General features: G+C 73.3%; 85 protein-coding genes, 3 pseudogenes and 1 riboswitch (2 of these 89 cut by a window edge). Of the genes and pseudogenes, 45 read left to right on the top strand and 43 right to left on the bottom strand.

The genetic code is table 11. The features are described 5' to 3' along the window. Both OG702_RS30830 and OG702_RS30825 read left to right on the top strand, forming a co-directional pair. Positions 1 to 165: the final stretch of a YchJ family protein gene (locus OG702_RS30830; protein ID WP_327292215.1), read on the top strand. Its footprint begins 252 nt before the window's first position; the window shows 165 of its 417 coding nt (coding positions 253-417); the start codon falls outside the window, past its left edge; the stop codon is at positions 163 to 165. After that, a complete protein-coding gene (locus OG702_RS30825) occupies positions 162 to 920 on the top strand; it encodes a hypothetical protein (RefSeq protein WP_327292214.1) in 759 nt (252 codons plus the stop codon). The genes OG702_RS30830 and OG702_RS30825 overlap by 4 nt, the downstream gene beginning before the upstream one ends. On the opposite strand, the gene OG702_RS30820 is transcribed toward OG702_RS30825, so the two are convergent. Further along, the gene (locus OG702_RS30820) at positions 807 to 2,069 is read right to left on the bottom strand and encodes an MFS transporter (protein WP_327293437.1); all 1,263 of its coding nucleotides are present in this window, start codon (positions 2,067 to 2,069) and stop codon (positions 807 to 809) included. The two genes, OG702_RS30825 and OG702_RS30820, sit on opposite strands and share 114 nt — an antisense overlap. Positions 2,070 to 2,453: 384 nt before the next feature. Here OG702_RS30820 and OG702_RS30815 point away from each other — a divergent pair, with 384 nt between their 5' ends. The 4 genes from OG702_RS30815 (at position 2,454) to OG702_RS30800 (ending at position 5,172) form a co-directional block, all read left to right on the top strand. After that, positions 2,454 to 2,627: a hypothetical protein gene (locus OG702_RS30815; RefSeq protein WP_327292213.1), complete on the top strand. Its 174-nt coding sequence runs from the start codon at positions 2,454 to 2,456 to the stop codon at positions 2,625 to 2,627. Positions 2,628 to 2,865: 238 nt separating this feature from the next. Further along, on the top strand, positions 2,866 to 3,078 hold the full coding sequence (locus OG702_RS30810) for a DUF5133 domain-containing protein (protein WP_327292212.1): 213 nt from the start codon (positions 2,866 to 2,868) through the stop codon (positions 3,076 to 3,078). A 176-nt stretch (positions 3,079 to 3,254) separates the two neighbouring features. After that, the gene (locus tag OG702_RS30805; RefSeq protein WP_327292211.1) at positions 3,255 to 3,998 is read left to right on the top strand and encodes a chaplin; all 744 of its coding nucleotides are present in this window, start codon (positions 3,255 to 3,257) and stop codon (positions 3,996 to 3,998) included. 88 nt (positions 3,999 to 4,086) lie between these two features. After that, the gene (locus tag OG702_RS30800; RefSeq protein WP_327292210.1) at positions 4,087 to 5,172 is read left to right on the top strand and encodes an S-(hydroxymethyl)mycothiol dehydrogenase; all 1,086 of its coding nucleotides are present in this window, start codon (positions 4,087 to 4,089) and stop codon (positions 5,170 to 5,172) included. A 95-nt stretch (positions 5,173 to 5,267) separates the two neighbouring features. On the opposite strand, the gene OG702_RS35575 is transcribed toward OG702_RS30800, so the two are convergent. Next, positions 5,268 to 5,534, bottom strand: coding sequence for a hypothetical protein (locus OG702_RS35575; RefSeq protein WP_442814599.1), 267 nt, complete (start codon positions 5,532 to 5,534; stop codon positions 5,268 to 5,270). A 98-nt stretch (positions 5,535 to 5,632) separates the two neighbouring features. On the opposite strand from OG702_RS35575, the pseudogene OG702_RS30790 reads away from it, so the two are divergent. Continuing rightward, a pseudogene (locus OG702_RS30790) lies at positions 5,633 to 5,782 on the top strand (ABC transporter ATP-binding protein); the annotation flags it as partial. 49 nt (positions 5,783 to 5,831) lie between these two features. Here the strand turns inward: OG702_RS30790 and pgm are convergent. After that, complete coding sequence (gene pgm / locus OG702_RS30785; protein WP_327292208.1) at positions 5,832 to 7,472, bottom strand: phosphoglucomutase (alpha-D-glucose-1,6-bisphosphate-dependent); 1,641 nt, start codon at positions 7,470 to 7,472, stop codon at positions 5,832 to 5,834. 157 nt (positions 7,473 to 7,629) lie between these two features. Here pgm and OG702_RS30780 point away from each other — a divergent pair, with 157 nt between their 5' ends. Continuing rightward, positions 7,630 to 9,138 (top strand): MFS transporter, encoded by a 1,509-nt coding sequence (locus OG702_RS30780; protein ID WP_327292207.1) that lies wholly within the window; start codon positions 7,630 to 7,632, stop codon positions 9,136 to 9,138. 3 nt (positions 9,139 to 9,141) lie between these two features. Here the strand turns inward: OG702_RS30780 and OG702_RS30775 are convergent, their stop codons facing one another. The 6 genes from OG702_RS30775 to OG702_RS30750 form a co-directional block, all read right to left on the bottom strand. After that, positions 9,142 to 9,618, bottom strand: coding sequence for a MarR family winged helix-turn-helix transcriptional regulator (locus tag OG702_RS30775; protein WP_327292206.1), 477 nt, complete (start codon positions 9,616 to 9,618; stop codon positions 9,142 to 9,144). 41 nt (positions 9,619 to 9,659) lie between these two features. Next, positions 9,660 to 11,372, bottom strand: a complete 1,713-nt coding sequence (locus tag OG702_RS30770; RefSeq protein WP_327292205.1) for an MFS transporter — start codon at positions 11,370 to 11,372, stop codon at positions 9,660 to 9,662. 85 nt (positions 11,373 to 11,457) lie between these two features. Then, the gene (locus tag OG702_RS30765; RefSeq protein ID WP_327292204.1) at positions 11,458 to 11,973 is read right to left on the bottom strand and encodes a mycothiol transferase; all 516 of its coding nucleotides are present in this window, start codon (positions 11,971 to 11,973) and stop codon (positions 11,458 to 11,460) included. A gap of 234 nt (positions 11,974 to 12,207) precedes the next feature. Next, positions 12,208 to 13,647: an RICIN domain-containing protein gene (locus tag OG702_RS30760; protein ID WP_327292203.1), complete on the bottom strand. Its 1,440-nt coding sequence runs from the start codon at positions 13,645 to 13,647 to the stop codon at positions 12,208 to 12,210. A 231-nt stretch (positions 13,648 to 13,878) separates the two neighbouring features. Beyond that, positions 13,879 to 18,159: a discoidin domain-containing protein gene (locus OG702_RS30755; RefSeq protein WP_327292202.1), complete on the bottom strand. Its 4,281-nt coding sequence runs from the start codon at positions 18,157 to 18,159 to the stop codon at positions 13,879 to 13,881. Between the two features lie 291 nt (positions 18,160 to 18,450). Then, entirely contained in the window at positions 18,451 to 19,692 is a 1,242-nt protein-coding gene (locus tag OG702_RS30750) for an FUSC family protein (protein ID WP_327292201.1), read from the bottom strand. 408 nt (positions 19,693 to 20,100) lie between these two features. Here OG702_RS30750 and OG702_RS30745 point away from each other — a divergent pair, with 408 nt between their 5' ends. Beyond that, entirely contained in the window at positions 20,101 to 22,212 is a 2,112-nt protein-coding gene (locus tag OG702_RS30745) for a discoidin domain-containing protein (RefSeq protein WP_442814750.1), read from the top strand. Between the two features lie 116 nt (positions 22,213 to 22,328). After that, on the top strand, positions 22,329 to 25,607 hold the full coding sequence (locus OG702_RS30740; protein ID WP_327292200.1) for a discoidin domain-containing protein: 3,279 nt from the start codon (positions 22,329 to 22,331) through the stop codon (positions 25,605 to 25,607). Positions 25,608 to 25,721: 114 nt separating this feature from the next. On the opposite strand, the gene OG702_RS30735 is transcribed toward OG702_RS30740, so the two are convergent. Then, positions 25,722 to 27,119, bottom strand: a complete 1,398-nt coding sequence (locus OG702_RS30735) for an NADP-dependent succinic semialdehyde dehydrogenase (RefSeq protein ID WP_327292199.1) — start codon at positions 27,117 to 27,119, stop codon at positions 25,722 to 25,724. A 353-nt stretch (positions 27,120 to 27,472) separates the two neighbouring features. Between OG702_RS30735 and OG702_RS30730 the strand changes: the two genes are divergently transcribed. Next, entirely contained in the window at positions 27,473 to 28,975 is a 1,503-nt protein-coding gene (locus OG702_RS30730) for a hydrolase (RefSeq protein WP_327292198.1), read from the top strand. Between the two features lie 52 nt (positions 28,976 to 29,027). Here OG702_RS30730 and OG702_RS30725 read toward each other — a convergent pair whose 3' ends face one another. The 3 genes from OG702_RS30725 to OG702_RS30715 form a co-directional block, all read right to left on the bottom strand. Further along, positions 29,028 to 31,154 carry a SpoIIE family protein phosphatase gene (locus OG702_RS30725; RefSeq protein ID WP_327292197.1) on the bottom strand — a complete coding sequence of 709 codons (2,127 nt, stop codon included), beginning with the start codon at positions 31,152 to 31,154 and terminating at the stop codon, positions 29,028 to 29,030. Positions 31,155 to 31,460: 306 nt separating this feature from the next. Then, positions 31,461 to 31,991: a hypothetical protein gene (locus OG702_RS30720; RefSeq protein ID WP_327292196.1), complete on the bottom strand. Its 531-nt coding sequence runs from the start codon at positions 31,989 to 31,991 to the stop codon at positions 31,461 to 31,463. Positions 31,992 to 32,208: 217 nt separating this feature from the next. Then, positions 32,209 to 32,412 (bottom strand): hypothetical protein, encoded by a 204-nt coding sequence (locus OG702_RS30715; protein ID WP_327292195.1) that lies wholly within the window; start codon positions 32,410 to 32,412, stop codon positions 32,209 to 32,211. Positions 32,413 to 33,237: 825 nt separating this feature from the next. On the opposite strand from OG702_RS30715, the gene OG702_RS30710 reads away from it, so the two are divergent. From OG702_RS30710 to OG702_RS30675, 8 genes are all read left to right on the top strand, one after another. After that, positions 33,238 to 35,415: a hypothetical protein gene (locus OG702_RS30710; RefSeq protein WP_327292194.1), complete on the top strand. Its 2,178-nt coding sequence runs from the start codon at positions 33,238 to 33,240 to the stop codon at positions 35,413 to 35,415. A gap of 172 nt (positions 35,416 to 35,587) precedes the next feature. Further along, a complete protein-coding gene (gene pelF, locus OG702_RS30705; RefSeq protein WP_327292193.1) occupies positions 35,588 to 37,144 on the top strand; it encodes a GT4 family glycosyltransferase PelF in 1,557 nt (518 codons plus the stop codon). An 85-nt stretch (positions 37,145 to 37,229) separates the two neighbouring features. After that, positions 37,230 to 38,846 carry a hypothetical protein gene (locus OG702_RS30700; protein ID WP_327292192.1) on the top strand — a complete coding sequence of 539 codons (1,617 nt, stop codon included), beginning with the start codon at positions 37,230 to 37,232 and terminating at the stop codon, positions 38,844 to 38,846. A 56-nt stretch (positions 38,847 to 38,902) separates the two neighbouring features. Next, positions 38,903 to 39,904, top strand: coding sequence for an SDR family NAD(P)-dependent oxidoreductase (locus OG702_RS30695; RefSeq protein ID WP_327292191.1), 1,002 nt, complete (start codon positions 38,903 to 38,905; stop codon positions 39,902 to 39,904). 55 nt (positions 39,905 to 39,959) lie between these two features. Continuing rightward, a complete protein-coding gene (locus tag OG702_RS30690) occupies positions 39,960 to 40,673 on the top strand; it encodes a sugar phosphate nucleotidyltransferase (RefSeq protein WP_327292190.1) in 714 nt (237 codons plus the stop codon). 7 nt (positions 40,674 to 40,680) lie between these two features. Next, the gene (locus OG702_RS30685; RefSeq protein WP_327292189.1) at positions 40,681 to 41,613 is read left to right on the top strand and encodes an NAD-dependent epimerase/dehydratase family protein; all 933 of its coding nucleotides are present in this window, start codon (positions 40,681 to 40,683) and stop codon (positions 41,611 to 41,613) included. Then, positions 41,610 to 42,422 carry a spherulation-specific family 4 protein gene (locus OG702_RS30680; RefSeq protein ID WP_327292188.1) on the top strand — a complete coding sequence of 271 codons (813 nt, stop codon included), beginning with the start codon at positions 41,610 to 41,612 and terminating at the stop codon, positions 42,420 to 42,422. The genes OG702_RS30685 and OG702_RS30680 overlap by 4 nt, the downstream gene beginning before the upstream one ends. Beyond that, positions 42,419 to 43,354, top strand: a complete 936-nt coding sequence (locus OG702_RS30675; protein WP_327292187.1) for an endo alpha-1,4 polygalactosaminidase — start codon at positions 42,419 to 42,421, stop codon at positions 43,352 to 43,354. The genes OG702_RS30680 and OG702_RS30675 overlap by 4 nt, the downstream gene beginning before the upstream one ends. 30 nt (positions 43,355 to 43,384) lie before the next feature. Here the strand turns inward: OG702_RS30675 and OG702_RS30670 are convergent. After that, positions 43,385 to 43,645 (bottom strand): annotated as a pseudogene (locus OG702_RS30670) (RICIN domain-containing protein); the annotation flags it as partial. On the opposite strand from OG702_RS30670, the pseudogene OG702_RS30665 reads away from it, so the two are divergent. The 5 genes and pseudogenes from OG702_RS30665 to OG702_RS30645 all read left to right on the top strand — a co-directional run. Then, positions 43,643 to 44,132 (top strand): annotated as a pseudogene (locus OG702_RS30665) (ABC transporter permease); the annotation flags it as partial. The pseudogenes OG702_RS30670 and OG702_RS30665 overlap by 3 nt on opposite strands. 92 nt (positions 44,133 to 44,224) lie before the next feature. Next, complete coding sequence (locus OG702_RS30660; RefSeq protein WP_327293435.1) at positions 44,225 to 45,241, top strand: LacI family DNA-binding transcriptional regulator; 1,017 nt, start codon at positions 44,225 to 44,227, stop codon at positions 45,239 to 45,241. 94 nt (positions 45,242 to 45,335) lie between these two features. Beyond that, positions 45,336 to 46,460, top strand: coding sequence for an aldose epimerase family protein (locus OG702_RS30655; RefSeq protein ID WP_327292186.1), 1,125 nt, complete (start codon positions 45,336 to 45,338; stop codon positions 46,458 to 46,460). After that, complete coding sequence (locus tag OG702_RS30650; RefSeq protein WP_327292185.1) at positions 46,457 to 46,861, top strand: NTP pyrophosphohydrolase; 405 nt, start codon at positions 46,457 to 46,459, stop codon at positions 46,859 to 46,861. The genes OG702_RS30655 and OG702_RS30650 overlap by 4 nt, the downstream gene beginning before the upstream one ends. Before the next feature lie 61 nt (positions 46,862 to 46,922). Then, positions 46,923 to 48,365: a DNA-3-methyladenine glycosylase 2 family protein gene (locus tag OG702_RS30645; RefSeq protein ID WP_327292184.1), complete on the top strand. Its 1,443-nt coding sequence runs from the start codon at positions 46,923 to 46,925 to the stop codon at positions 48,363 to 48,365. Between the two features lie 639 nt (positions 48,366 to 49,004). Here OG702_RS30645 and OG702_RS30640 read toward each other — a convergent pair. Next, positions 49,005 to 50,111 (bottom strand): DUF5954 family protein, encoded by a 1,107-nt coding sequence (locus OG702_RS30640; protein WP_327292183.1) that lies wholly within the window; start codon positions 50,109 to 50,111, stop codon positions 49,005 to 49,007. Positions 50,112 to 50,210: 99 nt separating this feature from the next. Beyond that, on the bottom strand, positions 50,211 to 51,392 hold the full coding sequence (locus OG702_RS30635) for an ROK family transcriptional regulator (RefSeq protein ID WP_327292182.1): 1,182 nt from the start codon (positions 51,390 to 51,392) through the stop codon (positions 50,211 to 50,213). A 134-nt stretch (positions 51,393 to 51,526) separates the two neighbouring features. Between OG702_RS30635 and OG702_RS30630 the strand changes: the two genes are divergently transcribed. The 4 genes from OG702_RS30630 to OG702_RS30615 all read left to right on the top strand — a co-directional run bounded on the left by OG702_RS30630 (position 51,527) and on the right by OG702_RS30615 (position 55,482). Further along, positions 51,527 to 52,618, top strand: a complete 1,092-nt coding sequence (locus OG702_RS30630) for a Gfo/Idh/MocA family protein (RefSeq protein WP_327292181.1) — start codon at positions 51,527 to 51,529, stop codon at positions 52,616 to 52,618. Between the two features lie 2 nt (positions 52,619 to 52,620). Next, positions 52,621 to 53,541 (top strand): sugar phosphate isomerase/epimerase family protein, encoded by a 921-nt coding sequence (locus OG702_RS30625; protein WP_327292180.1) that lies wholly within the window; start codon positions 52,621 to 52,623, stop codon positions 53,539 to 53,541. A 94-nt stretch (positions 53,542 to 53,635) separates the two neighbouring features. Continuing rightward, on the top strand, positions 53,636 to 54,382 hold the full coding sequence (locus OG702_RS30620; RefSeq protein ID WP_327292179.1) for a sugar phosphate isomerase/epimerase family protein: 747 nt from the start codon (positions 53,636 to 53,638) through the stop codon (positions 54,380 to 54,382). Continuing rightward, complete coding sequence (locus OG702_RS30615) at positions 54,379 to 55,482, top strand: Gfo/Idh/MocA family protein (RefSeq protein WP_327292178.1); 1,104 nt, start codon at positions 54,379 to 54,381, stop codon at positions 55,480 to 55,482. Before OG702_RS30620 ends, OG702_RS30615 begins: the two co-directional genes overlap by 4 nt. A 121-nt stretch (positions 55,483 to 55,603) precedes the next feature. Here the strand turns inward: OG702_RS30615 and OG702_RS30610 are convergent, their stop codons facing one another. The 7 genes from OG702_RS30610 to OG702_RS30580 form a co-directional block, all read right to left on the bottom strand. Continuing rightward, complete coding sequence (locus OG702_RS30610) at positions 55,604 to 57,844, bottom strand: RICIN domain-containing protein (RefSeq protein WP_442814591.1); 2,241 nt, start codon at positions 57,842 to 57,844, stop codon at positions 55,604 to 55,606. A 160-nt stretch (positions 57,845 to 58,004) separates the two neighbouring features. Beyond that, positions 58,005 to 58,841 (bottom strand): undecaprenyl-diphosphate phosphatase, encoded by an 837-nt coding sequence (locus OG702_RS30605; protein WP_327292177.1) that lies wholly within the window; start codon positions 58,839 to 58,841, stop codon positions 58,005 to 58,007. A 169-nt stretch (positions 58,842 to 59,010) separates the two neighbouring features. Beyond that, a complete protein-coding gene (locus OG702_RS30600; RefSeq protein WP_327292176.1) occupies positions 59,011 to 60,567 on the bottom strand; it encodes a chitinase in 1,557 nt (518 codons plus the stop codon). Between the two features lie 220 nt (positions 60,568 to 60,787). Next, complete coding sequence (locus OG702_RS30595) at positions 60,788 to 62,170, bottom strand: S53 family peptidase (RefSeq protein WP_327292175.1); 1,383 nt, start codon at positions 62,168 to 62,170, stop codon at positions 60,788 to 60,790. A 213-nt stretch (positions 62,171 to 62,383) separates the two neighbouring features. Beyond that, on the bottom strand, positions 62,384 to 63,271 hold the full coding sequence (locus tag OG702_RS30590; RefSeq protein ID WP_327292174.1) for an ABC transporter permease: 888 nt from the start codon (positions 63,269 to 63,271) through the stop codon (positions 62,384 to 62,386). Further along, positions 63,268 to 65,988, bottom strand: a complete 2,721-nt coding sequence (locus OG702_RS30585; protein WP_327292173.1) for an alpha/beta fold hydrolase — start codon at positions 65,986 to 65,988, stop codon at positions 63,268 to 63,270. Before OG702_RS30585 ends, OG702_RS30590 begins: the two co-directional genes overlap by 4 nt. A 371-nt stretch (positions 65,989 to 66,359) precedes the next feature. Beyond that, positions 66,360 to 67,010 carry an LAETG motif-containing sortase-dependent surface protein gene (locus OG702_RS30580; RefSeq protein ID WP_327292172.1) on the bottom strand — a complete coding sequence of 217 codons (651 nt, stop codon included), beginning with the start codon at positions 67,008 to 67,010 and terminating at the stop codon, positions 66,360 to 66,362. A 211-nt stretch (positions 67,011 to 67,221) separates the two neighbouring features. On the opposite strand from OG702_RS30580, the gene OG702_RS30575 reads away from it, so the two are divergent. The 4 genes from OG702_RS30575 (at position 67,222) to OG702_RS30560 (ending at position 72,405) form a co-directional block, all read left to right on the top strand. Then, complete coding sequence (locus OG702_RS30575; RefSeq protein ID WP_327292171.1) at positions 67,222 to 67,878, top strand: hypothetical protein; 657 nt, start codon at positions 67,222 to 67,224, stop codon at positions 67,876 to 67,878. A gap of 319 nt (positions 67,879 to 68,197) precedes the next feature. Then, a complete protein-coding gene (locus tag OG702_RS30570) occupies positions 68,198 to 70,573 on the top strand; it encodes a discoidin domain-containing protein (RefSeq protein WP_327292170.1) in 2,376 nt (791 codons plus the stop codon). A gap of 44 nt (positions 70,574 to 70,617) precedes the next feature. Further along, entirely contained in the window at positions 70,618 to 71,622 is a 1,005-nt protein-coding gene (locus OG702_RS30565) for an aldo/keto reductase family protein (RefSeq protein ID WP_327292169.1), read from the top strand. A 111-nt stretch (positions 71,623 to 71,733) separates the two neighbouring features. Continuing rightward, entirely contained in the window at positions 71,734 to 72,405 is a 672-nt protein-coding gene (locus tag OG702_RS30560) for a phosphatase PAP2 family protein (protein ID WP_327292168.1), read from the top strand. A gap of 45 nt (positions 72,406 to 72,450) precedes the next feature. Here OG702_RS30560 and OG702_RS30555 read toward each other — a convergent pair whose 3' ends face one another. Next, complete coding sequence (locus OG702_RS30555) at positions 72,451 to 73,725, bottom strand: transglycosylase family protein (RefSeq protein ID WP_327292167.1); 1,275 nt, start codon at positions 73,723 to 73,725, stop codon at positions 72,451 to 72,453. Positions 73,726 to 73,913: 188 nt separating this feature from the next. Here OG702_RS30555 and OG702_RS30550 point away from each other — a divergent pair, with 188 nt between their 5' ends. The 4 genes from OG702_RS30550 to OG702_RS30530 all read left to right on the top strand — a co-directional run bounded on the left by OG702_RS30550 (position 73,914) and on the right by OG702_RS30530 (position 80,977). Next, positions 73,914 to 74,921, top strand: coding sequence for an LLM class flavin-dependent oxidoreductase (locus OG702_RS30550; RefSeq protein ID WP_327292166.1), 1,008 nt, complete (start codon positions 73,914 to 73,916; stop codon positions 74,919 to 74,921). A gap of 338 nt (positions 74,922 to 75,259) precedes the next feature. Continuing rightward, positions 75,260 to 76,489: a D-alanyl-D-alanine carboxypeptidase family protein gene (locus OG702_RS30545; RefSeq protein WP_327292165.1), complete on the top strand. Its 1,230-nt coding sequence runs from the start codon at positions 75,260 to 75,262 to the stop codon at positions 76,487 to 76,489. Positions 76,490 to 76,671: 182 nt separating this feature from the next. Further along, positions 76,672 to 77,958 carry a transcription termination factor Rho gene (rho, locus tag OG702_RS30540; RefSeq protein WP_327292164.1) on the top strand — a complete coding sequence of 429 codons (1,287 nt, stop codon included), beginning with the start codon at positions 76,672 to 76,674 and terminating at the stop codon, positions 77,956 to 77,958. 250 nt (positions 77,959 to 78,208) lie between these two features. Then, positions 78,209 to 80,977, top strand: coding sequence for an AAA family ATPase (locus tag OG702_RS30530; RefSeq protein ID WP_327292163.1), 2,769 nt, complete (start codon positions 78,209 to 78,211; stop codon positions 80,975 to 80,977). 36 nt (positions 80,978 to 81,013) lie between these two features. On the opposite strand, the gene OG702_RS30525 is transcribed toward OG702_RS30530, so the two are convergent. The 3 genes from OG702_RS30525 to OG702_RS30515 form a co-directional block, all read right to left on the bottom strand. Continuing rightward, positions 81,014 to 81,838, bottom strand: a complete 825-nt coding sequence (locus OG702_RS30525; RefSeq protein ID WP_327292162.1) for a M23 family metallopeptidase — start codon at positions 81,836 to 81,838, stop codon at positions 81,014 to 81,016. Positions 81,839 to 81,843: 5 nt separating this feature from the next. Further along, positions 81,844 to 82,032, bottom strand: a riboswitch (cyclic di-AMP (ydaO/yuaA leader). A gap of 386 nt (positions 82,033 to 82,418) precedes the next feature. Further along, positions 82,419 to 83,435, bottom strand: a complete 1,017-nt coding sequence (locus OG702_RS30520; RefSeq protein ID WP_327292161.1) for a GNAT family N-acetyltransferase — start codon at positions 83,433 to 83,435, stop codon at positions 82,419 to 82,421. A gap of 73 nt (positions 83,436 to 83,508) precedes the next feature. Further along, positions 83,509 to 84,138, bottom strand: a complete 630-nt coding sequence (locus tag OG702_RS30515; protein ID WP_327292160.1) for a uridine kinase — start codon at positions 84,136 to 84,138, stop codon at positions 83,509 to 83,511. 242 nt (positions 84,139 to 84,380) lie between these two features. Here OG702_RS30515 and OG702_RS30510 point away from each other — a divergent pair, with 242 nt between their 5' ends. Both OG702_RS30510 and OG702_RS30505 read left to right on the top strand, forming a co-directional pair. Continuing rightward, positions 84,381 to 84,575 carry a hypothetical protein gene (locus tag OG702_RS30510; protein WP_033172702.1) on the top strand — a complete coding sequence of 65 codons (195 nt, stop codon included), beginning with the start codon at positions 84,381 to 84,383 and terminating at the stop codon, positions 84,573 to 84,575. A 160-nt stretch (positions 84,576 to 84,735) separates the two neighbouring features. Next, positions 84,736 to 86,358, top strand: a complete 1,623-nt coding sequence (locus OG702_RS30505) for a hypothetical protein (protein WP_327292159.1) — start codon at positions 84,736 to 84,738, stop codon at positions 86,356 to 86,358. Between the two features lie 503 nt (positions 86,359 to 86,861). On the opposite strand, the gene yczR is transcribed toward OG702_RS30505, so the two are convergent. Next, complete coding sequence (yczR, locus tag OG702_RS30500) at positions 86,862 to 88,352, bottom strand: MocR-like transcription factor YczR (protein ID WP_327292158.1); 1,491 nt, start codon at positions 88,350 to 88,352, stop codon at positions 86,862 to 86,864. Positions 88,353 to 88,416: 64 nt separating this feature from the next. On the opposite strand from yczR, the gene yczE reads away from it, so the two are divergent. Continuing rightward, complete coding sequence (gene yczE, locus OG702_RS30495; RefSeq protein ID WP_442814588.1) at positions 88,417 to 89,154, top strand: membrane protein YczE; 738 nt, start codon at positions 88,417 to 88,419, stop codon at positions 89,152 to 89,154. 256 nt (positions 89,155 to 89,410) lie between these two features. Continuing rightward, positions 89,411 to 89,785 (top strand): RNA polymerase-binding protein RbpA, encoded by a 375-nt coding sequence (locus tag OG702_RS30490; RefSeq protein WP_093713023.1) that lies wholly within the window; start codon positions 89,411 to 89,413, stop codon positions 89,783 to 89,785. A 157-nt stretch (positions 89,786 to 89,942) separates the two neighbouring features. Here the strand turns inward: OG702_RS30490 and fxsA are convergent, their stop codons facing one another. Then, on the bottom strand, positions 89,943 to 90,548 hold the full coding sequence (gene fxsA, locus OG702_RS30485) for an FxsA family membrane protein (protein WP_327292156.1): 606 nt from the start codon (positions 90,546 to 90,548) through the stop codon (positions 89,943 to 89,945). 82 nt (positions 90,549 to 90,630) lie between these two features. Between fxsA and OG702_RS30480 the strand changes: the two genes are divergently transcribed. Continuing rightward, positions 90,631 to 91,335 carry a hypothetical protein gene (locus OG702_RS30480; protein WP_442814749.1) on the top strand — a complete coding sequence of 235 codons (705 nt, stop codon included), beginning with the start codon at positions 90,631 to 90,633 and terminating at the stop codon, positions 91,333 to 91,335. Between the two features lie 19 nt (positions 91,336 to 91,354). On the opposite strand, the gene OG702_RS30475 is transcribed toward OG702_RS30480, so the two are convergent. From OG702_RS30475 to OG702_RS30455, 5 genes are all read right to left on the bottom strand, one after another. Then, positions 91,355 to 92,305 carry a polyprenol monophosphomannose synthase gene (locus OG702_RS30475; protein ID WP_327292154.1) on the bottom strand — a complete coding sequence of 317 codons (951 nt, stop codon included), beginning with the start codon at positions 92,303 to 92,305 and terminating at the stop codon, positions 91,355 to 91,357. After that, on the bottom strand, positions 92,302 to 94,014 hold the full coding sequence (gene lnt, locus OG702_RS30470) for an apolipoprotein N-acyltransferase (protein WP_327292153.1): 1,713 nt from the start codon (positions 94,012 to 94,014) through the stop codon (positions 92,302 to 92,304). Before lnt ends, OG702_RS30475 begins: the two co-directional genes overlap by 4 nt. Before the next feature lie 588 nt (positions 94,015 to 94,602). Further along, positions 94,603 to 96,261 (bottom strand): amidohydrolase, encoded by a 1,659-nt coding sequence (locus OG702_RS30465; RefSeq protein ID WP_327292152.1) that lies wholly within the window; start codon positions 96,259 to 96,261, stop codon positions 94,603 to 94,605. A 191-nt stretch (positions 96,262 to 96,452) separates the two neighbouring features. Beyond that, on the bottom strand, positions 96,453 to 96,893 hold the full coding sequence (locus OG702_RS30460; protein WP_327293433.1) for an Lrp/AsnC family transcriptional regulator: 441 nt from the start codon (positions 96,891 to 96,893) through the stop codon (positions 96,453 to 96,455). A 35-nt stretch (positions 96,894 to 96,928) separates the two neighbouring features. Continuing rightward, positions 96,929 to 98,170 carry an FAD-binding protein gene (locus tag OG702_RS30455; RefSeq protein ID WP_327292151.1) on the bottom strand — a complete coding sequence of 414 codons (1,242 nt, stop codon included), beginning with the start codon at positions 98,168 to 98,170 and terminating at the stop codon, positions 96,929 to 96,931. A 289-nt stretch (positions 98,171 to 98,459) separates the two neighbouring features. Here OG702_RS30455 and OG702_RS30450 point away from each other — a divergent pair, with 289 nt between their 5' ends. Continuing rightward, a complete protein-coding gene (locus OG702_RS30450; protein WP_327292150.1) occupies positions 98,460 to 98,948 on the top strand; it encodes a hypothetical protein in 489 nt (162 codons plus the stop codon). A gap of 70 nt (positions 98,949 to 99,018) precedes the next feature. On the opposite strand, the gene OG702_RS30445 is transcribed toward OG702_RS30450, so the two are convergent. After that, positions 99,019 to 100,194, bottom strand: coding sequence for an acyl-CoA dehydrogenase family protein (locus OG702_RS30445; protein ID WP_327292149.1), 1,176 nt, complete (start codon positions 100,192 to 100,194; stop codon positions 99,019 to 99,021). A 268-nt stretch (positions 100,195 to 100,462) separates the two neighbouring features. Here OG702_RS30445 and OG702_RS30440 point away from each other — a divergent pair, with 268 nt between their 5' ends. Continuing rightward, positions 100,463 to 102,103: a serine/threonine-protein kinase gene (locus OG702_RS30440; RefSeq protein ID WP_327292148.1), complete on the top strand. Its 1,641-nt coding sequence runs from the start codon at positions 100,463 to 100,465 to the stop codon at positions 102,101 to 102,103. 14 nt (positions 102,104 to 102,117) lie between these two features. Here OG702_RS30440 and OG702_RS30435 read toward each other — a convergent pair whose 3' ends face one another. From OG702_RS30435 to OG702_RS30410, 6 genes are all read right to left on the bottom strand, one after another. Beyond that, on the bottom strand, positions 102,118 to 103,416 hold the full coding sequence (locus OG702_RS30435; protein WP_327292147.1) for an ArsB/NhaD family transporter: 1,299 nt from the start codon (positions 103,414 to 103,416) through the stop codon (positions 102,118 to 102,120). Positions 103,417 to 103,517: 101 nt separating this feature from the next. Next, positions 103,518 to 105,677, bottom strand: coding sequence for a putative bifunctional diguanylate cyclase/phosphodiesterase (locus tag OG702_RS30430; protein WP_327293432.1), 2,160 nt, complete (start codon positions 105,675 to 105,677; stop codon positions 103,518 to 103,520). A 47-nt stretch (positions 105,678 to 105,724) separates the two neighbouring features. Beyond that, entirely contained in the window at positions 105,725 to 106,540 is an 816-nt protein-coding gene (locus OG702_RS30425) for an SAM-dependent methyltransferase (RefSeq protein ID WP_327292146.1), read from the bottom strand. 283 nt (positions 106,541 to 106,823) lie between these two features. Further along, positions 106,824 to 108,059, bottom strand: coding sequence for a carbohydrate-binding protein (locus tag OG702_RS30420; protein ID WP_327292145.1), 1,236 nt, complete (start codon positions 108,057 to 108,059; stop codon positions 106,824 to 106,826). Positions 108,060 to 108,222: 163 nt separating this feature from the next. Continuing rightward, on the bottom strand, positions 108,223 to 109,629 hold the full coding sequence (locus OG702_RS30415) for a C39 family peptidase (RefSeq protein ID WP_327292144.1): 1,407 nt from the start codon (positions 109,627 to 109,629) through the stop codon (positions 108,223 to 108,225). Between the two features lie 150 nt (positions 109,630 to 109,779). After that, a complete protein-coding gene (locus OG702_RS30410; protein ID WP_327292143.1) occupies positions 109,780 to 110,922 on the bottom strand; it encodes a M24 family metallopeptidase in 1,143 nt (380 codons plus the stop codon). Positions 110,923 to 111,009: 87 nt separating this feature from the next. Here OG702_RS30410 and OG702_RS30405 point away from each other — a divergent pair, with 87 nt between their 5' ends. Next, positions 111,010 to 111,624, top strand: a complete 615-nt coding sequence (locus OG702_RS30405; RefSeq protein ID WP_327292142.1) for a uridine kinase family protein — start codon at positions 111,010 to 111,012, stop codon at positions 111,622 to 111,624. A gap of 586 nt (positions 111,625 to 112,210) precedes the next feature. Next, a complete protein-coding gene (locus OG702_RS30400) occupies positions 112,211 to 114,112 on the top strand; it encodes an AAA family ATPase (protein ID WP_327292141.1) in 1,902 nt (633 codons plus the stop codon). A 22-nt stretch (positions 114,113 to 114,134) separates the two neighbouring features. Here OG702_RS30400 and OG702_RS30395 read toward each other — a convergent pair whose 3' ends face one another. Together OG702_RS30395 and OG702_RS30390 are read right to left on the bottom strand one after the other, a co-directional pair. Next, positions 114,135 to 115,187 (bottom strand): hemolysin family protein, encoded by a 1,053-nt coding sequence (locus OG702_RS30395; RefSeq protein ID WP_327292140.1) that lies wholly within the window; start codon positions 115,185 to 115,187, stop codon positions 114,135 to 114,137. Next, a protein-coding gene (locus OG702_RS30390; RefSeq protein ID WP_327292139.1) for a hemolysin family protein crosses the window boundary here: on the bottom strand, positions 115,184 to 115,343 show its 3' end. It continues 1,172 nt past the right edge of the window; 160 of the gene's 1,332 nt are visible here — the last part of the coding sequence; its start codon lies beyond the right edge, outside the window; the stop codon is at positions 115,184 to 115,186. Before OG702_RS30390 ends, OG702_RS30395 begins: the two co-directional genes overlap by 4 nt.

Genomic DNA, 115,343 nt, shown 5'->3' with positions numbered 1-115,343 from the left:
CTCGGCGGCACCGGCGGCAGCGCCTTCCACTCGGAGGGCACGGTGGAGTTCCGGGCGCACTACCGCAGCGGTGGGGCCGCGGGCGAGCAGCACGAGGACAGCCGCTTCGTCCGGGAGGACGGCCGCTGGGTCTACGTCGGCGAGGCCGGGCGGCCCGGGCGGTGACCGGCGGGCAGCCGGCCGAGGTGGATCCGGCGGTACGTGCGGCGCTGGCCGCCGACCTGCTGGTCGCGCTGCGTGCCGCCTGCCCCGGCTCGACGGCGCGGCTGCGCGGCTCGCTCGCGGCGGGCACGGCGGACCGCTACAGCGACATCGACATCGCCTGGCAGGTGCCGGCCGCGGAATTCGGGCGCTGCGTGGCGGAGGTGCGGCGCACCCTGGCCCGGGTCGGGCCGCTGCGCTCGCTGCGCTCCGATCCCGAGTTCGCCGGCACTCCGGGCCACCGGCTGCTCTTCGCCGCCTTCCACGGGCTGCCGCTGTTCTGGCGGCTGGATCTCGACGTGCACGCCGACCGGCGCTTCGAGGCGACGGTGCCTGCGGACTCACCGGCCGACCCGTGGTCCCCCGCGGCCAGCGCGCTGGCCAACGCGGTGGCCGCGGTGAAGGCCGTGTGCAGGGGCCGGTCGGGCACCGCGAGCGGGCTGCTCGGACGCGGGCTGCTGCGGGTCGGCGCCGAGCCGGTGACCACCGGCGACTGGCGCGCCGACCTCGCCCGGCTCACCGCGGCGGCCACGGCGGCGGAGCCGGGGCAGCGGTCGCTGGCGGCGGCGGTGGACGAGCTGGCCGCCGCGGCGGTGCGGCCGGCTTCAGGCGACCGGCCGCCGCGAGTCGTAGGAGAGGAAGCCGCGCTGGAACAGCGCGATCAGGGCGATCGCCGCGATGCAGGCGATGCCGCCGCCGACGACCGCGGCGGTCGGTGAGAAGACGTCGGCCGCGCTGCCGGCCAGGAAGTCGCCGAGGCGGGGGCCGCCGACGACGACCACCAGGAAGACGCCCTGCAGCCGGCCGCGCATGTCGTCCGGGGCGGCGGACTGGAGCATGGTGTTGCGGAAGACCATGCTGACGGTGTCCGCACAGCCCGCCAGCGCCAGGAAGCACAGGCCCAGCCACAGGTTGCGGGTCAGGCCGAAGACGGCGACGGCGGCGCCCCAGGAGGCCACCGCGAGCAGCACCGCGAGGCCCTGGCGGCGTACCCGGCCGTACCACCCGGAGAAGACGCTGCCCAGCAGGGCGCCCACCGCGGGGGCGGCGGCCAGCAGGCCGACCGTACGGGTGTCGCCGCCGAACCACAGTCCGGCGACCGCCGGGAAGAGCACCCTGGGCTGGGCCAGCACCATGGCGGCGAGGTCGGAGACGAAGGTGGTGCGCAGGTTGGGGCGCGCTCCCAGGTAGCGCAGTCCCTCGACGACGGAGGGCCTGCGCCGGACGGCGCCGTCGCCCTCTCCCGGCAGCATCTTGGGCAGCCGCCACATCGCGTACAGCGAGGCGGTGAAGGCGGCCGCGTCGATCAGGTAGGCGGCCTGGTAGCCCCACAGGCCGACGAAGACGCCGCCGAGCATGGGTCCCGCCATCTGCCCGACGCCGCCGGCCAGCGAGGCCAGCGCGTTGGCCGCGGGCAGCTGCTCGGCGGGCAGCAGCCGCGGGATCATCGAGGAGCGGGCCGGGGAGTTCATGGCGAAGCAGACCGCCTGGAGGGCGACGATCACGTAGAGCACGCCGACCGAGCGGACGTGGACGATGGTCACCGCGGCGAGTGCCACGGACAGCACCGTGGCGCCGGCCGCGGTGACCAGGCCGAGCCTGCGGCGGTCGACGGCGTCGGCGACGGCGCCGCCGTAGAGCCCGAAGACGATCAGCGGCACCAGGGAGCACAGGCCGACCAGGCCGACGTAGAAGCTGGAGCCGGTGATGGCGTAGACCTGGAGTGCCACGGCCATCGCAGTCATCTGCTGGCCGATGTAGGACACGGTGTTGCCGAACCACAGCCGCCGGAAGTCGGCGTGCTCGCGCAAGGGGCCGATATCGGCGAGCAGCCGGTTCTTGCGCCCGGTGGGCGGCGGGTCGGGTATCGCAGACCCGGATGGCCCAGTCCGGTTTTCGCGGTCCTTCTCACTCTTGAGCACGGCAAACGGTAGCAAGGGTGCCCTGTCCCGCAGGGGCCGGGTCGCCGTCGCACGGCCGTACAGCGGGTGCCCCGCAGGTGAACCGCGGGCAAAACCGGCTGGTGGCGGTCGGTCGGCCGCAATAGGCTGTGCGGGACGAGCAGGCTCCTGGGGATGTACCGGCCCCTTGGGCCCCGTCCCGGAGCGAGTCGCCACCTCGGCCACGATTCCGGCAATCGCAACAGGCGCCACCGCGTCCGCAACGCCCGAAGTTTGGAATCCAGCCGAGCGTCCGACGCAGGCCATGGCCGCGCGGGCGCATCCGGTCGACGCGATGCTAAGGAGTGCGCGGTGTCACGAGATCAGCTCAAGCGCAAAGAGCCAGCAGCGGAGCGCAGTGGCGAGACCGCCACGCTCCTCGACGCCGAGGGGCCCCTGGACACCTGGTCCCGGTGCGCTCCGATCCGGCTTGCGGGGTACGAGGACGACCTGTCCGAGACACACATCCTGCGCAGTATCGACTGATCGACTCTTCGCCTGACCGGCGAACAGCGCCAGGCTCGCCCGGGCCGGGCAGGGGACGTGCATCCAGGTCCCCTGCCCGGCCCGTCGCCGTGCGGCGGCGGTCCAGCCCGCATCAGGCGCCGGATCGGGCGCCGCGGCGGGAATGAGACCTGCGCGACATTGCGCGTGTATCACGCATGCGCCCCCGAGGCAGCGGGCATACGGGGCTCGACTTCACCGATCTCCGAGGAGTACGACGATGCTGATGGCCCACCCGAGCGTCTTGCGGAACCTGGTGGAACGTTACGAGTCCCTGTCCGTGGTCGCCGACGGCACCGATGCCGGCGTCGACCAGCAACTGGGCGACACCGCTTACACGTTGTGCGTGTCCACCGGCACCCGGGAGATCGCTGCCGCCCTCGTCGCGGCCCGGGCGCGCATCGAGGACGTGGACGACGCGGCGGCCGCCTGACGGTCCGCCATATCATCGCCGCATTTTCCGGTGTGAATATCCTGCTGTCACAACTGGAAGGCGGCGAGCGACCCGTTGGGATGAAATTCGCCCGCCGCATGACCTGATTGGCCCTCTGCGACGTTGTCACGGTGCGGGCATACGGCCCGTGATGATGTCCGGAAGGCAGGAATCGTATGAACAGGCTCGCCCGAAAGGGACTTGTCTCCGCGATGGTCGCCGGCGGCGTGCTGGCCTCCGCGGGTTACGCGCAGGCCGATGCGGCCGCCGAAGGGGACGCCACGGGTTCGCCGGGAGTCCTGTCGGGCAATTCGGTGCAGGTTCCTGTGCATGTGCCGGTGAACGTGTGCGGAAACACCATCAGCGCGGTCGGTCTGCTGAACCCGGTCTCCGGCAACGTCTGTGCCAACGGGTCGTCGGCCACGTCGGCGGCCTCCAGCGTGTCGGCGCCCAGGACGGGCAGCGCCGCCCGCCCGGCCCGCCACACGGACTCCGCTGCGGACGGTTCCGCGGCGCCGCTCGCGGCCGGCAGCCGCTCCGGCGGTGGCGCGCACGCCGCCGGCGACTCGCGTGACGCGGCCGGCCTGCTGTCCGGCAACGGGCTGCGGCTGCCGGTCGACCTGCCGCTGAACGTGGCGGGCAACGGGGTCGGCGTGGTCGGCGTCGGCAATCCCGCCAGCGGCAACACCGCGGTCAACGACGACACACCGCCCGCCCCGGCCCACACCCCGATCCCTGCTCCGCCCAGCAGCCTGCCCGAGCAGGAGTCGCCCGTGGAGACCGCACCCGCGGCGCCGACGCTGGCCCACACCGGGGCCGACGGCGTCGGCATGGCGGCCGCGGGCAGCGCGGCACTGCTGCTCGGCGGTACGGTCCTCTACCGCCGCGCCCGGCCGCGCACCGCCACCGCCCGCCGCTGACCTTCCGCCGGACTCCGCCGCCCACTGCCGCGGGCCCGCCCCCTGCGCCTATGGTCGGCGGTGGACGACGGCGAAGGAGGGCTCAGCCATGGCACAGGAAGTCCGCGGGGTGGTCGCACCCGGCAGGGGCGAGCGGGTGCGGATCGAGACGGTGACGGTGCCGGACCCCGGTCCCGGCGAGGCGGTGGTGCGGGTCCAGGCGTGCGGGGTCTGCCACACCGATCTGCACTACCGGCAGGGCGGTATCGGCGAGGACTTCCCGTATCTGCTCGGCCACGAGGCCGCCGGTCTGGTCGAGGAGGTCGGGGAGGGTGTCACCGAGGTGGCGCCCGGCGACTTCGTGATCCTCAACTGGCGTGCGGTGTGCGGCCGCTGCCGGGCGTGCCTGCGCGGGCGGCCCTGGTACTGCTTCGACACCCACAATGCCCGGCAGAAGATGACCACCGCCTCGGGCACCGCGCTCACGCCCGCCCTGGGCATCGGCGCCTTCGCCGAGAAGACGCTGGTGGCGGCCGGCCAGTGCACCAAGGTCGACCCTTCTGTGTCGCCGTCGGTGGCCGGCCTGCTCGGCTGCGGGGTGATGGCCGGCATCGGCGCCGCGGTCAACACCGGCGCGGTGGGCCGCGGCGACTCGGTGGCGGTGATCGGCTGCGGCGGGGTCGGCAACGCGGCGGTCGCCGGGGCGCGGCTGGCCGGCGCCGCCCGGATCATCGCGGTGGACCTCGACGACCGCAAGCTGGCCACCGCCTCCGCGCTGGGCGCCACCCACACCGTCAACTCCCGGAACCAGGACCCGGTCGAGGCGATCCGCAAGCTGACCGGCGGCCACGGCGCCGACGTGGTGATCGAGGCGGTCGGCCGGCCGGAGACCTACCGGCAGGCCTTCTACGCCAGGGACCTGGCAGGCACCGTCGTCCTGGTCGGGGTGCCCACCCCGGAGATGCGGCTGGAGATCCCGCTGCTCGACGTGTTCGGACGCGGCGGCGCGCTCAAGTCGTCGTGGTACGGCGACTGCCTGCCCTCCCGTGACTTCCCCATGCTGATCGACCTGCATCTGCAGGGACGGCTGGACCTGGGGGCGTTCGTCAGCGAGACCATCGCACTGGACGAGATCGAGGACGCCTTCGACCGGATGCAGGACGGTGACGTCCTGCGGTCGGTCGTCGTGATGTGACCGTCGCGGGGTCCCGAGCAGCGGACTCCGGCAGGAAAGGCCCGGGCGCGGCAGGCCGCCCGGGCCCTAAGGTGTATGCGCGCACATGAACACAATCAGCACCTCAGCGCCGAGGTGCCGGTCGGTGCGCCCTGTTCCGCATCACCGCGAAGACGTGATTCGAGGAGCCTGCAATGGCGTTGCCGCAAGGCACGCTCAGCCACCGCTACCGTGGCGAGCACCCCGTACGAACCCTCCTCTACCTCTTCCACCCCGACCGGCGGCGGGTCGCGCTGGCCGTCGCCGCCTTCTTCGGCAAGCACACACCGGTGTGGCTGCTGCCGCTGATCACCGCCAACGTCGTCGACGTCGTCGTCCAGCACCGCCCGATCTCCGTGCTGTGGTGGAATTCCGCGGTCCTGCTGGTGATCCTGGTGCTCAACCTGCCGCTGCACCTGACGTACGTCCGGTGCATGCAGGGTTCGTGGTGGCGCACCGGCTGTCCACCATCAGGAACGCCGACCGGATCGTGGTGCTCGACGAGGGCCGGATCGCTGAGGTCGGCCCGCACGCGGAACTGCTGCGCGGCGGCGGCGCCTACGCCGGTCTGCAGGCCGCCCAGCTGGCCTGACCGTCGCCCGGGGTCCCGGCAGCGGGACCCCGGGCGACGGCGGGACGGGTCAGTCGCCGAGCGCGGCGCCGACGATCGCCTGCGCCTCCTGCTGCACGTCGGCCAGGTGGTCGGGGCCGAGGAAGGACTCGGCGTAGATCTTGTAGACGTCCTCGGTGCCCGACGGGCGCGCGGCGAACCACGCGTTGTCGGTGCAGACCTTGAGGCCGCCGAGCGGCGCGCCGTTGCCGGGCGCCTCGGTGAGCACCGCGGTGACCGGCTCGCCGGCCAGTTCCCTGGCGGGGACCTGATCGGCCGACAGCTTCGCCAGGACGGCCTTCTGCCGGCGGTCGGCCGGTGCGTCGATCCTGGCGTAGGCAGGCGAGCCGAACCGCCCGGTGAGGTCGGCGTAGTGCTCGGACGGCGTGCGGCCGGTGACCGCGGTGATCTCGGCGGCCAGCAGCGCCAGCAGGATGCCGTCCTTGTCGGTGGTCCAGACGCCGCCGTCGCGCCGCAGGAAGGACGCGCCGGCCGACTCCTCGCCGCCGAAGGCCAGGGTGCCGCCGAGCAGCCCGTCCACGAACCACTTGAAGCCGACCGGCACCTCGGTCAGCGGGCGGCCGAGGTCGGCGACCACCTTGTCGATCATCGAGGACGACACCAGCGTCTTGCCGATCGCCAGGTCGGGACCCCACTGCTCGCGGTGCCCGGACAGGTAGGAGATGGCCACCGACAGGTAGTGGTTGGGGTTCATCAGCCCGCCGTCCGGGGTGACGATGCCGTGCCGGTCGGCGTCGGCGTCGTTCCCGGTGGCGATGGCGTAGTCGTCCTTGCGGGCGATCAGCGAGGCCATCGCGTACGGCGACGAGCAGTCCATCCGGATCTTGCCGTCCCAGTCCAGCGTCATGAAGCGCCAGGTCGGGTCGGCCTGCGGGTTGACCACCGTCAGGTCCAGGCCGTGCCATTCGGCGATCCGGCCCCAGTAGTCGACCGAGGCGCCGCCCAGCGGGTCCGCGCCGATCGTCACCCCGGCCCGGCGCACCGCCACCAGGTCGAGCACCGAGGGCAGGTCGTCCACGTAGCGGCCGAGGAAGTCGTAGCGGGCGGTGGTGGCGGCGGCCAGCGCCCGGGCGTAGCCGATCCGCTGGACGCCCTTGAGGCCGTCGGTGATCAGCTGGTTGGCCCGGTCCTGGATCCAGGTGGTGGCGTCGGAGGCGGCGGGGCCGCCGCTCGGCGGGTTGTACTTGAAGCCGCCGTCGCCCGGGGGGTTGTGCGACGGGGTGACGACGACGCCGTCCGCCAGGTTGCCGGTGCGGCCCTTGTTGTACGTCAGGATGGCGTGCGAGACCGCAGGGGTCGGCGTCCAGCCGTCGTTCTCGTCCAGCAGCACCGTGACGCCGTTGGCGGCGAAGACCTCCAGGGCGGTGACCCTGGCCGGTTCGGACAGCGCATGGGTGTCGGCGCCGAGGAAGAGCGGGCCGCTGGTGCCCTGCCCGGTGCGGTAGTCGCAGATCGCCTGGCTGGTCGCCGCGATGTGGTCCTCGTTGAACGCGGTGTCGAGCGACGAGCCGCGGTGCCCCGACGTGCCGAACGCCACCTGCTGCCCGGCCTCCGCCGGGTCGGGGTGCAGCGCGTAGTACGCCGTGATCAGGCGGGGTACGTCCACCAGGTCCTCCGGCCGGGCCGGTGTCCCGGCACGCTGGTGCGGCATCCACGTCTCCTTAGCTACGGCTTGCGTCGGGCCTGCCCGACCATTGTCATCCCGCCCGGCCCGGTACGCAGTACCGCACCACGCCCGCGGGCCACGACGCACCCGCGGATGATCGCGTACCCCCACAGGCGGCCCGCGACGCAATAGGGTCGGTGTCATGACCCCGGAGCGCGTCCCAGGCGTACCGCTGGCGTCCGCGGCGGGCCGCTGGGTGCTGGCGTGCACGGTGCTCGGGTCCGGCATGGCGCTGCTTGACGGCACCATCGTCAACATCGCGCTCCCACGGATCGGCGAGGACCTGGGCGCGACGCTCGCCGACCTGCAGTGGACGGTGAACGGCTACCTGCTCACGCTGGCCGGCCTGATCCTGCTGGGCGGCGGCCTCGGCGACCGCTACGGGCGGCGCAAGGTCTTCGTCATCGGCGTGGTGTGGTTCGCGCTGGCCTCGGCGGCGTGCGGAGCCGCGCCCGGCACCGGTGTGCTGATCGCGGCCCGCGCCCTGCAGGGGGTGGGCGGCGCGCTGCTGACGCCGGGTTCGCTGGCGCTGGTGCAGTCGACCTACCGGCCGGAGGACCGGGCCAAGGCGGTCGGTGCCTGGTCCGGGCTCGGCGGGGTGGCCGGCGCGGTGGGTCCGTTCCTGGGCGGCTTCCTGGTGGACGGCCCGGGCTGGCGGTGGATCTTCCTGGTCAACCTGCCGATCGCCGCGGTGGTGGTGGCCATCGCGGTCCGCCATGTGCCGGAGAGCCGGGACCGGACGGCGTCCGGCAGTTTCGACATCCGGGGCGCCGCGCTGGCCGCGCTGTGCCTGGCCGGCATCACCTACGCGCTGATCACCGCCTCCGGCCATCCCTCGTGGACGTCGGTGGTGCTGCCCGCGGCGGCGGGGCTCGCGTGCGGGGTGGCCTTCGTACGGACCGAGCGGGCCAGCGAGCATCCGATGCTGCCGCTTTCGGTGTTCTCCTCCCGCCTGTTCACCTCGGTGAACGCGGTGACGCTGTGTCTGTACGCGGCGATCGGCGGGGTGTTCTTCCTGCTGCCGGTGGAACTGCAGATCGCCGCCGGCTACAGCGCGCTGCGGGCCGGTCTGGCCACGCTGCCGGTGACCGTGCTGCTCCTGCTGCTGTCGGCGCCGGCCGGCGCGCTCGCCCAGCGGATCGGGGCGCGCCTGCCGCTGACGGTGGGGCCGCTGGTGACCGCGGCCGGGCTGCTGCTGCTCATCCGGATCGGTCCAGGATCGGCGTCGTACTGGCTGGACGTGCTGCCCGCGGTGGTGGTGCAGGGGCTGGGGATGTGCCTGGTCGTGGCGCCGCTGACCGCGACGGTGCTGGCGTCGGTGGACGTCGACCACGCCGGGGTCGCCAGCGGGGTGAACAACGCGGCGGCCCGGGTGGCCCAACTGCTGATCGTGGCCGCGCTGCCGCTGGTGGTGGGGCTGTCCGACCAGGCGTACCGCTCGCCGCACCGGGTGGACGCGGCCTTCGGCTCGTCGATGATGATCTGCGCGGCGCTGTGCGCGCTCGGTGCGGTGCTGGCCTTCACCCTGGTGCCGTCGGGCCCGCTGCACGAGGACGACGGCACTGCCGCCGTCCAGCCGCAGTGCCGGGCGCACTGCGGCTTCCCCGCGCCGCCGCTGGAGCCTGGGACGGGCCACGCGTCCCGTCCGTGACGGTCAGCGGCGGCCGGGCGCGGGCTCGGGGTCCGGCTCGGTCAGCAGCTGTTCGAGTACCGGCAGCGCCGCCAGCAGCGTGTCGAGCTGTCCGGGGTCGAGCCGGGCCATCCGGCGGGCCAGCAGCTCGGAGCGCTTGCGGCGGATGCGGCCGAGCACCTCGGCGCCCTCCGGGGTGATGCTGACCAGCCAGGACCGGCCGTCGGAGGGGTCGGGCTGCCTGGCGACCAGCGCCGCGGCGACCAGCGGCGCCACCGTACGGGTCAGCGACGGAGCGGCGACCTGCTCCTGGGCGGCCAGCTCGCCGATCCGCAGCGGTCCGTGCTCCTGGGTCCTGGCCAGCGCGGACAGCTGGGCGTAGGTGAGGTTCAGGTCGTCGCCGGAGGCCTGCGCGAGCTGCCGGTAGAGGCGGGCGATGACCAGCCGCAGCCGCGCCACGGCGGCGGAGGAGGGCGCCCCGCGCCCGTCGGTGTCCGTCATGGCGGGGCGCCTCCTGGGTCGTACCGCGGGCCGTACCGCGGTCAGCTGTCCGTGCCGGTGCGGCGGCTGCGGATCAGCGACGCGCCTGCTGCGACCAAGGACATCACGATCGCCAGGGCGAACACCACGACCAGGCCGTCGTGGAAGGGACCCGAGATCAGGTGCGGGAAGAACTCCCGCCCGGTCAGGGTCTGCGAGTTGGCCGCGGGCAGCGTGCCGAGCAGGTCGGAGCCGAGCAGCTGCTGGATCGGGTTGTAGCCGAGGAAGGCCGCGAAGAGGGTGCCGACCGGCGGGAGGTTCGCCACCTGGTGGGCGTTGGACGCGGGCACGCCCTGGGCCATCAGGCCGGAGCTGAGGGTGTGCGGCAGCGAACGCGCCAGGCCCGCGACCATCAGCGAGAAGAAGACGCCGATGGACAGCACCATGCCGGCGTTCTGGAAGGTGGCGCGCATGCCGGAGGCGGCGCCGCGGGACTCCGCGGGCACGCTGGCCATGATGATCGAGGTGTTGGGCGCCGCGAACAGGCCGCCGCCGAGGCCGTTGAGGAAGACCACCAGCGCGAAGACCCAGTAGCTGAAGTCGGTCGGGATCAGCAGCAGGCCGGCGAAGGACCCGGCCATCACCACGAAGCCGGAGGCGGCGAACAGCCGGGCGCCGTAACGGTCGGACAGCGCGCCCGCGACGGGCCCGGCGGCCAGGAAGCCGACGGTCAGCGGCAGCAGGTAGATACCGGCCCACAGCGGTGTGTCGGCGTAGTTGTAGCCGTGCAGCGGCAGCCAGATGCCCTGCAGCCAGATGATCAGCATGAACTGCAGGCCGCCGCGGGCGATGGAGCCCAGCAGGGTGGCCGCGTTGCCGCCGGCGAAGGCCGCGTTGCGGAACAGCTTCAGCGGGAACATCGGCTCGGCGACCCGGGACTCCACCAGGCAGAAGGCCACCAGCATCGCGACGCCGCCGATCAGCCCGGCGAGCACCCAGGGGTTGGTCCACCCCATGGTGTGGCCGCCGTAGGGCTGGATGCCGTAGGTGATGCCGGCCAGCAGCGCGGTCAGGCCCACCGCGAAGGTGATGTTGCCCCACCAGTCCATCCTGGCCGGGCGGCGGACGCCGGTCTCGTGCAGCGAGCGGTACGCCCACACGGTGCCGATCAGGCCGATCGGCACGTTGACCCAGAAGATGGAGCGCCAGTTCCACTCGGCGAGCAGGCCGCCGAGGACCAGGCCGATGAAGGAGCCGGCGATACCGGCCACCATGTTCACCCCGAGGGCCATGCCGCGCTGGCGGGCCGGGAAGGCGTCGGTGATGATCGCCGCGGAGTTGGCCATCAGCATCGATCCGCCGACCGCCTGGGCGACCCGCCAGCCGATCAGCCACAGCGCCCCGCCGCCGCCGTGCAGCGGGTCGACGGACAGGATCACCGAGGTGACGGTGAAGATCAGGAAGCCGGCGTTGTAGATCTTGACCCGGCCCAGGATGTCCCCGAGCCGGCCGAGGGTGACCACCAGGACCGCGGTGACCAGCATGTAGCCCATCAGCATCCACAGCAGGTAGCTGACGTTCCCCGGCTGGAGCGGGTCGAGCCTGATGCCGTTGAAGATCGCGGGCAGCGAGATCAGCACGATCGAGGAGTTGATCGTGGCGATGAGCATGCCGAGGGTGGTGTTGGACAGTGCCACCCACTTGTAGTGCGGATGGTCGGCTGCGATACGCGGCGGCCGCCGCTGTATTCGCTTGGTCGCGTCTTCGGTCGCCATCAGGCCCTTCACACCCCGCCCGGGTCAGTTACTTAACTTAGGTTAAGTAATTCTAGCATCGGGTGATGACCGGGGCCTCCCCCTGTCAGCCGCGGCGGCGCAGCAGGATGCCGCGCAGGATGGCGGCCTGCCCGGCGTGCTGGAGGTCGTCGGAGATGACGCTGACCAGCCGGACCCCCAGGGTCACCGGCGGCGTCCACCGGCGGTCCACCACGGTGTCGAGGTCGGCGTCGGTCAGCGTGGCCAGATAGGCCAGTGTCCGCTCGTGCACCGCGTCGTAGTAGCCGGTGAGCAGGTCGGCGGTGGCCGCCGCCAGCTCGGCCACCTCGTCGGCGCTGTGGCCGTAGCCGATGTCGTCGGCGTCGAACGGCAGCCCGAAGCGCTGGTCCCAGCCGCCCTCGGTCCAGGTCTGCGGGTGGCCGGCGGCCTCGGAGACATGGTCGTCCTGGACGCGGGTGAGATGCCAGACCAGCCAGCCGACGGAGTTCGCCTCCGGGTCGAGGCGGTCGGCCAGTTCGCCGGTGGTCAGGCCCTCGACGGCGTCGTGGACGACTTCCTTGATCCGGCCGTAGGCGTCGGCCAGCAGTTCTGCGGTGTTCATCGGGGCTCCTCGCGGGGGCGGGGCGGTGTCGGCGCGGGACCTGGTGGTCCCGCGGCGGCCTGATGATCCGATCCTCGCCGATCACTGCCGCGCGAGCGCGTGAATTCGCCCGGCTCCGGGTGGGTCGGTGGACCCGCCCGGAGCCGGGCGCGAGGTGGTGCTGTCCGCTCGGGCGCCGCGGTCAGGCCCTGGGATCAGGCCCGGCGACGGGAACGGGCGGTGGGGGCGCCGCCGTCAGGACGGCAGCGTCCACTGCTGGTTCGTGCCGCCCGCGCAGGTCCAGATCTGCAGCCGGGTGCCGTTGGCCGAGCTGGGGCCGGTGGCGTCCAGGCACTTGCCGGACTGCGGGTTCACCAGCGTGCTGCCGGTGCCCTTCTGCCAGACCTGGGAGCCGGTGCCGTTGCAGTCCCAGATCTGCACCTTCGTGCCGTTGGCGGTGCCGGCCGACGCGACGTCCAGGCACTTGCCGAGCGCCTGGAGGGTGCTGCCGGAGCCGACGGACCAGGTCTGCGCGGTGGTCCCGTTGCAGTCGTAGAGCTGGACCGCGGTGCCGTTGGCGCTGCCGGCCGCAGCGATGTCGACGCACTTGCCGGCGTAGCCGGAGCGGATCGGCCCGCTGCCACCGGTCGGCGGCGGGGTGGTGCCGCCGCCGCCCGTGACGGCGTTGAAGATGCTGGAGAACTGCCAGACGGACTGCGAGGTGCCGCTGCAGCCGCTCTGGGCGGAGCCGCCGTTGGTGGCGCAGGCCTTGTCACGGCCGAGCGCCCAGAAGGACAGCTCCTGGATGCCGTTGGACTTGGCGAAGTTCTCCAGGTCCGTGGCGTCCGAGGTGGAGAAGATCTCGCTGGAGGTGTCATTGACCCCGATCATCGGGGTGTTGCCCTCCATCGCCCACAGCTGGGCGGAGGTCTTGGTGTTCCAGATCTGGCCGAGCTGGGTGTGCAGGCCCTGCGCCGCGCTGATGGCGGCGTTGCCCATGTCCATGGCCGACCCGTAGTCCATCGTCATGATGTTGACGAGGTTGACGTTCAGGCCGTGGCTCTTGGCGTTGTTCAGCAGGCTCAGGGAGTTGGACTCCAGGCCGGTGGGGTCGACCGGCAGGGTGTACTGCACGTCCAGGCGCTTGCCCTGGGCGGCGTACTGCTGCTGGAGGTCGGCGAGCGCGGTGTTGCGGCGGTCGTTGGCCGCGGTGTTGTTGAGCGCGCTGCCCTCGATGTCGAAGTCCACCCGGGTCAGGTTGAGCCCGTCGATGACCCGCTTGTACTGGGTCTCCAGCGCGGAGACCGACGTACAGGCCAGGGCCTCCTCGGTGCCCGAGGCGCCGCCGAAGGACGCGATGACGTCGCCGCCGCCGGACCGCAGGCTGTTGATGGCGGAGGTCCAGCTGGCGTCGGTGACGGACGTGTCGCCGTTGAAGGTGGCGTTGCAGCCGCCGCCGTCGATGACGAAGGCGAGGGTGAAGTACTTGATGCCGGTGGCGTTCTTGGCGTTGGTCAGCGCCGACGGCGAGTTCCACACCTCCGCGTAGGGCGCCGCGTACTGCGCGGGGAAGCCGGGCCCTGGGTTGGCGGCGGCCTGCGCGGGGGCGCCGGTGGCGAGCAGCAGGCCGGCGGCCAGAGCCGGGACCGCGGTGAGAGCGCCGAGCGTTTTGAGCCCGATGCGCGGTTTTTGCATGGGGGGAGGCCTTCCGGTAGCGGACAGCCCGGACCGTCGATTCAGGTGAATGAACGGTGGACGCCGACCTGACTGTCGACGCACCGGTGACCGTAGGACTAGACCAATGCCCCGTCAAGACCCCACGTTCATCAGCTGAAGACAAATTCGGCGGGTCAACGGTCCGTCACGGAAAGCAGGCGGTGCCCGCGTTCAGCTTTCGAACGCGGGCACCGCCTCTGGCCTGCGGCCCTAGTTGTTGACGGTGATGGTGAAGGTGGAGGTGGTGTTCTGGATGTCCACCGCGTTGTCGCTCTCGTGCAGCCCGTTGATGGTCACGGATCCGACCGCCGGGCCCTGCCCGGATTCGGGCTGCGGGTTGGCCCACAGTCCGAAGCCCGACTTGGCGTCGAAGGCGTCACCGCTCTTGTGGGCGCCGGTCACCGACAGGTTGGTGAAGACCGTGTCGCTGATCGGGTTGAGCGAGGTGCTGCCGTTCCACTTGGTCTGGAACATCACGCCCGAATACGTCGGGTCGGTGATGTCCACGTCGTTGATGCGCAGCCCCTGGAGCTTGAACTCCGCCGAGTAGATCCACAGCGCGGGGAAGGCCTGCTGTCCCCAGAAGTGACCGCCGTCCCTGACCAGCGAGATGTTGGAGAAGGTGGTCTGCGGTGAGGACTCGAAGCCGAGCGCCGGGATGCCGCCGAAGGCGAGCGACCCGATGGTGATGCCCGGGTAGGTGAGGCTGTCGGCGATGTAGAGGTTGCTGAACTTGTTGCCGCCGCCGCCGTACACGGCCAGGCCGGCGGCCCGCCAGACGGTCTTCACCGTGAGGTTCTGGAAGGTGTTGTTGAGCTCCTGCTCGTTGGTGTGGTCGATAGCCGGGAAGAGCGCGAAACTGTCGTCACCGGTGGACCTGGCCTCGATGTTGCTGACCGTGTTGCCGCTGCTGCCGTTGGTCAGGTTGACGCCGTCGGCGAAGGTGTCGCGGATCCGCAGGTTGGAGATGGTCGAGTTGTCGACGTTGGTGCCCCAGACCCCGACGATGGTGTGCTCGATCCACACGTTGTCGATGGTCATGTCGGACACGCCGGTCAGGTCCCACGGCTTGCCCGGGCCGTCGATCCGGCTGGTGTAGTTGCCGAAGAACCCGAAGCCGCTGAACTTGGTCCCGCTGGCGGAGGCCAGGAAGCCGTTGTCGGTGTTCTCCTGCCCGGTCGGGGTGACGAAGCGGGTGAACCAGGGACCGGCGCCCAGGACGTTGATGGCGCGGCCGTACACGTTGAACTTGCTGGACGTCTGGTAGTCGCCCGCGGGCAGGTAGACACCGAGCTTGGTGGTGTCCTGCCGTGCGGTGTCCAGCGCGTTCTGCACGTCCTGCTGGGTGAAGCCGGCCGGCACGACGTACTTCGTCGCGTCGGGGTTGGGGATCGCGGTGGCCTGCTCCAGGTCGATGGAGTCGATGTTGTAGTAGGCCGCGGAGTTGGCCGCGTCCTTCTGCAGCCGGATCTTGTGGCCGGCCGGGACGGTCGTCCCGAGCAGCACGTTGGCCTCGTCGTAGATGTGCCGCGGCGCGCCGGAACCGGGCGAGTTGCCGGGGCTGGCCTCGTCGCCGTACAGCCACTCGTACTTCGAGGTGAGGCTGATGGTCTTGAGGAAGGTGCCGTCGACGTAGATGTCAAGGGTCGTCGAGTCGGTGCCGTCCGGGATGTTGAAACGGGTCACCAGGGTGTTGGTGCTGTTCAGGGTGGTGAACTCCACCGAGGCGCCGTTGGCGGCCAGGTGCACCGTCTTGCGGCCCGACGCCTCACCGGCGGGGTCGCCGATGGTGCGGTTCGGCCCGAGCACCGTCGCACCGCCGGCCAGCACACCGGACTCGGCCTCGTAGGTGTCGTACGGCATGTTGGCGCCGCGGCCCACGAACAGCGACTGGGTGCTGGTGTTGTTGGCCTGCTTGATCGACAGCTCGTTGGCGTCCGGCGCGATCACGGTCTTCACCGTGTACTTGCCGTTGACCGCGGTCCAGCTGCCCAGGCTGACCGGGCTGGTGGTGGCCCCGGCCGCGATGGCGCCGCTGTAGGAGCCGGTGAGCGTCTTGACCACGCTGCCTGTGGTCGCGTCGGCGACCGTCAGGGTGATGTTGTGCGCACCCGAGGCGGCGGCGACGGTGCCCTGGTTCTTGATCGCCACCGAGAAGGTGACGTTGTTGCCCGCTGACGGGTTGCCCGGCGACCACGCCACCGGCGAGGCGACCAGGTCGGAGGTGTCGACCGGCTTGACCACCAGGGCGGTGGGGTTGGTGTAGGAGTTGTTGGTCTCGTTCTGCTCGACGACGGCGTTCGCCTCGTCGACCTTGGCGGTCAGCTGGTAGCTGCCCGCGTCCTTGGCGCCGATGGTCGCCGTCACGGTGCTGCTCGCGCCGGCCGCCAGTGCGCCGACGCTCGCGGTGCCGACCTTGACGGTGCCGAGGTAGAGGTTGACGTTGCTGGCGGGCGAGGCGTTGGTGCCGATGTTCTTCACCGTCGCGCTGAGCGTGATCGGGTCGGTCTCCACCGGCGCGGACGGCGACGCGGTCAGCCCGGTCACCGTGAGGTCCGGGTTCGGACCCGGGACGCCGATGACCTGGACTTCGGCGGCCTGGCCGCCGCCGGCGCCGGAGTTGTTGCTGAAGATCAGCCGGACGTCGGCGACCCGCGAGGTGACCGGGATGGTCACGGTGTTGCCGGAGGCGGGGTCGAAGGAGTAGCTCTTGGGCGCGGTCAGCTGGGTGAAGCCGCTCGCGCTCTGCTCGCGGCCCTGGACCTCGATGGTCTGGGTGCGCGCGCCCCAGGCGGAGCTGGGGTTGAGCTTGACCACGACCGAGCTGGTGTCGACGTTGGCGCCGAGCGAGACGGTCAGCGAGCTGGTGCCCGAGCCCTCCCAGTACGTGGTGAGGTCACCGTCGTCGGCGTTGGCCGCGACGAAGTTCTGCACGGTGGAGGTGGCCGTGATCGGCTTGCCGAGCGCCTGGTTGGTGCCGCCGGTGGGCGGGGTGGTGCCGGTACGGGTCACCGTGTTGCTGTTGCCCGACTCGTTGCCCGCCGCGTCGATCGCGCGGACGAAGTACGACACCGTGGCGGAGTCCGGCTGGCTGTCGGTGTAGGTGAGCGTGCTGCCGCCGGTGGTGGCGATCTTGCTGCCGCCCGCGAAGACCTCGTAGCCGGTGACGGCCGTGTTGTCGCTCGACGCGCTCCAGGTCAGCTTGATCTGGCCGGAGGCGGGCTGGGTGTAGGCGAGGCTGCCGGGCGCGGTGGGCGCCTGGGTGTCGCCCGAAGTGCCGGTACGGGTCACGGTGTTGCTGTTCCCCGACTGGTTGCCCGCCGCGTCCTTGGCCCGTACGTAGTACGAGACCGTCGCGGTGGTGGGCTGGCTGTCGGTGTACGTCAGCACGTTGCCGGCAACCGAGCTGCGCAGCTGGCCGTTGGCGTAGATGTCGTAGCCGGTGACGGCCGTGTTGTCGGTGGCCGCGCTCCAGGTCAGCTTGATCTGGCCGGAGGCGGGCTGGGTGTACGCCAGGTTCGCCGGCGCCGAGGGGGCGGTGACGTCGCCGGTGGCCGGGCCGTACACCTCGAACTCGGATATCTGGCCGGCCGGCCAGCCGGTGTTCCCGGTGACGTTCAGCCTGACGTAGCGGGTGGTGGCGGTGTTGAAGGTGATGGTCGCCGTGTTGCCGCTCGACGGGTTGAAGGTGTAACCCGTGGAGGCGACCAGGTTGCTGAAGTTCGTCCCGTCGGTGCTGCCCTGGACGGCGAGCGTCTCGGTGCGGGTCGCCCACGAGGTGGCGGGCGGCAGCTTCAGCACCACCTTGTTGACCGGCACCGCGGAGCCCAGGTCGACCCTGAGCCACTGCGGGAAGGCGTTGTTGCTGCTCTCCCAGTAGGTGTCGGCGTTGCCGTCGACCGCGTTGCCCGAGCCGTAGACGTCGGCGTGGCCGGACTCGGCGGTGGGCTTGCCGGCCGCGAGGTTGTCGGTGGCGGCCGCGGCGGCCTGCACGGTCAGCTCGGACAGCTGGGCCGTCTTGGCCGCGGAGTTCCCCGACACGTCGGCTCGCAGGTAGCGCGCCTTGGTGGCCGGGAAGCTGATCGTGACCGTGTTGTCCTTGGCGGGCGTGAAGGTGTACGCCTTCGAGCCGACCACCGTGGAGAACAGCGTGCCGTCGTCACTGGCCTGCAGCGACAGCGTCTCGGTGCGGGCACTCCAGGACGCCGGCACCTTGAGCTGCACCTTGTCGATCAGGGTGCTGCTGCCCAGGTTGACCTGCGCCCACTGGGGCAGGGCGCTGCCCGAGCTCTCCCAGTAGGAGTTCCGGTCGCCGTCGTCGAGCCGGTCGGCGGTGTTCTTGCCGCTGGTACTGCTGGCCGATGCCGCCTTGCCCGAGGCAAGGTCCGGCGCTCCCGCGGCCATGGCGGGCAGGGCGGAACCGCCCAGCAACAGCGTGCTGGTGGCCACCACCCCCGCCATCAGCCGTGGGATCGAGCGCTTCGTTCTCATAACGTCCCTCTGTGTCGTGTGGGGAAGATCAGGGGAAGGGCGAGAAGAGCTATTCGAAACGTGCGGGATGAGCATGTGAAGTTGCGCGCATCCCACGCAGATCCATCGTTGTTCTGCTCATAATTTGCGTACGTGTTGGCAGAGTGTTACAGACGCGCTACGGCGGCGTCTACGCCCCGGCAGGCAACGATTCGCGCGCGGGCACAGGAAGTTGGCGCACCGGCACCGGGGCGGTGGCGGTGCGCGGCCGCAGTGCGGCCGGAGAGCGGCGTCCCGGGCGGGCGGCGCCGACTACTTGAAGGCGTCCCGGAAGGCGGCGGACGAGCGCTGGTAGACCGTGCTGCTGTCCAGCCGGCGCTTGATCATCACCAGCCGGGGGTGCCGCTCGCTCATCTCGCTGCCGATCCGGTCCAGCTCCTCGACCAGCCGTTCGGAGCGTTTCTCCACCGCCAGCTCGTCCAGGATCCGGTCCACCTCGGCCAGCAGGGCGCCGTGCAACTGCCACTGCCTGGGGTGCTCCTGCACCTTGATCAGCAGCAGGTCGGCGATCCGGTCACGGCTCAGCGCGCTGTCGGTGAGCGCCTTGGCGAGCCGGTCCTCCGCGGCCTCCGCGTTGGCCGAGATCTGGCTGGTGATCAGCACCGCGAAGCTCTCGATCGCATACGCGATGTGATCGAACAGCTCCTCCAGCTCGCCGGCCACGTCCTGCGGGAACAGCTCCTCGCCGGTCCGCTGCTTGGCCAGGTCGGTGAGCGTGCGGGACATCACCCTGAGCACCACCGCGCAGATCTCCAGGGTGTCCAGACCGGTCCGCAGCACGATCCGGGAGAGCGCTCCCTCGCGCACCCGCGGATTCCACCGCAGGCTGTCCTCCGCCTGCCGCAGCGAGGCGTCCACCTCAGCGATGGCGTGGTCGACGCGGCGCGCCTCGTGCAGCCGGGAGGCGGCGCGGGAGACCGGCAGCTGTCCGGTGACCTCGCCGCCCATGCTTCTGAACAGCCGGCCCATCCGGCGGGCCAGTGACTCGATCGACCCGCCCGCGGACTGCACCCAGACCGGTGGCGCGAGCAGGTTGAACAGCAGCCCGACCGCGGCCCCGATCAGCGTCTCGAAGATCCGGTCCCAGGCGGTGCTCGCCACCTGGGCCACGCCGAGCACCAGCATCGCGCTGATCGCCACCTCCACCTCGAACTCGCCGGCCTTCACGAACCGGCCGATCAGCAGCGAGGTGAGGATGGTCAGGCCGAGACTCCACCAGGTCAGCGCGACCAGCGCGCTGAAGACGATGGCGATCAGCACCCCCGCTACCACCGCGTTGACCCGGTTGATGCCGGTGGTGAGGGTGGAGTACAGCGTCACCTGGACCACCAGCAGCGCGGTGAGCGGCGCGGTCAGCGGGGCGGGGTTCGGCAGCAGCCACACCGCGACCACGAAGGCGATGACGGCCGCCGTGGTGGAGCGCAGGATCTGCGCCGCGGCGGGTTCTGCGCTCCATCGGACGAGCTTGACCATGGGTTCTGGAACATCGGGCATCCCATGACCTTTCCCGCTCCGGGCGATCTCACTGGTCCGGACAGCCTAGGCACGGGAAAGGGGAACGGGCCGCGCGGCGCGTCGGGAGACGGCGGGTTCACACCCCCGGCGCCACCGGGCCACCGCGGGCTCACGGAGTGTCAAGATCTTGCAGCCAACGAGATGCCGCATAACTCGTCTTTGCGGGCAAGGAGTTCGCAGATCGTTCGGAGCTCGACGGCAAGCCGGGGCGACCTGAAACAGTGGTACCAATCTCGTTCACTTTCTTGACGTGTCAGCAACAGCGCCGTAATCATCACAGCAACCAGAGAGCGCTCTCACACGCACCCAGGAGACGCCGTGACCGGCAACCCCCCACCCCTGTCCAGACGCATACCCCGCTCCCTTGTCCTCGCGTTCGTCGCGGCCGTGCTCGCGGCGTTCGCGCTCGCGGTCACCCAGAGCCAGGCCAAGGCCGCGGGCACCCTGCTCTCGCAGGGCAAGACCGCGACCGCCTCGTCGACCGAGAACGCCGGGACCCCCGCCTCGGCCGCCGTCGACGGCAACACCGGCACCCGCTGGTCCAGCGCCGCCGCCGACCCGCAGTGGCTGCAGGTCGACCTCGGCGCGACCGCCGACATCACCCAGGTGACGCTGAACTGGGAGTCCGCCTACGCCAAGGCCTACCAGATCCAGACCTCGACCAACGGCACGACCTGGACCGGCGTCTACTCCACCACCACGGCGACCGGCGGCAACCAGACGCTCACCGTAAACGGTTCCGGGCGCTATGTCCGGATCTACACGACCCAGCGCGCCACCCAATGGGGCGTCTCGCTGTGGGAGTTCCAGGTCTACGGCAGCACCGGCACCGGCAACTCGGCTTGCAGCACCACCAACGCGGCGCTGAACAAGACCGCGACCGCGTCCTCCACCGAGAACGCCGGCACCCCGGCCTCCGCGGCGGTCGACGGCAACACCGGCACCCGCTGGTCCAGCGCCGCCGCCGACCCGCAGTGGCTGCAGGTCGACCTCGGCTCGTCGCAGAACATCTGCGGCGTGCAGCTCAGCTGGGAGAACGCCTACGCCAAGGCCTACCAGATCCAGGTCTCGGCCAACGGCACCGACTGGACCAACGCCTACTCCACCACCACCGGCCCCGGCGCGACCGAGCTGATCACGCTGACCGGCACCGGCCGCTACGTGCGGGTGTACGGCACCCAGCGCGCCACGCAGTACGGCTACTCGCTGTGGGAGTTCCAGGTCTTCACCGGCGGCAGCGGCGGTAACAACGGGGGCACCACCAACGGCGGTACCACCAACGGCGGTACGACCGGCGGCACCACCACTCCCCCGCCGGACGGTGCGACCCTGCTGTCGTACAACAAGCCGGCCACCGCCTCGACGTACCAGAACGCCAACAGCTGCACCGGCTGCACCCCGGCCAAGGCCTTCGACGAGGACCCGGCGACCCGCTGGGCCACCAGTGACACCAACGGCTGGGTCGACCCGGGCTGGATCTCGGTGGACCTCGGCGCGACCGCGCACATCAGCAAGGTCGTCCTGCAGTGGGACCCGGCCTACGCGACGGCGTACCAGATCCAGACCTCGGCCGACGGCACCAACTGGACGAGCATCTACTCCACCACCACGGGCAAGGGCTTCAAGGAGACCCTGAACGTGGACGGCAACGGGCGCTACGTGCGGATGTACGGCACCGCGCGCAGCAACGGCTACGGCTACTCGCTGTGGACCTTCGACGTCTACGGCACCGGCGGCAACCCCACCGCGCCGCCCTCCCTGCCGCCGAACCCGGGCAACCCCGAACACCTGGTGTGGAGCGACGAGTTCAACGGCGCGGCCGGCACCAAGCCGGACACCGGCAAGTGGACCCAGGACGTCGGCGGCGGCCAGAACGGCGAGCTGGAGTACTACACCAACGGCGACAACACCACCATGGACGGCAACGGCGACCTGGTCATCGAGGCCAGGAAGGAGAACGTCGAGGGCCACCAGTACACCTCGGGCCGGATCAACACCTCCGACCACTTCAACTTCACCTACGGACACGTCGAGGCGCGGATCAAGGTGTCCGGCACGCAGGGCCTGTGGCCCGCGTTCTGGATGCTGGGGTCCAACTTCAAGACCGGCACCCCGTGGCCGAACTCCGGCGAGATCGACATCATGGAGCACGTCGGCAAGGTCCCCGACTCGGTCTACTCCACGCTGCACGCCCCCGCCTACAACGGCGGCAACGGCTACGGCTCCCCCTACACCCTGGCGGGCTCGGACTTCGCCAACGACTTCCACACCTACGCCGTGGACTGGGACTCCAGCCACATGACCTTCTCGGTGGACGGCCACGCCTTCTTCACCGCGGACAAGGCGACGGTGGAGTCCACCCGGGGTCCGTGGGTGTACGACCACCCGTTTTACATCATCCTCAACAACGCGGTGGGCGGTGACTGGCCCGGCGCACCGGACGCCAGCACGGTCTTCCCGCAGCGCATGCTGGTCGACTACGTGCGCGTCTCGCAGTAACGCATGATCCGCCCGGATGCCCGGGTCCCGCAGCCTGGGACCCGGGCATCCGCCCTTCTCTTCCCCCCACCACGTCCGGCGGCCACCCGAGCGCCGGGTGAGAGAGGCGACCCCCCATGCTGCAAGCCTCGTTCGGCGCTCCCCCACCCCTTCGGCGGCGGCGGCTCACCGCCGCACAGTCCCGGCTCGCCGCCGTCATCGGCTTCGTCCTGGTCGTCGCGCTGGCCCTGGTGGCCACGCCCAGGATCGCCCGGGCTGCCGACCCGGTGCTGCTCTCCCAGGGCAAGACGGCGACCGCGTCCTCCAGCGAGAACGCCGGCACCCCCGCCTCCGCGGCGGTCGACGGCAACACCGGCACCCGCTGGTCCAGCGCCTTCGCCGACCCGCAGTGGCTCCAGGTCGACCTCGGCTCCTCGCAGCCGGTCAGCAAGGTCGTGCTGAACTGGGAGTCGGCCTACGCGTCCGCCTTCAAGGTCCAGGTCTCCGACAACGCCACCAGCTGGACCGACGTCTACTCCACCACGACCGGCACCGGCGGCACCCAGTCCCTGAACGTCACCGGCACCGGGCGCTACGTGCGGGTGTACGGCACCGCCCGCGCCACCGCCTACGGCTACTCGCTGTGGGAGTTCCAGGTCTGGGGCGGCTCCGGCAGCCAGCCGGCCGCCTGCGGCAACACCACGGCGGCGATCGGCAAGCAGGCGACCGCCTCGTCGACCGAGAACGCCGGCACCCCCGCCTCCGCGGCCTTCGACGGCGACCCCGGCACCCGCTGGTCGAGCGCCGCGGCCGACCCGCAGTGGGTCCAGGTCGACCTGGGCTCCTCGCAGTCGGTCTGCGGGGTGAGCCTGACCTGGGAGGCGGCCTACGCCAAGGCCTTCCAGATCCAGGTCTCCGACAACGGCAGCACCTGGACCACCGTCTACTCCACCACGGCGGGACCCGGCGGCACCGAGACGCACTCCTTCACCGCGACCGGCCGCTACGTGCGGATGTACGGCACCCAGCGCGCCACCCAGTACGGCTACTCGCTGTGGGACTTCACCGTCCTCACCCCCGGTGACGCCACGACGCCGCCCGGCGGCGGCAACGGCGACTGCCCGTGGGTCGGCTCCACCGCCCCGGTGGCCACCCGGGTCGCCCAGTTGCTCGGGCAGATGACGCAGGCGCAGAAGATCCAGATGCTGCACGGCAACGGCGCCACCCAGCCGTACATCGGCGACATGTCGGCGATCCCGTCGCTGTGCATCCCGGCGATGGGCTTCCACGACGGACCGAGCGGGGTCGGCGACGGCTTCGGCGGCGTGACCCAGCTGCCGTCCGCTGTGTCGTCCGCGGCGACCTGGGACACCGCGCTGCAGAAGAGCTACGGCACCGTCGCCGGGGCCGAGTTCGCCGGCAAGGGCGCGGACGTGGCGCTCGGCCCGACGATGAACATCGTCCGTGACCCGCGCTGGGGCAGGGCCTTCGAGACCTACAGCGAGGACCCCTACCTGAGCGCCCAGATGGCCACCGCGAGCATCCAGGGCATCCAGAGCCAGGGCGTGATGGCCGAGGCGAAGCACGTGGCGGTCTACAACCAGGAGACCAACCGCAACGGGCCGGCGGACAACGCGATCGTCGACCAGCGCACCTTGCAGGAGATCTACTTCCCGGCCTTCCAGGCCGCGGTGAGCAAGGGCGCGTCGGCATCGGTGATGTGCGCCTACTCCACCGTCAACGGGGTCTACGCCTGCCAGAACGCGAACCTGCTGAACAACGCGCTCTACCAGCAGGCCGGTTTCGGCGGCTTCGTCACCAGCGACTGGGGCGGCGCGCACTCCACGGTGGACTCGGCGAACAACGGCATGACCATCGAGATGCCCGGCGGTTACTTCTACGCCGACTTCCTCTCGCAGGCGCTCGCCAACGGCACCGTCAGCCAGGCGACGCTCAACACGATGGTCAGCCGGGTGCTCACCCAGATGTTCGCCTTCGGGATCTTCGAGAAGCACAAGACCGGCAACCGCGACTCGGTGGTCACCAGCGCTGCGCACCAGACCACCGCCCGGCAGGTCGCCGAGCAGGGCTCGGTGCTGCTGAAGAACAGCGGCGTGCTGCCGCTGTCGGGCAGCAGCGCGACCTCGATCGCGGTGATCGGCCCGGACGGCGGCGCCGGGGTGCGCAGCGTCGGCGGCGGCAGCGCCACCGCGACCAGTTCGGGCACGAAGGCGCCGATCGACGCGATCAAGGCCCGGGCCGGCGCGGGTGCCACGGTGACGTACAACGACGGCAACGACGTCAACGCGGCCGTGAGCGCGGCGCGTTCGGCGAGCGTGGCGGTGGTCTGCGTCGGCTACGGCGAGAACGAGGGCGCCGACCTGGGCAGCATCGACCTGCCCAACTCCCAGAACACGCTGGTCCAGCAGGTGGCCGCGGCCAACCCGAACACGGTCGTGGTGCTCAACACCGGCTCCGCGGTGACCATGCCGTGGCTGGCACAGGTCAAGGGCGTCATCGAGGAGTGGTACGCCGGCCAGGAGGTCGGCAACTCCCTTGCCGCGCTGCTGTTCGGCGACGTCAACCCGTCGGGCAAGCTGCCGGTGACCTTCCCCGCCTCGCTGAACGACGTGCCGGCGCACACCGCGGCACAGTGGCCGGGCAACGGCAACGTGCAGTACAGCGAGGGCCTCAAGGTCGGATACCGCTGGTACGACGCGCAGAACATCACCCCGCTGTTCCCGTTCGGGTTCGGCCTGTCGTACACCACCTTCGGCTTCTCCGGGCTGCAGGTGGGGGCGCTGGACGGCAGCGGCAACGCCACGGTGAGCGCGACCGTCACCAACACCGGCAGCAGGGCGGGGGCCGAGATCGCCCAGCTCTACGTCGGCGACCCGGCCTCCACCGGCGAGCCCGCCAGGCAGCTCAAGGGCTTCCAGCGGGTGGACCTGCAGCCGGGCGCCAGCGCGAAGGTGACCTTCACGGTGACCGCGCACGACCTGGCGTACTGGAGCACCGCCGGGAACAACTGGACGACGGCGGCGGGCGGTTACCAGATCCAGGTCGGCGACTCGTCGCGGAACCTGCCGCTGACCGGGACGCTGAACGTCGCCACCGCGATGACCGCGAAGACGGTCGGTGCGGCCGCCACCGCGGCGGCCTCGGTCAGCGTGGCCAACCCGCACGGCATGAGCGGTCCCGCGGGCACCCCGGTGCGGCTGGCGGTCACCGCGAAGGCGACCGGCGGCGCCGCCCCGGTCTTCACCGCGACCGGGCTGCCGGCCGGGCTGACCATCGGAAGGGACGGCGTGATCTCGGGCACCCCGAGGGCGAAGGGTACGAGCACGGTCGGTGTGACGGCCTCGGACGGGCAGGGCGCGGCCGACACCGCGACCTTCGTCTGGACGGTCACCTGACCGGACCGGCCCGGGCCTGACACGGACCCGGGCCCATCGATTCTGCCTCCCCATGGGTGAAGACGACTCCCCATGGGGAGGCAGATGTACATGACAATGCAGTGGCGTCCGGGGTCAGCGGCCGTACCAGACGGTGGTGATGTTGCAGAACTCGCGGATGCCGTGCGCGGACAGCTCGCGGCCGTAGCCCGAACGCTTGACGCCGCCGAATGGCAGCGCCGGGTGCGAGGCCGTCATCCCGTTGAAGAACACCCCGCCCGCCTGCAGATCCCTTACGAAGCGCCGCTGTTCGTCCTCGTCGGTGGTCCACACGTTGGAACTCAGCCCGAACGGCGAGTCGTTGGCCAGCGCCACCGCGGCGTCCAGGTCGTTCACCCGGTAGAGGGTGGCGACCGGGCCGAAGGCCTCCTCGCGGTGGATGCGCATCGCCTCGGTGACGCCGGAGAGCACGGTCGGCTCGTAGTACCAGCCGGGCGGCAGCGCCTTGGGCCTGCGGGCACCGCACAGCGCCTCGGCGCCCCGGGAGAGCGCGTCGTCGACCAGCTCCTCCAGGTCGGCCCTGCCCTGCTCGGTGGCCAGCGGGCCGACATCGGTGGACGGCGTCGTCGGGTCGCCGACCCGCAGGGCGCTCATCGCGCGGGTGAAGCGCTCGGCGAAGGCGTCGTAGATGTCGGTGTGGACGATGAAGCGCTTGGCGGCGATGCAGGACTGGCCGTTGTTCTGCACCCGCGCGGTGACCGCGACCTCGACGGCGTGGTCGAGGTCGGCGGCGGCGGACGGCATCACCACGAAGGGGTCGCTGCCGCCGAGTTCCAGCACCGTCTTCTTCACCTCGTCGCCGGCGATGGCGGCCACCGCGCGCCCGGCGCCCTCGCTGCCGGTCAGGGTGGCGGCGGCGACCCGCGGGTCGCGCAGCACCGCCTCGATCGCGCCGGAGCCGATCAGCAGGGTCTGGAAGCAGCCCTCGGGGTAGCCGGCGCGGTGGAAGAGCTCACCGAGGTAGAGCGCGGTCTGCGGGACGTTGGAGGCGTGCTTGAGCAGCCCGACGTTGCCGGCCATCAGCGCCGGGGCGGCGAATCTGATCACCTGCCAGAGCGGGAAGTTCCACGGCATCACCGCGAGCACCACCCCGACCGGCCGGTAGCGGACGTACGCCCGGACGGCGCCGCTGTCCTCGACGTCGGCCGGGGCCGGGTGCTCGTCGGCGAGGAACTCCTCGGCGCGGCCGGCGTACCAGCGCATCGACTTGGCGCACTTGGCCGCCTCGGCGCGGGCCGAGGCCAGCGTCTTGCCCATCTCGGCGGTCATGATGTGCGCGATCTCGTCCTGCTCCTTGTCGAGCAGGTCGGCGGCGGCGTTCAGCAGCCTGGCCCTGGTGCCGAAGTCGGTCTCGCGCCAGCTGCGGAACGCGCTGTGCGCGGTGGCGATCCGCTGTTCGATACCGTCCGCGTCGAGCGCGTCGAAGGTACGGACCGTCTCCCCGGTCGCGGGGTTCACGGTGGCGATCGGCATGGTGCTCCTCCTCGTGCCGCGGGCCGGCCGGGCGGGCGCGCGGGCCGGGCGCCCACGAGGCGCGGGTACCCGCGCCGGCCGTGTCCATGCGGCTGCGTCGCCATCCTGCCCCCTGCCGCGGTGCCCGGCGGTGGCGCTGCGCCCGCGCACCGGCGCACGGCACCCGCCCGGCGCAACCCCGCTCCCGGACCTGCCGCCGTCCGGGTGATCCCTCGACCGGTGGCACCGCACCGGAAAGGAGCTGACCTGCAGCGTTCATTCCCCCGTAACGTCCGCCACATCAGCCACAGGTTCTACGCGCGCAGAATCGTTCCCCGCACCCCACCCACCGCCCCCCACATGGAGGTTGACGGATGCCCGGTCCCCGTACGTCCCGCAGCAGGATCGCGCTCGGCGCGACCGCGGCCCTCGGCGTGATCGCCCTGGCCGCGGCCGGCGTCGCCACCGGCAGCGCGCAGGCCGCGCCGACCGGCTCGGCAGCACCCGCCCTGGCAGGCACCCACCGGGTGCTGTTCGACAACACCAAGGCGGAGACGGCCGGCAACGCCGACTGGATCATCAGCACCAGCCAGCCCGACCCGCTCGGCCAGGACTCCACGCCGAACTCCGAGACCGACTGGACCGGCGCGCTGTCCTCGTGGGGCGTCGCCCTGCAGAGGGCCGGCGGCTACAGCCTGAACACGCTGCCGCCCGGGCGGACGATCACCTACGGCGGCAGCTCCGCCCAGGATCTGAGCAACTTCGACACCTTCGTGCTGACCGAGCCCAACGTGAAGCTCAGCGCGGCGGAGAAGACCGCGGTGATGACCTTCGTGAAGAACGGCGGCGGGCTCTTCCTGATCTCCGACCACAACAACAGCGACCGCAACAACGACGGTTGCGACTCGCCGTGCGTGATCAACGACCTGCTGACCAGCAACGGGGTCGACAACACCGATCCGTTCGGCTTCTCCGTCGACCTGCTCGACATCAGCACCGACAACCCGCGCGCGGTCAGCAGCGGTTCCGACCCGGTCCTGCACGGCCCGTTCGGCACCGTCACCGGCAGCATCCTGCGCGACGGCACCACCTTCACCCTCAAGCCCGCCGACAACCCGAACGTCAAGGGCCTGCTGTACCACGCCGGTTCGTCCGGCAACAGCGGCGCCTTCTTCGCCACCAGCACCTTCGGCAGCGGCCGGGTGGCGATCTGGGGCGACAGCTCACCGGTGGACGACGGCACCGGTCAGTCCGGCAACACCCTCTACGACGGCTGGAACGACCCGGCAGGCACCGACGCGACACTGGCGCTCAACGCCACCGCCTGGCTCGCCGGTTCGGGCAGCAGCACACCGCCCACCACGCCGCCGACCACCTCCACCGGCGGCACCACCGGAGGCGGCGGCAACTGCACCGCCCGCCAACTGCTGGCCAACCCCGGATTCGAGTCGGGCAGCTCCTCCTGGTCGGCGACCAGCGGAGTGATCAACAACAACAGCAGCGAGCCGGCGCACAGCGGCTCGTACAAGGCCTGGCTCGACGGTTACGGCACCGCGACCACCGACACGGTCTCCCAGTCGGTGGCCGTCCCGGCCGGCTGCGCGGCCCGGTTGACCTTCTGGCTGCACATCGACACCGCCGAGACCGGCAGCACGGCGTACGACACCCTCAAGGCGCAGGTGCTGAACTCCTCGGGCACCGTGCTGAGCACCCTGGCCACGTACAGCAACGTCAACGCGGCCTCCGGCTTCACCCAGCGCTCCTTCGACCTGAGCGCCTATGCCGGGCAGACGGTCACGGTGAAGTTCACCGGGGTCGAGGGCTCCAAGCTGCAGACGTCGTTCGTCATCGACGACGCGGCGCTCAACGTCAGCTGACCCGTGCGGCTCCCGCCGGCCGGAACCCGTCCGCCGGCCGGCGGGAGGTGCGTCAGCCGAGCAGGCCGCGCTCGGCGCCGGGGCCGAACTCGCACCAGACGGCCTTGCCGTCGCCGCGCGGTTCGACCCCCCAGTGGGTGGACAGCGCGTCGATCATCAGCAGCCCGCGCCCCGATGTCGCGGCCTCGCCCGGGGAGCGGCGGCGGGGCCACACGCTGGAGCGGTCCTGCACCGTCAGCCGCACCCGGCGGACCGGTGCCGGCACCACCTCGAGCGTCATGACGGCGCCGCCCTCGGTGTGCAGCAGCACGTTCACCAGCAGCTCGCCCGCGGCGACCTCGATGTCGTCGGCCAGCCCGGGCAGTTCCCACGCCTCCAGCGCCTGGCGCAGCGTGAGGCGGGCCTCGGCCAGGCCCTCGGGGTCGGCCTGGTGGACGTAGGAGTGCATCCGGGGCGCCCGCGAGGTGCCGGGGTCGGGGTGGCGGCGCAGGATCAGCAGCGCCACGTCGTCCTGCGAGCCCCAGCGCTCCCACAGGTTGTCCGCGAGGTGGTCGGCCAGTTCCTCGACCGGGCCGGGGCCGTCGCGCACCGCCTCGGCCAGCGCCTCCATGCCGATGGTGATGTCCAGCCCGTGCTCCTCCACCAGCCCGTCGGTGCAGAACACCAGGGTCTCGCCGGGCACCAGGTCGAGCCGGGTCTCCGGGAACTCGGTCAGGTCCACGGTGGTGGCCAGGCCCAGCGGCAGGCCGCCGCGCACGTTGGGCCAGCCGGTACGGCCGTCGGTGTGCCGGATCAGCGGGCCGAGATGGCCGGCCCTGGCGGTGCGCACCGAACCGCTGGTCAGGTCGAGTTCGGCGTAGGCGCAGGTCGCGAAGCGCTCGGTGTCCAGCTCGGCGAGGAAGCGGGAGGCCCTGGCCAGGACGGTCGAGGGCGCGTGTCCCTCGGCGGCGTAGGCGCGCAGCGCGATCCGCAGCTGGCCCATGACGGCCGCGGCATGGGTGTCATGGCCCTGGACGTCGCCGACGACCAGGCCGACCCGGTTCTGCGGCAGCGCCACCACGTCGTACCAGTCGCCGCCGACCTCCCGGCCGCGGGACGCCGCGTGGTAGCGGACCGCGACGTCGGCGCCGGCGAAGCGCGGTATGTCCCTGGGCAGCATCGCGGCCTGCAGCCCGGTGGCGAACTCCCGCTCCCGGTCGAAGAGCATCGCCCGCTGCAGGGACTGCGCCACGATCGCGGCGAGCGCCGCGCACAGCTCGCGATGGGCGGGAGTGAAGACGTCGGAGGAGCGGTAGAAGAGCGCCACACCGCCGATGGAGCGGCCCTGGGCGACCAGCGGCAGGAAGGCCGCGGCGTTCAGGCCGACGCCGTCGAGGTAGGGCCGGGACTCGGGATAGCGCTCCATCAGCTCGGCGAAGGAGTTCACGAAGCTCGGCCGCTGGGTCGCCACCGCCTCACCCAGCGGCAGCGACCCGTCCAGCGGCCGCGGCGGGAGCGCGATGTCCGCCACCGGGGCGCCGCTGACCCCGACGAACCGCAGGGTGCCTGCGTCCACCAGCCCGAGCATCATGCCGTCGGCCCCGAAGCGCTCCAGGCCGCCCGCGCCGGTCAGCACCGCGGTGACGTCGTCCACGGTGACCGCGCGGGACAGCGCCTCGGCGGCCAGCCGGACGATCGGCGCGAGGCTCGGCGGCTCACCGACCGGCTGCGGGGGCCGCACCTCGGGCGCCTGCGTCAGCTCGTCGGTGGCGTCCCTGACGATGCCGACGATGCGGTACGCGTTGCCCCGGCGGTCCCGCAGGATGGTGCCCTGGGTGTGCGTCCACTGCTTGCTGCCGTCCCTGCGGGTGATCTGGAAGTAGCCGCCGTAGCTGCTCTCACCGGCCTGCAGCGCTCTTCTGAGCGCGTAGTCCACCGTGGCGGCGTCCTCCGGCGCGACCCGCAGCACCAGCGACTCGGGGCGGGAGTCGTACTCCTCCCGCCGCAGGTCGAAGACGCCGAGGGCGGCCTCGTCCAGTTCGAGCGTCCCCGCGTCGAGCGTCCAGTCGAAGCTGCCCATCCCGTTCAGGGCCAGCCGTTCCCCCGGGCCGATCTCCGCCTCGGGAGACCGCCCCGATCCGGGGAGCGGGCCGACCCTGGGGTCGGAACTGCTCCGGACGGGCCGCTTACGCACTGTCATGCACTCGCTCCCGGGGTCGGACCCGCGGTCATCGGGGCGCTTCCGCGAGGCAGGGCATCAGGACGTCCAGGCCATGATTTATCCGCATTACAGCCATTATTGCTCCGCTCGGCCGTCCGGTCCTCAGCCGGACCGGACCCGGGGGTCGCGCGGGGACCTGGCGCGGGTGTCAGCCCGGGGTCGCACGCCGGCCGTGCGGGAGCCGTAAGCCGGCGGTAGGCCCGCCCACGGCCGTACGACGGCGGGCGTCGGCGCGGGGCCGTGACCCGGCGGTACGGCCCGCCCACGGCCGTACGACGGCGGGCGTCAGCGCGGGGCCGTACGACGGCGGTGGACGATCAGCAGGCCGGTCACGCCGACCAGGGCGGAGGCGGCGGCCACGGTGACGGAGCCGGGGCCGGTCACGCCGCCGCCGAGCCCGGTGCGTATCGCGCCGGGCGCGATGACGCCGCGGTCCTCCACGGCCAGCGGGACGGTGCCCTGCCCGGCGTCGCAGCCGAAGGTGACGTCGTAGCGGGCACCGGGCTCGGCGTACCGGCCGACGGTGACGGTGGCGCTCTGCCCGGCTCCGCCGTCCGGGCCCAGGGCGACGGTGCCGAAGAGGCCGGGCGCCGAGGCGGTTGCGGGGCCCGCGCAGCCGGTCGCGCGCAGGGTGACGGTGTCGCCGGGGGCCGCGGTGGCCGGGGTGGCGGTGAAGCCGGGGCCGTCCGCGGCCACGCCGGCGGGGGTGGCCGCGGCCGCGCCGGCGGGGGTGGCCGCGGCCGCCGCTCCGGCGGCGAGGGCCGCCCCGAGGGCGGCCAGGGCGAGGGCGGCAGCGGATATGAGCCCGGCGCGCATACGGCACTCCCGTGCCGGGGGGCGGTCCCGTGACCGCTCCATCGGCGTGGCCGGCACTCTTCCGGTATCCAACGGCGCCGCCGGGCCCGCCGCCCGCCGGCGGCCGCCCGCCCCGCCGGTACACCCCGGCGGGCGCCCGCCCGACTCCCGCCGGTGCGGGCCGCGTTGAGGCGCCGCGTACGGCCGCCGGCCGGCGGGCCCGTTCGGGTGGGCGCGCTCAGCGGTCGTCCACCGGGCGGGTCGGGGTCAGCACCACGAAGGCCACCAGGCCCGGCGGCGCGGTCAGCCAGGCAGGCGGGTCGACGGCGGGAAAACGGTCGACCAGCGCGTCGAAGACACGGTAGGCGCTGGTCGCGTCACGCGCGGTGACCACCACGTGCACCAGGCCAGGTTCCTGCAGGCGTTCCCAGTCGTCCGGCACTGCCGGCTCCTTCCGCCGTGGATCAGTTGCCGGATGGGACCCGGCGTGCGGCGGCGCAGTTGCGGATCGGGGCGGGGTTCACCCCCACGGGAGCGCGCGCGGGGCGTGCGAGGGGGCGTGCGCGGTATGAGCACGCGATGGCGGGGTAGTCGAAAGGGCGAACTTGAACGCGATCTCCTACGGAGTGAGTGTGCGATGACGAGTCCGTACCCTGACCCATTCCCGCCGGTGCCGCCGGACGAGCCGGTGCCTGGACCCGACCCGGTGCCGACGCCCGAGCCGCGTCCGGTGCCCGGCCCGGCCCCCAGCCCCCTGCCGACCCCGCCGTCACCGGTGCCGCCCTCTCCCGAGCCGACGCCGGCACCGACGCCGCCGCCCATCGACTGAATCTGCCCGCCCCCGGCCGCGCGCCCCGCCCCAGCCCGGCGCGCGGCTTTCTCATGCCTTTTCGCACCCATAGGCGCACGCGTACCGCAGGGAACACTCCTTCACGTGGGGAAATCGCGTCCCGCCGGGACCGTCCCGTACCTGAGGGCGATTACTCCCCCGTATGAGGAATATTCGAAAATATGCCCGGGCGTTCATCATAAAGGTCGATTATCGGTACCCACCGCGGACATGACACCCACCAACGCCGCAGGTGAGAGCTCCGACCCTTCGAACACCCCCGGGTGTACGGCACATGCTTTTCGATCATCTCCGCAGAATGGTCACAAGTCCTCCGCGACGTGCCCCACGATGGTCCCCGGAAATACGGCCGGAAAAAGGCCGTTGTGAGTGGGAGTAGGCCGATCGGGAATCGGCGGCTCCCGGGGGAGGTAATTCATGGGCAGAGCATTGCGTGCCGCAACCGTCGCTTCCGCGGCGGCACTGGTGGCACTGGCGATCGCGCCCACCGCGGCGCGGTCCGCGGTGCCGCCGCGGGTCGACCTCAGGGTGCTGGTGGTGGACGACGGCGGACCGGCGACCGCGGCCGTCACGTCCGAGCTGGACGGCGCGGGCACTCCGTACACCACGGTGAACCTGGCCACGCCCGGCCGGCCGGTGATCACCGCGGGCTTCCTGAGCGACACCGTGTCCGGGCGGCCGCGTGCGAAGTACCAGGCGGTGGTGCTGCCGAACGACAACCCGTTCGGTGCGGGCTCCGCGGAGATGGCGGCGCTGGCGGCGTACGAGACGACGTTCGGCATCCGCCAGGTGGACGCGTACACCTACGCGCAGCCCACGGTCGGGCTGAACTACGCGCAGACCGGCGGCTACATCGGCCAGCTCGACGGCACGCAGGGGCAGGTGACCGCGCAGGGCGCGGCAGGGGACTTCGGCTACCTCAAGGGCGCGGTGCCCTTCGAGGACAACGACCAGTACCAGTCGGAGAGCTACGGCTACCTGGCGACGCCGCTGGCCACCCAGGCGGCGGGGGCGACCTTCACCCCGCTGGTGGACGCGGCCATCCCCGGCAGCACCGAGCGCGGCGTCCTGGTCGGGCAGTACGCGCACGACGGCCGCACCGAGCTGGTGATCCCGTTCGTCTACAACCAGTACCAGCAGCAGTTCCGCCTGCTGGCCCGCGGCATCGTGGAGTGGATGACGCAGGGCATCCACCTGGGGGCGGACCGCAACTACTTCGAAGTGCAGGTCGACGACGTCTTCCTGGCCGACGACCGGTGGAACTCCGGCCTCAACTGCACGCCCAGCGACGTGGACTGCCCGATCGGCACCGGTGAGGACACCGACCCGATCCGGATGACCGCGGCGGACGCGGTCTACGCCAAGCAGTGGTCGGCGGCGCACGGCTTCACCTTCGACTTCGTCTTCAACGGCGGCGGCAGCGAGGACTGGAAGTCCGACAACGGCACGACCACGGACCCGCTGGCGAACCAGCTGGTGGCCGACAAGAGCAGCTACCGCTGGGTGAACCACACCTACCTGCACCCGTTCCTGGGCTGCGTGCAGGACGTCAGCGTGGTGCCGTGGCAGTGCGAGACCACCACGACCGGCGCCACCCAGTGGGTCAGCAAGGCCGACATCACCGCCGCGGTGAAGGACAACCGCACCTGGGCCGCCGCGCACGGGCTGTCGCTGAACAACGACGAGCTGGTGACCGGCGAGCACTCCGGGCTCAAGGTGCTGCCGCAGCAGCCCACCGACAACCCCAACCTCGCGACCGCGCTGAGCAGCCTCGGCGTGGAGTACCTGGCGAGCGACAACTCCCGGGAGCCCGACCAGCGCCAGGTCGGCCCGGCGGTCACCGTGCCGCGCTTCCCGATGAACGTCTTCTACAACGCCGGTACGCCGCAGGAGGAGACCGACGAGTACAACTGGATCTACACCAACCACGCACAGGGCGGCAGCGGCGCCTGCGCGACCTCGGGCAACTCCACCTGCCTGATCGCCCCGTTGGACCCGGACACCGGCTACGCGTCGTACATCGTGCCGCTGGAGGCCCGCATCGACCTGGGCCACGCGCTGGGCAACAACCCGCGGCCGCACTTCATCCACCAGTCGAACCTGGCCGAGGGCCGGATCGCCTACCCGGTGCTGGAGCGGGTGCTCGGCGACTACGCGGCGCTCTTCTCGGCGAACACGCCCACCGTCAACCTGCGGACCTCGGACATCGCCACGGAGCTGCAGCGCAGGTCCGCGTGGAGTGCCGCCTGGAAGGGCGGCAAGGTGACCGCCTACCGCATCGGCAACAGCGTCACCATCAGCGCGCCGAGCGGCGTGCAGGTGGACGCGACGGTGCCGAACGGCACCCGGCAGGCGCAGCTGCTGGGCTCCACCGCCTTCGGCAGCGCCTACGCGGGCCGGCTGTCCGGCTGGGCCCAGCCGGGCCTGCTCCAGGGCTCGGTCACGCTGACGCTGACGTCCGCCGCGGTCCCGGCGGCTCCGGCGGCCGCCCCGCACAGCACGGCGAAGATCGCCGCCCCGGCCGGCCGGCTGCCCGTTCCCAAGGGCGTGGCCCACGCGGTGCCCATGGGCCCCGGGGACAGGACCCGCCGCTAGGCCGTGTCTGGCAGATCCCGCCTGGCCCTACCGGGCGGACGGCGCTATTCGTGAGACACGACCCAGGCACAGTGCGCACACGTGCGGGCGGGGCGACGGACGTCCCGCCCGCACGGCAGGGCGCGCGCCCGCGCCCACGCCGTATCGAACCGTCCAGGGGGGACACCACTTCATGCACGCAGTCTTCGGCGAGCCGCCGTCGCGCATCGCGCAGGTGACGCTGCTGACCGAGGGGACGTATCCGCACAGCCCCGGCGGGGTGAGCGTGTGGTGCGACCAGCTGGTCCGCGCCATGCCCGATGTCGACTTCCGGGTGACCGCCGTCACGGCGACCGGCCATGAGCAGCCGGTGTGGGAACTGCCGCCGCACGTCACGGGGTTGGAGTCGATACCGATGTGGGGCGACACCCCTGCGGGCAGGGAGCCGCGCGGCCGGGACCGGCGGGCGTTCCTCGACGCCTGGGAGCGGCTGTTGACCGCGCTGCTGGCCGAAGGGGGCACCGACGACGGGCTGTTCGGGCCCGCGCTGTACGACCTCGCCGACTGGGCCGATTCCGGGGCGCTGTCGGCCGGGCTGCGCTCGGAGGCGGCCGTACGCACCCTGGCCGGGCTGTGGCGGCGGCCCGGCACGGACGTGGCGGCCGCGCTGCCGACCCAGCACGACGCGCTGACCGGCACCGATCTGCTGGAACACGCGCTGCGGCCGCTGGCCGCGGCCGCGCCGACCGGTGTGGCGCACGCCGTCAGCGGCGGGCTCGCCACGCTGCCGGGCCTGGTCGCGCACCACCGCGACGAGGTGCCGCTGCTGCTCACCGAGCACGGCGTCTACCAGCGGGAACGCTACCTCGGCTCCCGCACCGGGCCCTACCGGTGGCCGGTCAAGTCCCTGATGATGCACTTCTTCCGGTTGCTGGCGCGCGAGGGCTACCGGCGCAGCGCGCTGATCACCCCGGGCAACCGCTACAACCGCCGCTGGGAGGAGCACGGCGGCGCCGACGCGGACCGTATCCGTACCGTCTACAACGGAGTCGATCCCGGGGCCTTTCCGCCGGCCGGACCGGAACCCGAGGGGCCGACGCTGACCTGGGCCGGGCGGATCGACCCGATCAAGGACCTGGAGACGCTGATCCGCGCGTTCGCGCTGGTCCGCGAGGAGGTGCCGGCCGCCCGGCTGCGCATCTTCGGCGGCACCCCGCGTGGCGGCGAGGAGTACCGCGCACGCTGCGAGGCGCTGGCCGCCGCGGTGGGGGCGGCCGACGCGGTCAGCTTCGAGGGCCGGGTGGACGACATCCGCACCGCCTACGCCGCCGGACAGGTGGTGATGCTCTCCAGCATCAGCGAGGGCTTTCCCTTCACCCTGATCGAGGCGATGTCCTGCGGGCGCTGCACCGTCTCGACGGACGTCGGCGGGGTCCGCGAAGCGGTCGGCGACACCGGTCTGGTCGTCCCGCCGCGCGACCCGGCGGCCATGGCGGTGGCCGCCCTGGCGCTGCTGCGCGACCCCGCGCGGCGGGCAGCGCTCGGTCAGGCGGCCCGGCTGCGGGTGATCGACCAGTTCACCCTGCGGCAGACCATCGACGCCTTCCGCGGCATCTACACCGGCCTGTCCCCGGCCGAGCCGCGCACCGCCCAGCAGTACGGCGGCGTGACGTGGATGTCCCGCGTCTGGCGTCCCGCCCCGCCGGCGGAGGCCGCGGCCGAGCAGGCGCTGGCGGAGGGCACCGCATGAGCGGGCTGCGGCACGGGCGCCGGCTGACCGCCCGGTGGGAGCACCCCGGCGGGCGGCGGCCGGCGCCCGGGGCGGGGGGCACGGCATGAGCGGGCCGTTGCCGGTCGTCGAGGCGGCCGGCGGGGACGGGGCGGCCGGGGCCGTGACGCGGCTGCCGCGGGCGCGGCGGGTGCCGTCGTGGGCACGCCCCGACCCGGTCGCGGATCTCGCCGAGCGGCTGGCAGGGCCGTGCGCGAGCGCGGCGCACCCGGAGGAGATCGCGGCGCTGCTGGAGTCCGAGGGGCTGACGGACGAGCAGATCACCGAACGCTACCGGCACCGCGACCTGTTCGCGCTCGCCGAGTCGCTCTTCGCGCTGGTGCCGCGCGCCTACCCCGAACCGGAGCCGGCCGCCGACCCGTGGCAGACGGACCCCGGTCGGTGCGTCCTGCGCGGCCTGACCTTCGCGCTGCCGGGCGTCGCCTACGTCGTCGGCGGGCGGTGGGCGGACGGGCCCGGCGGGCCGTTCGGCGTGACCACCGCGGTCGCCGGGTGGGCGGCGGCCGCACTGTGCAGCTGGGGCTGGAACCAGGGGCTCTCGCACCGGGCAGGGCTGCTGCTGCTCGCGCAGCGCCCGCGGGCCGCGGCCCGCTGCCTGCTGGCCGGCGGCGCCGCCGGCACCGCGCTGGCCACGGTGGCGGCGCTGACCGTCACGGGCGTGGCGCACCCGTCCGCACCGGCCTTCGCGTTCGGCCAGGCCCTCTACATGGCGGCGGCCACGGTCCTGCTGGTCCTCGGCCGCGAACGCTCCCTGCTGTACGTCCTGGCGCCGCTGACCGCCGCGGCGGCATGCGGTGCGGCGAGCCTGCCCTCACCCGCGGCCGCCACTCTCCTCGCCGCCACGGTGGCGGCGGCCACGGCACTGGCGGTCGCGACGGCGCTGCGCCGCCCGGCACCCGGCACGCCGAGCGGGCCCCGCCGGGGCCTCGCGGCATGGCTGCGGCGCAGCGCCGAGGCACCCCGGGCGACGGAGCCCGGCACCCGGCGCCGGCCCGCCGCGCTCCTGACCCGCCGCCGTACGGCGAAAGGCGGCACCGCGGCGCTGCCGCGGGTCCGATGGCCGCGGCGGCGCTCCGGCGCGGCGGCCCCCGAGGCCGCCGAAGGCCTCGCGCCCGTGGCGGTGCGGCGGTCGGTGCCGCTGGCCGTGGGCGGGCTCGCAGCCGGGGGGCTGGTGGTCGCCGCGGCGCTGGCCGGGGAGTTCGTCGCCGCGCTCACCGTGAGCATGGGGGTAGCCGAGTGGCTGCTCTTCCGGTTCCGCAGCCGCTGCCTGACGGCGCTGCGCGGGACCGGGGTCGCCGAACGGCTGCTCGCCAGGTCGTGGCGGGTGCTGGTGCGCTGCCTCGCCGGCTACGCCGCCGCGCTGGCCGGGCTGGCCGGGCTGGAGTCCGCGGCGCTGCCGGGGGCGGCGGCCTGGGACGCACCGCATCTGGGCGTGCTGCTCGCGCTCGGCTGCACGCTGTGGCTCGCGCTGCTGCTGCAGTCCTGCGGGCGGCCCTGGACGGCGGCCGCCGTGCTCTCGGCGGCGACGGCCACCGCCGTACCCCTGCTCGCCACGCACGTCGGGGCGCCGGGCACGGTCATCGGCCTGACCGGCGCCGCTGCCGGCGCCGTGCTGCTCGCCGCGGCGACCACCGTGACCGCCCGGGTGACCACTCACCGCTGAGCCGTCACCGCACCGCACCAACGCCGATTCACCCCTTCCTCCAAGGAGACATCTCCGTGTCCACTGCAACTGCGGTCGCCGTCACCGGCGCCGAGGGCTTCATCGGCTCGCACCTGGTCGAGGCGCTGGTCGCCTCGGGCCGCCCGGTGCGTGCGATGGTGCAGTACAACTCCTTCTCCTCGCACGGCTGGCTGGAGCTGCTGCACCCCGACGTGCTGGACCGCGTCGAGGTCGTGCTCGGCGACGTCCGCGACCCCGGCTCGGTCCGCGACCTGGTCGCCGGCTGCGACACCGTCTACCACCTGGCCGCGCTGATCGCGATCCCGTACTCCTACCGGGCTCCGCGCAGCTACGTCGACACCAACGTGTCGGGCACCCTCAACGTCCTTGAGGCGGTGCGGGAGTCCGGCATCCCCCGCCTGGTGCACACCTCCACCAGCGAGACGTACGGGACCGCGCAGACCGTGCCGATCACCGAGGACCACCCGATCGTCACCCAGTCGCCCTACGCGGCCTCCAAGGCGGGCGGGGACCGGCTCGCGGACAGCTACCACGCCAGTTTCGGCACCCCGGTGGTCACGCTGCGGCCGTTCAACACGTTCGGGCCGCGGCAGTCGATGCGCGCGGTGATCCCGACCGTGATCGGGCAGGTCGCCGCCGGGGAGACCAAGGTGACGCTGGGCGACCTGCGGCCCACCCGGGACTTCACCTACGTCAAGGACACCGCCGCCGCCTTCCTGGCGGTGGGGACCGCGCCGGCCGGGCAGGTGGTCGGGCGGACCTTCAACGCCGGTACGGGCGGCGAGATCTCGGTCGGCGAGCTGGTGCGGCTGATCGGCACCCTGATGGACACCGACCTGGCCGTGCTGGAGGACGCGCAGCGGCTGCGCCCGGCCGGCTCCGAGGTGATGCGGCTGGTGTGCGACGCGACCCGGCTGCGCGAGGCGACCGGCTGGGCGCCGTCCCACCGGCTGGAGGAGGGCCTCGCCCGCACCATCGACTTCTTCCGCGAGCCCGCGAACCTGGCCCGCTACAAGACCGCCGCCTACAACGTCTGACGATCCGTCACCAGCCCATATCACCATCTACGTACGACATCTGGGGGGACCCACCATGCACGCTGTCATCCTCGCGGGCGGCAAGGGCGTACGGCTGCGGCCGTACACCACCGCCCTGCCCAAGCCGCTGGTGCCGATCGGCGACAGCCACGCGATCCTGGAGATCGTGCTCAGACAGCTGGCCACGGCCGGCTTCCGCAGCTGCACGATCGCCATCGGGCACCTCGGCAACATCATCCGCGCCTACGTGGGCGACGGTTCGCAGTGGGGGCTCGACGTCGACTACGTGACGGAGGACAACCCGCTGGGCACCATGGGCCCGCTGCTCACCATGCGCGACGACCTGCCCGAGCACTTCCTGGTGATGAACGGCGACGTGCTCACCGACCTGGACTTCGGGGCGCTGCTGCGCGGGCACCGCGGGTCCGACGCGCCGCTGACGATCGCCACCTACCGGCGCACCGTCAGCATCGACTTCGGGGTGCTCACCACCGACGAGGGGCAGGTGGTGGGGTTCACCGAGAAGCCGAGCATGGACTACCGGGTCTCGATGGGGGTCTACGGGGTCTCCCGGAACACCCTCTCCGGCTACACCCCCGGGATGCCGCTGGGCTTCGACGAGGTGGTGCTCGACCTGCTCGCCGCCAAACGGCCGCCGCGCGCCCACGACTTCGACGGCTACTGGCTGGACATCGGCCGGCCCGACGACTACGACCGGGCGAACGCCGAGTTCAGCAGCCTGCGCGGGCTGCTGCTCAAGGGGGCGTGAGCGGCGGATGAGCAGGATTCTGGTGCTCGGCGGCGGGGGCTTCCTCGGCACCCCGGTCACCGCGCGGCTGCGCGAGGTGCCGGGGGCGACCGTGCTGCACGGCGGGCGGGTGGCGGGCGGCGCACCGGCCGGCCGCCGCCGGGCGCCGGATCTGCCGGTGGACCTGGGCACGGTGCCGGTCGACGTGCTGGCCGGCGATCTCGCGGCGCTCGGCCCCGACGTGGTGGTCAACTGCGCGGGTCTGGTGGCGGGTCCGGCCAGCGCGCTGGCCGCCGTCAACGCGCGCGGCGCGGCGGCACTGTGCGAGGCGATGGCGGCGGCGGTGCCGGCGGCCCGGCTGGTGCAGCTGGGCTCGGCGGCGGAGTACGGCCCCGGCGTGCCCGGGACAGCGCTCTCCGAGTCGGCCACGGCCCGGCCCGCCGGGCTCTACGGCGCCACGAAGCTGGCCGGGAGCTACGCGGTGACCGGCTCGGGGCTCGACGCGGTGGTGCTGCGGGTCTTCAACCCGGTCGGCGCGGGCTCCCCCCGTTCCGGGCTGCCCGGGCGGCTCGCCGCGGCGTTCCGCGGCTCGCCGCCGGGCGGGCGGGTGATGACCGGCGACCTGGGTGCGTACCGTGACTTCGTGGACGTAACGGATGTGGCGGAGGCGGTGGCGCGGGCCGCCACCGCCGTCGGGCCGCTCCCCGCGGTCGTCAACGTCGGCTCGGGCCGGGCCACTTTGGTGCGCGATCTGGCGGCGGAGCTGGCGGGGTTGTGCGGCTTCACCGGGGAGCTGGTGGAGTCGGGCTCGGGCTCGGAGCGCTCGGGCGCGGTCTCCTGGGTCCGCGCGGACATCTCGCTGGCCGCGGCGGCGCTGGGCTGGCAGCCGATCCGCACCCTGCATGACGCGCTGGCGGCGCTGTGGCACGCGTCCGCCCCGACCGCGGGCGCCCCGGCATGACGGCCACCGGCCGCCCGGCCGCGTACGGCAGCCCGGCGCCCGCACCGGCACCGGCCCCGGCACCGGCATTCGCCGCCCCGCAGCACCCGGCGGATTCCGCACCGCACGTGCCGGCGGCGGCGCCGTGTCCCGCGACGGCACCAGTGGCGGCCGCGCGCTCGCTGCTCGTGCCGCTGTACGTCCATCCGGCGGTCGACCCGGGGGCGTGGCGGGCGCTGGAGCGGGCGGCGGGGCGGCTGTACGGGGTGGTGGTCAACGTGGCGGACGGGCCGGGGTCCGACCGGCCGGACAGCGTGGTCGCGGCCGCCGCGGGCCGGCTGCGGGCGGCCGGGGTGCGGCTGTTCGGCTACGTGGACACCGACTACGCCACCCGGCCCGCCCAGGAGGTCGAGCGGGACGTGCTGCGGCACCGGGAGTGGTACGGGGTGTGCGGGGCGTTCTTCGACCGGGCCGCCGCAGGCCGCGACCGGCTGCCGTACTACCGGCGGCTGGTGTCGGCGGCCCGGCACGGCGGTGCGGGGACAGTGGTGCTCAACCCGGGGGTGCATCCCGACCCGGGGTACGCGGCGGTGGGCGACCTGCTGGTGACCTACGAGGGCAGCTGGGCGGACTATGCGGTGGCAGGCGTTCCCGGCTGGACGGCCGCCCATCCCCCGGACCGTTTCTGCCACCTGGTCTACGGCGTGCCCGGCGCCGCCGCCGCGCGGGCGGTGGCGCGTACGGCCGCGACGCGGGGCGCGGCCGTGCACTGCGCGGTGCCCGGCGGGCCGCCGAACCCCTGGCAGCACGTCCCCGCGGGGGCCGCGTGACCGGCTGCGCAGCCCGCCTCCGCCTGCTCGGGCCCGTCGTCGCGGGCGCGCTGCTGCTCGCGGCGGCGGCCTGCTCCTCCTCCGGCGGCGACGACAGCCGGCCGGGCCCGACGTCGGCGCCGCCGCCCACCTCCATGTCCACGTCCAGGCCTGCGCCGAAGCCGACATCCGCACCCGGCACCGCCACGCCGTCGTCACCGCCCAAGGGCAGGCGGGGGGTGACGTCGCCGGACGGCCGCTGGCAGCCGGAGCCCGGGGCGGCCTGGCAGTGGCAGCTCAGCGGCACGGTCGACACCTCCGTCGACGTGCCCGTCTACGACATCGACGGGTTCGAGAACGGCGCCGCCGTCGTCCGGCGGCTGCACGCCGCCGGGCGCCGGGTGATCTGCTACGTCAACGCCGGTGCGTGGGAGTCCTTCCGGCCCGACGCGAAGGACTTCCCCGCCGCGCTGCTGGGCCGGGGCGACGGCTGGGACGGCGAACGCTGGCTGGACGTGCGGGCGTTGGACAGGCTGCGGCCGCTGATGGCGGCCCGCCTCGACATGTGCCGGGCCAAGGGCTTCGACGCCGTCGAGCCGGACCTGCTCGACGGCTACACCAACTCGACCGGCTTCCCGCTGACGGCCACCGACCAGCTGGCGTACAACCGCATGATCGCCGGACTCGCACACGACCGCGGGCTGGCCGTCGGGCTCAAGAACGACGTGCAGCAAGTGCCGCAGCTGGTGCGGGACTTCGACTTCTCGGTGGACGAGCAGTGCGCGCAGTACGGCGAGTGCGAGCAGCTGTCGCCGTTCGTGGCGGCCGGCAAGCCGGTCTTCCACGTCGAGTACGAGCTGGCGCAGGCGCGGTTCTGCCCGGCAGTGCGGAAGCTCGGATTCAGTTCGATGGCCAAGCACCTGTCGCTCGACGCCTGGCGCGACCCCTGCTGACCGCCCGCGGGCGGGCGACGGGGGGGGTCAGACGAACCGCCACAGGTGGTCGGCGGTGCCGTTGTCGTCATACTGCACGACATGGGCGCTGTTCGCCGTGGACATCAGGTCCACGCCCAGCACCTTGCCCGAGTTCTTGTTCCTGATCCGGCGGTACGGGGCGGGCGCCGACCACGGGTGGCCGTTCGGCGAGGTGGTCGGGAAGGCGGAGATCCGCAGCCGGGCCGCGCCCATCGGGATCAGCGTGACGGTCTCGACGGCAGCGGTGGAACGGGCCGGTGAGTCCGGCTCGGCGGCGGGGCGGTGTGGGGGTTCGGCTACCCGGTGCTGATCGCGCTGGCGCTGCTCGGCCTCGGCGGCCTGCTGCTGCAGCGCACCTCCTTCGGCCAGGCGCTGTTCGCGGTCGGCGGCAGCGGTGACGCGGCGCTGCTGGTGGGTCTGCCGGTGGCACGGACGAAGGTGCTGGTCCACATGCTCAGCGGGCTGCTCGCCGGGTTCGCCGGGCGCTGAACGCCGCCCGGCTGTCGTCGGGGCTGACGATCATCGGCGTCGGCATGGAGCTGGACGCGATCTCGGCGGTGGTGATCGGCGGCACGCTGCTGGTCGGCGGCGCGGGATCGGTCTCGGGCACGCTGTGGGGCGTGCTGCTGCTCGGTGTCATCCAGAACCTGATCAACCAGATCGGCTCGCTAACTCCTCCTACCAGTCGGTGGTCAGCGGCGGCTTCCTGGTCGTGGTCGCCCAGCGGTACCTGTCGGCGGCCAGACGCGGCACCTGAGGACACCGGCCGCGCACCCGTGTCCCACACGGGACCGGCACACTGGGGCCGGAACCGCCGTGCCTCGCAGGACGGCCGAGGGAAAGAACTTCGTGGGCGCCAGCCTCAAGGACGTCGCGCAGATGGCAGGCGTGTCCGTCAAGACCGTGTCGAACGTGGTGAACAACTATCCCCATGTCACCCCGGGGATGCGCGAACGCGTGCAGCGGGCCATCGACCAGCTCGGCTACCGGCCGAATCTGACCGCACGCCATCTGCGCAAGGGCAGGGCCGGCATCATCGCGCTCGCGGTGCCCGAACTCGGCAACCCCTACTTCGCGGAGCTGGCGGGCGCCGTCATCGACGCCGCCGCGCGGCACGACTACACGGTGCTGCTCGACCACACCGCGGGCCTGCGCGAGAAGGAGCTGCTGGTCTCGCAGGGCTTCCGGGCCCACGTCATCGACGGCCTGATCCTCAGCCCGATCGAGCTGGAGGCCGCCGACCTGCTCGGCCGCCCCGGCGACGCGCCGCTGGTCCTGCTCGGCGAGCGCGAGTACGACGCTCCTTACGACCACATCGCCATCGACAACGTGGCCGCGGCCCGTACCGCCGTACGCCACCTGGCCGGGCTCGGCGGGCAGCGGATCGCCTTTCTCGGCGCGCGCAGGGAGATGGCCAGGCAGCCCGCCCACCTGAGGCTGCGCGGCTGGCGCGAGGAACTGACCGCCGCCGGCCTGCCGCACGACGACACGCTGGTGGCGGCGACCGACGGCTACGGCCGGTGGGACGGTGCCGCCGCGATGACCGCGCTGCTCGACCGGGGCGCGCAGCCGGACGCGGTCTTCGCGTACAACGACCTGATGGCGCTCGGCGCGATGCGGGCGCTGGTCGAGCGGGGGCTGCGGGTGCCGCAGGACGTGTCGGTGGTCGGCTTCGACGACGTCGAGGAGGGCCGCTTCTCGACCGTCTCGCTGACCACGGTCTCCCCCGACAAGCAGGCCATCGCCCGGCTGGCCGTCGAGCGGGTGGTGGCCAGGCTGGCCGGCGCCCCGCAGCTGCAGCCCGAGCGGATACGTCCCGGCCACACCCTGATGGCGCGGGAGTCCACCACACCGCGCGCCCGATGAGCGCGGCGGCGCAGTCCGTACGCCCCTCCCTCGCACCGTGCCCACACCCCTGCCCCGCCGCCCGCCCCGACCCGCCGCCCGCCGAGGACCGCCGATGCACGCGCCCGTACCGCACCGCTCCCCCTTCGGCCACGCACCCGACGGACGGCCGGTGGAGTGCTGGCGGCTGGAGTCCGCGGCCGGGGTCGCCGCCGAGATCCTCACCTACGGCGGCGTCCTGCACGCGCTGCACGTGCCCGACGCGGCCGGGCGGCGCACCTCGGTGGTGCTGTCGCTGCCCGACGCGCCGGCCTACGCCGCGAGCCCGTACTTCGGCGCGCTGGTCGGGCGCTACGCCAACCGGATCGGCGGTGCCCGCTTCCTGCTCGACGGCAGCCTGCACCGGCTGCCGGCCAACGACCGCGGGTACACCCTGCACGGCGGCCCCGGCGACTTCCACCACCGGCTGTGGCGGGCGGAACCGCTGCCGGGGGCGCTGCGGCTGACCCTGCACAGCCCGGACGGCGACATGGGCTTCCCGGGCGCGCTGGACGTCAACGCCACCTACGCGCTCGGCGGGGACGGCACGCTGGCGCTGACCTTCGAGGCGCGCACCGACCGGGCGACGGTCGTCAACCTCACCAACCACGCGTACTTCAACCTGGCGGGTCCCCCACCCGCCGGCGAGCCGCAGCAGGCCTCCGGCGGGATACTGCGTCACATGCTGCGTATCGACGCCGACGGCTTCCTGCCGGTATCCGCCGAGTCCATCCCGTGGGGTCCGGAGGAGCGGGTGGCGGGCACGCCCTTCGACTTCACCGCCGCCCGCCCGCTCGGCGATGGCCTGCGTGCGCCCGACCCGCAGGTCAAGGCCGCGGACGGCTACGACCACTGCTGGATGCTGCGCGCCCCCGCCGGCCCCGCGGCGCCGCGGACCGCCGCGGTGCTGCACGACCCCGGCAGCGGCCGGACGATGGAGGTGCGCACCACCGAGCCCGGCATCCAGGTCCACACCGCCAACCGGCTCGACGGCTCCCTCACCGGCCCCGGCGGCCGCCGCTACGGCCGGCACGACGCGGTGTGCCTGGAGACCCAGCACCTGCCCGACTCGCCGAACCGGCCCGACTACCCCTCGACGGTGCTGCGGCCCGGCGAGGTGCTGCGCAGCCGCACCGAATTCGGCTTCCCCCATCTGACCGGTGCCCCGCCGGCCGGCGACGGCGCCGGGACGCGGCTGTGAACGGGGACACGCCGCTGCTGCTGGTGGACGGCGCGAACGTGGTCGGCTCGGTGCCTGACGGGTGGTGGCGGGACCGGCGGGGCGCCGCGGCCCGGCTGCGCGACCGGCTGCTGCCGCTGGCCGCCACGGGCCTGCCGGCCGAGGGCGGCGCCCCGCCGTGGGCGGTCGGCGTGCCGCTCGACGTCGTCCTGGTGACCGAGGGCGCGGCCCGCGGGGTGCCGCCGGTGCCCGGCGTCAGGATCGAGGAGGCCGCCGGCAGCGGGGACGACCTGATCGCCGACCTCGCCGCGAGCGCGGCGGGGCGCCGGTGCCTGGTGGTGACCGCCGACCGCGGCCTGCGGGCCCGTGTCGAGGCGGCGGGCGCGCAGTGCGTCGGCCCCCGCGCGGTCCGCCCGCGCTGAGCCCCGGCGTGCCGTCCGATTTCCGCCAGCCCGGGGTCCCGAGGGCGGCCATACTGGACATATGACGACCGAGGACAGCAGGTACGAGGCGGTACGCAGCCGGGACGCGCGGTTCGACGGCGTGTTCTTCTTCGCCGTGTCCAGCACCGGGATCTACTGCCGGCCCAGCTGCCCGGCGATCACGCCCAAGCGGGCGAACGTCTCCTTCTTCCCGACCGCCGCGGCCGCGCAGGGTGCCGGCTTCCGGGCGTGCCGCCGCTGCCGGCCCGACGCGGTGCCTGGCTCCCCGGACTGGAACGCCAGGGCCGACGTGGTGGGCCGGGCGATCCGGCTCATCGGCGACGGCATCGTGGACCGGGAGGGTGTCGCGGGCCTGGCGACCCGGCTCGGCTACAGCGCCCGGCAGGTCCAGCGGCAGCTCAACGCGGAGTTGGGCGCCGGACCCATCGCGCTGGCCCGCGCCCAGCGCGGCCACACCGCCAGGGTGCTGCTGCAGACCACCTCGATGCAGGCGGCCGAGATCGCCTTCGCGGCCGGTTTCGCCAGCGTCCGGCAGTTCAACGAGACGATCAGGGAGATCTACGCAGCCACGCCGACCGAGCTGCGGGCCGCCCGCCCCGGCCGCACCTCCCGCTTCGGCCCGGTGGCCGGCCCCGCCCCTGCGGGCTCCCGCGGCCGCGGGGCGGCGACGGGAGTGCCGCTGCGGCTCGCCTACCGCGGCGCCTACGACGCGGAGCAGGTCGTCGACTTCCTCGCCGCGCGGGCGGTGGCCGGCGTGGAGGAGGTCACCGGCGAGCCCGGCTCGCGCACGTACCGCCGTACGCTGAGGCTGCCGCACGGCGCCGGCGTCGCCGAGGTCGCGGAACGCCCCGGCAGCGGCGGCTGGCTGGAATGCCGGCTGCACCTGGGCGACCTGCGCGACCTCACGACGGCGACGCAGCGGGTGCGGCGGCTCTTCGACCTCGACGCCGATCCGTACGCCGTCGCGGAGCGGCTCGGGGCCGATCCGGCGCTCGCCGGGTCCGTCGCCCGGCACCCGGGCCTGCGGGCGCCGGGCACGCCGGAGCCGGAGGAGTACGCCCTGCGTGCCGTCATCGGCGACGCGGGCCGCTCCGCGGCGGTCGCGGCGGCGTACGGCGAGCCGCTGGCGGCGCCGAGCGGCTCGCTCACCCGGCTCTTCCCCCGCCCGGCGGATCTCGCCGACGCCGCCCTGACGGAGGTGGGCGCCGACGTGCGGCCCGTCCTGCGCGCGGTCGCCACCGCGCTGGCGGACGGGCTCAGCCTGGACCCGGGGGCCGACCGGGACGAGGCGGAGCGCCTGCTGCTCGCGCTCCCGGGCGTCACCCCGGCCACGGCCGCGGCCATCCGCATGCGCGCCCTCGGCGACCCCGACGTCCTCCTCCTCCCCCCGGGCTCCGCCCCGTCCCCGCACTGGCGCCCATGGCGCACGTACGCCACCCACCACGTGTGGTCCACACTTGCGCCTGCCGGCGCGTTGGGGTGAGCCTCCCCTTGCGGTGGGCGCTCGCCTGGCGGCGCGTCGGGGGTGAGCTTCCCCTTGCGGCGAGCCGTTGCCTGGCGGCGCGTCGTGGTTGGGCGCCAGTTCCTCGCGCCCCTGAGGGGCTGCCACTTGGCGTTGGCGCTTAGCTGCGCGTGCCTTGTGGTTGCGCGCGCAGTTCCTCGCGCCCCTGAGGGGCTGCCACTTGACGTCGGCGCCGACCTGCCGGTGCATCGGGGTTGCGCGCGCCGTTCCCCGCGCCCCTGGGGGGCTGCCACTTGGCGTTGGCGCTTAGCTGCGCGTGCCTTGTGGTTGCGCGCGCAGTTCCTCGCGCCCCTGAGGGGCTGCCACTTGACGTCGGCGCCGACCTGCCGGTGCATCGGGGTTGCGCGCGCCGTTCCCCGCGCCCCTGGGGGGCTGCCACTTGGCGTTGGCGCTTAGCTGCGCGTGCCTTGTGGTTGCGCGCGCAGTTCCTCGCGCCCCTGAGGGGCTGCCACTTGACGTCGGCGCCGACCTGCCGGTGCATCGGGGTTGCGCGCGCCGTTCCCCGCGCCCCTGGGGGGCTGCCACTTGGCGTCGGCGCCGACCTGCCGGTGCATCGGGGTTGGGGGTCCGTTACCCCGCAACTGCGTGAAGTCTGGGGGGCTATCGGCGGCGGAGGGATTCGCGGCGGCGGCGTTCCTCCTCGAAGAGGCGGAGGAACTTCTGGGTGCTCTCGTCGAGTTCCTCCGCGCCGTCCTCCTCGTCCCGCGGGGCGCCCTGCGCGCGCAGTTCGCGGTCCTGGACCATGACCGGGGGGACGGGGTCGGGGTCGGAGGGGCGGGGGCCCTCGGGACCGTCGGGGCCGACGCGGATCAGGCGCTCGACCCGGACGATGCGGAAGTGCCGCCCGGCCACGTCGAGTTCGTCGCAGCGTTCGGCGTCCAGCCGGTCGGCCGCGCCGTTGTAGACGGAGCGCTGCTCGGCCGTGAGGTCGCGCTGCCAGGGCACCATGACCCGCAGCTGCATCGCCAGCGCGTCCCGTGCGGACTGCGGCGTCGTGGCGGTGCCGCTGGAGCCCGGCCGCCACTGGCCGCCCTCGCGCTCGGCGGTCATGAAGGTGGCGGGCAGCAGCACCCCGCCGGGGTACGCGGCGGCGGCGGTCCGCGAGTCGTCGCGGACGTCGCTCGGCACCGTCCCGTGCTTGCGCAGCGCCGCGAGGAGTTCGGCCTTGAGTATGCCCTCCGAGATGCCGGTCGCGTCGTAGGGGTCGATGACCAGTCCCGCGGCCGGGTCCAGGCCCTCGTGCGACTCGCCGGGCGCGCTGGGGTCCGGGTCGGTGACCCGGGGCGGCTCGGGGCCGTCGGGCCCCATCCGGATGAATCGTTCCGCCCGCACGACGCGGTAGCGGCGTCCGCACACCGTGAGGTCGTTGAGCGCCTCCCAGTCCAGCAGTTCGCCCGCGCCCTGGTATTCGGCGGCGTGCCGCAGGTCCCCGCCGTCGGCGGTCTCCTTGGCCACCCGGCGGAAGTAGGAGCCGAGGCCGTCCCTGGCGTCCTGCGGGGCGAGCCCGCTGAAGAACGGCTGGAGCACCCAGCCGCCGGGCTGTCTCTCCCTGGCGACTCCGAAGACCGGGCCGCCGGCGAAGAGCATGGAAGGGTACGTCTTGCGTGCCTTCCACGCTTCCACGTCGGCGAGCGCCGCAACCGGGGACTCCGGGGTGGTGACCCGGATGGTCTGGTAGACGGTGGCGTCGTCGCCGGAGTACTCCATGGCACCAGCATGCCCATCCGTCGCGGCGATCGGCGGTGGTTCTGTGAAAGGCGCAACCAAATAGGGGCCCCTGTCCTATGCTCCGCCCTCCCCGGGCGGCTACCCCGGGGAGGCCGCCAGCATCTGCCCGATCCCCTCGGGCGAGAGCAGGTGCTGCACGGCGAGCCGCCTGGCGCCCTCGATGCCGGCCCGCCGCCCCAGCAGCGTGGTCTCGATGGCGACGGTGCGGGTGGCCAGCGGCAGGGCCCGGCGGTAGACGGCGGCCCGGATGTCGGCGAGCAGGTCGTCGTGCAGGCTGGCGATGCTGCCGCCGAGCACGATGGTGTCGGGGTTGTAGAAGCTGACCAGCAGGGCGATGACGTCGCCGAGCCGCTGCGCGGCCAGCCTGACCTGGCGGCGGGCCAGCGGGTCGCCGGCCGCGACCAGCCGGACGACGTCGGCGACGTGCTCGACGGGCAGGCCCGCCTCGCGCAGCGTCGCGGCGATCGCGGCACCGGAGGCGACGGCCTCGACGCACCCGGTGTTGCCGCAGCGGCACAGCACCTCGTCGTGCCCGGGCACCCTGATGTGGCCGATGTCGCCCGCCGCCCCGGTCGCGCCGCGGTGCACGACACCGCCGGAGACGATGCCGCAGCCGATGCCGGTACCGACCTTGACGTACAGCAGGTGGGCGGTCGCCGGGCGGTGCCCGTACTCGCCCAGCGCCATCATGTTCACGTCGTTGTCGACCAGGACCGGGGCCCGGTAGCGGTCGGCGAAGAAGGACGGCACCCGGTAGCCGTCCCAGCCGCGCATGATCGGCGGGCGGATGACCGTGCCCGTGCTGGCCTCGACCGGTCCCGGCAGGCCGATGCTGATCGCCCGTACGTGCTCGGCGGGGTGCCCTGCGTCGGTGAGCAGCCGGCCGAGCTGCTTGTGCAGGCCGGTGAGCACCGCCTCGGGCCCGCCGTTGATGTCCAGGTCCTCGGTGGCCTCGGCGAGCACCGTGCCGCCGAGGTCGGCGACGGCGACCGTGCTGTGGGTGGCGCCGAGGTCGACGGCGCACACCACGGCCGATGCGGAGGCCAGTTGCAGGGTCAGCGGCGGCCGGCCGCGTTCGGTGGCCACCGTACCGGTCTCGACCAGCAGGCCCTTGGCGATCAGCAGGTCGACCCGCTGGGCGACCGCGGCCCGTGACAGGCCGGTGGCGGTGGCGAGTTGGCTGCGCCGGGTGACGCCCCCGGCCACCAGGCCGGCCAGTTCGCTGAGCGCGGTCAACTGCCGGTCGCTTGCTGCGGTCACCTGGGGGCTGCCTTTCGTCGGGCTGTCGTCCGGCGGATTTATGACAGAAGTTAGCGGAAATCTTGCCATTGTCAACCGAAAGAGTGATGACTAGCGTTTCAAGCAAGCGGAATGGGAGGCCATTTGTGGGCGGGATGTCAACGACCGCGTCGCATTCGTCGCTGCGTACGGCGATCGCCGGCGCGGGGATGATCGGGCGTGTGCATCTGGACGCCGTGCGCCGTACGGGCGCACCGGTGGTCGGTATCAGCGCTTCCAGTCCGGCACGGGCGAAGGAAGCCGCTGCCGCGCTCGGCGTGGAGCGGGCCTTCGACAGCTCGGAGGAACTGGTCACCAGCGACGACGTGGACGTGGTGCACATCTGCACGCCCAACGACGCGCACGCCGGCCTGGCCGAGCTGGCGCTGCGGGCCGGCAAGCACGTGGTCTGCGAGAAGCCGCTGACCACCTCGTCGGCCACCGCGGACGCGCTGGCGGCGCTCGCGGCGGAGTCCGGCCGGGTGGCCGCGGTGCCCTTCGTCTACCGCTACCACCCGATGGCGGCCGAGGCGCGGGCCCGGGTGCTCGACGGCCGGGCCGGCGACGTACGCCTGCTGCACGGGCACTACCTGCAGGACTGGCTGTCCGAGCCGGGCGACACCAACTGGCGGGTGGACGCGGTGGCCGGCGGCCCGTCCCGGGCCTTCGCCGACATCGGCTCGCACTGGTGCGACCTGGTCGAGTGGGTGACCGGCCACCGGATCAGCGAGCTGACCGCGGCGACCAGGACGCTCCCCAGGGACGGCGGGCTGCCGGCCACCGAGGACGCGGTGCTGCTGCTGTTCCGCACCGACCGCGGCGCCTCCGGGACCGTGACGGTCTCGCAGATCTCCCCCGGCCGGAAGAACCGGCTGTGGTTCGAGGTGGACGGCAGCGCCACGTCGCTGGCCTTCGACCAGGAGAATCCGGAGACACTCTTCGTGGGCAGCCGCGGCGAGAACGCGGCGGTGCAGCGCGACCCCGCCGTCCTGTCCCGCGCCGCGGCCCGGCTCTCGGTGGTGCCCGGCGGGCACCCGATGGGCTATCTCGACTGCTTCGCCGCCTTCGTCCGCGATGTGCACGCCGCCGTTCGCGAGGACGGCACCGGTGGGGCCTTCCCCACCTTCGACGACGCCGCCCGCATGGTGCGCCTCACCGAGGCCGTACTGGAGTCGGCGGCGGACCGTTCCTGGAAAGAGGTCTCCTGACTATGAAGCTGGGCTTTCTGACCGCCTGCCTGCCGCAGCTGCAGCTGGACGAGATCGCCGCGTGGGCGGCCTCGCACGACTACCAGGCGCTGGAGGTGGCCACCTGGCCGTCCACCGGGTCACGGGACTTCGAGGCCAGCCACATCGACGTCACCGACTTCGGCAAGCGGCAGGCCGACGAGGTGCGCGCGCTGTTCGAGCAGCACGGGCTGACGCTCTCGGCGCTGGCCTACTACGAGAACAACCTGCACCCCGACCCGGCCCGCAGGTCCGAGATCGCCGCCCACGTACGGGCGAACGTCGACGCGGCGGCGCTGCTCGGCGTGCCGTACGTCGGCACCTTCATCGGCCGGCACCCGGGCCTGTCGGTGAAGGAGAACATCGCGCAGGCCGAGCGCGAGCTGCCCCCGCTGGTGGAGTACGCCGGCGAGCGCGGCGTGCGGATCATCATCGAGAACTGCGTGATGGAGGGCTGGCACCCCGACGGCTACCCTGGCAACCTCGCCTACTCCCCCGAGTTGTGGGAGTGGATGTTCGACCTCGGCCTCTACCTCAACTACGACCCCTCGCACCTGCTCTGGCTGGGCATCGACCCGGTGACGGCGCTGCACCCGTACGTCGACCGCATCCCGCACGCCCAGGCCAAGGACGCGCAGCTCGACCCGCGGGCCAGGGACCGCTACGGCTTCCTCGGCCGTGCGGTGGAGCGCGCCGACGGCTGGGACAGCGGCTGGTGGCGCTACCGGGTGCCGGGGCTCGGCGATGTGGACTGGCGCCGGATCGTGGACACCCTTTACGAGGGCGGCTTCACCGGGGTCCTGTCCGTGGAGCACGAGGACCCCGTGTGGAGCGGGGACACCACCAGGATCACCCAGGGGCTGGAGATCGCCCACCGGACGCTGCGCCCGCTCATCGTGGGCTGACGTCCGCTCCCGCCCCACCGACCGCGCGGCTCCGCCGGGCCGCACCCGTACCGCCCGTACCGCACCTGCCGCATTTCCAGGAGGCATCGTTTCGATGGCAACGCCCCTGAGCATCCAGCTCTACACCCTCCGGGACCAGATCGCCGCCGACCGCGACGGCACGCTGACCCGGCTCGCCGAGATCGGCTACCGCTCGGTGGAGCCCTACGACCCGACTGCGGACCCGGCCGGCTTCCGCAGGACCGCGGACCAGCTGGGGCTGAGCGTCACCAGCACCCACGCCTACGCGCTGTTCAGCAAGGACGCCGGGGAGGTGTTCGACGCGGTCGGCACCATCGGCACCGACCTGGCGATCATCCCCGGCGGGATCGACCACGACGAGTTCACCAGCGCCGACGGGCTCCAGCGGGTCGCCGACACGCTGAACGGGTTCGCGGCCAAGGCCGCCGAGCACGGGATGCGGATCGGCTACCACAACCACTGGTGGGAGATCGAGCCGCGCTTCGAGGGCCGGACCGCGCTGGAGGTGCTGGCCGGGCTGCTCGCGCCGGAGGTCTTCCTGGAGGTCGACACCTACTGGGCGGCGGTCGGCGGCGCCGACGTACCCGAACTGCTGGGCTCGCTCGGCGACCGGGTGCTGGCGCTGCACGTCAAGGACGGTCCCGGCGTCAAGGGGGAGCCGCACACCGCGGTCGGCAAGGGCACCATCGACGTGCCGTCGATCCTCGCGGCGGCGCCGGAGGCGGTGCGCATCGTGGAGCTGGACAGCTGCGCCGGCGACGTCTTCGAGGCCGTCGCCGAGAGCCACGCCTACCTGACCGCACTTGAGGGGCGTTCATGACCAGCGGACCTGTCGGCGTCGCCCTGGTCGGCGCCGGGGTGATCAGCACGCAGTACCTGACGGCGCTGTCGACCTTCGCCGATGTGCGGGTGCTCGCGGTGGCCGACCTGGACGTCGAGCGGGCGCGGGCCGCCGCGGACGCCCACGGGGTGCCCGAGGCCGGGGACGTCACCTCGGTGCTGGCGATACCCGAGGTCGAGATCGTCGTGAACCTCACCATCCCGGCCGCGCACGCCGAGGTGGCCGGTGCCGCGCTGCGGGCGGGCAAGCACGTCTACGGCGAGAAGCCGCTGGCCCTCGCGCCGGCCGACGGGGCGAAGATCCTCGCCGAGGCGCATGCCGCCGGCCTGCGGGTGGGCAGCGCGCCCGACACCTTCCTGGGCGCCGGGCTCCAGTCCGCCGCGCGGGCGGTCAGCTCGGGCGTGATCGGCGAGCCGGTCGCGGTGACGGCGGTGACCCAGGGACCCGGCCCGGAGAAGTGGCACCCGAGCCCGGAGTTCCTGTTCCAGTACGGCGCCGGGCCGCTGTTCGACATCGGCCCGTACTACCTGACGGCGCTGGTCGCGCTGTTCGGCCCGGTGAGCCGGGTGTCGGCGACGGCCCGGCAGGCGCGTGCCGAGCGGGTGATCGGTTCAGGGCCGAAGGCGGGTGTCTCCTTCGCGGTGGAGGTGCCGACCCATGTGCAGGCGCTGCTGGACTTCGCGAGCGGCCCGAGCGCGTCGGCGACCTTCAGCTTCGACTCGGCGGTCTCCCGCCGGATGATCGAGATCACCGGCACCGAGGGGACGCTGTCGCTGCCCGACCCGAACAGGTTCGACGGACCGCTGCAGGTGCAGGCGTTCGGCGAGGAGGACTGGCGGGAGCTGCCGGTGACCGGCTCCACCGCCGGACGCGGCATGGGCGTGCTCGACATGGCCCGCGCCATCCGGGGCGGCACCGAGCACCGCGCCTCGGGTGAACTGGCCCAGCACGTGCTGGAGTTGATGTCCACCATCACCGAGTCCGCGGACCGGCACACCGTACTGCCGCTGGAGTCCGGCGCCCCGGCGGTGCCGGTACTGCCGGAGGGCTGGGACCCGGTGGCAGCGACGCTCACCTGACTCGCGTCGCTGCCACCGAGCTCGACCGGCCGGAGCGCCCTGGGGCGCACGGCCTGACAGACGCCCGGCCGGCCCACCCGTGGGGGGATGGGTCGGCCGGGTCTGTTTTCCTGCGGACCGGTTACGGGTAGCTGGTCAGGTCCGTGACCTGGTGGCCGCTGTTCACGGCGGCACCCGTGGTGTTGATGACATGGCTGATCGTGCCGGTGCCGCCCAGCGAGACGGTCACCATGTCGTGGAAGCGCACGCCGGAGGTGTTGGGCACCTGGAAGGCGTTGGCGGAGACCACCGAGGGGTTGGAGCTGAAGTAGCAGTAGCTGCCAAGTCCCCAGGCCTCATGGCTGGTCACCGAGTCGGCGACCTTGTAGGCGGGGTAGCCCTGCGACGAACCGTTCATCCAGGCGCCCTGGTTGGGCGGATCGTAGGGCATCTCGTTCTGGAAGAAGTAGGTTCTGCCGCCCTGGCCGTTCCACAGCACCTGGGTTTTCTGGAAGTGCTCGACGAACAGGCCGTACGCCGTCACGTTGTTGCCGTTGACCACCAGTCCGGTGTCCGCGGTGTTGGTGGTCCAGCCGACCGTGCCGCCGTTGCCGTGGTCGGCGCGCCAGATCCAGGTGTGGTCGATGATCGTGTTGCTGCTGTTGATCACCAGCGACTGGGTGGCCTTGCCGACGGTGGCGCCGCCGATCCGGAAGAAGACGTCGGACAGGCTGGTCGGGTCGGTCGCGTGGGTCGCGGACGAGCCGGCCGGGCCGATCTGCATCAGCTGCTGGGAGTTGGTGGTGCCGGCGTCGATCAGCAGGCCGGCCAGCTTGATGCCGTCGACGTCCGAGGTGCTGATCGCGGTGATCCCGTTGTCGGGCACCAGCGTGGCCAGGCCGAGACCCAGCACGACGGTGTCGGGACGGGTGATGTTCAGCGTCTGGTTGAGGTGGTAGACGCCGGGGGTGACCAGCAGGTTCTTGCCCGCCGCGAGGGCCGCGTTGATGTCGGACGCGGTGGCGCCGGGCTTGACGATGTAGAACTGGTCGATGGGCAGCGACTGGCCCTGCGGGGTCTTGCCGCTCCAGGTGGTGCCGGAGGCGTTGGACTGCAGCGCGGGCACGAAGACCTGGTAGTTGCCCGAGCCGTCGACGTACAGGAACGGCTTCTCGCGGATGGTGGGCGAGGAGGCGACCGTGGTGTAGGTCGGGAAGGACTGGGCGGGAGCGCCCTGGTCGCCGACGAAGACCATGTTCCAGTTGGAGCCCGACCAGCTGCCCATCGTCGAGTCCCGGGTGAGGAACTGCTGCTGGGAGCCGGAGCGGATCTGGCCGTCGACCTTGGTGTCGGAGATGAAGCCGCCGCTGGACCAGCCGCCGTCGTCCAGCGCCAGGTTACCGCGTACGTGCATCCGCCGGTAGGGCGCGGCCTGCGAGACGGCCCAGCGGTCGGTGCCGCCGGTGGGGTTGACCGACATGTTCTCGGCGTCGCGCCAGAAGTTCTGGGTCGCGTTGCCCTGGAACCAGTCGGCCTCCGCGTGCACGGCGCCGTTGATGGTGACGTCGTCGGGGTTCAGGCCGAGTCCGGCGACCTCGGTGTAGAAGCCGACGTTGACGTCGGCGCTGTAGGTGCCGGGCTTGAACAGCACGGCGTAGCGCTGGCCGCCGAACTGGTTGGTCTGCTGCTGGTTGAAGACGGTGTTCAGCCGGGACTGGATCGACGAGGCCGACATCGACGGGTCGAAGGTGACCACGTTGGGGCCGAGGTCGGGGTCGTTGCCGGTGGGCGGGGGCGTGGTGCCGCCGCCGGAGCCGCTGACGTTGAAGGACTGCGCCGCGCTGCCGTTGCAGGTGAACTGCTGGAGCTGGACGCTGTCCGCGGTGGAGGCGCTCGGCACGTCGAGGCACTTGCCGCTGTTGCGGTTGACGAAGTGGAAGGCGCCGCTGGACTCGGCGACCGGCTGCCACTGCTGGTTGGAGCCGCCGCCGTACAGCCACAGCTGGGTGGGCGCCCCGTCGGCGGTGGACACGTTGGTCTCGTCCCAGACCTGGCTGGGGGCCGAGGCGGCGCCGATCCGGTAGTAGCCGCTGTCGGTGGCGGTGAACTGCCACTGCTGTGCGGTGCTGCCGTTGCAGGTGTACTGCTGGACGGCGGTGCCGTTGCCGGTGGCGGCGGCACGGGCGTCCACGCATTTGCCGCTGCCCACACCGGTGACGGTGGCCGCGGCCGTGGGGATGGTCGCGGCCCCGGCGTCGGGGGCGGAGACCAGTGCGACGCCGGCGCCGACGGGTATCAGAAGCGCCGCCGCGAGGGCGGCCGTTCGTCTGCGGTGGCGGGGGGTGCGGGCCGGCGTGCCGGGCCCGGCGGATACCTGGGTCACACGTGTCTCCTCGTCGCGTTGTGGGGTCGCGATGCGGTGTGGACGCTAGGGGCCGCCTGTCGGGGAGTCAATACACATCAAAAAATAAGTCGTGAACTATGCGGTGGAAGCAAGGGCCGGGCCGCACGGCCCGGCCCCCTACGGCATGTTGCGCCGCTGGTCAGGCGTCCAGCACGTTGGTCGCCAGCAGCCCGATCAGGATGAGGCCGACCACGATCCGGTAGATCACGAAGGCGTTGAAGGAGTGCCGCGCGACGAAACGCAGCAGCCACGCGATGGAGGCGTAGGCGACCACGAACGACACCAGGGTGCCGACCGCGAGCGCGCCGCCGCTCACCCCGCCGCCGGTGGCGTCCTTGAGCTCGTACAGCCCGGCGCCGGTGAGCGCGGGCAGGCCGAGGAAGAACGACAGCCGGGTGGCCGCCATCCGGTCCAGGTCGCGGATCAGCGCGGTGGAGATGGTCGCCCCGGAGCGCGAGAAACCGGGGAAGAGCAGCGCCAGGATCTGCGCGGAGCCGACGTACATGGCGTCCTTGAGCGTCACGTCCTGCTCACCGCGCTTGAACCTGGCCATCTGCTCCGCGGCCCACATCACTATGCTGCCGCCGATCAGCGACAGGGCGACCACCCACAGCGAGCCGAGCGGACCGTCGATCAGCGGTTTGGCCGCCAGGCCGACGACCACGATCGGGATCGTGGAGTAGATCACCCACCAGGTGAACTTGTAGTCGTGGTTGTCGCGCTCCCTCTTGTTCGTCAGCCCGCGCAGCCACGCGCTGACGAACCGCATGATGTCCTTGAAGAAGTAGACGAACACCGCCGCGATGGCACCGACCTGGATCACCGCGGTGAAGCCGACGACCGCGTCGTCGTCCACCTTGATGTTCATCAGGCCCTCGACCAGCTTCAGATGGCCGGTGGAGGAGACCGGCAGGAACTCGGTCACTCCTTCCACGATTCCGAGGATGACGGCCTGGCCGATGCCGATGGCACTCATGGGTGGTCCTGTCCCCTGGTCTGCCGGTACTGGCCCGGCCCGCTCCGACTACAGCTGCGACTACATTCCCGTAGACGTCGGTGCGACTTTAGAGGATCGGCGGCCGGACCCCGAATCCGGGGCGGCCCGGCCGCCGGACCGCGGACCTGGCGGGTTTGTCAGACGCGGGCTAGCAGGCGCCGAGGTCCTGCCAGACTCCCCACTCGCCGGTGGTGCCGGGGGTCTCGCCGGTCGTCCACCACTTGGCCTTCCAGGTGTGGCCACCGTAGGAGACGGTGTTGCCGCCCACGTAGATCGCCGAGCTGCTCCACGGCGCCGCGGTGCAGCCGGTGGTGCCGCCGGTGACCGTCAGGGTGTAGGCCGCCGAGTGGCTGGTGCCGCCGGCCGTGCCGGTGACCGTCAGCGTGTACTTCCCCGAGACCGCCGACGCGCTGGTGGACACCGACAGGGTGGCGTTGCCACCCGCGGTGACCGAGCCGGGGCTGACCGAGGCGGTGACCCCGGACGGCGCGCCGCTGACCGAGAGGGACACCGACTGCGCGGAGCCGGTGGTCACCGCGGTGTGCACGCTGGAGGTGGCGGAGCCGCCCGCGGTGACCGTGGCCGCCGCCGGGGACAGCGTCACCGAGAAGTCGTTGGCCGGCGGCGGGGTGCTGCCGCCGTTGAACGGCTCGAAGGTGTGGCTGAACTGCCAGGTGCTCTGCGTGGTGCCCGAGCAGGAGTCGGAGCCGCCCTGACCGGGGCAGCCGCCGTTGTCGCGCTGCAGGGCCCAGAAGGACAGCGTGTTGATGCCCTTGCTGACCGCCCAGTTGTAGACGGAGGTGGCGTTGGCGGTGGTGAAGGTCTCGGCGGGGCCGAAGTCGTCGATGCCGGGCATCTCGGTGACGCCCACCATGTTCCACAGCTGCGCGTCGGTCTTCGACGGGTAGAGCTGGCCGAGCTGGTCGTGCAGGCCCTGGGCGGCGGTCTGGGTGTCGGTGGCCATGTTGTGGGTGGCGTTGTCGTAGTAGTCGAACGTCATGATGTTGACGACGTCCAGCTTGACGCCGTTGCTCACCGCGTTCTGCAGGACGGCCAGGCCGCTGCCGGAGCCGACGGAGCCGCCTTCGAGGCCGTGGGTGGTGGTCGGCAGGGTGTAGGAGAACTGGATCGGGCGCCCGTTGGCGGCCGCCCAGTCCTGCACCTGCTTGACGGCCTTGTTGCGGCGGTCGATGCCGGCGGAGTTGGTCAGCGAGTTGTCCTCGATGTCCAGGTCGATCCGGCTGATGTCGTAGGTGGTGATGACCTTCTCGTACGCGGCGGCGATCGAGCCGACGTTGGTGCAGCTGTCGGCGATCTCGGTGCCGCTGTTGTCGGCCGCGTAACCGCCGAACGACGGGATGACGTCGCCGCCGCCGGCCTGGATGGTGTCGATGTCGCTGCCGAAGTTCCCCTGGCTGATCGGCAGCGAGCTGTCGCCGTTCCAGTACGGGGTGCAGGAGCCGACCGAGGGGGTCTGGATGAAGGCCATCGTCAGGTACTTGTTGCCCGAGGCGGCGGCGAGGCCGGAGAGGCTGTCGCCGTTGTAGGCCTCGAAGTACGGCGCCGCTATGTGGCTGGGCAGTGCGGTGGCCGCGTGGGCGGTGCCGGTGCCGGTGCCGGTCAGGGCGAGCCCTGCCGAGGCGGCGGCGGTGACGAGTCCGGTGAGCAGTGCGCGGACGGGGAGTCTGCGAACGGGTCCGGTCATGGACCGCGCTCCTTCCAGGTGGGGGGATCAGCAGACGGCGGTCTGCTGGTCTGGACCAATATTGCTGGTCTGGACCACCCAACTGTCAAGAGTCCTAACAGACACCGCACTTGAACCACCGCGCCGCCGAACTCCGGCCTTTCCGGCATCGGGCACCACAGCGGTCACCGCCGCACCGGGGAGGGCACGGCGGTGACCTGTCCTGATGGCGCCGCCGCGGTCAGCGCCGCCAGCTCGTGACAGCGAGCGCGGGAACGAACCGCGCGGCGTCCAGCGTGCCGACGCCGGTCGCCATGTCGTAGCCCTTGACCGCGGTGTAACCGGTGACGCCGTCGTAGCTGTTGTCCGTGCCGTCCTTGACGTCCACCACGCCGGTGAACTTGGCGTTGCCCTTCGCCAGCGTGTACAGCGCCTGGTGGATGTCGCCCACCCGGTGGCCGCCGAGCTGGTCGGCCAGCGCGACGATGCCGGAGAACAGCGGGCTGGCCTCGCTGGTGCCCCCGTAGACGTCCCAGCCGGTGGCCGTCGGGTCGTAGCTGGAGTACACCCACGCGCCGCCGTCGACCGCCGCGGCCATCGAGATGTCCGGGGTGCCGCGCCGGGCGCCGACCACGTTCCTGACGCCGTTCTGGTAGGCGGGCCGGGTGAAGACGTGCGACTGGCCGCCGCCGCCCGCTCCGTAGTCGTTGTAGACGCTGTCGGGCGCGACGCGGTCGCCCTTGTCGTCCAGGTGCAGCTGGGTGCCGCCGATCGAGGTGACCAGCGGGTCCGCCGACGGCCAGGAGTTGACCGGGTACGGGTAGTCGGTGCTGCCGTCGGCCATCGCGTCGGTCGGGCCGCCGTCGCCGGAGGAGGCCAGCACGGTCACGCCGTGCCTGGCGGCGTCCTGGAAGGCGTACCGCAGCTTCTGGATGCTGGAGAAGTCGCCCTTGCCGAAGCCGGGGAAGGTGTTCTCGGTCGCCCCGAAGCTCTGGGTGATCACATCGCCGACGCCGTGGTCGATCAGGGACTTCTCGGCGTCCATCATCTCGGGCAGCCCGGTGACGCCTTCGGTCTCCGCGACCCCGGTCTCCACCAGCACGATGTGCGCGTCCGGCGCCACCGCGTGCGCCATCTCGACGTCGAGGGTGCTCTCGCCGGCCCATCCGGTGTGGTCGGGGTTGGTCGGGTCGAACGGCGGCACGTGGCCCCACTTGACGACCTGGACCTTGGAGCTCTTGAGGCCCCACTGGGCGCTGTAGACGTCGAGGTCGTGCTGGATGGTCGGCGAGCCGAACGAGTCGACGACGACGATCGTGCGGCCCTTGCCCGTGACGCCGGCGCGGTAGAGCGGGTTGAGGTCGTACGCCTGCCGGTACTGCAGCGGGCTGTAGCAGTTGATGCCCCAGGTCGCCTGGCACTGGGCGATGCTCAGCGGGCTGCTCACCCCGTGGATCAGCCGGTGGCCGGCGACCGCGGGCACCGGCTTGACGGCCGGTGCGTGACCGGCGGGGGCGGCGGCCGCCGCGCCGCCGATCGGGGCAGCTATCAGGGCGGCGGCGGTGAGGGCGGTGGCCCCGACCGCTGCGACCGCGGCGCTGGACCGCGGACGGACTGTGCGCATGGACTCTCCCTGTATGGAGGACGACCGCACGAGACGGATGACGGGATCTGACCCACAGAGCATGCCCAGGACAAGAGCCTCCGCCGTTCTCCCGCCGCCGTTTTACCCGGATGGCCCTCCCTTTGCCCTTCCATGACCATGACATGACCGCAGGTCAGTTTCCGGCCGCCGCCCAGCCGCGGTGACGCGGGCACGGCGGCCGCCGGGGGCGGCTCAGGACACGATGTCCTTGGTGCGGAACCCGCGGAAGGCCAGCGCGGTCAGCACGATCGCGTACGACACCGACACCGAGGCGCCCTGCAGCATGCCGGTCCACTCCAGCGTGGGCTGCAGCGCGTCGGCCCAGGAGAACTGCCAGTGCGCGGGCAGCACGTCCCGCCACGAGCCGAGCGCGGTCACCGCGTCCAGCACGTTTCCGACGATCGTCAGCCCGACCGCGCCGCCGACCGCCCCCAGCGGGGCGTCGGTCTTGGTCGACAGCCAGAACGCGAGGGCGGCGGTGACCAGTTGGCTGACGAAGATGTACGCCACCGCGACGGCCAGCCGGGGCAGCGCGTCGCCCGAGGCCAGCGCACCGCCGGTGGGCAGCTCCAGATCGCCCCACCCGTAGGCGACGGTCCCGGCGACCAGCGCGACCGCGGGCAGCAGCACCAGGGCCACCGCGCTGAAGCCCAGCGCCACCGCCAGCTTCACGCTCAGCAGCCGGGTCCTGGGCACCGGCGCCGCCAGCAGGTACCGCAGGCTCGACCAGCCCGCCTCGGAGGCGACGGTGTCACCGCAGAACAGCGCCACCGGCACCACCAGGACGAAGCCTGCGGAGACGAACAGGCAGGTCGCGGCGAAGTTGGCGCCGGAGGCGGTGGCGGTGTCGATGAGGGTGGGGCCGTTGCGCCCCTCCTTGGGGGTGCCGCCGATCGCGAACGCGACGATCAGGATGAAGGGCAGCGCCGCCAGCAGCGCGCCCACGATCATGGTGCGCCGCCGGCGCAGCTGCCTGCGGGCCTCGACCCGCAGCCGCAGCGTGCGGCCCGGCCGGTAGCCGGCCGCGCCGGCCCGGGGGGAGGCGGGGGCGGGCGCGGGGGCGGGGGGTGCGGCGCTCATGCCGAGCCTCCGATCAGGGTCAGGAAGGCGTCCTCCAGGCGGCGGTGCGGCCCGACCCGGGCCACCGGCACGCCGAGCCGGACGAGTTCGGCCACGAACTGCGCGGCGGTCATGCCGTCGAGCACCGCGAGCAGCCCGTCCTCCTCGCGGACCGCGGTGGCCACCCCCGGCAGGTCCGCGACCTGGTCCACCACGCTCTGCGACATCTCGCCGTCCACACCCACCAGGACGGTGTCGGCCGAGCCGATGATGTCGGCGACCGGTCCCGAGGTGACCAGCTGCCCGCGGTCCATCACCACCAGATGCGTACAGCTCTGCTCGACCTCGGCCAGCAGGTGGCTGGAGACGATGACCGTGCGCCCGGCGGCCGCGTAGCGGATCAGCACCTCGCGCATCTCGCGGATCTGCGGCGGGTCGAGGCCGTTGGTCGGCTCGTCCAGGATCAGCAGGTCGGGCAGGCCCAGCATGGCCTGCGCGATGGCCAGCCGCTGCCGCATGCCCTGCGAGTACGTGCGGACCGCACGCCCCAGGGCCTCGCCGAGCCCGGCGATCTCCAGGGCCTCGGCCAGCCGGGCGTCCTGCTCGGGGCGGCCGGTGGCCTGCCAGTACAGCTCCAGGTTGGCGCGTCCGGTCAGATGGGGCAGGAAGCCGGCGCCCTCGACGAAGGCGCCCAGCCGGGACAGCACCGGGGCCCCCGGGCGCACCGCCTCGCCGAACACCCGGATCTCGCCGTCGTCAGGGCGGATCAGCCCCATCAGCATCCGCAGCGTGGTCGTCTTGCCGGCGCCGTTCGGGCCGAGCAGGCCGAGCACCTGGCCGGGTTCGACCCGGAAGGACAGGTCACGTACGGCGTAGCGGTCGGCCGACTTGGCGTACCGCTTGCTCAGCCCGGTGATCTGCAGCGGCACCGCGGCCAGCGCCGGGTCGGCGGGCCGCGGGCGCACCCGGTGGCGGCCGGTGACCAGCAGGGCCGCCGCGACCAGCAGCGCCAGCGGCGGCAGCGCCCAGGCCCACCACGGCAGCGGGGCGGCGGCGTCGCCCATCGCGCTGTCGACGGGCACGGTCAGGTCCGGCGAGACCAGCGAGACGGTCACGGTGGCGGGCGCGGCCGGCGAGGCGTAGCCGAGGTCGGTGGTCGCCAGCACCAGGCGCATCCGGTGGCCGGCGGCGAAGTCGTGGTCCACCGCGGGCAGTCGCAGCGTGACCGTGCTGCCGTCCGGCGAGCCCTGCACCCGGACGGGGGCGGCGAGCGCCGCGGGCAGCGTGGCCTTGCCGCCCGGCGCGACGTCGTAGAGCTTGCCGAACAGCACCGCGTCGGGCGCGCCGGTGGCCACCCGTACGGTGACGGTGGGCGCGCCGGTCAGATGGGTGCTGCCGGCCAGCGGCGCCGAGTCGAACCGCGCGTACTGCCCGGGGATGTCGAGCGAGAGGCCCGCGCCGAGCGAGGACAGGTCGCTGAGCGCGCCGGTGCCGGGCACCGCCGAGATCCCCGGCGGCGCGCCACCCGCCGGGTTGGTGATCCGCTGCTCGCGGCCGGTCAGCGCGATCCGCCGGGCGGTGGTGCCCTCCAAGCCCGGGTAGCTGCCGGCGTCCGCGCCGCGCAGGACGACGCTGCCGTCGGTGGAGTCGAGGCCGCCGGTGCGGGTGACCCGGAAGGCCGGGCCGGTGGCGGTGCCGGTGCTGCCTTTGAGGTAGTGGTCGAACCACGCGGTGACCCGGCGGTCGATCCGGCTGTCCTCGGTGTCGCCGCCGTCATGGCCGCCGGCGATCCAGTCCACGGCCACCGGTGCGCCGTTCGCCCTGATCGCCTTGGCCATCGCGTCGGACTGCGCGAGCGTGAACAGCGAGTCGGTCTGGCCCTGCACGATCAGCGCCGGGACCTTGATACGGGACGCGACCGCCGCGGGGCTGAGCGCTTCGAGCTGCGTGCGGGCCGCCGCGTCGGGCCGGCCGGCGGTCGCGACGCGCTGGTAGAGCGCGCAGATCGCCGGGCTGAAGCGGCCGCACAGCGGGTCGGCGGAGGCCGGCCGGCCCGGGGTGGCGGCCGGGGTGGCGGCCGGCGGGGCCGTTGTCGCCTTCGGCGCGGCGCCGGGGAGGGGAGCCGATCCGGAGGAGAAGAAGATGCCGGCCCAGAGCTTCTTGTAGACGTCGTTCGGGAAGAGCGCGTCGGCGAGGTTCCAGTACGTCTCGCGGGGCGCGATGGCGTCGACCCGGTGGTCGTAGCCGGCCGCCAGCAGCGAGATCGCGCCGCCGTAGGACACGCCCGAGATGCCGACCCGGGGGTCGCCGGGCGCGTCGAGCCGGACGTCGGGGCGGGCGGCCAGCCAGTCGATCAGCCGGCTGACGTCGGCGCCCTCGCCGTCCGGCGCGTTGAGCCCGATCGTGCCGGTGGAGGACCCGAAGCCGCGGGCGGACCAGGTCAGGACGGCGTAACCGTGCCGGGCCAGCGCCTCCGCCTGCCCGCGCACCTCCGCCTTGCTGCCGCCGAAGCCGTGGCCGAGCAGGACCGCGGGCCGGCAGGCGCTGCCGCCGGTGGTGAAGTACGAGGTGTCCAGGCGTACACCGCCGGCGCCGGTGAGCATCGCGTCACTGCGGTGTACCGCGCCGCCCCCGCCGGCCGCGGCGGCGCTTCCGACGGCCGCGCCGCCCGCCACCAGAACCGCGAGCGCCCCCGCCCCGGCCAACCACCGCTTGCGCCGCGGCCATCGAAGATCCATCCCCCGATCCTAGGCCGTGTCCGGCCCATGGAGCGGTCCGCCCGGCAGGGCGTACTCCGCGGCGGCCGGCGCGCACGCCCGCCGCGTCGCCGGTCGGCGGTGCGGCCGGCCGGCGGGCCCGGCGGGGGTGATCACGCGGCGCAATCCCGCAAGTCGGGGAATTGTGCGGCTGGTTGATCTCCACCGCGGCGGCGAATGCCTGGTGGATCGGCGTCCGGATTGTTCGATCAAGGAATTCCGCCGGGCGCCCTTCGGCCCGCGGTCGGCGTGATCGGCTTTTCCGGGGAATGCGCCACGAATCGGTGGCGCATTCCCCGGTCGAGCGTGTCCGGCCGCGCGGGCCGGCCCTACCGCCGGCCCCGCGGGGACGGTCAGCGGTGGGCCGAGGAGCCGCGCTTGCGGGTCCAGAACACCAGGCCGCCGCCCGCGACCACGACGGCCACGGCGATACCCGCGATCATCGGCGTGGCGCTGGAGCTACCGGTCTCCGCCAGGTCCCCGGTGCCAGCCGCGGAGGTGGTGTCCGCGACCACGGGGGCGGCCGCGGTGGTGGTGGCCGGCGCGGTCGTCTCGGGCGGCGCGGTGGTCGCCGCAGTGCTGGACGGCGAGGCCGGCGGGGTGGTGGTCGGCGTCACCGGCGGGCTGGACGGCTTGTCGCAGACCGGCGAGACCTTGGTCTCGTCGACGTTGTACTTCGCGTTGTCGCCGGCCTTGACCACCAGGCGGACGCTGATCGGGCTGTCGTGCGGGGGCAGCGCGTCCTTGAAGTGGAAGCTGCCGCCGAAGTCCTGGTTGTCGGCCAGCGCGCCCTCGCCGCCGACGATGCTGAGCGTCACCGAATTGTGGATGTCGTGGCTGGTGTTGTAGCTCGTCAGGTCGACCTTCACCGAGTCACAGGTGACCGACCAGACGGGCGTGTGCGCCGAGGCCGGACCGGCCATGAGCACCGTACCGATCATGGCGGCCATTCCGGTCGCCGCGATGGCCGCGGATCTCCTGCGGCCCTGAACCGTCAATCTCATGAACCCTCCCATTACTGACCGGACTTCGTCCCGTACGACCCCGCCCGCCGAATTACCGTGGGACCGGGACGTTACACCTTGCCCTCCGGCGCACATTCACCGGGCGGCGCCCTTACGTATTCCGTAGCGAATTCAGCGGAGTTATCACCGTCAGGGGATGTCGGTGGCCCGGGGTACGGTGCGAGGACGACAGCGCGGGAGGAGGACCGGTGTGAGCAGCGCCCTGACCGCCGCCCAGCGGCGGGCGGTCACGGGCTCCGACCCCGCGACCGGGCGGCTGGCCGCCAGGACCGACGTGTGCGCCGCACTGGTCGCCCGCGGGCTCGCGGTGCCGCACGGCCGCGCCGGGCACCACGGGTACTACCTCTCGCCCCAAGGGCTGCGGCTGCGGGCCGATCTGACGGCGGGACGGCCCGAGGTGCCGCCGACCGGCCGGCCGGCGCCGGCCGCGGACGCCTTCACCGCGGACGACGGCACCGGGGCGGTGCCGCCCGGCGGGGCGCGGCGGGCCGCCGAGGTGGCGACCGCGTGGGAGGGCCTGCTGCGCATCCGGGCGCTGTTGCTGGACGGCGCGACGGACGTGCCGGCCCCCTGGGAGCGGGACCGCGCCGTGCACGCGGTGGCGCTGGCCCTGGAGGCCGGCGGCTGCCCGCCGGCCGGGGCCGGGGGCACCGGCTACGCGGTGACGGCCGGCGGGCAGGACGGTCTGCCCGAGGTCGCCTGGCGCGGCACGGCCGATCAGGAGGGTGCCGCGCGGGCGCTCGCCCGGTGCGCCGACCTGCTCGGGCGGTACGGCTGGCAGTGCACCGAGCACCGCGCCCGCGGGGGTGCGCCGTTCCTGCTGGCCTCCCCGCGCCGGACCCGCTGACCTCGTCAGTCCCAGCCGTCCCAGCTGTCCCGGGGCGTCCGGTGGCCAGCCGCCCTCACCGTCCGGGACGGTCGGGAAATCACTGACTTCCGCCCCGTCCATGACGGTTGGATGTCGTGAATATTGCGAAGAACCATCGCTGTTTTGCGCAGACTCATGGACTTACTGCGGTGACGCTCGTAGTCTCTCCAGCGCCCCGGCCGGGCGCTTCCGCATCCCCCCACCCCCGAGCCGCAAGGATCTGCCTGTGTCGCACCCACCGCACAGCCCTCAGCCGACTCCCCCGACCCCCCGACGCCGGCGGATCGGACGCCGCGGAATGGCGGCGGTCCTGTCCTTCGCGGTGGCGGGCGCCGCCGCGCTGACCGCCGTCACCCTGGTGAGCGCCCCCACCGCGCACGCCGCCGGCGGAGTCCCCGCCCCCTCACCCGTCGGCATCTCCGGCCGCGGCGCGAACGTGCCGTTCAAGGAGCTGGAGGCGGAGTACGCGAGCACCAACGGCACGCTGATCGGTCCCGACCGGCTGTACGGCCGCCTGCCGTCCGAGGCCTCCGGCCGCCAGGCGGTCACCCTCAACGCGGTCGGCCAGTACGTGGAGTTCACGCTGACCGCGCCGGCGAACGCGATGTCGCTGCGCTACAGCCTGCCGGACTCCGCAGACGGCAAGGGCCGGAACGCCACGCTGGACGTCCAGGCCAACGGGCAGTCCGTGAAGACGCTGCCGGTCACCTCCAAGTACAGCTGGTACTACGGGGGTTATCCGTTCAACAACAACCCGGGCGACAGCAACCCGCACCACTTCTACGACGAGGCCCGGACGAAGTTCGCGAGCACCTACCCGGCGGGCACCAAGATCCGGGTGCAGGTGACCTCGACCGCCCAGTCACCGACCTTCACCATCGACCTGGCCGACTTCGAGCAGGTCGGCGCCGCGATCGGCAAGCCCTCGGGGGCCATCGACGCGGTCGCCGACTACGGCGTCGACCCGAGCGGCGCCACCGACTCCACCGCGAAGATGCAGGCGGCGGTCGACGCGGGCAAGGCGCAGGGCAAGGTCGTCTACGTCCCGCAGGGCACCTACACGCTCTACAGCCACGTCATCGTCGACGGCGTCACCGTCCAGGGGGCCGGCCCCTGGTACACCGTCTTCGGCGGCCGCGACCCGGTGAACCGGGCCAACGCGGCGGGCTTCTACGGGAAGTACGTCAACCAGGGCGGCCCGAGCAAGAACGTGAACCTCAAGGACTTCGCCATCATCGGCGACATCCAGGAGCGGGTCGACGACGACCAGGTCAACGGGCTCGGCGGCGCGATGTCGAACTCGACGGTGGACGACCTGTGGATCCAGCACGTCAAGGTCGGCGCCTGGATGGACGGTCCGATGGACCACTTCACCATCAAGAACAGCCGCATCCTGGACACCACCGCCGACGGCGTCAACTTCCACATCGGCGTGACCAACTCGACGGTGACCAACACCTTCGTGCGCAACACCGGTGACGACGGCCTGGCGGGCTGGCCGGAGAACCAGCCGAACGTCAACGACAGCTTCGACCACAACACGGTGGTGCTGCCGATCCTGGCGAACAACATCGTCACCTACGGCGGCAAGGACTTCAACCTGTCCGACAACGTCATGGCCGACACCATCACCAACGGCGGCGGCCTGCACATCGCCAACCGCTACCCGGGCGTCAACGCCGGCGCCGGCACCGCGGTCGCGGGCACCATCACCGCGGCCCGCAACACCCTGATCAGGACCGGGAACAGCGACTACAACTGGCAGTTCGGCGTCGGCGCCATCTGGTTCGACGGCCTCCAGGGCCAGGTCAACGCGAACATCCAGATCAGCGACACCGACATCCTCGACAGCTCCTACGAGGCGATCCAGTCCATCGAGACCGGCGTCACCGGCGTCACGATGAAGAACGTCAACATCGACGGGGCCGGCACCTACGCCATCCAGGCGCAGGCCGCGGCGCAGATGACCTTCGTCAACGTCACCGCCAAGCACATCGGCCAGGCCGCGACCCCGATCCACAACTGCGTCGGCACCAGCCTGCAGATCACCGACGGCGGCGGCAACTCCGGCTGGAACACCGGCCAGACCTGCACCGGCACCTGGCCCGCACCGATCTGGACCAACGGCGGTGTGCCCACCGGCGGCAGCGGCGGCACCACCGGCGGCAGCACCACCCCGCCGACCACTCCCCCCACCACCCCGCCGACGACGCCTCCCACCACTCCCCCGACGACCCCGCCGACCACCCCCGCCAGCGGGAACCTGGCGCTGGGCCGTCCGGCCAGTGACACCGGCCACGCCGACGTCTACACCGCGGGCAACACCGTCGACGGCAACGCCAACACCTACTGGGAATCCACCAACAACGCCTTCCCCCAGTCACTGACCGTCGACCTCGGCGCCGCGAAGACCGTCGGCCGCCTCGTGATCAAACTGCCCCCCGCCACCGCCTGGGCCACCCGCACCGAGACCCTCTCCGTCCAGGGCTCCACCGACAACAGCACCTGGACCACCCTGAAGGCCTCCGCCGGCTACACCCTCAACCCCGCCACCGGCAACACCGCCACCATCACCCTGACCCCCACAAGCACCCGCCACCTGCGGCTCACCGTCACCGGCAACACCGGCTGGCCCGCCGCCCAGCTCTCCGAACTGGAGGCCTACACCTCCTAGGCCGCCTTCACCGCGCGCCGAGGTGGCGATTAAGGTCCTTGACCATGGAATACCGTCACCTCGGCCGCAGCGGCCTGATCGTCAGCGAGATCGCCTACGGAAACTGGCTCACCCACGGCTCCCAGGTCGAGGAGGACGCGGCGACCGCGTGCGTCCGGGCCGCCCTGGACGTCGGCATCACCACCTTCGACACCGCCGACGTCTACGCGCAGACCCGCGCCGAGTCCGTACTCGGCCGGGCACTGAAGAGCGAGCGCCGCGAGGGCCTGGAGATCTTCACCAAGGTCTTCTGGCCGACAGGCCCCGGTCACAACGACCGGGGCCTGTCGCGCAAGCACATAATGGAGTCGATAGACAACTCGCTGCGCCGACTGCAGACCGACCACGTCGACCTCTACCAGGCGCACCGCTACGACCGGTTCACGCCGCTGGAAGAGACGATGGAGGCCTTCGCCGACGTCGTGCACTCGGGCAAGGCGCACTACATCGGCGTCTCGGAGTGGACCGCGGACCAGATCCGCCGCGCCCACGCGCTGGCCCGCGAGCTGCGGATACCGCTGGTGTCCAACCAGCCGCAGTATTCCGCGCTGTGGCGGATCATCGAGGGCGAGGTCGTCCCGACCTCGGAGGAACTGGGCCTGGGCCAGGTCGTGTTCTCGCCGATCGCCCAGGGTGTGCTCACCGGCAAGTACCTGCCGGGGCAGCAGCCGCCGGCCGGCTCGCGGGCCACCGACGACAAGGGCGGCGCCAACATGATCGGCCGCTGGATGCGGGACGATCTGCTGGAGCGGGTCCAGGAGCTCAAGCCGCTGGCTGCCGACGCCGGACTGTCGCTCGCGCAGCTCGCGGTCGCCTGGGTGCTGCAGAACAGCAACGTCTCCGCGGCGATCGTCGGCGCGTCCCGCCCCGAGCAGGTGGCGGAGAACGCCAAGGCCTCCGGCGTCCGGCTGGACGCCGAGGTGATGGCGACGATCGAGCGGATCCTGGAGCCGGTCGCGGTGACCGACCCGCTCAAGGTGCACGAGAACGTCCCGACGTCCCGCCCGTAGCGTCGAGGTGCCGGCCCGCGGCGTAGAGTGACTACAGATCTGTAGTCACTCAGCGCCGCGGCCGCGCGCACGGCCGCGCGCCCGCTACCGGGGGAAGGGGCCACCCGCGCGATGACCGCCCGCCTGAACCGGTCCCGGCTGCTGCCGCCCGCCCTGCTCGCCGCCGCCTTCGCCCTGCTGGCCTGGCTGGTGCTGGCCCGGCACGGCACCCCCTACGGCTTCGACACCGGTCCGCACCGCTGGTCGGTCGCGCACCGTCCGCACGACGCCGCCACCACGGCCCGGGTGGTCACCGACGCGGGCACCGGACCCTACCCCTACCTGGCCGCCGGGCTCGGCGGCTGGCTGGCCGCCGGCCGGACCACCGTGCGGCGGCGACTGGTGGTGGCGCTGCTCGCCGTGGCGGTCCTGCTCTTCGGCCAGTCACTGCGCACCGCGCTCTCGACGGCGCTGCACCGGGCCAGGCCGCCCGCCGCGGACTGGGCCGTGCACGTGGCGGGCCACTCCTTCCCCTCCGGGCACACCGCGTCCAGCGCGATGGCCGCCGCGCTGCTCGCCTGGGGCCTGCTGCGGGCGTGGCCCGGCGCGCCGGGGCGTTCGCTGGCCGCGCTCTGCGGCCTGCTCGCGCTGGCGGTCGGCTGCACGCGGGTCTATCTGGGCGTGCACTGGCCGTCCGACGTGGTCGGCGGCTGGCTGTTCGCCGCGTGCTGGCTCGCCGCCCTGCTGCCGCCGCTGACCGGCTACGCGGACCGCATGGCGGATCCGGCGCCTCCGGCGGACTGACCCCGGCCCTGCGGTCCCGGCGGCCCACGCGGGCCGGTCCGGCGGTCAGACCGACACGCCGTGGGCGCGCAGGTAACGCAGCGGGTCGATGTCGTCGCCGTAGACCGGCCCGGTCCTGATCTCGAAGTGCAGGTGCGGCCCCGTGACGTTCCCGGTCGAGCCGGAGCGGGCGATCCGCTGGCCCTCGTTGACGTGCTGGCCGGCCTTGACCGAGATCTGCGACAGGTGGCCGTACTGGCTGTAGTGGCCGTCCGCGTGCCGGATCACCACCTGGTAGCCGTACGAGCCGCCCCAGCCGGCCGTGACGACCTTGCCCGCGGCGACCGAGTGCACGGCGGTGCCGGTCGGGACCAGGAAGTCCATCCCGGTGTGGTAGCCGCTTGCCCAGTGGCTGCCCGACGCGTGGTAAGGGGTGCCGAGCGGGGCGTGCACCGGCAGGGTGTAGCCGGTGTGCGGGGCGGTGGCCGGCTTGGTGTGGGCCGACGCGGCGGTGGCGGTCTTCTTCGGGGCCGCCCTGGGCGTCGCCTTCGGGACGGCCTTCGGGGCCGCCTTCGGCGCGGGCGCGGTCTTCGGGGCCGCCTTCGGCGCGGCCTTGGCGGGCGCCGCCTGCGGCGCGGACAGCGCGAGCCGCTGGCCGGGCAGGATCAGGTCGGGGTCGTCGCCGACGACCGAGCGGTTGTCGGCGTAGAGCTGCGGCCAGCCGCCCCTGACGTGCTGGTCGGAGGCTATGCCGGACAGCGTGTCGCCGTGGACGACCGTGTAGCGGTCGTGTCCTGGTGCCGCCGCCGGGGCCTTCGCGGCGGCCTTGGCCGGAGTTTTGGCGGGGGTCTTCGCCGGGGTCTTGGCGGGCGTCCTGTCCCGGCTCTTCGCCGTGCCAGTGTGCCCGGAGACCGGCCGGATCTTCGACGCCGGCACCTTCACGGTGTGCGAGGCGGTGGCCGACTCCCGGGTGAGCCCGGCCCGCACCGAGCAGACCGGCCACGCGCCGGGGCCCTGGCTGCGCAGCACCTTCTCGGCGACCGCGATCTGCTGGTTCTTCGTGGCCAGGTCGGCCCGGGAGGCGTAGGCGCCGCCGCCGAAGGACTTCCAGGTGGAGGCGGCGAACTGCAGGCCGCCGTAGTAGCCGTTGCCGCTGTTGATGTGCCAGTTGCCCGACGACTCGCAGTTGGCGACCTTGTCCCACACACCGGCCGACTCGGCGTGCGCACTGCTCAGCCCGATCAGCGGGAGCGCGAGACCCGCACCGCCCGCAGTGACGGTCAGCGAGGCCTGGGAGACCCTGCTCGGGCGGTAACGACGGTGGCGTCCGCGTAAGGGCATAGCGCGAGTCCTCCCCAGGACCGGCCCGGCGCCGCGCTCCGCGACCCGGGCTGTCATACGCCCGAATTGCCGGGCGGGCACAGATTAGGCCCGTCCCGGGCGCGCCACAAGGGCGCATTGGCGCGGTTACGCCCCCCGTACGCCGCCCGGTGCAGGCGCGGGAATCACCCGCGGGCATGAGCGTTGGAATGAACGTGAGCTCCGTACTGCGTGACACCCCGTTCTCGATCCTGGACCGGTCACGGATCAGGGAGGGCGAGGACGGCCCGCGGGCGCTGCGTGAGACGGTGGCCCTCGCCCGGGAGGCCGAGGCGCTGGGCTTCCACCGCTTCTGGGTCTCCGAGCACCACGGTGTGCCGGGGGTCGCCGGCTCCGCCCCCACGGTCCTGGCCGCCGCGGTCGCCGCGGCCACCTCGCGGATCCGGGTCGGCACCGGCGGGGTGATGCTGCCCAACCACCAGCCGCTGGTGATCGCCGAGCAGTTCGGCGTCCTGGAGTCCCTCTTCCCCGGCCGGATCGACATGGGCCTCGGGCGCTCGGTCGGCTTCACCGACGCGGTACGCCGGGCGCTCGGCGCCGGCAAGGACGCGGCGGGCGCCTTCGGCGGGCAGGTGGCGGAACTGCTCGGCTGGTTCAGCGGCGGGCAGACCGCCTACCCGGGGGTGCACGCCTTCCCGGCGGAGGGCCTGCGGCCCGCGCCCTTCCTGCTGGCCACCGGCAGCGGCGCCGACCTCGCGGCGGAACTGGGGCTGCCGCTGGTCATCGGCGGGATACGCGGCGAGGACGCGATGCTGCGGGCCGTCGACCGCTACCGGGCCGCCTTCCGCCCCTCGCCCTGGGCGGCCACCCCCTACGTGGTGCTGTCCGGCACGGTGGCCGTCGCGCCCTCGACGGCGGAGGCCCGCCGCCTGCTCCTCCCCGAGGCCTGGTCGACCGCGTACTCCCGCACCCACGGCGTCTTCCCCCCGCTGCTGCCCCCGGAGACGGTCGAGGCGATGACGATGACGGGGCCGGAACGGGACCGATTCGCTGCGGCGCTGGCCGGGCAGCTCCACGGGTCTCCTACGGAGGTGGCGGCGGGGTTGCGGGCGCTGCTGGGGCGCAGCGGGGCGGACGAGTTCCTGGTGACGACCAGTACGTATGACCGCCGTCGGCTCCTTGAGTCCCACCGCCTGCTGGCGGACCTCCTGACCTGACCCCTCCCAGGTCCCGGGGTCAGCCCCCGCCGGCCGTTGCGTGGCGACGAGCCGCCGCCACCCCAGGGGCGCGGGGAACTGCGCGACCGGCCCGCCACCGGGGTGCGGGTCGTCACCGGCCCGAAGGGGCTGTTCGGTTCGCCCCGGACCACCCGCCGGTGGGGTGGCTGGGCGCGCAGTTCCCCGCGCCCCTGGTGGGCGCCGCCCGGCCGCAGAGGGTGATCCCCGGAGGGGGATGGGCTGGTCGGATGAAGGGGGTTCACCCGGGGGTGGGAGAGGGGGCCCGGATGGGCCTCGTCACCGCGCCCGGAGGGCGTTGGCGTTCATACGGTGAACGTATGAGCAACCGCCGCGCAGCCACCCGTGTCCGCCGCCGCGTCGCCGCCGTGTTCGGCGCGGGGTGCTGCCTGGCCGTGCTCGCCCATCCGGCGCAGGCGGCAGGACCCGGAGACGGCGGCGTCGCCGGGGACGGCGGCGTCGGCGCGGTCGGCGGCGCGCTGCTGGCCGAGCCCGGCGTGCATGTGCAGCGCGAGGACGGCGCCCCCATGCTGCCCTCCGGCATCAGCGCACTGTCGTGGACCGTCTCCGACGCCAGGACCGGGCAGGTCCTCGCCGCGAAGAACGCGCACCGGGAGTTGCCGCCCGCCTCCACCCTCAAGACGCTGTTCGCGGTGACCGTGCTCCCCCGCTTCCCCGCCGACGAGTCCCACAAGGTCACCGACGGCGACCTGGCCGGCATCGGTGAGGGCAGCAGCCTGGTCGGCGTACAGGCCGGGCAGACGTACACCGTCGCCGACCTGTGGCGCGGCGTCTTCCTCGCGTCGGGCAACGACGCCGTGCACGTCCTGGCGCACATGAACGGCTCCGTGCCGCTGACGGTGTCCCAGATGCAGGCCAAGGCGCGGATGCTGGGGGCCGACGACACCCATGTCGTCTCCCCCGACGGCTACGACAACCCCGGCCAGGTCTCCTCCGCGTACGACCTCGCGCTGTTCGCCCGCGCGGGCCTGGCCAACCGGGACTTCGCCGGCTACGCCTCGACGGCGAGCGCGCAGTTCCCCGGCGGCTACGACGCCCACGGCGTGTTCGTGAAGTCGTTCGGCATCCAGAACACCAACCGGCTGCTGACCGGCGCGGGCGGCGTCCACGCCTATCCCGGCCTGATCGGGGTGAAGAACGGCTACACCACCAACGCGGGCAACACCCTGGTCGCCGCCGCGAGCCGGCACGGCAGGACGCTCATCGTCACGGTGATGAACCCGCAGTCGGGCCTGCCGCAGGCGGTCTACAAGGAGGCGGGCAAGCTGCTCGACTGGGGCTTCGCCGCCGCCGGGCACACCGCCTCGGTGGGGACGCTGAACGCCGCGCCGACCGCCTACCATCTCAAAAGCGCTCCGCCGCAGGTCGTTGTGCCCGCGAAGCAGGAGTCGCACCCGGCGCCGGAGCCCGCCGCGCACTCCTCGAACGCCTCGGCGCGGGCCTGGTACGTGGGCGGCGGTCTCGCCGTCGTGGCGGCGGCCTCCGTGGTGCTGCTGCGGCGCAGGACGGGCGGCGGCCGCAACCGGTGACCGGCGGCCTCGGCGCCCGGCGCGGTCCGTGCTATGGTTCGAGTAGCACATGTCTGCGCCCTCTTTTCAGCGGCGCCGGTGCTCGTTCCGAATTCCCACCGCCCGTCGGCGTTCATCTCCGGCCCGGTGGCTCTTCTCCGCAGTCGTGAGCGTGCGGGTACGTCACACCCTCATGCACAGCGATGTGCGCCGGTTCGCCCCCAGCGCCGTGGCCGGCTGCCACGGCCCGGGCCACCGGGCGACGTCCGCGGTCCGCGGAGCGTGATCTTTCCGCTCGCGCCGCACACTCCTCTTCCGTCCTCGAAAGGACGACTTACATGACCGACATTCTCGAACGGCCGGACGTACGGCCGCAGACATCCGCCCGGGTGGCGGGTGTCCTCGACATCCAGGGCGCCGGCGGCCAGGGCCGCCTGCGCACCTCCGGGTGGCACGCGTCGCCGGGCGACGTCACCGTCTCCGCCGCGCAGATCCGCAAGGCGGGACTGCGCCGGGGCGACCTGGTGGAAGGCACGACCCTGCGGCCCGGCACCCTCGGCGAGGTGCAGCTGGTCAACGGTGCGCCCGCGCGGCACGGCCGCCCGCACTTCGCGGAACTGACGCCGCTTCACCCCCGCGAGCGGCTGCGCCTGGAGAGCGGGCTGCTCAAGGGCTCAGGGGCGCTGTCCGGGCGGCTGATGGACCTGCTCGCGCCGGTCGGCAAGGGCCAGCGCGGCCTGATCGTCGCCCCGCCGAAGGCAGGCAAGACCATCCTGCTGCAGAACATCGCGGCGGCCGTCGCAGCCAACCACCCCGAGTGCCATCTGATGGTCGTGCTGCTCGACGAACGTCCCGAGGAGGTCACCGACATGCGGCGCAGTGTGCGCGGCGAGGTGCTGTCCTCGACCTTCGACCGGCCTGCCAAGGAGCACATCGCGCTGGCGGAGCTGGCCGTGGAGCGGGCCAAGCGGCTGGTGGAGCTGGGGCAGGACGTGGTGATCCTGCTGGACTCGCTGACCCGGCTGTGCCGGGCGCACAACACGGCCGGCGCGAGCAGCGGCCGTACGCTGTCCGGCGGCGTGGACGCGGCCGCGCTGCTCGGGCCGAAGCGGCTGTTCGGGGCGGCGCGGCTGGCCGAGGAGGGCGGTTCGCTGACCATCCTGGCGACCGCGCTGGTCGACACCGGGTCGCGGGGCGACAACTTCTTCTACGAGGAGTTGAAGGGCACCGGCAACATGGAGCTGCACCTGGACCGTTCGCTGGCCGAGCGGCGGATCTTCCCCGCGGTCGACGTGACCGCTTCCGGCACCCGGCGCGAGGAACTGCTGCTGCCGACGCCCGAGTTGTCCGTGGTGCACGGCCTGCGGCAGGTGCTGCACGGCCGGGACGCGCAGTCGGGCCTCGACGTCCTGCTGGACAAGCTGCGCAAGACGCCGGACAACGCGGCCTTCCTGCGCCAGGTGCAGGGCACCCTCCCCGCCGCCGGCTGACCCGCGGATAGAGATCCGCCGGCTCCCGGCGACCGCCCCGCGTGTTCTCCTGTGCCGTCACTTCCTGGTCCACGCGGCGCAGCCGGACCACGGCACCGCACCGCGCTTCCTGGCGCGGCCGCCGCTGTGTCCGCCGGCGCCGCTGGACCCTGGAGCGGGCCGACGGTGCGTATGCGCCGGTCGGGTCGGCGATATGGCGGGGCCTCGGGGCGGCCGGGACGACGGCCGCGCGATCGGTTAGCGTGCGGGCATGCTGCACGGACGGGACGGGGAGGCGGCCGCGCTGCGCGCGCTGCTCGACGACGCGCGGGCGGGGCGCAGCGGGGTGCTGGTGCTGCGCGGGGAGGCGGGCATCGGCAAGACCGCGCTGCTCGACGACCTGGTGGCCGGGGCCGGCGACCTGACGGTGGTGCGGGGCTCCGGCGTCGAGTTCGAGGCGGAACTGCCCTTCGCCGGGCTGCAGTTGCTGCTGCGTACGGCGCTGGGGGCGCTGGACGCGCTGCCCGGGCCGCAACGGCGGGCGCTGCGGGCCGCCTTCGGCCTGGCGACGGAGGGGGCGGGCGAGCCGATGTTCGTCGGGCTCGCGGTGCTGTCGCTGCTGTCGGAGCACGCCGGGGACGGCCCGCTGCTGTGTGTGGTGGACGACGCCCAGTGGCTGGACCGGGCGTCCACCGACGCATTGGTCTTCGCGGCCCGGCGGCTGGACGTCGAAGGCATCGTGATGCTCTTCGCCGCGCGGGACGGCGAGGGCGCCTTCAGCGCGCCGGGTCTGCCGGAACTGCGCCCCGCCCCGCTGACCGAGGCCGCGGCCACCGCGCTGCTCGCCGACCGGGCGCTGCCGCTCGCGGCGCCGGTACGCCGCAGGGTCCTCGCCGAAGCGCGGGGCAATCCGCTGGCGCTGCTCGAACTGCCGGCCGGCCTGCGCGGGACCGACCCCGGCCCCGGGGCGCCGGAGACGCTGCCGCTGACCAGCCGGCTGCAACTGGCCTTCCACGGCCGGGTCAGCCACCTGCCACCGGCCACCCGAACGCTGCTGCTGGTGGCCGCCGCGGACCACACCGGCGAGCTGGGCACGATCCTGCGGGCCGCGGCGGGTCTCGGCGCGGGCGTCGCGGACCTGCCGCCCGCGCAGGACACCGGGCTGGTCACGGTGGACGGCACCGCGCTGCGCTTCCGCCACCCGCTGGTGCGGGCGGCGATCCACCAGCGGGCGGCGCTGCCGGAACGCCTGGCCGCCCACCGCGCCCTGGCCGCGGCCGCCGACCCGGAGCAGGATCCGGACCACCGGGCCTGGCACCTGGCCGCGGCGGCGACCGGCCCCGACGAGGAAGTGGCGTCGGCGCTCGAACGGACCGCGGGCCGCGCCAGGGAGCGCAGCGGCCACACCGCGGCGGCAGCCGCGTACGACCGTGCCGCGCGGCTGAGCACCGACCCGCGGGCCCGGCTGCGCCGGCTGCTGCTGGCCGCGGAGTCCGCCTCAGAGGCGGGCGAGCTGCCGCGCGCCCGGGCCCTCGCCGAGCAGGCCGCCCGCACCGCGGCCGGTTCCGGGAGCGGCGAGGCGGTGGCGCGCACCCTGCACGTACGGGGTCTCGCGGACTTCTGGGAGGGGGACTTCCCCGGGGCGCACCGGCTGCTCATCAAGGGCGCCGCGCTGACCGGGCGGGACGATCCGGCGCGGGCGGCCCGGATGCTGGTGCAGGCCACCCACACCGCGTGGTATCTCGGCGCGGTCGAGGTGGCCGGCACCGTGGAGCGCCTGGCGGCACTGGAGTTGCCCGCCGACGCGCCGATCCTGCCGGTGGCGCGCTTCCTGACCGCGGCGCTCGGGCGCGGCGCGGCCGGGCGGGAGCCGCCGGCGGTCTGCGCGGCGGCGGCCGCGGCGCGGGCCGCGCGCGGCGGGCGGGTCGACCCGCGGGACCTGGTGATGCTGTGCGGGGTGGGCCTGACGCTCGGCCAGGACGCCCAGTCGCACGAGCTGACGACGACGCTGGCGGCGGAGAGCCGGGAGAGCGGCGGGGTCGGGCGGCTCACCACGATCATGTTCTTCCGCGCGGAGGCGGAGATCTTCGACGGCCGCTACGACGACGCGGCGGCGACGGCCGCCGAGGGGTTGCGGATCGCCGCGGACACCGGGCAGCGGCAGTGGGTCAGCCAGCTGAGCAGCGCCCTGGCCCATGTCGCCGCGGTGCGCGGCGACGAGCAGGGCTGCCGCCGGCTGGTGGACACGGCGCTCGCGGGCGGCTCGGGTACGGCAATGGCGCCGGGCGCGCCCTGGGCGTACTGGTCCCAGGGCCTGCTGGAGCTGGGGCTCGGCCGGGCGCAGGCGGCGCTCGACCGGCTCGCGCTGCTCGGCGAGGAGTCGGTGCGGCACCACATCTGCGCGATTCGCAGCGTCCCTGACCTGGTGGAGGCCGCGGTCCGGCTCGGGGTGCCTGGGCGGGGGGACGCGGCCTTCGCCCGCTTCGAGGACTGGGCGGCCCGCTCGGGGCAGCAGTGGGCGGCGGCGCTGGTGGCCCGCTGCGCGGCGCTGCGGGCGCCGGACACCGGTGCGGAGGCGTACTTCCTGCGGGCGCTGGCGGCGCACAACCCGCACCGCCGTGCCATGGAGTCGGCCCGCACCGCGCTGCTGTACGGGGAGTGGCTGCGGCGGGCGCGCCGCAAGAACGAGGCCCGGGTGCGGCTGGGCGGCGCGCTGGACACCTTCGAGCGGCTCGGCGCGCGCCCCTGGGCGGACCGGGCGCGCGGCGAGCTGGCCGCGGCGGGCGGCGCGGTGCCGGACGCGGCCCGGCAGAGCGGCCCGGTGGACGCGCGGGCGGGGCTCACCCCGCAGGAGTCGCAGATCGTCCGGCTGGCGGCGGCGGGGCTGTCGAACAAGGACATCGCGGCCCGGCTGTTCCTGAGCCCGCGGACCGTCGGCTACCACCTCTACAAGGCGTATCCGAAGCTCGGCGTGGTCTCCCGCGGCGAGCTGGCCGGGCTGTTCGAGGAGGGACACACGGCAGCGCCCGCCCGGTGGTGAAGACCGGGCGGGCACTGCCGTGGGGCGTCAGGCGACTCAGATGGTGACACCGTGCGCCGCGAGGTAGGCGACGGGGTCGATGTCGGAACCGTAGTTCGGCGTGGTGCGGACCTCGAAGTGCAGGTGCGGTCCTGTGACGTTGCCGGTGGCGCCGGATATGCCGATCTCCTGGCCGGAGGCGACGGTCTGGCCGACGGAGACAACCGGCTTGGTCAGGTGGCCGTACAGCGTGTACTTGCCGTCGGCGTGCCGGATGATCACGTCGTTGCCGTAGGCGCCGTCGGCGCCTGCGTGCACCACGGTGCCCGCCGCCACGGAGTGGACCGGGGTGCCGGTCCAGACCAGGAAGTCGACACCGGTGTGGTAACCGGAGGACCAGTTGGAGCCCTGGGCGTGGTAAGGGGTGCCGATGGCGGCGTCGCCGACCGGCTTGGTGTAGCCGGTGGAGCTGACGGCCTTCTTGGCGGCCGCGGGCGCGGCCTTCTTGGCCGGGGCCGGGGCGGCCTTCTTCGCGGGGGCCGGCGCGGCCTTGACCGGGGCGGTGTTCAGCGTGAGGTGCTGGCCGGGGCGGATCAGACTCGGGTTGGCTCCGATGACCTTCTTGTTGGCCTTGTACAGCGACTTCCAGCCGCCCTTGACGTGGTGGGTGGTGGCGATCTTCGCCAGGGTGTCCCCGCGGACGACGGTGTACTCGTGCGACTTCGCGGAAGCGGCGGGGGCCTTGGTGGGCTCGGCGGCCGACGCGTGGCCGACGCCGAGCAGCGGCACCGCGAGGGCGGCGCCTCCGGTGCCCGCCGCGATGCACACCCGGGTCAGGCGGTTGAGCGAGCGGGGCTTGCGGTGCTGTCCCTTTGCGGGCATGGGGGAATTCCTCTCCTACGCCTGCGAGGTGAGCTGTCGGGTTCGGGCAGGAGATGCCCGGCCGCGGTCCGCCGTGGCCGCGCTCCGAGGAGCGCGTACGGTCGCGCGGCTTCACCCCGAGCCGTCCGGTGTCCCCGGACGGCGACCTACCTGGGTCCCCCGCTCCTGCCCTGAGTGCTCGGCTGTTCCCGATACCGGGCGGCGGCAGGATTCGGCGTCCCGCCCGGCGGATACCGCGGACGTCCGGCCCGCGGTAGGGCGAAGCTAGACGACGCCGGGAGCGGCGGGCAACCAAACGCGGCATGCCGCCCCAATCCGCCCGTACCGGCGGTTACTCCTCGCCATCCGTACACGCCGGTACGTATGCGGACCGGTCACCGCGAGTCGAGCGGCGGGCCGCACAGGGTGACAAACGGCCCGGACCGGAAACAGCGGGTGTCGCCGGGGAGCCGGACCGTGTTCGGCCCGTGACGCCGGTCACGGATCCGGCCGGCAGTGATCGGCGTCACTGCGAAATGCCGGAATTGGCACGGTGTTTCGGATATGCCGGGATCGCGGCCGACGGGACGTCAGCCCGTCCTCAGTAGCTGCCCGGCACTCCGCCGATGCGCGCGTCCAGCGTCCGGCTGAGCCGGTAGGCCACCGGCCGGAAGCCGACCGCCGGCCAGTGCCCCGCGGCCAGCGGGGAGGCGGAGTGCCAGCGGGCCGAGATGTAGCGGTGGCCGTTGTCGTACGCCCACGCCAGCGCGGTGGCCAGCAGCACCCGGCTGATGCCCTCGCCGCGCGCGGCGGGTTCCACGTACGCCTCGGCGAGTTCCACGCACGACTCCGGTACGACCGGGTCGGGCACGGCCGGGACGACCAGCACCATGGCGATCTCCTCGCCCCTGCGGGACGCGATCCAGGCTCCGCAGCGCGGATCGGCGAGCGCGTCGGCGTAGTGCAGCCGCAGCGCGGCCAGCGCGCCCTCCGGCTGCGGCTGGAACATCGCGGACTCGCGCTGCCGCCGGGAGGACTCCGCCGCCATCCGGCCGATCTGCGGCAGGTCGCCGGGACCGGCCCGGCGGATGCCGAGGCCCTCGACGCCGCGCGGCTGGCGGCCCCTGGCCTTGACCGCCATCAGGCCGTGCACGAGTTCGCGGCCGAAGCCGAGGTCGGCCCAGGGGGCGGTGGCGACCTCGCCGGCCGGCACCTGGACGTAGTGGACGAGGCGGCGGTCGGCGACCAGCCGGTCGGCGATCCTGGCGTAGAGCGAGCGCAGCACCTCGGTCTCCCGCCCGCCGGGCAGCGCGTGGCCGCCGTAGGGCACCAGGGCCGAGCGCGGGTGGGTGCGCAGCGCCGCCGGGTCGTCGGGCGCGAGGGTGACCGGCTGGGCGGCGAGGTAGCCGATCAGGTTGCCGTCGCCGTCCAGTGCGCGGCAGGCTTCGAGGCCGGGGACGGCGTGCAGCTTGGCCACCAGCTCGTCGCCGCGTACGGGTCCGTCGGTCAGCCAGGACCGCTGGGACGGCGGCCGCCGGGCGCGCGAGAACCAGCGGTCGTACCGCTGTACGGCCAGGGGTATGTGCTCGGCGGTCAGCGGCGCGGTGGCGACAGTCATGGTGTTCGAGGACGCTAGCGAAGCGCGCACCTCCACGGCAAGGCGGTGCCGGGGGCCGGACGCCGCGGCGGTGTCAGCCGGTCCAGGCCGGGTGCCGCGGATCGTCGGCACGCACCAGGACATCGGCGCTCTCTTCCGGCAGCGCCTCGCGGGCGTAGCGGCGGTAGGCGGGCAGCGTCCACTGCTCGGCCGGTTCCGTACGGCGCCGCAGCGCGGCCTCGGACAACCGCAGATGGACCGTCAGATCCAGCGGCAGGCCCTGGCCGAGCAGCAGCGGACCGTCCAGCACCAGGACCCCGCCCGGCGGCAGAGCCACGTACTCCGCCCGGGTGGAGCGGTCTGTCCCGGGGTCGCGCAGCGACGGCAGGGCGCGGCCGCTGCCGCCGGGACCGAGCGGGTCGAGCACCTCGCGGCGCAGCGCTCCGGTGTCCAGCCACAGCTGGTAGAACGCGTCCACGTCCTGATGGCCGTACTCGAGCCGCTGCGAGGCGGGCCGCCAGAAGGCCTGCGCCCGTACCCGCAGCACCGGGTGGCCGAGCGCGGGCAGTTCGGCGGCCAGCGCGTCGGCCAGGTCGGCGGTGCCGGCGGCGGGTGCGCCGTCCACCGCGACGCGCCACCAGGGCCCCGCGGGCGGCGGGCCCGCGCTGATCCGGTCGGCGAGGGCCGCGGCGAGCCGCGGCCAGGTGATCGGGGTGAGCTGCACGGGGCCATCCTGCCGGAGCGGGCCGCCCTGGCGGCGGGCGGGCGGACCCGCGCGCCCGGGTCACGGGCGGTCACCCGGTCGGACGAGACGGGTGGGGTGCGCAGCGGCAAGATCTTCGGCGAGTCCCCTCATATGGGCGAAATTCTCTACAAATCACCCGTTTGCCACCGCGCGCGAACCATGACTTTTTGTGACCCTGGAAGAACTCATGGTGACCGTCCCCATCACCCAGGAGAAAGCCCATGATCCTGTCGATCTCAGGCGTCGTTCTGCTCGGCGTCATTGTGTTCCTCTTCTTCCGCAAAGACGGGCTGAAGGTGTCCCACGGCATCGTCAGCGCTCTCTTCGGCTTCTACCTCGCGAGCACCGCCATCGCGCCGAGCATCACGGCAGGCGGCGCGAGCCTTGCCAGCCTCCTGGGCGGGATCAAGATCTAGGCCGCCGTCCCTTGCCGACGGCACGACGGATGCCACCCGCAGGCCCGGGAGCGGTCGCCCCGCTCCCGGGTCGCTTTCGGTCCCACCCGCTTCCCCTCCCCTCCTGCACCGCCGCGTGTCCCCCGCGGTCCCCGCACCCGAACCACCCCATGGAGCAACCGTGGCCAGGCGTCCCCTTCCCAGCATCCTGAGCAGCCGACCGGCACTCGTCCGCGGCCGCGACCTGGCGCGCAGCGCCGCCGACGGCGCCTCCGACGTGCTGCACCCGGTCATCACCATCGCCCGCGGCATGCGCCGGCAGGCGGCCTGGACCGGCGGGTGGTGGGGCCGCACGCCCAAGGACCGCCGCGGTCCCGCGCTGCTGCTGGCCCTCGCGGGGCTGGTCGTCGTGGTGATGATGCCGTACGGCCCGCTGCTTGCCATCGTCGCGCTGATCGCGTCCGCGGCCTGGATGGGCCGGGACCGCTCGGGGACCACACCCGCGGGACCCGGCGAGGCGGAGACCGGGCGGCTGCAGTCGCTGTACGAGGCGCTGGTGCCCTACCTGTCCGACCCGGCCGACCCGGCGCCGCTCTACACCTACGACGGCAGCTGGGCGAAGGCGTTCAGCTCCTTCGACTTCGAGGGCGGCCGGCTGACCCGGCTCCACCTGCGCTACCCGGCGTACTTCACCGACGGTGAGGCCGAGTCCCGCACCCGGATCGAGCAGCTGCTGCACGCCAAGGCCGGGCGGGGCCGGGAGTACCGCTTCGACTGGGACGAGGAGGAGAACCACCTCACCCTCACCGCGCTGCCGCCGCTGCCCACCGACATCGTCGCCCAGCGCTTCGTCACCGCGCCCGGCGAGACGGTGCTCGGCTTCACCGACCCCGAGGCCGTACCGCGGACCGTGCCGGTCGCCGGGGGCGGCGGTGTCGGCGGTGTCGCCGTCGAGACCCGGGACGCGCCGCCGGTGGTGTGGCGCACCGGCGCCCGCTCCACCGAGCCGCACCTGCTGGCGCTCGGCCAGCCCGGCACCGGGACGACGAGCCTGCTGCGGTCCATCGCGCTGCAGTCGCTGGTGCACGGCGACGTCGTCATCGTCGACGGCAGCGGCACCGGTGAATACGCGTGCCTGACCGGGCGGCCGGGAGTGCTCGCCGTCGAGGACGGCCTGCTCGGGGCGTCCGCCACGCTCGAATGGGCCGCGCACGAGACCGAGCGGCGGCTCATCGCGGTCAGCCGCGCCCGGCAGGAGGGGCGCCCGGTGGACGAGGACGCGCGGCGCCCGCTGTGGATCCTGGTCGACCGGCCGACCGCGCTCAGCCAGCTGGCGCTGGCGGAGGGGCGGCCGGACCCGCAGCTGCTGCTCGACGTGCCGCTGCGGCACGGGCGTACGGCCAATGTCGCCGTCGCCGTCGCCGACCAGCTCGACGCGACGGAGGCGCTGGTGCCGGTGGTGATCGCGCACACCCGTGCGCGGGTGGTGCTCGGGCGGCTCGCCCCCGAGCACGTCGAGGCGGTGCTGGGGGCGGCCCAGCGCACCACCCCGGCCGCGGAGGTGCCCCCGGGCCGGGGTTACGCCCGGCTCGGCACCGGGCCGGTGCTGCGCCTGCAGGTGCCGGCGACCCCTGACCCCTACGACGACGAGGCGACCTCCCCGCAGCGCGAGGCCGTCCTCGCCCTCCTCCCTGGCACTCCCCCGCCACCCCCGGCGGCCCCCACGACCACTCCGGCGCCGGACCCTGAGCCCACGGCCCTCCGCAAGGAGGCGGTCATCCGCACGGTCGCCGATCTGACCTGAGCCCAATCGGCGCCCTCCCCCACGCCATCCCCCGGGGGCGCGGGTCGCCCCCGCCCCAACGGGGCTGCCCGGTCCGCCCCGGACCACCGCCCGGTGGGGGCTGGTCGCGCAGTTCCCCGCGCCCCTCGGGGGGTCGCCCTCGGCGGCAGGCGCCGCCCATCAGGGGCGCGAGGAACTGCGCGACCAGCCCCCACCCAGCGTCGTGTGGCAACGCACCGCCACCACCCCAGGGGCGCGAGGAACTGCGCGACCAGCCCACCACCGGGGCGCGGGTCGTCACCGGCCCACAGGGGCTGCCCGGTCCGCCCCGGACCACCGGCCGGTGGGTGGCTGAGCGCGCAGTTCCCCGCGCCCCTGTCAGGCACCCCCCTGCCGAAAGGGGACCGCCCGGGCACCGCGCGCAGCGGAAGGGCACCCCGACCCGGGGGCAGCGCCCCCCCGCGGAGGGGAGCCGCCCGGGCCCCGGGGCAAGGAGCCGCGTCAGGGAACCCGCCCCGGAGGGGCTAGGCCACGAAGAGGCCCGTGGCCTCGGCGTCGGGGGCCGCGCCGGATCGGACGAGGTCGGCGGCGGAGGCGAGTCGGGTGGCCGCCTCCACCGCCGTCGTGCCGCTCACGGTGAAGGGGATGCGGACGTAGGACTCGAAGGCGCCGTCGACGCCGAAGCGGGGGCCCGAGGGGACGCGGACGCCGAGGCGTTCGCCGGCCACGGCGACCCGGGAGCCGGAGACGTCCCCGGTGCGTACCCACATCGTCATGCCGCCGCGCGGCACCGTGAACTCCCAGCCGGGAGTGTGCTCGCGCAGCGCCGCCGCCAGGTCGTCGCGGCATTCGCGGGCCCGCTGCCGCCGGGTGGCCAGCGCCTGGTCCCAGCCGCCGCCCCGCAGCAGCCAGGCGACGGCGAGCTGGTCGACGACCGGCGAGCCCAGGTCGAGGTAGGCGCGGGCCGAGACGAGCCGGCGGACCACGTCGGGCGTGGACCTGACCCAGCCGATCCGCAGCCCGGCCCAGACCGCCTTGCTCGCCGAGCCGACCGTCATCACCGTCCCGCCGCGGTCGAACGCGGCCATCGGGCGTACACCCGACTCCCCGCCGTCGAGGGTGAGTTCGGCCATCGTCTCGTCGGCCACGACGATCGTCCCGGCGGCCCGCGCCGCCTCCACCAGCTCGCGCCGCTGCTCGTCGCCGATCAGCGTCCCGGTGGGGTTGTGGTAGTCCGGCATCACATACGCCATCCGCGGCGCCGCGTCCCGCAGCACCCGCCGCCAGGCCCCCATGTCCCAGCCGCCCAGGCCCTCGCGCAGCGCGACCGGCACCAGCCGCGACCCGGTCTCGCGGAAGAGCTCCAGCACGTTGGCGTAGCTGGGCGACTCCACGGCGACGCGGTCGCCGAAGCCCGCCACCCGCCGGGCGGCCGCCCCGATCGCCCCCATCGCGCCGGTGGTCACCATGATCTGCTCGGGCATGGTGGGCACGCCCTGCGCGGTGTAGCGGTCGGCGATGGCCTCGCGCAGCACCGGCAGGCCCGCGGGGAAGTCGCCGTGGGTGGCGGCGTAGGCGGGCAGTTCGGCGAGCGCCCCCTGCATGGCCCGGGTCAGCCACGGCTCGGGCGCGGGCAGCGCGGCGCAGCCGAGGTCGATGACCGATCCCGCGGCGTCCGGCGGCAGCGGTTCCAGGCTGCGGGAGGGCAGCACGTGCCCGTCGGGGATCGCCGTCCAGCTGCCGGCGCCGCGCCGGGAGCGGGCGAAGCCCTCGGCCCGCAGCGCTTCGTAGGCGGCCGCCACGGTGGTCCTGCTCACTCCGAGCGCGAGCGCCAGCTCCCGCTCGGCGGGCAGCCTGGCGGCGACCTGGACCCGGCCTTCGAGCACCAGCAGCCGTACGCCGTCGGCCAGTCCGCGGTAGGCGGGCAGCTTGCGGCCGTTGCCGCCGGGGGCGGGCCCCGGCTCCAGCAGCCGGGCCAGATGTGCCGCGCTCACCGACGCAGTCCACTGCGACATGAAATTCAGTCCACCTTCCGCAGATTGGCCATGGATTGTGTCCCCTGACAGGCCACACAGTGACATGCGCGCCCGCACAACCGCCAGGGGGGTACCGTTGTCGCCGTTTCGCCCGTTTCCGTCCCGTCCGCCCGTCCTTCCGCGTGGCCCGCTGCCGGTGGACCGCCTCGTACGGCTCTATGTCGGCCTGGTCCTCTACGGCGCGACCGACGCCCTGGTGATCCGCGCCGACCTCGGGCTCGACCCCTGGGATGTCTTCCACCAGGGCCTTTCCCTGCACACCGGGATCAGCATCGGCAACGTCTCCATTCTCGTCGGTGCGGTGGTGCTGCTGCTGTGGTGGCCGATCCGGCAGCGGCCCGGTCTCGGCACGGTGTCGAACGTCGTGCTGGTCGGCGTCTCGATCGACGCGACCTGCGCGCTGATCCCGCATGTCGAGGCGCTGGGCGTCCGCATCCCGCTGCTGCTCGCCGGGGTGCTGTTCAACGGTGTCGCGACCGGCCTCTACATAGCGGCCCGGTTCGGCCCCGGTCCGCGTGACGGGCTGATGACCGGGCTGCACCGCAGGACCGGCCGCTCGCTGCGGCTGATCCGCACCGGCATCGAACTGACCGTGCTGGCCGCGGGTTTCCTGCTCGGCGGCGGGGTCGGCGTCGGCACCGTGCTCTACGCGCTGGCGATCGGCCCGCTCGCGCAGTTCTTCCTGCGGGTTTTCGGCGACGGCGGGGCGGGTACGCGAACCGGCGCCGGTGCACCGGCGGGGCCGCCACCTCGGGAACGCGCGGTGGCGGACACGATTTAGCCGGGGACGGTGCGGACCGGTAGTGTACGCGGTTGGCCCTACAGCTTGACCGTTACTGCGCACGAAAGATATGACAACACCGGGTGACATCTCCCCTCAGATGTGACAAACCGGGCGCCGGTGGGTACAAACAGGGGCGACACGACGGGCGACGCATCTCCCTCATCGGGAATCTTCACCGCCGACCGGACGTTGACCGGATGACGACGACAGCGACACCTGTCCTGTGGGCGACCAAGCCCGGGAGGCACGATTCATGAGTGAGCGAGCTCTCCGCGGCACGCGACTCGGGGCCACCAGCTACGAGACCGACCGCGGTATCGATCTGGCCCCGCGCCAGACCGTTGAGTACGCATGCCGGAACGGACATCGTTTTGAGATGCCGTTCTCGGTCGAGGCCGAGATTCCGCCGGAGTGGGAGTGCCGCGCCTGCGGCCAGACCGCACTCCTGGTGGACGGAGAGGGCCCGGAGGAAAAGACCACCAAGCCCGCGCGCACGCACTGGGACATGCTCATGGAGCGCCGCACGCTGGAGGAGCTGGAGGAGGTGCTGGCCGAGCGGCTGGCCGTCCTGCGCTCCGGGGCGATGAACATCGCGGTGCATCCGCGGGACAACCGCAAGAGCGCTTGACGCCGGACCCCGGCTGACATCCGGGGTCGGCCCCGACCATCCCGCCCGGCGCGGAACGCAGCGTTGCGTTTTCCGCCGGGCGGCTTTGTCGTGCCCGGGCCCGGCGCCCGGGCGGGTGCCCGGGCCTCGTGCCCGGGCCTTACGCCGACCGGGTCGCTCAGTCCTTGTCGTGCTGGTCCTGGTCGCGGTCGACGACCTCGCCGGGGATGACCTTGCCGTCGGGACGGTGGATCCGGGTCTGCTCGCCGGCCTGCTGCGCCTGCTGGAGCAGGTCGCCCAGCGAACCGGGGTCCGCCGACACCGGGTGCCTGCGCAGCGAGCGGGCAGCGGCCCGCTCGGCCAGCGCGCCGGCCAGTTTCCTGGTCGGCGGGAAGAGCAGCAGCAGCCCCACGGCGTCGGAGATGAAGCCGGGGATGATCAGCAGCACCCCGCCCAGCATGTGCAGGCCGGTGCGCCCGCCGCCGGGCTGCGGGGCAGGTGCCTCGGCGCCCGGCTCAGCGTTCTGCTGCTGCTGCACCGCGGCCGTCAGATTGCGCCAGGCGCTGCGCCCGGCCCGCTTCACCGCGGCCGCGCCCAGCACGAAGCCGGCGACGATGGCGAGCAGCACCACCAGGCCGTTGGTGGCCTCGGCGACGACCACGAACAGCCAGATCTCCAGCACCGCCCACACCGCGACGGCCAGCGGGACCAGGGTGCGGGCGCGGGAGCGCCGCCGCGGCCGGGGGGTGCCCGGGCGGCCGGGGGGCGGACTGCTGATCGTCATAGCCCAAGTGTGCCAAAGACCGGTAAAGCCCGGGTCGGAAGGGGTGGCCCCCGGTGGACTGCGGCAGCGGCGTACCGACACGATGTGGCACGTGACGGACAATGCGCAGGAACCACCCGGGCGGCAGCTCTCACCGGCCTGGCGCCGGGTGACCCGGGGGGAGCCGCGGTGGGCCTCCACGGCGGCGGTGGTGGCCGTGGTGGTGATCCAGCTGACGCTGCCGGCCCGGCTGACCGTGCCCCCGCAGTGGCTGATGCCGGCTGTCGAGCTGGCGCTGCTGCTGGCGCTGATCGCCGCCAATCCGCACCGCATCGAGCGCGGCTCCGCCGCCTACCGCGCCACCGGCCTGGGGCTGGCCCTGGTGATCGGCGGCGCCAACGCCTATTCGGCCGTACGCCTGGTGGCCGGGCTGATCCGCGGCACCGAGACCTCCGCGGCCGGGACGCTGCTGCTGACCGGCGGTGCGATCTGGCTGACCAACGCCGTGATCTTCGCGCTGCTGTACTGGGAGCTGGACCGGGGCGGTCCGGCCGCCCGCGCCCAGGGCGAGCGGGACGTGCCGGACTTCCTCTTCGTCCAGATGCAGTCGCCCGATCTGGCACCGCCGCACTGGGAGCCGGCGTTCTTCGACTACTTCTACCTGTCCTTCACCAACTCCACCGCGTTCAGCCCGACCGACGTGATGCCGGTGACGCGGTGGGCGAAGGCGCTGATGCTCGCGCAGTCCGCGGTGTCGCTGCTGACGGTGGTGCTGGTGGTGGCGCGAGCGGTGAACATCCTGGGCTGACCCGGGCCGGGAGCCGGGGTCAGGGTGTGGGCTTGCGGCCGACCTCGGCGGTGACCGCGGCGTCCGCCTCGCCGTCCGCCTGGGCGCCGACCCGCGGCGCCGCCTGCGGCTCGGCCCCCTCGGTCCCCTCGGCTCCGTCCGCTCCCCCGGCTGCCTCCGCCTCGCGCCCGTCCTCGGCGGCGGTCACGGCGTCCGCCTCGCCCTCGGCGGGCTTGCCGCCGGTGATCCGGCCGGCCCGCGAGGTGATGCCCCACGCGGTGACCCGCAGGAAGGCCTCGGCGACGATGTTGCGGCTCATCTTGCTGTCGCCGCGCTCCCGTTCCACGAAGGTGATCGGCACCTCGACGACGTGGAAGCCGGCCTTGACCGCCCGCCACGCCAGGTCGACCTGGAAGCAGTAGCCGGCCGAGGCGACGTCGTCCATGCCGAGGCCCAGCAGGGTCTCCTTGCGGAAGGCGCGGTAGCCGCCGGTGACGTCGCGGATGGTGACGCCGAGCATCAGCCGGGAGTAGGTGCTGCCGCCGCGGGAGATGAACTCGCGGCTCTTGGGCCAGTTCACCACCCGGCCGCCGGGGATCCAGCGCGAGCCGAGCACCAGGTCGGCGCCCTTGAGCGCGGTCAGCAGCCGGGGCAGCTCCTCGGGCTGGTGCGACCCGTCGGCGTCCATCTCGACCAGGACGTCGTAGTCGTGCTCGATGCCCCAGCGGAAGCCGGCCAGATAGGCGGCGCCGAGCCCTTCCTTGCCCTCGCGGTGCAGGACGCGGACGGAGGGGTCGGCGGCGGCCAGGTCGTCGGCCAGCTTGCCGGTGCCGTCGGGGCTGTTGTCATCGGCGACCAGGATGTCGGCGTCCGGTACGGATGCCCGTACCCGCCGGACGATCGGCACCACGTTCTCGGCCTCGTTGTAGGTCGGGATGATGACCAGGACCCTGCCGAGCGGCCCGAAGTTCCGCTGCTCGCCGTCGCTCACTGCTGTTCTGTTCCTTTCGTGGTGCGGGTACGGTCCCGCCTGCCGAGTGCGATGGCGGCCGCACAGGACAGAAGCCCCACCATAGCGAGGGTCCACTCGGGTGCCGCACCGACGCGATCGGCGAGCGTTGTGCCGTCGCGCAGCGGGATGTCGGCGTTCAGCACCTGCTGGGTGAATTCCTTGCTGCGCTGTTCGATCTTGCCATCAGGGCCGACAATCGCACTGATCCCGCTGGTCGCGGCCGTGACGACGGCCCGCCCGTGCTCGATCGCCCGCAGCCTGGACATGGCCAGTTGCTGCTCGGGCTGCCCGGTCCTGCCGTAGGTGGCGTTGTTGGTCTGCACGACGATGGCCCGCGCCCCGGCGTTCACGGTGTCACGGACGATGCTGTCGTAGGCGACCTCGAAGCAGATCACGTCGCCCAGCCTGGCCGGGCCGATCTGCAGCACACCGGTGGTCCTGCCCGGGTAGAAGTCGCGGGGGATCTCGTCGAGCCGGCTGATGACTTTGGTCAGTTCCTTGCGGAAGGGCACGTACTCGCCGAACGGCACCGGGTGCTGCTTGGTGTAGTGCGCGCCCGGGCCCTTGACCGGGTCCCACACGATGCCCTCGTTCTGCACGTGGTCGGCGTCCGGCCCGTCGACCAGCACGCCCACCAGGACCGGGACGCCGACCGCCTGCACGGCCTGGGTGATCTTGTCGTAGGCGGCCGGGTTCGAGAACGGGTCGAGGTCGGAGGAGTTCTCCGGCCACAGCACCAGGTCGGGCTTGGGCACCCGGCCCGCCTTGATGTCGGCGGCGAGCTTGAGGGTGGCCTTGACGTGGTTGTCCAGGATCATCATCGGGCGGCCGAGGAAGTGCAGCCCCGGCTGCTGGACGTTGCCCTGCACGACCGCGATCCGTACGTGGTCGCTGGCGTTCGTCGGGACCGGTACGAGCAGCCCGGCCAGCAGCACCGCCGCGGACAGCACCAGGGCGCCCGCCGCGGGCAGGACCGCCCGCGGGCTCCACGCGCGCTCGCGGTACAGGCGGACGGCACCGACCGCGGCGGCGGCCAGCAGGGTGCCGCTGAGCGCCACCGCGAAGGTCGCCAGCGGGGCGCCGCCGACCGCGGCCAGCGGGGTGTAGGGCGAGCCGGTGTTGGCGAACGCCAGGCGCCCCCACGGGAATCCGCCGAAGGGCAGCCGGTCCCTGGCCAGTTCCTCGGTCACCCACAGGCAGGCCCCCCAGACCGGCCAGCCGGGCAGCCGGCGGCTCAGCACCAGGCAGGCGCCCAGCGCGGCCAGGAACGCCGCCTCGATGGCCGCCAGGCCCACCACGGCGTCCCAGCCGACGGTGTGCAGCCACTGCAGCAGCCAGATGAAGAAGGGCCAGCCGAAGGCGAATCCGAGCCAGGCGCCCTGCCGTACGGTCCGGCCGCGCAGCAGCAGCGACAGCGCCGCGACCGCGACCAGCGACAGCGGCCACAGGTCGTACGGCGGGAAGGCCGCCGCCAGCGCCAGGCCGCTCGCCGCGGCGATCGCGCTGCTGGGCGCGGACCTGCGGGCCAGTGCGGCGAAGCGCTTGCGCCGCGGGGCGCGGGCCGGGGCCGCCGGCGGCCCGGCGCCGGGGCCGCGGGCCGGCTCGTCCAGCGCGGCGCCGGGATCGGTCGCCGGGCCGCCGGGATCCGCCGGGGGCGCCGCGGGCGCGGCTTCGGGGCGCAGGCGCACGGTCGCGGCCTTCCTGCAGGTGGAGGGGTGGTGAAGGCGACCGTACCTCGTGATGACGCGAGGGTGGGCCGCGGGTGGGGCAAAGCTTCCCATCCCGCCGCGCCCCGCCCGGAGTCGGCGCTCCCCGCCCGACCTGCGGAACGGGCCCGGACGCCCTTCGGGCCGACCTGGGACCTGCTGGCTGCGGGTCGTACCAAGGCCGTTGTCTACTGGGCGTCCGGGCCCCTCCCGGGTCACACCTGCCGATCGGGCGGCGCTCACCCTCCGTACCCTCACGGGCGGAGAGGCCCACTGGCGAGCCGCGTTCTGCGTCGTGCGCGCTGGACCTGGCTGCCAGTGGCGGCGTGCACGTGCGGCGCGACACCCCATGGCCCAGCGGCGGTCGACGCAACCGCGGAGGACCCCCGGTTCGACATCCTGTGGTGGACTTCGCCGAACCTACTCGCCTCCGACCGGCAACTGTCAACAGCCCTGTGACCTGCGGGCTTTCGTCAAATCAGCAGGTCAGTGCGGACCGGTCGGCCGCCATGCGACACGCCGCTGCGGGCCGAGGGCGCACCGTTCGGCCCCATCGGGCAACGCCACCGGTCACCCGTTCGGGCGCGCGTGGACCGTGCGGCCGCCGACGACCGTGCGCAGCGCGGTGGGCAGCTCGTTGCCCGGGGTCAGGTCGGGCAGGCCGGGGGTGCCGGAGCGGGGGTCGGTGGACCAGTTGGCGACCCGCTCGTCGGGGGCCTGGACGACCAGGTCGCCGACGCTCCACACCGCGTAGTCGGCCGGCGCGCCGGGCACCAGGACGCCGGCGTCGTCCCGGCCGACGGCCCGCCAGCCGCCGCGGGTGTGCCCGGTGAAGGCGGCGCGGGCGGAGATCCGGTGCGCGGGCGTGCGGTGGAAGGCCGCGGCCCGGACCGCGCCCCACGGGTCGAGCGGGGTGACCGGGCTGTCGGAGCCGAGCGCGAGCGGCACCCCGGCCCGGGTCAGCGCCGCGTAGGGGTTGAGCGCCGCGGCCCGCTCGGTGCCGAGCCTGGCCGCGTACATCCCGTCGGGGCCGCCCCAGGCGGCGTCGAAGGCGGGCTGCACGGAGGCGACCAGGCCGAATTCGGCGAAGGCCGCGACGGCCGCGTCGGTCAGCAGCTCGGCGTGCTCCACCCGGTGCCGCAGCGCCCGCACCCGGTCCAGGCCGGCCGTCTCGGCGGCGGCCCGCACTCCGGCGACGACCGCGTCGACGGCCGCGTCCCCGATGGCGTGGAAACCGGCCTGGACGCCTGCCTGCGTGCACAGCAGCAGGTGCCGGGCGATGGTCTCGCCGTCCAGGTACGACACGCCCGTGGTGGCGGCGTCGTCGGCGTAGGGCGCGTGCAGGCACGCGGTGTGCGAGCCGAGCGAGCCGTCCACGAAGAGGTCGCCGGCGGCGCCGACCGCACCGAGGTCGCGGACACGGTCCAGGTCGGCTGGTGTGCGGACCGGCTCGGCCCAGTAGCCGAGCACCCGCGGCCCGTCGCCGGCCGCGGCGAGCGCCAGCAGGCCCCTCAGGTCGTCCTGCGAGGAGATGTCGGGGCCCGCGCACTCGTGCAGCGCGCCGATGCCCTGGGCGGCCGCGTGCCGCAGCGCGGCCCGCTGGGCGGCCTCCCGCTGGGCGGGTGTGACGGCGGCGTAGGCGGCCCGGCGTACGGCGTGGTGCGCGTCGCGGGTCAGCGGTGCCTGCGGGTGGTGGCCGGGCAGCCCCGCGAGGTCCGGTACGAGCGCGGCCAGGGCGCTGCTGACGGCCGCGGAGTGCACGTCGGTGCGCGACAGGTACAGCGGGCGGCCGCCGGTCGCCCGGTCCAGCTCGGCCCGCGTCGGCGGCCGCTGCTCGGGCCAGCCGCTCTCGTCCCAGCCGTGCCCGAGCAGGACGCGGTCCGCGGGGTGCGCGGCCGCGTGCGCGGCGGTCCTGGCCAGTGCCTCAGGCAGCGAGGCGACACCGGTGAGGTCCAGGCCGGTCAGCGCCAGGCCGGTGGCGGTGGTGTGCACGTGGGCGTCGGTGAACGCCGGGGTGACCAGGGCGCCGTCGAGGTCGACCACCTCGTCCACGCCGTCAGCGAAGGAGTCGGCGGCGGCCTCCTCGCCGACCCAGGCGAGGGTGTCGCCGTCCACGACGATCGCTGTCGCGAACGGGTCGGCGGGGCTGTACACGAACCCCCCGCGCAGCAGGACGCTCCCGCTTCGGGTGCTGTGGGACGTGCCGGTGGTCGCGGAACTGGTGCGCATGTCCCCAGTCTCCCCCTCCCCTGGCCCGCCGCGGCCCGGGGGGTCCCCCCGACCTGCCCCTTTCCCGCCGTGCTGGCTGCGCGCGCACCCCGCGCTCCCGGGTGGGTGCCACTTGCCGTGGCCGTGCCACTTTCCCGCCGTTCAGGCTGGGCGCAGGCGACCGCGAGTGGCGACCCCGAGCGGCCGTGAGGCTAGAGGCGGGGTGGGCGGGACTCGTAAGGGGTCGAGAGGACGACCGTCGTGCGGGTGGAGACGCCCGCGAGGGTCCTGACCCGGGACAGCAGGTGTTCGAGCTCGATCGGCGTGGACACCCTGACCTTCAGGATGTAGTTCTCGTCGCCCGCCACCGAATGGCACGCCTCGATCTCGGGCACGTCGGCGAGCCGCTCGGGGATGTCGTCGGGCGCGCTGGGATCGAACGGCTTCACCGAGATGAACGCGGTCAGCGACAGCCCGACCGCCTCGGCGTCGACGATCGCGGCGTAACCGCGGATGACGCCGCGCTGTTCGAGCCGGCGGACCCGCTGGTGGACCGCGGACGTGGAAAGGCCCGTGGCCTTTCCGAGGTCCGTGTAGCTCATGCGCCCGTCGGTCATGAGCAGTTCCACGATCTGGCGATCCAGCTCCTCCACAGCCGACGACCTTACCGGCACACCGGTGGTTTCGGTCATGCGTGGAGCAATCGATCGAGGTAACCGTTGGAGAAGGTGCGGGCCGGGTCGGTGGCGGCGGCCAGGGCGAGGAAGTCGGGCAGCCGGGGGTAGCGGGCGCGGACCTCGGCGGGGTCGACGGTGAAGAGCTTGCCCCAGTGCGGGCGCGGGTCGTAGGGGGCCAGCGCCGGTTCGAGGACGGCGAGGACCGGCAGCACCCGCGCGGTGTCCTCGATCCAGGTGAAGTGCAGGGCGACGGTGTCGCGGCCGTAGGCGGGGCTGAGCCAGAGCCGGTCGGCGGCGACGGTGCGGACCTCGCAGATCTGCAGGATCGGCGCGACGGTGTCGCGTATGGCGTCCACGGCGTGCAGCGCGGCGGCCGCGTGGGCGCGCGGCAGCAGGTACTCGGACTGCAGCTCCTGGCCGCTGCTGGGGGTGAAGCCGGGCCGGAAGTGCGGTAGCCGCTCGTGCCAGGGGCCGGGGACGTCGAACTGCTCGGTGCAGTGCACCGGGTCGACCCCCGGCACCGGGTGCATCTTGGTGCCGGCGGGCTCGGCCCACGGGAAGTCGGCGTCGGGGGCGTCGGCGAGCTGCTTGAGCCATACCTGCGTGAAGCGCGGGCCGCGCCAGTCGGTGAAGAGGCTGACGCTGTACGCGGCCGAGGTGATCGCGTCGAAGTTCGCGGTGGCGTCGTCGAGTTCGAGGCCGGTGAGGACCCGCTGGCGTACCTCGAAGGCGGGGCGCAGGTCCAGGGTCAGGTGGGTGACGACGCCGAGGGCGCCGAGGGCGACGACGGAACCGTCGAAGGTGCGGGCGTCCGCGGCCCGGCTGACGGTGTGGATGGCGCCGTCCGCGGTGACCAGGTCGATCGCCGAGACCGAGGTGGCCAGGCCGCCGTTGGCGTCGCCGGAGCCGTGGGTGCCGGTGGCGACGGAGCCGCCGACCGAGATGTGCGGCAGCGAGGCCATGTTGGGCAGCGCGAAGCCGCGGGCGTCCAGGTGTGCGGCGAGTTCGGCGTAGCGCACGCCGGCGGCGACCCGGACGGTTCTGGCGGCCGAGTCGATGTCGATCTCCGGCGGCAGCCCGGACAGTTCGATGAGGGTGCCGTCGGTGTCGGCGATGTCGCTGAACGAGTGGGCGCTGCCGAGCGCTTTGGCCCGGCGGCTGGCGGCGACCAGCGACCGCAACTCCGCGACGGTGCCGGGACGGCGTACTTCGGCCGCGGAGAAGGTCAGGTTCCCCGCCCAGTTGCTCTGCATCACGTCACGCTTCCGCTTCCGGCGCGACCTGTCCTGGCCTCGCCCGTTGGCACCTTATCCGGCCGGACGGCAAGGCGCCGCGCGGGGGCGCAGGGGGGTGCGCGGGCGCACGGGAGGGGCGCATGAACCGGCCATCACGGCGAGTGTGACGAAGGCCACACGTGGTGAACCCCTCTGCCCGCTATGACGTGGTTACCCGCGTAGCGTGGCGGGAAGTGCTCGCTATGGCCGCTGGCGTGATGCCGGGCCGACCCGATGAAGGGCATCCCACCCGAGGGGGAGACGCAGCATGCGTAACCATGTGCGCCACAGCCGCAGCGAGCGGATCAGGCCCGCGTTCGAGGAGGGCCACGAACGCGACGCGTTCACCTTCTCCGCCGCTGAGCCGGCGGACTCCGACGCCGACGCGCCGGACGACCTCATGGACGGCATCGACGCCGACGAGGCGTTCGAGGAGGACTTCGGCGACGTCGTCCGGCTGTCCTGCCCGGACTGCGGGCGCCCCATCGCGGTCTTCACCGACGAGGAGCAGCTGCCCCAGCACGCCCTGTGCCCGACGCCCTGGAACCCGTTCGGCCTGACGGTCTGCGGCGGCTCAGGCCGCGCGGTGGCCGAGGCCCGCCCGGCCGACGGCGACGCAGGCGCGCCCGGGCAGCAGGACCTGGCCGCGCTGCTGACCCTCCCCGTCGGCCTCGACTGGCGTACGCAGCCGTTCTCGCACGTCGGCGGGCCCGAGTCGCGGCCCATCCACATGCCCGAGCAGCGGCTCGCCGCGTAACAGGACGCGCCCCCGGCCGGCGTGGACGACGTCGGCCAGGCACTCCCCCGCGGCCGCGGCGGCCGCCCGGTCAGGCCCTGGACTCGGGGCCGGCCAGATGGCGGGCGACGACCATCCGCTGGATCTGGTTGGTGCCCTCCACGATCTGCAGCACCTTCGCCTCCCGCATGTAGCGCTCGACCGGGAAGTCCGCGGTGTAGCCGTACCCGCCGAGCAGCTGGACGGCGTCGGTGGTCACCTGCATCGCGGTGTCGGTGCAGAAGAGCTTCGCCATGGCGGCCCGTGCGGAGAACGGCTGTCCCGCGTCGCGCAGCCTGGCCGCCGCCAGATACAGCGCCCGGCCCGCCTCGATCCTGGTGGCCATGTCGGCGAGCATGAAGCGCAGGCCCTGGAAGTCGGCGACGGGCCGGTCGAACTGCCGCCGCTCCATGACGTAGCCGAGCGCCGCGTCCAGCGCGGCCTGTGCCAGGCCGGTCGCGCACGCGGCGATGCCGAGCCGCCCGGAGTCCAGCGCGTCGAGCGCGATGGCGAAGCCCTGGCCGAGCTCGCCGATCCTGCGGGAGTCCGGCACCCGGACGGCGTCGAAGTGCACCTGCGCGGTCGGTGAGCCCTTCAGGCCCATCTTCCGCTCGGGCACCGCGGCCACCAGGCCCGGCGCGTCGCCCGGTACGAGATACGCCGAGATGCCGTGCGCGCCCTCGCCGCCGCTGCGGGCCAGCACCGTGTAGAAGTCCGCGACGCCGCCGTGGGTGATCCACGACTTGGTGCCGTCGATCGTCCAGTCGTCGCCGTCGCGCGCCGCCCGGGTCCGCAGGGCTGCGGCGTCGGAGCCCGAGGTCGGCTCCGAGAGGCAGTACGCGCCCAGCTGGGCGCCGCCGAGCATGCCGGGCAGGTACTCGGCGCGCTGCTCCTTGCTGCCGTAGTGGGCGACGGCGTGGCAGGACAGGGTGTGGACGCTCGTTCCGAGGCCCACGGTCAGCCGGGCCGCCGCGAGCTCTTCGAGCACCTGCAGATACACCTCGTACGGCTGGCCTCCGCCGCCGTGTTCCTCCGGATAGGGCAGGCCGAGCAGCCCCGCCCGGCCGATCAGGGTGAACGTCTCACGCGGGAAACGCCCGGCCTCCTCCTCGGCGGCCGCGGCGGGAGCGATCTCCCGCTGGGCCACGTCCCGGGTGAGCGCGAGCAGGTCCCGCGCCTCCTCGGTGGGCAGTTGACGGGACACCGGCTGCGGGCCGTACTGCTGCATGGCGGCGCACTCCTCCCTCTCGGGGGCGACGGCGGCAAACCACCGTGGGTGGGCGGTGCCGTCCGATGGGCATACCCGGACGCGAGGTTTCCGTACCGGATCACGGCACGGATTGATCAACGACCGGCGGGTTGGAGTATGCCCGATCGGCGACGCCCCGTCACCGGTGCCCAGCCCCGGGTGGGGCGGCCCTGGCGGGCTGCGGCGCCGGGCCGTCGGTTTCCGGAACCGGCGGGGCCGGACGGGTGCGGCGTCGTACGCTCAGCGCATGGAGAGCTTGGGGGCCGGCGATCCGCGGTCGATCGGCGGTTATCCGCTGTTCGCGCGGCTCGGAGCGGGCGGGATGGGACAGGTGTTCCTGGCGCGTACTCCTGCGGGCAGAGCGCTGGCGCTGAAGACCGTACGGCCGGAATTCGCCCTCGATCCCGGCTTCGGCGACCGCTTCGCCCGGGAGATCCGGCATGCCGACCGGGTGCGGTCGCCGTGGACGGTCGCGGTGGTGGACTTCAGCCCGCCCGGCGCCACCCCGCAGTGGCTGGCGACCGAGTACGTACCGGCGCCGTCGCTCACCGACCATGTCGTGTCGCACGGCCCGCTCCCGGCGCCCGCGGTGGCGGCGCTGGCCGCCGAGCTGTGCGCGGCGCTGCGGACCGTCCATGACGCGGGCCTGGCCCACCGCGACGTCAAGCCGTCCAACGTGCTGCTGGCCGGGCAGCGCCCGCTGCTGATCGACTTCGGTATCGCCAGGGCCGCGGAGGACTCCCGCCACACCAGGACAGGCGGGATGATCGGTTCCCCCGGCTACATGCCGCCTGAGCAGGCGACGGCGGGGGCGGCCGCCGAGCCGGGCGACCTGTTCGCGCTGGCGGCGGTGCTGGTCTACGCCGCCACTGGGCGCGGGCCGTTCCAGCGTCCGGGTGAGGACCCCTCGGCGCCCGCGCTGCTCTACCGGGTGGTGCACGAGGACGCGGACCTGAGCGGCGTCCCCGACGTGGTGCTGCCGCTGCTGCGGGCGTGCCTGGCCAAGGACCCCCGGGAGCGTCCGGACGCCCGGGCCGCGGCGGCCCTGCTGCCCGGCGGCGACGCCCCCGGGCACTGGCCCGGCGCGCTGCCGGGGCTGGCCGCCGAGGTGGCGGCCAGGGAGTCGATGACGCGGGCCGCGCTGGGGGCGCCGCCGGCCGGGGACCTCGGCCCGTCGCCGTACGGCCCGGGCGCGGCCTACCCGCCGCCCTCACCCGCCGGCCCGGCACCGCTGTCCGTAGCCGGTCCCGCGCCGACCCTTCCCGCACCGGCCGCGGCGCACCCGGCCCCGCAGCCGTACAGCCCGTACGGCGGCCCCCCGGCCGCCGGCGCCCCCGGCGGGCCGGGTCCGCAGCGGCGGCGTACGAGCCTGGCGCTCGCGGTGGCCGGGGTCGTCGTGCTCGGCGGTGTGGTGGCCGTGGTGCTCGACCAGAACGGCGGCTCCGGCGGGGACGGGGACTCCGGCGGCAAGGGCACCAGCAGCTCCTCGACCCGGCCGTCGTCCGCCGGCGCGCTGCCCGCCGCGTGGGTCGGCACCTGGGTCGGCGAGGGTCCCGGCAGCCTGGCCCAGGGGACCGAGGACATCAAGGTCACCCTCACCTTGACCGGCGGTGCGCGCGGCAGCACGGTCGGCCGTCAGGTGAGCCACGCCAGGACGACGGGCACCACGGCGGAGGCGGGCTGCACCGAGGAGCTGGAGCTGTCCCAGGCGCAGGGCACCACGATGGTCTTCCGTGCGGTCACCAGCACCCCCACCGACCCGGACTCCGACCTGCGCTGCCCCACCGGCAACGTCTACACCCTCTCCATGACCGGCACGGACCACCTGCGGCTGGGCAGCGGCTCGCAGGCGGCGGGCGCGCCGACGACCTTCGAGAAGCAGGGCTGACCGCCGGGTGCGGGTCAGGTGCCGGTGAGCTGCAGGCCCGCCCACAGCGCGACGGTGGACGCCACCAGCGTCGGCGGCACGGTGAGCAGGCCGAGCCGGGTGAAGGTGCGCAGCGAGGCGTCGGTGCCGTGGTCGTGCAGCACCCGCCGCCACAGCAGGGTGGCGAGCGACCCGGCGTAGCCGAGGTTGGGGCCGAGGTTCACGCCGATCAGCACGGCGAGCACCGGACCGGCGCCGCCGGTCTCGGCCAGCGGGAGCAGCGCCAGCACGGCGGGCAGGTTGTTGATCACGTTGGCCAGCACGGCGGCGAAGGCGGCGATCCCGAGCAGTGCGGGCAGCCCGTTGCCGGACGGCAGGACCGCGTCGGCCGCGTCCGACAGCCCGTTGCGCACCACCGCCTCGACGACCACGCCGAGCGCGAGCACGAACAGGCAGAACAGCGGCCCCGCCGCGACCACAAGCGAGCCGACCGTCGCCCGGCGGCGGTACAGCGCCCGCCCGCCGAGCACCAGCGCACCGGCCAGCGCCGCCCACGCCGGGTTGATCCCGAACAGCGAGGTGATCGCGAAACCGGCCAGCGTCAGGCCGAGCACCACCAGGGTGAGCACCGGCACGGCGGGCGGCTCGCCCTGCTCCGGCGGGTGCTCGGTGACCGCCAGGTCGGCGGCGAAGAAGCGGCGGAAGATCAGGTACTCGATGCCGATGGCGAGCAGCCACGGCACGGCCATCAGCAGCGCGAACCGGGTGAAGGTCACGCCGGCCGCGGTGAAGGCCAGCAGGTTGGTCAGGTTGGAGACCGGCAGCAGCAGCGACGCGGAGTTGGCCAGGTGGGCGCAGGCGTAGACGTGCGGCCGGGGCCGGGCGCCGGCCCGCGAGGCGGTGACGATGACCACCGGGGTGAGCAGCACGACGGTGGCGTCCAGGCTGAGCACCGCGGTCACCACGGCGGCGACGGCGAAGACCCCGGCGAGCAGCCGCTGCGGCTCGCCGCGGCAGGCCTGCGCGATGGCGTCCCCCGCGGCGGTGAACAGCCCGTCGTCGGCGCACAGTTCGGCCAGCACCAGGACGGCGGCCAGGAAGCCGACGACCGGCGCCAGCTCCTTGATCTGCCCCCAGGCGGCCGACAGCGGCACCGCGCCGACCGCGGTGAGCAGCGCCGCGGCGGGCACCGCGGCCACCGCCTCGGGCCAGCCGTGCGGCCGGAGCACCGCGAAGCCCAGCACGACGAGCAGCGCGGCCACGGACAGCGTCTCTGCGGCTGCGGCGCTCAGTGGAACTCCCAGGTCCGGATGCGGTCTACCCAGGGATTTCATCACAGCGGCCCAAGCGGTCCGCGCAGCGGCGCCGGTGCGGGCCGTCCGGCGGGAGCGGACCTGGCGGGTCCGGCGCCGCGGTGCGGGGCGCCGCGGCTGCGTCAGCCGGCGTCGGCGAGGGTCAGCATGTGCAGCTGGTCGGCCGGCCCGGCCTTGCCGTAGTACCAGCCCTGGGCGGTGTCGCAGCCCAGCGCGCGCAGGTGCTCGGCCTGGGTGCGGGTCTCGACGCCCTCGACGGTCACGGTGAGGTTGAGGGTGTGGGCGAGGGAGACGATGCCCTCGACGATCTTGAGTTCGATCGGGTCGGCGGGCTGCTGGCGCATGCCTCGGGTGAAGGACCGGTCGAGCTTCAGCACGCTGACCGGCAGCCAGCGCAGCGAGGAGAGGTTGGAGTATCCGGTGCCGAAGTCGTCGAGCGCGATCGCCACCCCGAGGTCGGCGATCCGGCGCAGCGGCTTGAGCGCGTCCTCGTCGGCGCCGATCAGCGCGCTCTCGGTGACCTCAAGGCACAGCGCGCTGGGCGGCAGGCCGGTCTCGTCCAGCACCGCGGCGACCTCGGCCACCAGGTCGGGGTGGCCGAGCTGCACCGGTGACAGGTTGACGTTGATCCGTGGCGCGGCGCCGCTGAACTGCCCGTCCTGCCAGTCGCGGGCCTGGGCGGCGGCCTGTTCGAGCACCCAGCGGCCCAGCGGCACGATCTGCCCGGTGCTCTCGGCGAGCGGGATGAACTGGTCGGGGCCGAGCACCCCGTGCACCGGGTGGCTCCAGCGCACCAGCGCCTCGGCGCCCAGCACCGCGCCGTCCTCCAGGCCGATCAGCGGCTGGTACTCGACGAAGAACTCGCCGTGCCGCAGCGCGCTCGGCAGCTGGTTGGTCAGCCCGTGCCGGGTGATGGCGCGGGCGTCGGCGTCGGCGTCGGCGACCTCGTAGCGGTTGCCGCCGCGCTCCTTGGCGCGGTACATCGTGATGTCGGCGCTGCGCAGCACGTCGGCGGGGCCGCGGGCGCCGACCGGACCGTGCACGATGCCGATACTGCCGTGCACCGGCAGCGGGCGGTCGTCGAGCAGCACCGGGATGGAGAGCGCCTTGAGGATGCGGGCGGCCAGGTCGGTGACGGCGCTCTGGCTCGGCGGGTCGGCGTAGAGGGCGACGAACTCGTCGCCGCCGATCCTGGCGACCAGCTGGTCGGGCGAGGTCACGCAGCCGCGCAGCCGGTCGGCGACGGCGACCAGCAGCCGGTCGCCCACCGCGTGGCCGAGGCTGTCGTTGACCGCCTTGAAGCCGTCCAGGTCGAGGTAGCAGACGCCGATCCTGCGGTCGGCCTGGGCGACGCCCTGGTCGTCGGTGGCGCTGAGCGCGCGGTCGAGGCGTTCGAAGAACAGCGCGCGGTTGGGCAGTCCGGTGAGCGCGTCGTGGGTGGCCTGGTGGCGCAGCCGCTCCAGCAGCCGGCGCCGCTCGGTGATGTCCTCCAGCAGGCCGAGCTGGTACTGCGGCCGGCCGGCCGAGTCCCGCAGCAGCGAGACCTGGACGTCGGCCCACAGCACCGAGCCGTCGGCCCGCGGGTAGGCCCTCTCGATGTGGTAGTGGTCGCGCTCGCCGCGGGCGAGCTCGCGGTTCAGCTGCCCGGCCTCGGAGCCGTTGTCCGGGTGCGCCCACTCGCCGGCCTTGCGGTGCCTGATGTACGACTCGCTGCCGAGCATCCGGGTGAGCGCCTCGTTGACCTCCAGCACCTTGCCGTCGAGGTCGGCGATGCCGATGCCGACCGGGGCGGTCTCGAAGACCGCGCGGAAGCGGGCCTCGCTGGCCGCCAGCGCGCTCTCCGCCTCGGTCTTGGCGTTCAGCGCGGCGCGGGAGATCGACTCCTGCTCGTGCAGGGTGCGTTCGCGCATCGCGTGCGAGAAGCCGACGGCGACCGCGTGCTGGAGCCGCGAGCAGCGCACCCGGCACTCGTCGGCGGGCAGGCCGGGCACCGGGCCGCAGAAGAGCACCAGGTAGGCGTCGATGATGCCGAGGATGCTGGGCAGCGCCTCGGGGTCGGTGCAGTGCGCCGCGACCAGCCCCTCGCCGACCGGGACCGCGTCACGCGGGTCGAAGCGTCCTGCGTGCAGGGTGTCCTTGAGGGTGCGGGCCAGCGGGAGCAGGTGCTGCTCGAACTCGGCCCGGGTCATCGAGGTGGCGGTGACCGGGTAGATCGCCCGGCCCCAGATCGCGGCGAACCGCTCCAGGCTGTCCCCGCCCGCCGCCGGGGTGCCGCCCGCCACGGACGCCGCGCCCGCCGCCCCGTGACCGGACAGGACCGGCCGCGCGGTCACGCTTTCAGCCCCACGCCGGCGAGCCCGGTGCGCAGTACGGGGTCCTCGTCGTCGCTCGGCGGGCTGTCTGGCCGCCAGTACGCCAGCGGTACCACTCCCGGTTCGAGCAGCTCGAATCCGGTGAAGAAGCGTTCCACCTCGGGCACGGTCCGCATGATCAGCGGGGTGCTGGTGCGCTGGTAGACGTCCTGGACCCGGCGCTGGTCGTCGTTGAGCGGGCCGAGCTGGGGCGTGGCGTGCGTGATGACCAGCAGGCTGCCGGGGGCGAGGGCGTCGCGCAGCGTGGCGACGACGGCGTAGGCGTCGTCGCTGTCGCGCAGGAAGTGCAGCACCGCCACCAGCAGCAGCGCGACCGGCCGGCCGAGGTCCAGCATCCGCCGGGTCTCCGGGTGGTCGAGCACCGACTTCGGGTCGCGCAGGTCGGCGGCGGCGATGGTGGCGTGCTCGTTGCCGTCCAGGACCGCCTTGCTGTGCGCGACCGCGACCGGGTCGTTGTCGACGTAGACCACGTCGGCGGCCGGATTCAGCGTGTGGACGACCTCGTGCACGTTGCCGAAGGTGGGGATGCCGGAGCCGATGTCGAGGAACTGGTCGATGCCCTGCCCGACCGCGTGCCGCACCGCCCTGCGCATCACCGCCCGGTTGGCCTGGCCGACCTTGGGGATGCCGGGGATGGCCTTGAGCGCGACTCTGGCCGCTTCCCGGTCCACCTCGAAGTTGTGCGAACCGCCGAGGAAGTAGTCGTAGACCCGCGACACGCTGGGCACGGAGATGTCGATGCCGGGCGGTGCCCAGGAAGGACGGTCGGTCACGGTGGGAGTCTCCAGGTCGTCGGGCCGGGTTCAACCTGTCCGGAGTCAACTCTCGCGGACGGTGGGCCGCTTACTCTGTGAGGCTACTGATCACCTGTTCGGAGCGAAACACGCGACCGGAGATGCGAGGTCCGTTTTCGGTCAACAACCACCGGCATGTACAGGTGCGGGTACGCGCAACGGCGAATGTGCGCACACAGGGCAGGGCACGTGCAGAAACGATGGTGGACCCGCGGCCGTGAAGGCCCCGGGTCCACCGTCGTTTTCAGCCAGTCAGCGGCCGTCAGCAGGCGCCCTCGTCCTGCCACACACCCCACTCACCGGTGGTGCCGGGCTCCTCGTTGGTGGTCCACCACTTGGCCTTCCACTTGTGGCCGTGGTGCGCCACCTCGTTGCCGCCGACGTAGACCGCGGACGCGCTCCACTCGCCGACCGTGCAGGTGCCGCCGCCGGGCGGGCTGGTCGGCGTGGTGGGCGGCGGGCTGCTGGGCGGGGTGGCGCCGGCGAACTTCACCGAGTATTTGGCGAAGTCCCAGCTGGCCTGCGCCACGCTGCTGCAGGTGCCCGACGTGGCGCCGTTGTTGGGCGGGTTGCACTGCCGGTCCCGGTTGAGCGACCAGAAGGTGAAGCGGCCCATGCCGTGGCTGGTGGCGTAGTCCAGCACGGTCTGGAAGTCGGCCTGGTAGAAGTACTCGCCCGAGTCGCTGCGGCCGTTCATGCCGGAGAAGCCCTCGTGGGCGTAGGCGGTCGCGGTGTCCCAGCCGAAGGTGGTCCTGAGCAGGCCGTTGAAGGCGGTCAGCGCGGCGGTCTGCGAGGCGGCGCCGTTGAAGCCGCCGTCGAAGGGCATGATGGAGAAGTTGTTGGGCGTGAAGCCCTGCGACTTGGCCTCGTTGAGCATCTGCTGGCCGAACCAGCCGGTGCCGGCCGCGGTGCCCGCGGTGGTCACCGACACGAACAGGCCCGGGTTGTTCTGCTGGAGGATCTTGGCCGCGCCGATCTCGTGCGCGACGGCCGCGGTGTTCTCGTACTCCGGCTCCTCCAGGTCGAAGTCGATCGCCTTGAGCTGGTATTTGCTGATGACCTGCTGGTAGGCGGCAGCGGTGGAGGAGGCGTCGGAGCAGGCCTGGCCGAGCTTGGTGCCGCCGTAGCCGCCGATGGAGACCGAGACGTCGCCGCCCTTGGCCCTGATCGCCGAGATCACCCCGGCGACCGCGGTGTCGGAGGACACCGCGCTGGTGCCGCCCCAGGTCGGGCTGCAGCCGCCGCCGTTGGGGGCGAGGATGAAGGCGAGCTGGAAGGCCTTGAGGCCGGTGGCGTCCATGATCGCGGTCGCGTCCGGCGGGTTGTTGTCGGTCGGCATCAGGTACGGGGCGGCGGCGTACCACTGGTTGCTCAGGGCGTTCGCCGACGCCGTGGCGCCGCTGGCCTGCCCCGTGCCGAGCGCGGCGGCGGCGCCGAGCCCGGCGAAGGCGAGGGCGACGGCGGCCACGCCGGAACCCAGTGCTTGGAGACGCTTCACGTCTGGACCTCCTGTGGGGGGACGTGCCAGCAGAATCCTGCGCTGACGCGAACCCGTCAATGAGTTGGTCCAGACCTTTAGAGCAACCCACAAAATTGGTCTCTACCAATTACCGGGTCCCGGCAGGCCGCCGCACGTCAGGGGCGCCCGGAGCGCCCCCTTTTCACGCCACCCCGACCGCCGCCAGCGCCCGCCGCTGCCCCGGGCTCGGCTGCGCGGGGAAGTACAGATAGCAGACCCCGCCGGTGCCGCCGCTGACCCCGCCGCTGGCGTTGATCCGCTTCGTCCGCAGCCAGATCGTCTCGAACTGCGCCCGCTTGTAGACGTTGCGGACCACCGCGTCGCTGTCGCTCGCCGGGTCGTTGGCGATCACGTCGCCGTCCGCGGTGAAGCCCACCAGGCACATCAGGTGCCCCGAGGTGCCGTATCCGGCGCCGTCCAGCTCGGAGGCCAGGAAGGACTGGGACGTTATCACCGGGATGCCGGCCTTGATCAGCTTCTCGACGTCGGCCAGCGAGTGCAGCCGGGTGATGATCCCCTGCATGTCCTTGTACGTCGCCGCGTAGGCGGCGTTGAACGGCCAGTTGCCGCAGCCCTCGTACTGGTAGTCGTAGGTGTAGCGGGCGCCCTGGTCGACCTGCGGGTCCGCGTACGACGGGTCGACCCAGGCCAGCTGCTCGGCGGTCGGGCCGCGACCCCAGTACTCGATGGCCATCGTGGACGACGTCGGGCTGCACCAGGCCTCGCCGCCGTTGTCGTACTCCGGGTACTGCCCCTTGTGGATGTTCTGCGAGTAGGCCGGCACCGGCAGCTCCACACCCGTGGCCTCGCCGGGCACCGAGGCCGGCACGGTGAAGCGGTCCGGGATGTTCGACGCCATCGCGCCGAGCCGCCACACGGTCGGGGTCAACTTGCTGCCGGGCTTGCGGAAGAGCGTCAGCCGCAGCCGGTACGAGGCGAGCAGCGGCCCGGCCGCCGCGTCGTCGATGGAGAAGGTGTCGGTCCAGATGCTGCTCTTGCCGTCGGTCTGGTCGTCCACCGACGTCCGCCGGATGTCCTGGTCGCCGTCGCCGGCGGTCCAGCGGCCCATCACGTACGCCGGGGTGGCGGTGCCGTCGGTGTAGGTGCCGAGCAGCTCGACCTGGATCCAGGTGCCGGCCGGGGTGTGCGCGTTCCACGACGAGATCAGCTCGCTCGCCGGGTGCGGCACCCGGCGCACCGGCGAGGTCCAGGAGGCCGACTCCCAGGTGGCGGTGAGGCCGGTGTGCGGGTCGGTGTAGTCCAGCGAGCCGGTGGCCCGGCTGATCTCCAGGCCCGCCCGCTTGCCGGCCACCGGCCGGGTGCCCGCGTGCGCGCCGAACAGCCAGTCGGCGAAGGACGTCCAGCCGTGGTAGTCCACCGGGGCGGTGTCGCGCTCACCGGTGCGGCCGTGCCGCAGCGGCGCGGCGCCGGACGCGGCGGCGCCGGACGGCGCGGCCGACGCCGGCTGCGCGGTGGCGGTCGTCGCCGCGGCCGCGGCGGCGGCCAGCGCCGCGGCGATCACGGCGCGGCGGGGCGCGTTACTGGTCATGGCGAAATCCCCTCGTTTTCCCTCGACGGGTGCGGGACACCCCTGCGCGCCGCCCGGCGGCAGGTCGCACCACCATTGCAGCCCGGCCGCCCTTTCCACCAGGTTTTCCGGCCGCGTGGCGCCACCAACATTGGTCTGCTCCTGTGACGCTCAGCCGGGCAGGACCACCAGGTCACGCCCGGTCAGATTCAGCCGCTCGCCGCCACCTTGTGTGCACACCGCGATGTCCTCGATGCGCGCGCCGAAGGTGCCGGGCAGGTAGATGCCCGGCTCGACGGAGAAAGCCATCCCCGGCGCCAGCGCCCGCCTGCTGCCCGCCACGATGTACGGCTCCTCGTGCGTCTCCAGGCCGATGCCGTGGCCGGTGCGGTGGATGAAGTGCTCGCCGTAGCCGGCCGCGGTGATGATGTCCCGGCCGACCGCGTCCAGTTGCTCGGCGGTGAGGCCGGGGCGCACCGCGTCGGTCTGCGCGGTCTGCGCGCGCAGCAGCACCTCGTACAGCTCGCGGAATGCCGCGGGCGGCTCGCCGACGGCGTAGGTGCGGGTGGAGTCCGAGCAGTAGCCGTCCTCGGTGGTGCCGCCGATGTCGACCACCACCGGGTCGCCGGCCCGGATCACCCGGTCGGAGACGTCGTGGTGCGGGCTCGCGCTGTTCGGCCCGGAGGCGACGATCACGAAGTCCACGGTCGCGTGGCCGGCCTCCACGATGGCCTCCGCGATGTCCCTGGCGACCTCCCGCTCGGTCCGCCCGGCGCGCAGCCACTCCCCCATCCTGCGGTGCACCCGGTCGATGGCGCCGCCCGCGAGGCGCAGCGCGGCCACCTCGGCGGGGCTCTTGCGCACCCGCAGCTCGGTCAGCACGTCGGCGGCCAGGCTCGCCTGGGCGTCGGGCAGCGCGGCCTGGAAGGCCAGCAGCTTCTCCGCCCACATGTGGTTGTCGACCGCGAAACGGCGGACGCCCGCCGGCAGCCGGCGGGCGATCAGCTCGTACGCGTCGTCGGTCTCCCCGAAGTCGGTGATCTCCAGGCCGAGGCCGCCGGCCGGCGAGGCCTGCGCGACGGCCCGCTCCAGGGCGGGCACCACCAGGAAGGGGTCCGCCTCGGCCGGTACCACCAGGCAGGTCAGCCGCTCCATCGGCAGCGCCTGATAGCCGGTCAGGTAGCGCAGGTCGGACCCAGGAGAGACCAGCAGCGCGTCCAGGCCCGCGTCGGCGGTGGCCCGCCTGGCGAGTTCGAGGCGCTCGGCGGGATGGAGGGCGGCGGCGGAGTCTTCTGAGTCGGTCACGCCGACCACGGTAGACGGCGCCGCCCCCCGACACGGAGACCTTTACGGCCCGGCGCGCACCGGGACGGCGTGCCTGCGGCCCTATGCTCCCCGACCATGGACGCTCACCGCCCGGCCGGGAATTCGCCGCTCTCGCTGCGCGGTCTCGCCGGCACGCTCGACCTGCTGCCGCCGTCCTGCGGCCCGGTGCGGCTGGTGGCCGTCGACGGACACGCGGGCGCCGGCAAGAGCACGCTGGCCGCCCGGCTGGCCGCGGAGGCCGGCGGGGCGCCGGTGGTGCACACGGACGATCTCGCCACGCACGAGGAGCCGTTCGGCTGGGCGGACCGGCTCGTCGCCGAGGTGGTCGTGCCCTTCCAGGAGGGCCGGGAGGCCCGGCACCGGGTCTACGACTGGACCGCGCGGCGGTTCGCCGGCGAGCGGGCGGTGCCGGCGGCGCCGGTGGTGCTGCTGGAAGGGGTCGGCAGCGGGCAGTTGGCGCTGCGGCCGTATCTGGCGGTGACCCTGTGGCTTGAGGTCGACCCGGCCACCGCCAGGTCGCGCGGGATCCGCAGGGACGGGCCCGCGCTCGAGCACTTCTGGACCGGGTGGTCCGCGGCGGAGGACCAGCACTTCGCGGCGGATCCGACGCGGCCCTTCGCGGACCTTCTGGTCCACCAGACGGAGGGCGGATATCGCGCCGCTCCCGGCCCGTACGATCACGGCGGGTGACGTACTTGACCGCTCCGCGCGGAGCAATTACGTTTTCAACCAAGCGGCCCCGGAAGGCCGCTTCGTAGCACGAAGCCCCCGGTTGTTCCCCCGTGACCGGGGGCTTCGTCCTGCCCTCCGACCCTGCCACCGCGACCTGTCCGCCGTCGTGGCTGGTCGTGCGGTTCCCCGCACCCCCAGGTGACTGCCACTCACAGTGCGCGTCCGCCCCCACCACCACCCCGCCCGCCCGCGCCGTTCCCCGCGCCCCTGAGGGGTTCCCCTCCACGCGGAGGGCGAGCGTTTCCCAGGGGCGCGAGGAACGGCGCGACAAGCCACAACGGCGGGGAAGCAGCACCGCCACCGCAAGTGGGAGCGCCAGGCCCGCGGGGCCGGGGAGGACGCGGCGCCACCGCACGTGGCAGCACCCCTCAAAGCCCCGCAGGGCTACGCACTCTACGGAGTTGACCTCTTCGCGGGTACGATGCCGGAGGGTGTGGGCGGGGGCGTGGGGTGCCGCCGCCTGGTTCAACTCCCGCGTGCTGCCCACCGGTTGGCCGCGCGGGCGAGCGGCGAGGGGCGCGGGGGAACGATGGGTGGGGACTAGATGGACTTCGGCACCGACCGCGCGGGCGCCCCGGCCGATCTCGCGTGGCTGCGCGGCATCGACGCGTACACCATGGGCGCCTACGTCCAGGCCGAGGAGGAGTTCAGAGCCGCGGTCCGTATCGACCCCGGCATGGCCGACGCCTGGCTCGGGCTGCACGCGCTGCGGGCCGACACCGCCACCGCGCTGCTGCAGATGTACCGGCACCGGGACCGTTTCGGGGAGCAGCGGGCGGCGCACCGCCGCACCCTGAACTCCTGGTACTGGCTGGGCTGGTGGGTGCAGCCGGTGCTGGAGACCGGCAGGGACCTGCTGCTCGCGCACGCCTCGCACTGGCTGGACGGCCGCCATGTCGCGGAGCTGGACCGGGCGCTGGCGGACTGCCCGCCGGTCGACACCGACCCGCAGGTGCGCTTCCTGCACGCCTGCCGGGCGTATCTGGTCAAGGACTGGGAGCACCTGGTCCGGCACACCGAGCCGCTGCTCGGCGACCCGCTGCTCGGCATCGAGGCGGGCCTGTTCGGCGGCATGGCCCGGGTGCGCCTGGAGATGTGCGGGCAGGCCGAGCCGCTGCTGGCCGCCGCCCTGATGCGCTGCCGCAGCGAGCAGCCGCAGCGCAAGGAGCTGCGCTACTGGCTGGCCCGCGCCTACGAGGGCACCGGACGCACCGCGGCGGCGGTGCCGCTGTATCGGGCGGTGCACCGGGTGGACCCGGCGTTCATGGACACCGCCGCACGGCTGGCGGCCATCCACGAGACCGACGACGGCCTGGACGAGAGCGCCGGCCTGGCCACCGCCGTCTCACTGCACGGCGGCGGGCAGGCGGTCCCGGAGGGCGCAGGCGACCTGGACGCGGCGCTGTATGCGGACCCCGGCGACGGCCGCCCGCAGGGCGCCACCGAGATGGACGAGGCGCTGCTGGCCTCCGCGGGCGCGCTGGACGACGACATACGCGACCGGGCCGCCGCCCCGCTCAGCGGCACGCTGCCCGCGCAACTGCCGCTGGGCGGGTCCGATCCGGCGCTGCTCGCCCAAGCTCTCGCCGAGCTCGACGGCATGGTCGGCCTCGAACCGGTCAAGCGGCAGGTCAAGGCGCTGTCCGCGCAGCTGCGGATGGCCAGGCTGCGGGCCGGGCAGGGCCTGCCGGTGCAGCCGCCGAAGCGGCACTTCGTCTTCTCCGGCCCCTCCGGTACCGGCAAGACCACGGTGGCGCGCATATTGGGCCGGGTCTTCTACGCCCTCGGCCTGCTCGGCGGTGACCACCTGGTGGAGGCGCAGCGCTCGGACCTGGTCGGCGAGTTCCTCGGCCAGACCGCGGTCAAGGCCAACGAGCTGATCGACTCCGCGCTGGGCGGGGTGCTGTTCGTGGACGAGGCCTACGCGCTGTCCAACTCCGGCTACAGCAAGGGTGACGCCTACGGCGACGAGGCCCTCCAGGTCCTGCTCAAGCGCGCCGAGGACAACCGCGATCGGCTGGTGGTCATCCTGGCCGGCTACCCCGAGGGGATGGACCGGCTGCTCGCCGCCAACCCGGGCCTGAGCTCGCGCTTCACCACCCGGGTGGACTTCCCCAGCTACCGCCCGCTGGAGCTGACCCGGATCGGCCAGGTGCTGGCCGGCGAGAACGGCGACCAGTGGGACGACGAGGCGCTGGAGGAGCTGCGGGCGATCAGCGGCCATGTCGTCGACCAGGGCTGGATCGACGAGCTGGGCAACGGGCGGCTGCTGCGCACGCTGTACGAGAAGAGCTGCGCCTACCGCGATCTGCGGCTGTCGGAGTACGCGACGACGCCGACCCGCGAGGAGCTGTCCACGCTGCGGCTGCCGGATCTGATGCAGGCCTACGGCGAGGTGCTGTCGGGCCGCGGGCCCGGCGTCCCGCCGCCCGACCCGGCCGAGTAGCCGGATCGGGCGGGGGCGGCCGTCAGCCGACCAGCTCGCCGGGCGCGGAGCGGTGCGAGGGGTCGCGGACCTCGCCGACCAGCATTTCCAGCACGTCCTCCAGGGCGACCAGGCCGAGCACCCGCCCGGCCGGGTCCGCGACCGCCGCCAGGTGGGAGGCGGCCCGCCGCATCGAGGTGAGCGCGTCGTCCAGCGGGAGGTCGGCGCGCAGCGTGGTGATCGGGCGCCACAGCCGCTGCGGCACCGGGCGGTCCTGGTCCTCCAGGTCCAGCATGTCCTTGACGTGCAGGTAGCCCAGGTAGCCGGGGCCGGGTTCCGCGGCCACCGGGAAGCGGGAGTAACCGGTGCGCACGGTCAGCTCCTCGACCTCGCGGGGGGTCACCGTCGGCGTCAGGGTGATCAGCTGGTCCGGGGTGAGCAGCACCTCGGTGACCGGGCGGGTGCCCAGTTCCAGCGCGTCCTCCAGGCGCTCCTGCTCGTCGGAGTCCAGCAGCCCGGCCCGCCGGGCGTCCTCCACCAGCACGGTCAGCTCGGCGCTGGTGAAGACCGCGTCGACCTCGTCCTTGGGCTCGACGCCGCAGGCGCGCAGGATCACCCGGGCGCTCGCGCCGAGAACCACGATCACCGGCCGGAAGACCCGGGCGAAGCCGACCAGCCCGGGGCTGAGCCACAGGGCGGTCTTCTCCGGGTCGGCCATCGCCAGGTTCTTCGGCACCAGCTCGCCGATGACCAGGTGCAGGAAGACCACCAGGGCCAGCGCCAGCACGTAGCCGATCGCGTGCACCAGGTCGTCCGGTACGTGGGCCGCGGTGAACACCGGCTCCAGCAGGTGCGCGACGGTGGGTTCGGCGACCGCGCCGAGGGTCAGCGAGCAGACGGTGACGCCGAACTGCGCGGCGGCCATCATCTGCGGCAGGTGCTCCAGGCCGTACAGGACCGTGCGCGCCCTGCGCTGTGCGGCGGCCAGCGGTTCGATCTGGCTGCGGCGGACGGAGACCAGGGCGAACTCGGCGCCGACGAAGAAACCGTTGCCGAGCACCAGGAGCAGCGCGATCAGGAGCTGGAGTGCGCTCATCGTTCGCTCTCCTCCCCCGCGGCCGGCGCCGTACGCGTGATCCGCACCCGTTCGGCCCGGTGGTGGCCGACCTCGGCGACCCGCAGCCGCCAGCCGGACAGCTCCGCGGTGTCGCCGACCTCGGGGATCCGCCCCAGCAGGTCGGCGACCAGGCCG

The organism is Streptomyces sp. NBC_01198, from assembly GCF_036010485.1.
Taxonomy (GTDB): domain Bacteria; phylum Actinomycetota; class Actinomycetes; order Streptomycetales; family Streptomycetaceae; genus Actinacidiphila.
The sequence above is the reverse complement of the archived record's forward strand: the minus strand, read 5'-3'. Positions and strand labels throughout refer to the sequence as shown.

What these genes read in the sequence shown, in the direction of transcription:
- OG702_RS30725 (WP_327292197.1), bottom strand. Translation starts at nt 31,154, where the DNA reads ATGACAGTGCGTAAGCGGCCCGTCCGGAGCAGTTCCGACCCCAGGGTC.
- OG702_RS30450 (WP_327292150.1), top strand. Translation starts at nt 98,460, where the DNA reads ATGCGTAACCATGTGCGCCACAGCCGCAGCGAGCGGATCAGGCCCGCG.
- pelF (WP_327292193.1), top strand. Translation starts at nt 35,588, where the DNA reads ATGCACGCAGTCTTCGGCGAGCCGCCGTCGCGCATCGCGCAGGTGACG.
- OG702_RS30680 (WP_327292188.1), top strand. Translation starts at nt 41,610, where the DNA reads ATGACGGCCACCGGCCGCCCGGCCGCGTACGGCAGCCCGGCGCCCGCA.
- OG702_RS30800 (WP_327292210.1), top strand. Translation starts at nt 4,087, where the DNA reads ATGGCACAGGAAGTCCGCGGGGTGGTCGCACCCGGCAGGGGCGAGCGG.
- OG702_RS30590 (WP_327292174.1), bottom strand. Translation starts at nt 63,271, where the DNA reads ATGAGCGCCGCACCCCCCGCCCCCGCGCCCGCCCCCGCCTCCCCCCGG.
- OG702_RS30435 (WP_327292147.1), bottom strand. Translation starts at nt 103,416, where the DNA reads ATGAAATCCCTGGGTAGACCGCATCCGGACCTGGGAGTTCCACTGAGC.
- OG702_RS30440 (WP_327292148.1), top strand. Translation starts at nt 100,463, where the DNA reads ATGGAGAGCTTGGGGGCCGGCGATCCGCGGTCGATCGGCGGTTATCCG.
- fxsA (WP_327292156.1), bottom strand. Translation starts at nt 90,548, where the DNA reads ATGACGATCAGCAGTCCGCCCCCCGGCCGCCCGGGCACCCCCCGGCCG.
- OG702_RS30775 (WP_327292206.1), bottom strand. Translation starts at nt 9,618, where the DNA reads ATGACGGACACCGACGGGCGCGGGGCGCCCTCCTCCGCCGCCGTGGCG.
- OG702_RS30620 (WP_327292179.1), top strand. Translation starts at nt 53,636, where the DNA reads ATGGCAACGCCCCTGAGCATCCAGCTCTACACCCTCCGGGACCAGATC.
- OG702_RS30400 (WP_327292141.1), top strand. Translation starts at nt 112,211, where the DNA reads ATGGACTTCGGCACCGACCGCGCGGGCGCCCCGGCCGATCTCGCGTGG.
- OG702_RS30555 (WP_327292167.1), bottom strand. Translation starts at nt 73,725, where the DNA reads ATGCCCTTACGCGGACGCCACCGTCGTTACCGCCCGAGCAGGGTCTCC.
- OG702_RS30600 (WP_327292176.1), bottom strand. Translation starts at nt 60,567, where the DNA reads ATGACCGGACCCGTTCGCAGACTCCCCGTCCGCGCACTGCTCACCGGA.
- OG702_RS30720 (WP_327292196.1), bottom strand. Translation starts at nt 31,991, where the DNA reads ATGCGCGCCGGGCTCATATCCGCTGCCGCCCTCGCCCTGGCCGCCCTC.
- OG702_RS30770 (WP_327292205.1), bottom strand. Translation starts at nt 11,372, where the DNA reads ATGGCGACCGAAGACGCGACCAAGCGAATACAGCGGCGGCCGCCGCGT.
- OG702_RS30760 (WP_327292203.1), bottom strand. Translation starts at nt 13,647, where the DNA reads ATGCAAAAACCGCGCATCGGGCTCAAAACGCTCGGCGCTCTCACCGCG.
- OG702_RS30645 (WP_327292184.1), top strand. Translation starts at nt 46,923, where the DNA reads ATGACGACCGAGGACAGCAGGTACGAGGCGGTACGCAGCCGGGACGCG.
- OG702_RS30690 (WP_327292190.1), top strand. Translation starts at nt 39,960, where the DNA reads ATGCACGCTGTCATCCTCGCGGGCGGCAAGGGCGTACGGCTGCGGCCG.
- pgm (WP_327292208.1), bottom strand. Translation starts at nt 7,472, where the DNA reads ATGCCGCACCAGCGTGCCGGGACACCGGCCCGGCCGGAGGACCTGGTG.
- OG702_RS30510 (WP_033172702.1), top strand. Translation starts at nt 84,381, where the DNA reads ATGATCCTGTCGATCTCAGGCGTCGTTCTGCTCGGCGTCATTGTGTTC.
- OG702_RS30700 (WP_327292192.1), top strand. Translation starts at nt 37,230, where the DNA reads ATGAGCGGGCCGTTGCCGGTCGTCGAGGCGGCCGGCGGGGACGGGGCG.
- rho (WP_327292164.1), top strand. Translation starts at nt 76,672, where the DNA reads ATGTGCGCCGGTTCGCCCCCAGCGCCGTGGCCGGCTGCCACGGCCCGG.
- OG702_RS30735 (WP_327292199.1), bottom strand. Translation starts at nt 27,119, where the DNA reads ATGCCGATCGCCACCGTGAACCCCGCGACCGGGGAGACGGTCCGTACC.
- OG702_RS30455 (WP_327292151.1), bottom strand. Translation starts at nt 98,170, where the DNA reads ATGCAGAGCAACTGGGCGGGGAACCTGACCTTCTCCGCGGCCGAAGTA.
- OG702_RS30525 (WP_327292162.1), bottom strand. Translation starts at nt 81,838, where the DNA reads ATGCCCGCAAAGGGACAGCACCGCAAGCCCCGCTCGCTCAACCGCCTG.
- yczE (WP_442814588.1), top strand. Translation starts at nt 88,417, where the DNA reads ATGCGCGCCCGCACAACCGCCAGGGGGGTACCGTTGTCGCCGTTTCGC.
- OG702_RS30625 (WP_327292180.1), top strand. Translation starts at nt 52,621, where the DNA reads ATGAAGCTGGGCTTTCTGACCGCCTGCCTGCCGCAGCTGCAGCTGGAC.
- yczR (WP_327292158.1), bottom strand. Translation starts at nt 88,352, where the DNA reads ATGTCGCAGTGGACTGCGTCGGTGAGCGCGGCACATCTGGCCCGGCTG.
- OG702_RS30710 (WP_327292194.1), top strand. Translation starts at nt 33,238, where the DNA reads ATGGGCAGAGCATTGCGTGCCGCAACCGTCGCTTCCGCGGCGGCACTG.
- OG702_RS30755 (WP_327292202.1), bottom strand. Translation starts at nt 18,159, where the DNA reads ATGAGAACGAAGCGCTCGATCCCACGGCTGATGGCGGGGGTGGTGGCC.
- OG702_RS30640 (WP_327292183.1), bottom strand. Translation starts at nt 50,111, where the DNA reads ATGGAGTACTCCGGCGACGACGCCACCGTCTACCAGACCATCCGGGTC.
- OG702_RS30465 (WP_327292152.1), bottom strand. Translation starts at nt 96,261, where the DNA reads ATGCGCACCAGTTCCGCGACCACCGGCACGTCCCACAGCACCCGAAGC.
- OG702_RS30805 (WP_327292211.1), top strand. Translation starts at nt 3,255, where the DNA reads ATGAACAGGCTCGCCCGAAAGGGACTTGTCTCCGCGATGGTCGCCGGC.
- OG702_RS30415 (WP_327292144.1), bottom strand. Translation starts at nt 109,629, where the DNA reads ATGACCAGTAACGCGCCCCGCCGCGCCGTGATCGCCGCGGCGCTGGCC.
- OG702_RS30445 (WP_327292149.1), bottom strand. Translation starts at nt 100,194, where the DNA reads ATGCAGCAGTACGGCCCGCAGCCGGTGTCCCGTCAACTGCCCACCGAG.
- OG702_RS30810 (WP_327292212.1), top strand. Translation starts at nt 2,866, where the DNA reads ATGCTGATGGCCCACCCGAGCGTCTTGCGGAACCTGGTGGAACGTTAC.
- OG702_RS30605 (WP_327292177.1), bottom strand. Translation starts at nt 58,841, where the DNA reads ATGAGTGCCATCGGCATCGGCCAGGCCGTCATCCTCGGAATCGTGGAA.
- OG702_RS30740 (WP_327292200.1), top strand. Translation starts at nt 22,329, where the DNA reads ATGCTGCAAGCCTCGTTCGGCGCTCCCCCACCCCTTCGGCGGCGGCGG.
- OG702_RS30545 (WP_327292165.1), top strand. Translation starts at nt 75,260, where the DNA reads ATGAGCAACCGCCGCGCAGCCACCCGTGTCCGCCGCCGCGTCGCCGCC.
- OG702_RS30490 (WP_093713023.1), top strand. Translation starts at nt 89,411, where the DNA reads ATGAGTGAGCGAGCTCTCCGCGGCACGCGACTCGGGGCCACCAGCTAC.
- OG702_RS30565 (WP_327292169.1), top strand. Translation starts at nt 70,618, where the DNA reads ATGGAATACCGTCACCTCGGCCGCAGCGGCCTGATCGTCAGCGAGATC.
- OG702_RS30560 (WP_327292168.1), top strand. Translation starts at nt 71,734, where the DNA reads ATGACCGCCCGCCTGAACCGGTCCCGGCTGCTGCCGCCCGCCCTGCTC.
- OG702_RS30655 (WP_327292186.1), top strand. Translation starts at nt 45,336, where the DNA reads ATGCACGCGCCCGTACCGCACCGCTCCCCCTTCGGCCACGCACCCGAC.
- OG702_RS30395 (WP_327292140.1), bottom strand. Translation starts at nt 115,187, where the DNA reads ATGAGCGCACTCCAGCTCCTGATCGCGCTGCTCCTGGTGCTCGGCAAC.
- OG702_RS30580 (WP_327292172.1), bottom strand. Translation starts at nt 67,010, where the DNA reads ATGAGATTGACGGTTCAGGGCCGCAGGAGATCCGCGGCCATCGCGGCG.
- OG702_RS30570 (WP_327292170.1), top strand. Translation starts at nt 68,198, where the DNA reads ATGGCGGCGGTCCTGTCCTTCGCGGTGGCGGGCGCCGCCGCGCTGACC.
- OG702_RS30550 (WP_327292166.1), top strand. Translation starts at nt 73,914, where the DNA reads ATGAACGTGAGCTCCGTACTGCGTGACACCCCGTTCTCGATCCTGGAC.
- OG702_RS30480 (WP_442814749.1), top strand. Translation starts at nt 90,631, where the DNA reads ATGTGGCACGTGACGGACAATGCGCAGGAACCACCCGGGCGGCAGCTC.
- OG702_RS30630 (WP_327292181.1), top strand. Translation starts at nt 51,527, where the DNA reads ATGTCAACGACCGCGTCGCATTCGTCGCTGCGTACGGCGATCGCCGGC.
- OG702_RS30520 (WP_327292161.1), bottom strand. Translation starts at nt 83,435, where the DNA reads ATGACTGTCGCCACCGCGCCGCTGACCGCCGAGCACATACCCCTGGCC.
- OG702_RS30750 (WP_327292201.1), bottom strand. Translation starts at nt 19,692, where the DNA reads ATGCCCGATGTTCCAGAACCCATGGTCAAGCTCGTCCGATGGAGCGCA.
- OG702_RS30780 (WP_327292207.1), top strand. Translation starts at nt 7,630, where the DNA reads ATGACCCCGGAGCGCGTCCCAGGCGTACCGCTGGCGTCCGCGGCGGGC.
- OG702_RS30615 (WP_327292178.1), top strand. Translation starts at nt 54,379, where the DNA reads ATGACCAGCGGACCTGTCGGCGTCGCCCTGGTCGGCGCCGGGGTGATC.
- OG702_RS30595 (WP_327292175.1), bottom strand. Translation starts at nt 62,170, where the DNA reads ATGCGCACAGTCCGTCCGCGGTCCAGCGCCGCGGTCGCAGCGGTCGGG.
- OG702_RS30765 (WP_327292204.1), bottom strand. Translation starts at nt 11,973, where the DNA reads ATGAACACCGCAGAACTGCTGGCCGACGCCTACGGCCGGATCAAGGAA.
- OG702_RS30730 (WP_327292198.1), top strand. Translation starts at nt 27,473, where the DNA reads ATGCCCGGTCCCCGTACGTCCCGCAGCAGGATCGCGCTCGGCGCGACC.
- OG702_RS30530 (WP_327292163.1), top strand. Translation starts at nt 78,209, where the DNA reads ATGCTGCACGGACGGGACGGGGAGGCGGCCGCGCTGCGCGCGCTGCTC.
- OG702_RS30685 (WP_327292189.1), top strand. Translation starts at nt 40,681, where the DNA reads ATGAGCAGGATTCTGGTGCTCGGCGGCGGGGGCTTCCTCGGCACCCCG.
- OG702_RS30585 (WP_327292173.1), bottom strand. Translation starts at nt 65,988, where the DNA reads ATGGATCTTCGATGGCCGCGGCGCAAGCGGTGGTTGGCCGGGGCGGGG.
- OG702_RS30405 (WP_327292142.1), top strand. Translation starts at nt 111,010, where the DNA reads ATGGACGCTCACCGCCCGGCCGGGAATTCGCCGCTCTCGCTGCGCGGT.